The sequence below is a fragment of the Streptomyces sp. ERV7 genome, from assembly GCF_001653515.1.
GTDB lineage: Bacteria > Actinomycetota > Actinomycetes > Streptomycetales > Streptomycetaceae > Streptomyces.
The window spans coordinates 1-113,886 of the sequence record NZ_LYOY01000040.1 but is presented as its reverse complement, the minus strand read 5'-3'; the positions used below and the strand labels follow the sequence as shown (position 1 = coordinate 113,886).

Genomic DNA, 113,886 nt, shown 5'->3' with positions numbered 1-113,886 from the left:
ACACCGGTGCTCAACGGGGGCAAGATCGCCGCGGCCGAGCAGTACTACGTGCACGCGGGCCTGGAGCGGCTGCGGCCGGGCACCACGTACTACTACGGCGTCGGCCACGACGGCTTCGACCCGGCCGACCCGCGCAACCTGGGCACCCTCGGCACCTTCACCACCGCGCCCGAGCGCGCCGAGCCGTTCACCTTCACGGCCTTCGGCGACCAGGGCGTCAGCTACCACGCGCTCGGCAACGACCAGCTGATCCTGGGTCAGAACCCGGCGTTCCATCTGCACGCGGGCGACATCTGCTACGCCGACCCGTCCGGCTCGGGCACCACCGGTGACTCCTACGACGCGCGCACCTGGGATCAGTTCCTGGCCCAGACCGAGTCGGTGGCCAAGACCGTGCCGTGGATGGTGACCACCGGCAACCACGACATGGAGGCCTGGTACTCGCCGGACGGCTACGGCGGCCAGAACGCCCGCTGGTCCCTGCCGGACAACGGCCCGGACCCGGTCGACCAGCCCGGCGTCTACTCGTTCGTGCACGGCAACGTCGGCGTGGTCGCGCTGGACGCCAACGACGTCTCGTACGAGATCCCCGCCAACTTCGGGATCAGCGACGGCAGGCAGACGCAGTGGCTCGACAGACGGCTCGCCGAGCTGCGCGCCGACCGCCACGTCGACTTCATCGTGGTCTTCTTCCACCACTGCGCCTTCTCGACCACCAACGCGCACGCCTCCGACGGCGGGGTCCGCGACGCCTGGGTGCCGCTCTTCGAGAAGCACCAGGTGGACCTGGTCATCAACGGCCACAACCACGTCTACGAGCGCACCGACGCGATTCTGCGGAACGCGGTGGGCCGCCGGGTCCCGATCGGCGAGCGCACCGACCCGACGCGGGACGGCATCGTCTACGTCACGGCCGGCGGCGCCGGGCGCGCGCTCTACGACTTCCCGGCCCCCGACAGCTACGAGGGCCACGTCAAGGACCAGGAGAGCGTGGCCGGCTACCACTGGCTGAAGGGCCGCGCGAAGGCGACGGAGACCGTGGAGTGGTCCCGGGTGCGCTTCACGGGCTACTCGTTCCTCGCGGTGGAGGTCGAGGCGGGCCACCGCCCGTCGATGAGGGTCTCGGCACTGGCGGAGTCCGGCGCGAGGATCGACCACTTCGAGATCAGGCGCGGCAGGTAGGAAGCGGCGGGTTCCCCGCGCCTTCAGGGGCGCGGGTCTACCCGGTCACATGCCCGGTGGCACCACCGTTGTCCCGGCGGTCGAGCGCGCGCTGGAGCGCGGCCGCGGCGTTCTTGCGGTCGGCGTCGCCCGTACGGGCGACATGGCGGACACGGCGGACGGTCGTCGTCTCGGACATGAGGGATCGACTCCTTGAGATCACGGGGGATATCGAGGCGCCGGAAGGGGCGGGGAGCGCTGCCGCAGGGGTTGCCTGCCAAGGGGCACCGCGCTCGCGACCGCCATTCGCTGGATCAGCGAGACGTTCGGCTTCTACAAAGCTAAGGGAGGACTCCGCTTCTGTCTCCACAATTACTCGGACTTCCTACTATCTGAGACGGCGGCTTCGGGGCGGCCCTCAGCGGCGCAGTGCGCGCAGCTCCCGGATGAGGGCGCGGACGGCCACCGTCCCGGCCAGCTCGGGCGTGGTCACATAGCCCACCGAACGCGTCGGGCGCTCCGGTCCGAGATCAGTGATCTCGACTGTGTGCGGTGCTCCGGTCAGCGACAGCTCCGGCATGATCGCCATTCCGAAACCACTGCTCACCATCGAGAGCACTGCTCCGTCGTCCTCGGCCCGCACCGTCGCCGCCGGGATCCACTCCTGCTCGGCCCACCACTCACGGGTGTACGAGGAGCAGTTCTCCATCCAGTCGACCAGCGGCAGCGAGCGCGGCGCCGGATGCCCCGAGGGGTGGACCAGCGCGTACCCCTCCTCCAGGAGGACATCGCCGACCAGCCCCGGCGGCACCGGCGAGCTCGTCCCGATCGTCGCGATACCGAGGTCTCACCACGCCCGCGCCCGGCCCCGCCGACCACGGGCCGCCCACCGCGCCGGGCGCGCTGCGGGGGCGGGCCGAAGGGAGCCGCGCGGTGACGCTCAGCTGGCGGCGGGCGACCGACGACGTCGGCGTGACCTCGTACGACATCTACCAGGAGGACGTGCGGATCCACAGCGTCTCCGGGCGCGAGACCGGCGCGCGGGTCACCGGGCTGCGGCCCGGGACCGTCTACAGCTTCACCGTGCGCGCCCGCGACGCCGCCGACAACTCCTCGCCGGACAGCGACGCCGTCGACCTGACCACGGAGTCCGCGCCGGGAGCGCCCGCCAGTACGGCGCCCACCGAGCTCAGCGCACGCAACGGCGAGGTGGCGGGAGTGCCGACCGTCGACCTGGCCTGGCAGCCGCCGGACACCGGTGGCCCGGTCACCTCCTACCAGCTGTTCCTCGACGGGCGGCTGACCACCACGATCGTGTTCGGCGCGGCGCCGCCGCCGGGCCGGGCCTCGTACAGCCTCACCGTCTCCGCCGAGAAGCCGGGCACCCGCTACCGCCTCAAGCTCCGCGCCCGGCTGCCCGACGGGAAGTGGGGCGACTTCTCGGCCCAGCGCACGGTCGTCATCGGCGGCCGGGCGGCTACGAGGTGAGCCGACGCCCGCCGAACCCGCCCGAGCCGTCCACCTGCTGCCACCACTTCTCCAGACCGCCCTGGTCCATCGCACTCCAGTCCGGCGTCTGCTCGACCAGCCCGACGCCGAGCCGGCGGCCCAGCTCCACCATGGACCTGCCGCTCGTCGCCCGGCCGGTGTCGTACGCGCTCAGCGCCGCCCGCCAGTCGGGCTCGCCGGTGAGGCACTTCTCCAGGGCGGTGGCGTCCTGGAGCGCCTTGACCGCGCCGCCACCGGTGTGCGGGCGGGCCACCGTCGCCGCGTCGCCCGCCAGGACCAGCCGGCCGTTGGCGTAGTGCGGCGCGGTGAAGTCGTACATCGGCTGGACGAAGAGCTCGTCGGCGGTGGTCGTGCGCACCAACTGGCCCCAGTAGGGCGCGAGTCGGGTGTCCGCGATATGGGCGAGCCGGGTGTGCAGGGTCTCGGCGAGGGTGCCGGGTGGCAGGCTGGTCGGATTGTCGAAGCGCAGGGCGAGGTCCGGGGGAGGGGCGGTGTACAGCACCCAGTTGATCCGCAGCCCGCCCCTGCCGTCGGGGATGCGGTAGATGATGACGTGCCCGCCGGGGAACACCGCGTACACGCAGTCCTCGTCGGGCCACAGCTCCGGCGCCATCAGCCGCTCCGCCGCGAAGGCGCCGCGCCAGGCCAGATAGCCCGCGTAGCGCGGGCGCACCTCGGGGCACGCGGCCGTGCGCACGGCCGAGCGGTAGCCGTCGGCGCCGATCACCAGGTCGAACCGCTCGCCGGGGCCGTCGGGCCCCATCGCCAGCTCCACGCCGTCCGGGGTGACCTCCACCGAGGTGACGGCCGTCCCGGACCGGAACTCGGCCGACCCGGGCACCCGCTCGCGCAGTTCCCGCCAGAGCGGACCCCAGTTGTACGTACGGAAGGGGAACGGCAGCACCCCGATGCGGCGCCCGAGCGGCGCCGAGCCGTCCCGCACGTACCAGCACCGGCGGCCCAGCTGGAGCCACGGCATCGAGGCATCGACGTAACCGGCCGCCTCCAGCTCCGCGTACCGGTCATTGTGCATGGCCAGCCCCACGCCGCGGTCCGCCAGATGGCCCGGGGCCCGTTCGAAGACGGTGACCTCCGCCGCGCCGCCCCGGTGGGCGGCCAAGGCCGCGGCACACCCGGCGATACTGCCGCCGACCACGGCGACCCTGCCTCCACGTAACATCCGCTCATTCTTGCAGGGCGGACGCGGCGCGGGGCCGCGGGCGAAGGATTCGCCCCGGCCCCGCGTGAAGTGACGTCGGGTCAGCCGACCAGCTGCTCATAGGCCGGAAGCGTCAGGAAGTCCGCGTAGTCCGCGTCCAGGGAGACCTTGAGCAGCAGGTCGTGGGCCTGCTGCCAGCGCCCGGCCGCGAAGGCCTCCTCGCCGATCTCGGCGCGGATCGCGGCCAGTTCCTCGCCCGCGACCTTGCGGGCGAGCTCGGCGGTGGCGAGCTCGCCGTTCTCGAACACCACACCCGCGTTGATCCACTGCCAGATCTGCGAGCGGGAGATCTCGGCGGTGGCCGCGTCCTCCATGAGGTTGAAGATGGCGACGGCGCCCAGGCCCCGCAGCCAGGCCTCGATGTAGCGGGTGCCGACCTGGACGGCGTTGCGCAGGCCGTCGTAGGTGGGCTTGGCGTCGAGGGAGTCGATGGCGATCAGGTCGCCGGGGGCGACGGACACGTCCTCGCGCAGCCGGTCCTTCTGGTTCGGCCGGTCGCCGAGGACCGCGTCGAAGGAGGCCATGGCGATCGGGACGAGGTCAGGGTGGGCGACCCAGGAGCCGTCGAAGCCGTCGCCCGCCTCGCGGTCCTTGTCGGCCTTGACCTTCTCGAAGGCGACCTTGTTGACCTCGGCGTCCTTGCGGGACGGGATGAAGGCCGCCATACCGCCGATGGCGTGCGCGCCGCGCTTGTGGCAGGTGCGGACGAGGAGTTCGGTGTACGCGCGCATGAACGGGGCCGTCATGGTCACCAGGTTGCGGTCCGGCAGGACGAACTTGGGGCCGCCGTCACGGAAGTTCTTGACGATCGAGAAGAGGTAGTCCCAGCGGCCCGCGTTCAGCCCGGCGGCGTGGTCGCGCAGCTCGTAGAGGATCTCCTCCATCTCGTACGCGGCCGTGATCGTCTCGATGAGGACGGTCGCGCGGACGGTGCCCTGGGGGATGCCGACGTAGTCCTGCGCGAAGACGAAGACGTCGTTCCAGAGGCGGGCCTCCAGATACGACTCCGTCTTGGGGAGGTAGAAGTACGGGCCCTTGCCGAGCTCGATGAGGCGCTTGGCGTTGTGGAAGAAGTAGAGGCCGAAGTCGACCAGGGCGCCGGGGACCGGGCGGCCGTCGAAGCGCAGATGGCGCTCCTCCAGGTGCCAGCCGCGCGGGCGCATCACGACGGTGGCGAGCTCGCCCGCGTCCTTGAGCGCATACGACTTGCCCGACCTCGGGTCGGTGAAGTCGATCTTCCGCTCGTACGCGTCGATCAGGTTGAGCTGGCCGAGGATCACGTTCTCCCAGGTGGGGGCGGAGGCGTCCTCGAAGTCGGCGAGCCAGACCCTGGCGCCGGAGTTCAGCGCGTTGATGGTCATCTTGCGGTCGGTCGGACCGGTGATCTCGACCCGGCGGTCGTTGAGCGCGGCCGGGGCCGGGGCGACCTTCCAGTCGCCCTCGCGCACGGCGGCCGTCTCGGGGCGGAAGTCCAGCGTGGAGGTGCGGGCGATCTCGGCGCGGCGCTCCTGGCGGCGGAGGAGGAGCTCGTCACGGCGGGGCGTGAACAGCCGGTGCAGCTCGGCCACGAAGGCGAGGGCCGCGTCGGTGAGCACCTCGTCCTGCCGGGGCAGGGGTTCGGCGTCGACGATGGCCAGCGGGGACGGCGCTGGTGCGGACATGTGCTGTCACTCCTTCGCGGGCGGTGCCCTGACCGGCCGCCGGGAGGCAGAAATGGCACTGCGTGCCAGGGCCCCGGATGCGACTGGGGGCGCCGTCTCAATCAATCGGGCGCTTCTGAACAGTGGATACTAGTTTCCTCATAGTGGAAGTTCAATGGTTTGTTGATATCGAGATTCTCCGGGTCGACAGACCGTGGCGCTCGGTGCCATCGCGTTCACTCCAGGTGTACCGGAGGATCAGCCGAGCCGCCCGAGATCCGCCTCCGTGTCGATGTCGTACGGCTCGGCCACGTCCCCGCACTCGACGAGCGCGATCTCCGCCTCGTGCTCCGCGAGATAGGCGCGCGCCCCGCGGTCGCCCCGCGCGCTCGCCGCGACCGGCTGCCACCGGTCGGCGCCGAAGAGCACGGGATGGCCGCGCTTCCCGTCGTACGCGGCGGCCACGAGCGAGTCCGGTGAGCGGTACGCGGCCCGGACGCGCCCGATCGCCTGTGCGCCGATACCGGGCTGGTCGACCAGGCTGACCAGGGCGGCCCCGGCCCCCGTGCCGGTGAGCGAGGCGAGGCCCGCGCGCAGGGAGGAGCCCATGCCCTCGTCCCACTCCGGGTTGTCGACCAGTACACAGCCATCGAGCCGGGCGCGGGCGCGCACCTCGTCGGCGGCGGCCCCGAGCACCACGTGCACGGTGGTGCAGCCGCCCTCGCGCAGCACCCGTACCGCGTGCTCCACCAGCGGGCGGCCCCGGTGCGTCAACAGGGCCTTGGGGCGGCCGCCCAGGCGCCGCCCGCCGCCGGCCGCCAGGAGCAGGCCCACGACCTGCGGTTCGTCGTTCGTCGGTGAGGTCATGGCCCCACGTATACCGAATGCGCCCGCCGAATTCCGTCCACACGGTGGCGCGCGCCGGGCGCGATGGCGTTAACTGGCCCGCAACTCCCGTCAGTTGACCTTCGCTGACGGGCTGTGAGCACCGGCACGAAGATGTGCGTGGGGAAGGAACTTTGTTGCGACGCGTGGAGCAGTGGCCCGTGACCGGCAGTGCGGATCCCAGGGTGGCGGGGCTGCGGGTCGCCGTGGCGCGGCTGCGCCGGGAGCTGGCGGGGTACCCGGGGGAGTTTCCGGACCGGGCCGTCGCCGAGGACGAGCTGGCGGCGCTGGACGCGATGGCGGTGTCCGGCGCGCCCGAGGTCCCGCGACTGCGCCGCTCACTGCTGCTGATCGCGGGCTCCATCGGCTCGGTGAGCGCGCTGTCCGTGGCGGTGAAGGGGGTACGGGAGGCGGTCGACTTATTCGGTGAGCCGCAGCGCTGACGCGTTGCCCGGGGGACTGCCGCGCAGCGGCATCTTCAGGGGCGCGGGGAACTGCGCGAGCAACCCACCGCAACCCGCCGACGGACTCCGGGCCGATCCAGAAGCGGCTACGCCACCCAGTGCGGGCGGTCCGGCTCGCGCAGGGTCGTGGGCAGGCCCGCGGACAGGGTTGCCGCGAGGCGGCGGACCGCCTCCCGGGTGACATCCGGCGGCATGCAGTACGGAATCCGCAAGCGATGCTCATGCGTGCCGGGGTCCGCCGCGAAACGGGCCCCGCCCTGGAGGCGCACCCCATGCCCCAGTGCGGCCTCGCACAGCGCGCCCGCGATCGGGCGGCCCAGGTCGACCCAGAGCGTCAGACCGCCCGGCGGCAACTGCCAGCGCCATTCGGGGAAGTGGCGGGCCAGGGCGTCCGCCAGGGCCGACCGCCGCTCCCGCATCTGCGCCAGCCGCTCCACCAGCACGCCGTCCATACCGGGCAGCAGCTCGATCGCCACCAGCTGGTCCAGGACCGAGGACGCCATGTCCCGGTGGATCCGGGTCGCCGCCAGCTCGGTGATGAGCCGTGAACCCGCCCGTACCCAGCCGATGCGCAGCCCGCCCCAGTGCGTCTTGCTCAGCGAGCCGACCGTCACGATCTGCTCCGCCTCGCCGTGGCGTGCGAGCGAGGCGAGCGGGGCGGGCGCCGGAACGTCCAGCGCCATCTCCGCCATCGTCTCGTCGACCAGCAGCCAGGTCCCGGTCGCGCGCGCCGAGCGCAGCAGCCGGGCGCGCTGCTCGGCCCCCATCAGGGCGCCGGTCGGATTGTGGAAGTCCGGGATCAGATACGCGAGCCGGGGCGCGGTCTGCCGCAGCGCGCACTCCAGCAGCTCGCCGTCCCAGCCCTCGTCGGTCACTGGCACGGGCGTCATGCGCAGCCCGGCGTAGCGGATCGCGTCCAGGCCGTTGGCGTACGAGGGGCTCTCCACCAGGACGCGGTCGCCGGGGCGCGCGAGCAGCCCCATCACCAGGGAGAGGGCCTGCTGGGCGCCCGTGGTGACCAGGATCTGGTCGGGGAGCGTCGGCAGGCCCCGCCGGGTGTACCGCTCGGCCACGGCCGCGCGCAGCTCGGGCAGGCCCAGCGGGTGGTAGCCGGGGGTGCGCAGATGGCCGGGCAGCCGCGCCCCGGCGAGCGCCAGCGCCTCGGCGTACTCGGCCTCCGGCGCGGCCGGGGCCGCCATCGCCAGGTCGATGGTGTCCGCGCCGTCCGGGAAGCTGGCCACATTGGCCGGGCGCCGGCCGGCCGGCAGCTCGGTCCAGGTGCCCGCGCCCCGGCGGCTCAGCGCGTATCCGCCCTCGCGCAGCAGGTCGTACGCGGCGGTCACGGTGGCCCGGCTCACCCCGAGGGCGCCGGCCAGCTCGCGCTCGGCGGGCAGCCTCGTGTGCAGCGGAATACGCCCGTCCAGCAGCAGGGTGCGCACCCCCTGGGCGAGCGCGCGATAGCCGGGGCGCTCCCCGGCGGTGGCGGCCACCAGCGTGGCCAGCTGTCGGCTGCCCAGCGTCCGGCTGCTGTCGGCCACCCCGCCCAAGGAGTGGACCGTTCCCATCCCTGCCATACCAACTCCCTTGGATTGGCCCTGCTGTCCAGGCCAATAAGCCTACAGACTCTCCAAGTGTCAGCGCATTGGTCTGGAACGGCCGGAAAGGGCGAGAACCATGCAGGGCGAGGCGACGGTCATGGGCACGGCGGCGGGTACGGCGGCGGGGACGGTGACGGACCGGTTCGAGCGGGAGATGCAGCGGCGCCGCGAAGAGGGGCCGAGGCCCCTCTCCCCCGGCCGGCTGTGGGCCCTTCGGCCGTGGAAGGGACGGGCCGAGTGAGCGGGCGGCACGGTGGGCCGGGCCCGGGGCGGGTGGTCGTGGGCGTGAGCGGTTCGCTGGGCAGCCTGGCCGCCCTGCGCGCCGCCGCCGACGAGGCGCGGCGCAGCGGCCGCAGACTGGTCGCCGTGATCGCGTGGGAGCCGCCCGAGGGCGAGTACCTGTATCTGCGCCACCCCGACCCGGCGTGGGCGGCGCACTGGGAGCAGGACGCGCGCCGACGCCTCGACGAGGCCTTCGCGGACGCGTTCGGCGGGCTGCCGCCGGGCGTCGAGGTCCGCGAGGTGGCGGCGCGCGGGCGGCCGGGGCCCGCGCTGTGCACGATCGCGCACCGCCCGGACGACCTGCTGGTGGTGGGCGCGCGCTCGGGCACCTGGCGGGCCCGGGTGCGCCGGTACGTACTGCGGCACGCGGAGTGCCCGCTGCTGACCGTGCCCGCGCCGCGGGCGCCGAAGGGTGCGGCAAGGGAGCTGCGCCGGGCCACGGCACAGGACTTCGCGCTGCGGGTGTGAGCCCCCGGCGGCCGGGGGCTCACGGGCGCGAGGCCTGTGGCGGTGTGTCCGCGGTGAGGGGTCCGAAGACGGGCTCTCAGCCCCCGCCCCGGTCGTCCTCCGCCTCCGGCGGCAGCACGTCCTGCGGCGCGTTCGCCGCGAGCAGCGCGAAGAGTTCGGCCGCCGGGTACGCGCGGTCCGCCTCGACGCCCGAGGGGGCCGGGGACGCCGGAACCAGGGTGTCCGAGGCGGGTGAGTGCAGCCAGACGGCGATCAGATGGACGGCCGGAAGATGCAGCAGCCGCACCTCCGCGTCGTCGCCCGGCGCCCGCCCGGCGGCCTCAAGGGCGGCCGCCGTACCGGCCACGAACGGCCCGTAGTTGAGCTGGCTGAAGACGTGGCCGCCCGCCTCGTCCCGTACCGTCTCGGCGAGCGCGACCGGCCCCGAGTCGTGCTGGACGAGATAGCGCCAGGCGACCGGCCGGGCGCGGCCCAGGCCGCCCGGCAGATCGCCGAGGCCGATCACGTACATCTGGAGCGGATGGGCCAGCCGGAGCTCGTCGGCCGCGGCGGGCAGCAGCGTCGCCGTGCGGACCCGGCCGAGGCCCGCGAGGAGCTCGACCCCGGCCTCGGCGGCCGAGCGCGACTCCTGGGGTGGCTGCGGTACTTGAAGCGCCATGGGTCCGTCCCCTATGCCCGGGTGTAGTAGCTGTGGGTCCAGGTTCCACTGCCCTGGTAGCTGGTCGCGAGCGTGTTGTAGACCTGGTCGGACCGGCCGTAGATCGGGTCGTCGACGGCCACGATCGCGTCCGAGCCGCTCAGCGGCGCGTCCACGCCCATCGCGGTGAGGAAGTGCCCGCCGCCGGTCGACCAGCCGATCCGGACGCACAGCGGACGGCCCGCCTTGATCTCGGACTCGACCGTCGCGAAGTCCACCCGGTTGGAGACCATCCGGTCGAAGTGACCGACGATCCGCAGCGGATTGTCCAGCGGCTGCTGGGAGTTGCAGCCGGCCCCGCTCGCCCCGCCGCCGCAGCAGTCGGTGCGCCCGGTCTGCGAGTTGGCCACCGCGCACTGGGTCCAGGTGCTCCCGGCGTTGTAGAAGCGGGCGATGCTGGTCGACACCGCCGCCCAGCACCAGTTGGTCTGCGTCTGGGCCTGCATCGTGAAGGCCAGCCGGCCGCCGTCCCACAGCCGGTAGACCGGCTTGTCGTCCAGGACCGTGATGTCGGTGACGATGTGCAGCGGGGCGCCCCATTCGACGGTGACCACGAAGGTCACGCCGTGGTTGGGGTCGTACGGCGGGGAGTGCGGGCTGATGTTGCTGACCCGCACCGGCGCCGCGCCCGTGAACCGGGGGCTGTGCTTGAGGTCGTTGGGGTCGACGCTGAACTCGGAGACCGTGACGATGACCGTCGAGTCGTGGTCGATGATGCCCCAGTTGAAGTTCAGCGCGGTACGGCCCTGGAGCCCGGCCCAGTACTGGCGTGCGGTACGCGGCATCGGCCCCCCTCAGCCGTTCTGGTACTCGATGGCGACCGGTGGGCCGTCCAGGACCGTGATGTCGGTGACGATGTGCAGCGGCGCGCCCCACTCCACGTTGACCGTGAACGTGACCCCGTGGTTCGGGTCGTAGGGCGGCGAGTGCGGGCTGATGTTCTCCACCGTGATCGTGGCGGCGCCGACGAACCGGGGGCTGTGCCTGGGGTCGTTGTTGTCCACGCTGTACTCGGACGCGGTGATGATCACGGTCGAGTCGTGGTTGATGATGCCCCAGTTGAAGTTGAGTCGGGTGCGTCCTTGCAGATTCCACCAGTACTGGCGGGCTGTCTGTGGCATACGGTGCCTCCGCGCGGCTCAGGCCGGACACATGCCGCATGCATGCCCCTCCGCGTCGGCCGTGACGCGTGAGCGTAGAGGAAATCAGCCGGGCTGCCGGATCAGCCGGCGTGCGCCGGCCGCCGCGACCGCCGCCGTGCGCGACTCCACTCCCAGCTTCGCGTAGACATGGACGAGGTGGGACTTGACGGTCGCCTGGCTCAGGAAGAGCCGTTTGCTGATCTGCTGGTTGGAGAGCCCGTCGCCGACCAGTTGCAGCACTTCGAGCTCCCGGCGGGTGAGCGCCTCGGCCGGGGTGCGCATCCGGTCCATCAGCCGGTGCGCCACCGCCGGGGCGAGCGCCGACTGTCCGGCCGCCGCCGTCCGCACGGCCGCCGCCAGCTCCTCCGGCGGCGCGTCCTTCAGCAGATACCCGGCCGCGCCCGCCTCCACGGCCGCCAGGATGTCGGCGTCCGTGTCGTACGTGGTGAGGACGAGCACCCGGGGCGCGCCCGGCCGTGCGGTGATCGCGGCGGTGGCGGCCGAGCCGTGCATCCCGGCGCCGAACTGAAGGTCCATCAGCACCACGTCGAAGCCGCCCGAGGCCGCCAGCTCCACCGCCCGCTCGGCGGTCGCGGCCTCGCCGGTGACCGTGAAGTCCGGCTCGGTGCCGAGGACGGCCCGCAGCCCCGCCCGCACGATCGGGTGGTCGTCGGCGAGCAGCAGCCTGATCGGCGCGGCGCTCATGGCGCACCCCGTTCCCGCACCGGCAGCGGCAGGGTGATCGCGACCGCCGTGCCCTGGCCCGGCGCCGACTCGACGCTCAGGGTGCCGCCCAGCGAGCGCGCCCGCGACCGCATCGCCGGGAGCCCGAAGCCGCCGGTGCCCGACGGACGCTCACGGCCCGGCTCGAAGCCCTTGCCGTCGTCGACGACATCCAGTGCCACCGAGGTGTCCATGAAGCTCAGCGTGATCTCCGCGCGCTCCGCCGCGGCGTGCCGGACCGTGTTGGCGAGCGCCGACTGGGCGATCCGCAGCAGTGCGACCTCGTACGGCGTGGGCAGCTCGACCGGGGTGCCGCTCACCCCGAACCGCACGGCGGGGCCGGGTGTCGAGGCGCACAGGCGCTCCAGGGCCCCGGGCAGCGAGGCGCGCTCCAGACCGGGCGGGGTCAGCGCCCGGACGAACCGGCGGGCCTCCGCCAGATTGTCCTGGGCGGCCGTACGCGCCTGCTCGACATGGGCGCGGGCCGGGTCGTCCGCCGCCAGCGCGCGCTCGGCGGCCCGCAGCAGCAGCTGGATGGAGGACAGGCCCTGCGCCAGCGTGTCGTGGATCTCCCGGGCGAGGCGTTCGCGCTCGGCCAGCGTGCCCGCCGCGCGCTCCGCGTCGGCGAGCTCGGCGCGGGTCGACACCAGCTCCTCGATCAGCTCGCGCCGCCGCTCGCTCTCCCGGTACAGCGCGTCGTAGCCGAGGACGGTGGCCACCGCCACGGCCGCGCCCAGCGGCGGCCCGATGAAGGTGCCGGGCGTGACCTGCTCGCCGTGGAGCAGGAAGCTCGCGATGGCCGCGCCCGCCGTCGCCGCCACGGCGGGCAGGCCCCAGCGCGACGGCAGCAGGTGCAGCTGGAGGAAGTAGAGGGGGAAGGCCACCCACAGGGCGTCCGGCGACAGTACGAGCAGCAGCAGCCAGACGGCACAGAGCAGCCCGAGCCAGCCGGCGCCCGAGCGGGTACGGGGCCGCACGGCGGGCATCAGCACCCCCGCCGCGTACACCGCCGCCATCGCGCCCGTCGCTGACAGCACCCCCGCCTCGCCCGTCGACCGGGCCGCGACCAGCGCGAGCAGCCCGGCGAGCAGCGCGTGCAGACACAGGCGCAGCAGCCGGGCGACCGGGGTGTGGGGGCGGGAGTCCATAGGACTTCCAGCGTAAGCGGGCCCGGCCCCGGCCCGGTCAACCGAAAGTTTGATGTGCGGATGCATCCTTCGATCCGGTCGATGTGTGCTGTGGCGCGATGTCCCGGCGGGCCCGGGCCGGGAGGCTGGGGCCATGTTCGTCGCATGGAGAGACCTCCGGTTCGCCCGGGGCCGGTTCGCGCTGATGGGCACGGTGGTGGTGCTCATCACCCTGCTCGTCGGCCTGTTGTCCGGGCTGACCGCCGGGCTCGCCCGGGACAACACCTCGGCCGTCGTGGGGCTGCCCGCCGACCGGCTCGCCTTCGCGGCGCCGCCCGGCGGTCGGGCGGTGTCGTTCACCAGCTCGGTCCTGCGCCCGTCCGTCTGGCAGGGGTGGGGCCGGGTGCCCGGCGTGCGCGGCGCCGAGCCGCTCGCGATCTCCACGGTGAACGCCAAGGCGGGGGAGCGCACGGAGGCGGTGTCGGTGTTCGCCGTCCGGCCCGGCTCGGGGCTCGCTCCGGTACGGGAGGGGGCCGTGGTCCTCTCCCGGGGCGCGGCCGACAAGCTGCGGGCGGCCGAGGGCGGCACGGTCGTCGTGGGCGGCCGGGCGCTGACCGTCTCGGCGGTGCGCGGCGAGGACTCGTACAGCCACACCCCGGTCGTCTGGACCGTGCTGGCGTCCGGGGCACCGGCCACGGTGGTGGCCCTGACGCTCGGCGACGGCGTGGACCTCACGGCGGCCGACCGGTCGCTCGGCACCACCACCCGCACCCTGGACGGCGCGCTGTCCGCCCTGCCGTCCTACCGGGCCGAGAACGGCTCGCTCCAGCTGATGCGCGGCTTCCTCTTCGTCATCTCGGCGCTGGTCGTGGGTGCGTTCTTCACCGTGTGGACGATCCAGCGCAGCGGGGACATCGCGGTCCTCAAGGCGCTCGGCGCGTCCACGCCGTACCTCCTGAGGGACGCGCTGGGGCAGGCGGTGCTGATGCTGTGCGCGGGGACGGCGGCCGGGACGGGGCTCGCGGCGGCGGTCGGCGGGCTCGTCGAGGGCGCGGTGCCGTTCGTCCTCGACGTCCGCACCACGCTGGTTCCCGCGCTCGTCCTGATCGTCCTCGGCGTGCTCGGCGCCGCCCTGTCCATCCGGCGGATCACCGCCGTCGACCCGCTGACCGCGCTGGGGAGTGCCCGATGACCGCGCCGCTTCTGCTGGACTGTGTGACGCTGACGTACCCGGACGGGGACGGGCGGCTCACCGCGCTCGACGAGGTGTCCCTGGCCGTGCCGGCCGGGACCCTGACGGCGTGCGTGGGGCCGTCGGGCTCGGGCAAGTCCAGCCTGCTCGCGGTGGCGGCGACGCTGATCACGCCCGACCGGGGGCGGGTGGTGCTCGCCGGGGCCGAGACGGGGTCGCTGAGCGCGGCCGAGCGGGCGGCGCTGCGTCGGGAGCGCGTCGGGATCGTCTTCCAGCAGCCGAACCTGCTGCCGTCGCTGACGGCGGCGGAGCAGGTGCAGGTGATGGCGCATCTGGCGGGCGCGAGGCCTGCGGGCGCCCGGGCGCGTGCGCTGGATCTGCTCGACGCGGTGGGCCTCGTCGACCGGGCCGACCGGCGGCCGCACCAGCTCTCCGGCGGTGAGCGGCAGCGGGTGAACATCGCGCGGGCGTTGATGAACTCGCCGTCTGTGCTGCTGGTGGACGAGCCGACGAGCGCGCTCGACCATGCCCGGGGGGCTTCGGTCCTTGACCTTCTGGTCCGGCTCACCCGGGAGCGCGCCACGGCGACGGTGCTGGTCACGCATGACGTGGGGCATGTGGAGCGGGTGGATCACGTGGTGGAGATGGGGGACGGGCGGCTCGGCGCGGGGCGCGTGGCCGGCTGACGGCCGGCGGGGGCCGGTCGCGCAGTTCCCCGCGTCCCTAAGGGGGTGGTGCTGCGGGCGCGTGGTCAGGTGACCGGTGGTCGGTGGCTGATCGCGCAGTTCCCCGCGCCCCTAAAGGGAGTGGTGCTGCGGGCGCGTGACCAGGTGAACGGTGATCGGTGGCTGGTCGCGCAGTTCCCCGCGCCCCTAGGGGGTTGCGGGGTGGCCCGGTCCTCAGGTCTGGCCCGCCCCCGTGCTGCCCAGGGGCGCGGGGAACTGCGCGACCAGCCCACGACGACCCGCGGATACACACCGGCCCCATCAGGGGCGCGGGGAACTGCGCGACCAGCCCCCACCGGCCCGCAGGCAAACACCGGGCACAAACCTAAGGCGCGTATAAAAGTTGAGCCTAGGGGACTCAGCTCTGTTGACCGGCCGGGACGGGTGAGGCACACTTGAGTCAGTTCCACTCAAGATGTCAGTTGGAGGAATCAAAATGGCACGTGCGGTCGGCATCGACCTGGGCACGACTAATTCCGTCGTCAGCGTTCTCGAAGGCGGCGAGCCCACCGTCATCACCAACGCCGAAGGCGCCAGGACCACGCCGTCCGTCGTCGCCTTCGCCAAGAACGGCGAGGTCCTCGTCGGTGAGGTCGCCAAGCGGCAGGCCGTCACCAACGTCGACCGGACCATCCGCTCGGTCAAGCGCCACATGGGCACCGACTGGAAGATCGACCTCGACGGCAAGACCTTCAACCCGCAGCAGATGAGCGCCTTCATCCTGCAGAAGCTGAAGCGCGACGCCGAGGCGTACCTGGGCGAGAAGGTCACCGACGCGGTCATCACCGTCCCGGCGTACTTCAACGACTCCGAGCGTCAGGCGACGAAGGAGGCCGGTGAGATCGCGGGCCTCAACGTCCTGCGCATCGTCAACGAGCCGACCGCCGCCGCCCTGGCGTACGGCCTCGACAAGGACGACCAGACCATTCTCGTCTTCGACCTCGGCGGCGGCACCTTCGACGTGTCGCTCCTGGAGATCGGTGACGGCGTCGTCGAGGTGAAGGCCACCAACGGTGACAACCACCTCGGTGGTGACGACTGGGACCAGCGCGTCGTCGACTACCTGGTGAAGCAGTTCCACTCCGGCCACGGCGTGGACCTCTCCAAGGACAAGATGGCGCTCCAGCGCCTGCGCGAGGCCGCCGAGAAGGCGAAGATCGAGCTGTCCTCGTCCACCGAGACCTCGATCAACCTGCCGTACATCACGGCCTCGGCCGAGGGCCCGCTGCACCTGGACGAGAAGCTGACGCGCGCTCAGTTCCAGCAGCTGACCGCCGACCTCCTCGAGCGCTGCAAGCACCCGTTCCACAACGTCATCAAGGACGCGGGCATCCAGCTCTCCGAGATCGACCACGTCGTTCTCGTCGGTGGCTCCACCCGTATGCCGGCCGTCGCCGAGCTCGTGCGCGAGCTGACCGGCGGCAAGGACGCCAACAAGGGCGTCAACCCGGACGAGGTCGTCGCCATCGGCGCCGCCCTGCAGGCCGGTGTCCTCAAGGGTGAGGTCAAGGACGTCCTGCTCCTCGACGTGACCCCGCTGTCGCTTGGTATCGAGACCAAGGGCGGCATCATGACCAAGCTCATCGAGCGGAACACGACGATCCCGACCAAGCGGTCGGAGATCTTCACCACCGCCGAGGACAACCAGCCCTCCGTCCAGATCCAGGTCTACCAGGGCGAGCGCGAGATCGCGGCGTACAACAAGAAGCTCGGCATGTTCGAGCTGACCGGTCTGCCGCCGGCCCCGCGTGGCGTCCCGCAGATCGAGGTCGCCTTCGACATCGACGCCAACGGCATCATGCACGTGACCGCGAAGGACCTGGGCACGGGCAAGGAGCAGAAGATGACCGTCACCGGCGGCTCCTCGCTGCCGAAGGACGAGGTCAACCGCATGCGCGAGGAGGCCGAGCAGTACGCGGAGGAGGACCACCGCCGCCGCGAGGCCGCCGAGTCCCGCAACCAGGGCGAGCAGCTCGTCTACCAGACCGAGAAGTTCCTCAAGGACAACGAGGACAAGGTCCCGGGCGAGGTCAAGACCGAGGTCGAGACCGCCGTCACCGAGCTGAAGGACAAGCTCAAGGGCGAGGACACCGCGGAGATCCGCACCGCGACCGAGAAGCTGGCGGCCGTCTCCCAGAAGCTCGGCCAGGCGATGTACGCGGACGCCCAGGCCGCGCAGGGTGCGCCGGGCGCCGAGGGTGCCCAGCAGACCCAGTCCGCAGACAACGCGGACGACGTGGTCGACGCCGAGATCGTCGACGACGAGAAGCCGGGCGACGCGAAGGGCGGCGCGGCCTGATGTCTGAGGAGACCCCGGGCTTCGAGGAGAAGCCCGAAGTCCCCTCCGGCGCACAGGAAGACGCCGAGCCGAAGGCCGCCGACTCCTCCAAGGAGGGGAAGGCGGCCCCGGCCGGGGACGCAGCCAAGGAAATCGCCCTGACGGCTCAGCTGGACCAGGCCCAGACGGCGCTCGGTGAGCGCACGGCGGACCTCCAGCGGCTCCAGGCCGAGTACCAGAACTACCGTCGCCGTGTGGAGCGGGACCGCGTCACGGTCAAGGAGATCGCCGTCGCCGGCCTTCTGACCGAGCTGCTGCCCGTGCTCGACGACATCGGCCGGGCCCGTGAGCACGGCGAGCTGACCGGCGGCTTCAAGTCGGTCGCCGAGTCGCTGGAGACGGTCGCCGCGAAGATGGGCCTGCAGCAGTTCGGCAAGGAGGGCGAGCCCTTCGACCCGACGGTCCACGAGGCCCTGATGCACTCGTACGCACCGGACGTCACCGAGACGACGTGCGTCGGGATCCTCCAGCCCGGGTACCGGATCGGCGAGCGCACGATCCGACCCGCGCGGGTCGCCGTCGCCGAGCCCCAGCCGGGCGCGGCGAAGGAGGGCAAGGAAGACACGGCCGACGAGGAGAGCGGTGGCCCGGACAAGGGCTGACGCAGCGGTCGAGGATGAAGTGACCGTCCGGAAGGAGGGACGTCGATGAGCACGAAGGACTTCGTCGAGAAGGACTACTACAAGGTCCTCGGCGTCCCCAAGGACGCCACCGAGGCCGAGATCAAGAAGGCGTACCGCAAGCTCGCCCGCGAGTTCCACCCGGACGCCAACAAGGGTGACGTCAAGGCCGAGGAGCGCTTCAAGGAGATCTCCGAGGCCAACGACATCCTCGGCGACGCCAAGAAGCGCAAGGAGTACGACGAGGCGCGCGCCCTCTTCGGCAACGGCGGCTTCCGGGCCGGTCCCGGCGCCGGCGGCGGCAGCTTCAACTTCGACCTGGGCGACCTCTTCGGGGGCGCCCAGGGCGGGGCCCAGGGCGGCGGCGGCTTCGGCGGCGGCCTGGGCGACGTCTTCGGCGGCCTCTTCAACCGGGGCGGCGCGGGCGGCCCGGGCACCAGGACCCAGCCGCGCCGCGGCCAGGACCTGGAGTCCGAGGTGACGCTCAGCTTCACCGAGGCGGTGGACGGGGCCACGGTCCCGATCCGGCTCTCCAGCCAGGCCCCCTGCAAGGCCTGTTCGGGCACCGGCGACAAGAACGGCACGCCCCGGGTGTGCCCGACGTGCGTCGGCACCGGCCAGGTCTCGCGCGGCACGGGCGGCGGCTTCTCGCTCACCGACCCGTGCGTGGACTGCAAGGGCCGCGGTCTGATCGCGGAGAACCCGTGCGAGGTCTGCAAGGGCAGCGGCCGTGCCAAGTCCTCGCGGACCATGCAGGTCAGGATCCCGGCGGGCGTCTTCGACGGCCAGCGGATCCGGCTGCGCGGCAAGGGCGCGGCGGGCGAGCGCGGCGGCCCCGCGGGCGACCTCTATGTGGTCGTGCACGTCGACGCCCACCCGGTCTTCGGCCGCAAGGACGACAACCTCACGGTCACCGTGCCCGTCACCTTCGCGGAGGCGGCACTCGGCGGCGAGGTGAAGGTGCCCACCCTCGGCGGGCCCCCGGTCACCCTGAAGCTCCCCGCGGGCACGCCCAACGGTCGTACGATGCGGGCCCGGGGCAAGGGCGCGGTCCGCAAGGACGGCTCGCGCGGCGACCTCCTGGTCACCGTCGACGTCATGGTCCCCAAGGACCTCGACGACAAGGCGCGCGAGGCCCTGGAGGCGTTCCGCGAGGCGACTGCGGACATCGATCCGCGGGCAGAACTGTTCCAGGCCGCGAAGGGAGCATGAGATGGACGGCCGACGACGAAACCCGTACGAACTGACCGACGAATCGCCGGTGTACGTCATCTCGGTCGCCGCTCAGCTCTCCGGTCTGCACCCGCAGACCCTGCGCCAGTACGACCGCCTCGGCCTGGTCTCGCCCGACCGCACGGCCGGCCGCGGCCGCCGCTACTCGGCCCGCGACATCGAACTGCTCCGTACGGTGCAGCAGTTGTCGCAGGACGAAGGCATCAACCTGGCCGGTATCAAGCGCATCATCGAGCTGGAGAACCAGGTGGCCGCGCTCCAGCAGCGCGTCGCCGAGCTCTCGGCGGCGGTGGACGGGGCGGCCGCCGCGATGCGGCAGCGCGAGGCCCAGGTCCACGCGTCGTACCGGCGCGATCTGGTCCCGTACCAGGACGTGCAGCAGACCAGCGCCCTGGTGGTGTGGCGGCCCAAGCGGCCGACGGAGTAGGACAGTCAGCACACGCGCAAAGGGCCCGCAGTCCCCGTGAGGGGGGCTGCGGGCCCTTTCGCGCGGTGTGCCGTCCGACCGCCGGTCGCCGTCTAGTGGCCCGTGCCCTGCCAGATGCTCACCGCGAGGGCGGCGCAGGAGGTCAGGGCGGCGATCGCGGGCAGCGGCCAGCGGGCGCGCTCCAGCGCGTCCAGGCGGTCGTCGTGCTCGCCGAGGGTCTTGTCGGTCTGGTCGGCGCGCTGGAGCAGCAGCGCCAGGTCGCCCCGGGTGGTGGCGAATCCGACGTCCACCGCGCGCCGCAGCCGTTCGAGCTCGATCGCGACCCCTTCGGCCTGGCCGCTGCTCACCATGACGGCTCCTTCGGTAGGTGGCGGATCAGGACCGTGAGGCGGCGGGAGGAGAGCCGGCCGCGGTGCCAGTCCAGGAGGTCCACGCCGTAGTGGCGCAGCAGCGCGGCTTCGAGCGCCTCGGCGTTGTCGTCCACGAACACGCCGAGGCGCAGCCTTCCCCCAGGCCGAGCCCGGTGTCCCGGCCCCAGGACGCCAGGACCGCCTCGACGTCGTACGGCGAGGGGCGGTGGCGGCGCAGCCGTGCGGACTGCGCCTCGCCGAGCAGCAGTTCGAGCGAGGCGCCGAGGTCGTCGCCGCCCAGCGCGCGCAGTCCGCGCGCGCTGCCCCGGGAGATCTCCCGGGGCAGCGCGAAGACCTCGCCGCCCAGCTCGAAGGCCCAGTCGCGGCCGAGCGCCTCCAGGTGCTGGGCGCGGGCCGCGTCGACCCGGGAGGCCCCGGGTGCGGGTGATACGGGTGGTACGGCCATGGGACCTCCGTCAAATGTCCTGATCTATAAGGCAGTTGAGAGCCGGATCGCCGTACCCGTGGGACGGGTCAGCGGATACAGTCGGTGCCACCTCTTCGGGTGAGGCAGGGGAAGAAGTGACCGTGAACGTGGACGAGGGCGAACGGCTGGCGGAGCGGTTCGAGGCCAACCGCACCCACTTGCGGGCCGTCGCCTACCGGATACTCGGCAACCTCAACGAGGCGGACGACGCCGTCCAGGAGGCATGGCTGCGGCTCAGCCGCACCGACGCCGCCTGTGTCAAGAACCTCGGCGGCTGGCTCACCACCGTCGTGGGACGGGTGTGCCTGGACATGCTGCGCTCGCGCGACTCGCGGCGCGAGCTGTTGTACGACGAGCCCGTGCCGGTCCGCGCGCGCGGGCACGAGGAGCCGGGCGACCCCGAGCACGAGGTGCTGCTCGTGGACTCGGTGGGCCTGGCGATGCTGGTCGTCCTCAACACGCTGGCGCCCGCCGAGCGGATCGCCTTCGTGCTGCACGACATGTTCATGGTGCCGTTCGACGAGATCGCGCCCGTGGTGGGGCGCTCCACGGTGGCCACCCGCCAGCTCGCCAGCCGGGCGCGGCGCCGGGTGCAGGAGTCGGCGCCGGTGCCGGACGCGGATCTGGCGCGCCAGCGGGAGGTCGTCGACGCCTTCTTCGCCGCCTCGCGCGCGGGCGACTTCGACGCGCTGCTCGAACTCCTCGACCCGGACGTGGTGGTGCGGGCCGACCGCGCGACCGTGGAGGTCGGGGCGATGGGCGAGGTCCGCGGGGCACCGGCGGTGGCCGGCACGTTCAACGGACGCGCCCAGACCGCGCAACTGGCCCTGGTGGACGGCACGGTGGGGGCGGTGTGGGCGCCCGGGGGCGAGCTCAAGGTGGTCATCGGCTTCTCGCTGGCCGACGGCCGGATCACCGAGATCACGCTTCGGGCCGACCCGGACCGCTTGCGCCGCCTGGACCTGGCGGTCCTGGCGGCGTAGCGGGTACGAGCGGGGCCCACGACCGGCGTTCGCGGGACGGCCGTGGGCCCGGCGGACAAAGGCCTACCCGTCAGAAGGCGACTATTCCCTCCGACCCGGGCGCAAGCCCGCCCGCGCTCGGCGCGAGGACGCCCGGGCTCACCACCCGCGGCGGGTCATCGGCCACGCCGAACCCCTTCAGCGTGGTCAGCCCCGCGTTCGCCTCGATCCGGTACGCGCTGATCGACATCTTGTCGCAGTACGGCGTGCCCTCCACGTATGTGGGCAGCCGCGGGTCCGCGATCTTCTCGTCGATCCCGGCGGTGAGGACGTACAGGTACAGGCCGTCGTTGGTGATGGCCATGTCCTGGGTGGCGTGCGAGTTCTTGCTGACGGCGATGTGGCCGTCGGCCGGGAAGAGCGTGATCTCGCCCCGCTCGTTGAAGCGGAAGGCGCCGATGGAGCCGCTCTGGGCGTTCGCCACGTACACGACGCTCGGGTCCAGGACGCTGTTCGCCGTCCAGCAGGTGGTGAGTTCGGTGGTGGTCACCGCGGCGCTGATCACCTGGAGGGTGCCGTCGCGGTTGACGTGGTACGTGGACATGGAGCCCAGGAAGCCGGGGGCGCCGATGATCTCGGTGACCATCAGCACGTCGCCGAGGAAGGTGGCGGTGAAGGGGGCGAGGCCCGCCGACTGGTTGCGCACCGGCTCGCCCACCCGGCCGTACGCGTCGACGGGGAAGACGTCGATGATGTTCGTCTGCCGCTCGGTGACGATGAGCCGGGTGCCGTCGGGCGTGAACTGGATCTGCGAGGGACCCGCCCCCGCACCGCCGATCAGGGGCCTGCGGGAGCCGTCGACGGGGGTGAGCGAGCCGTCCTCGCCGACCCGGAAGCCGGCGATCGAGCCGTCGGTGGCGTTGACGGCGTACAGCAGATTGCCGTGCACGGCCACGCTGACCGGGCGGACACCGCCGCTGGAGACCCGGCTGACCAGCCGCAGCCGCTCGCCGTCGACGGCGAGCGAGGAGACCTCGTTGCTGCCGGAGTCGACGCCAAACAGGAACCTCTGGTCCGCACTGGCGATCAGCGAGCCCTGCGAGACCAGCGGGTCGGAGGTGTCCTCCAGGTCGTAGCTGCGGCCCACGCCGAGCCCGCCGGTGGGGTAGGTGCCCTTGCGGGTCAGATTGCCGTAGACGTCACGGGTGAAGACCGTCACGGAGTTGCCGGTCTCCTGGTTGCTCATCACATAGACGAAGCCGCCGCGCCGGGCCGTGGCCGGGGGCGGGTTGTCGCCGGAGTGGCCGGATCCGAGCCCGGTCACCGCTTCGGAGGTCTCGTTCGTTCCCACAGTGGATTCCTTCTTGGTATGCGGCCGGCGGCCGCGGGTCAGCAGATTCATCGGTGTACGGGCCCTAGGCCGCGGGACCGGCCGCGCGGGAGGCGCGCAGGCCGTGGGTGGCGATGTCGTTCGCGATGTCGAGGCCGAGCCGGACACCGCCGATGTTCAGACTCAGGTCCATGTCGCCGGAGGCGTTGGGAACCCAGCCGTCGTAGTTCCAGTGCACGCCGAGGAACACCCTGCTGAGGCTGTTCTCCCGGATCATGTCCCAGAGCCCGCCGGGGAAGGTGCGGACCACCCGGGTGCGTGCGACCCCGTTGGGGTCGGTGGTGGTGCCGTTGAGTTCGTCGGAGACGAACTCCAGACCGGCGGTGAGGTTGTCCGGCCCGTAGTGGCCGTGGCGGTAGAACTGCCGCACCGACTGGAAGGCGGCCGCGCCGAAGGTGGCGTGGCCCGAGGGGTACGAGGGGAAGTTCGGCGTCCGGTTGACCTTTCCGCCGGGGTTGTTGGAGTTGGGCGCGCCCAGCGGCAGCCATTCGGGGTCGGCGTCCGTGCTCAGCGCCGGTGCGCCGGTGCCGGCCGGGCCGCAGCAGGTGCCGTGCTCGCGGATGCCGACGACCGGGCGCCACAGGTCGTAGATGTACTTGTCGGTCCAGGCCAGGATGCCCGCGTCCGCCATGGCGGCGTTGAGCAGCGCGAACAGCCGGGCGTTCTGGGCGGTGTCGTTGTGCTGCGCCTGGGCTACCTTGCGGACGATCTGGTTGTAGAAGCGCGGCGGTGTGCCCAGGCCGACGACCCCGTCGTACGCCCAGAACATGCCGATCGCGGTCTCCTGCGGGGTGCGCCGGCTCGCCCGCAGGTCCTCCGGCAGCGCGCCCATCAGGTGCGTCGCGATGCCCTTGGCGCGCACCTCGCGCAGCCCCGCCCGGTACTTCGGGGTGCCCGGCTGCGGCGGGGCGTCCAGGTGGTGGCGGGTGGTGGCGGCGAAGAGGTGGGAGCGGGCGCCGTAGTACGCGGCGTACACGCTCTGGCCCGGGTCGACCGGGTCGGGCCGGTGGTGCAGCCGGTCGACCGAGTGGACATAGCCGTCGTCGCCGAGGCCGGGATCGTTCCCGCGCAGCGACCGGAGTACCGCGGCGACCCGGAGGCCGAAGCCGTGGCCGTCGCTGTTGGCCTGGCCCGTGGGGAGTCCGGCGGCCCGGTGCTGGGCGTTGAAGTACTCCTTCTGGGTCGGGTAGAGCACGCTGAGGGTGGCGTGCGCGGCGGCCGCTATGGCCGCGTCGGAGGAGGCGCCGACCGGGGCCTCGGGCAGCGAGTCGCCGAGGTAGCAGTCGTGCCCGGGGTGGATGGCGAAGTAGGCGTCGTGCATGGCGAGATGGGTGAGCGCCAGCGCCCGTGAGGCGCCGCACGGACCCCGGGTGCCGGCCTCGGCGGGGGCGCCCGTGGTGTGGGTCGTACGGTCGGCCTCCAGGGCGACCGCGTTCCAGAACAGGATTTGATCCACTGGTGGGATTCCTTTCGGGAAGGCGTGCCGGACGCACGGCTGCGGCGCCCGACTCCTTGGCGGAGGGGCGTGGGAAACAGCCGGAGCAGCACGAAGCGGCAGACCCGTCGCCCCGGATGTGGGCGCGGTTCTGCCGCTGCATCAAGTGTGATCCGGGGTCCCGGATTGCGCAACAACCCTGGTGGGAGGGGCATTTGGGGACGGTGGGGCGACAAGCGAAGTGGCCTCACCCGGGTCCGGGTGAGGCCACTTGTGGTGGATGTCGAGGGTGACGTTCCTACGCGGTCTCTTCGCGGTGTACGGAACGCTCCGCCGCGAACACGTCCTCCAGCCGGTAGAGCAGTCTGCGCCCCTGGCGGCCCGCCGACTTCAGATGGCCCAGCTGGACCCACTTGCGGATGGTCGCGGGCGAGACGGCGACCTCGGCGGCGGCGAGGTCGCCCGAGACGAGCCCCGCCACCCTTTCCGGCGCCAGGCACGCGCTCACGAGGCCTCCTCCAGGGCCGTCTCCACCACATGGCGGCAGACGGGGTTCACACAGAGCACGGCGCCGCGCTCCGGGAAGATGCGCAGCGACACCGAGCCGCAGGCGGGACCACCGAGCCGCAGGCGGGACAGCGCCCGCCGACCCGGACCATCTGCTCCGGGTCGCCGAGCTCACGGGCACAGCGCCGGGCCATGCGCCGGGTCTCCTCCGTCAGATGCGCGTTGAGGTCGGGCAACTCCCGTACGCGGTCCAGGAGTCCGGCGATGCGGCGCAACCGGGCCACCACCGGGGCCGGGGCCGCCGGGCGCAGGCCGAGCCGCTCCCGTACCGCCTCCTCCAGCTCGACCACACCGTCGGTGATGTCCCGTACGGCGTCGGAGATGTGCAGCCGGATCGGCGCGGTGGTGGAGCGCGAGGGCCCGCCGCCGTGCCGTTCGCGCGGGCCCGCCGGGGACGGGGCCAGCTCCGCGAGGAGGTCGGGGAACCGGTGGGCCAGCGACTCCAGCCACACCGCGCCGGTGTTCTCGGCCGCGCTCGTGTCCCTGCCCGTCGTCCTCATCGCCCCGCCTGCCGGGAGGTGTGCGCCGCGGTCCGTTTGACCTCGCGGCCGTTGCGCCAGAGCCGTCCGCCGCTCACCCCGTCGAAGAAGGTGTGCGCGGGGTCGACGACCACCTCGCACTCCCTGCGGACCGGGCACTGGTTGCATGCTCGCAATACCGGTTCCGCCTCGGAGGGAACGCGGGTGAATACGGAGCGCTGTGGGAGATTTACGCAGGCGGCGGTCCTGCGCCAGTCGAGGTCATCCGCCGATCGGGATAAGTCCGAGGTCAAAGGCGTCTTCGGAGTGGTCATGTGTGCGGGCATGTGCAAACCCCTCCCCACGTATGGGAACACGAGTTCGGCAAATTGCGAACGCGTGATCAGGGTGGCACGGTGCGTGCGCGTACGCAAGCGACTCCTGCGCGCGAGCGCGCACCTACTGTCGCGCGAGGGCGTCGGCGGTACGCTGTTCCCCGCGACGAGGGAGAGCGACCACATGGGTTCGAGCGCACGGGCCGGCGCCCGCAACGAGCAGGGCTACCGTGGCGACGGCGGCCGCGGCCACGCGGACGGGCTTGAGGAGTTCGCCACCTGGATCGAGCGCCTGATGCGGCTGCGGAACTACGACATCGACAGCCCGCGCGGTGGCGGCAAGTCCAAGCTCGCGGACGACGCCGGGGTCCACCGGGCCGCCGTGAGCAGGCTGTTGCAGCGTCAGAGCATGCCGGACCTGGAGACCATGCGCAGACTGGCGGGCGTGCTCGGCGTACCGCTGCGGGACATGCTCATCCGGTCCGGCAGGCTCTCCGAGGACGATCTGCCGATTGCCGTGAGCCGGGGCGGGCAGGACGTGGAGGGCGCCCGGGCGCTCAGCCCCGAGGAGGCCGCCCTGCGCAGTCCCCCGACGGGCGCCCCGCGCACCCCCTGCCGATCGTCGGCACCGGCGAGACGCGCGGCAGGGACCTGATGCCGCACCGCCCGCGCGGGCGCCCGCGCGGCCGGGCCACGGACGGCGACGACCCGCCGGGCAGCCACCCGGACGTATAGGCCGCACACGTAGAGGCCGGACGTAGAGGAGAGAGCGGGCGCGCCGCTTCAGTTCAGCAGTTCCGCCCCCATCTCCATCGCCGTCACCCACATCGGCTGCGCCCCGGTCCCGAACGCGGCGGCCAGCGCGTATCCGAGGGACACGTCCAGCGGCAGCACCTTCGCGTCCTCGTGCCAGTCCGCGTCGACGCGCCCGTCCCCGTCGCACTGGAGCGTGCCGAGGCGGCGGCCGTCGCGCAGCAGCCGGCTGCCCGTCAGCGAGTCGGGGACGAGCCGGTGGCGGACGCCGCCGAGGACGGCGTCGACCCGGTAGGAGCGCCGGGTGATGCGCCCCTTGGCCACGGTCAGTACGGCCGGTTCGCCGTCGACGGTGAGGGTGAGCCGGTCGCCGGCGCGGGTGCCGACGGGCGTGTGCGCGTCGGGCTCGCCGCCGGTGCGGCGCAGCTCGACCCGGGGGAGGCCGTCGCCGGAGACGGTGACCGCACCGGCGACGGGGTCGAACTCCACGAGTGGCTCTTCGGGTTCGTGGGTGGGAAGCGTGTTCAGTTGTCCTGCTCCAGAATTCCGGACTGGGCGATGAGATAGCCGAGCTGGGCCCTGCTGCCGCTGCCGAGAGCGGCGTTCAGCTTGGCGATGTGCGCACGGCAGGTACGGACGTTCATACCGAGCCGGCGGGCGATGGAGTCGTCCACATGTCCCTCCACCAGCAGCTTGGCGATGGAGCGCTGGACGCCCGTGATGCCCTCCGCCTTGGAGGAGCCGTAGGGGACCTCCTCCTCCCACGGCACCGCGTGCAGCCAGAACTGGTCGAAGACGCCGACCAGATACTGCACCAGGCCCTCGTGCCGCAGTTCGAGCGCGACCCGGCGGTCGCTGCGCGCGGGGATGAAGGCGACCCGCCGGTCCACGATGATCAGCCGGTCGATGATCTCTTCCAGCGTGCGGACTTCCAGGCCGTAGGGCGCGATGCGCTCCACGTATCCGATCGTCGCGGAGTGGTGGCGGGCGGTGTGCTGGTAGAGGGTGCGCATGTCCACGCCCCGGTCGAGCAGCGGCTGGACCCGGCGGAGCCCCGACTCCAGGGTCTCGGGTCTGCGTCCGCTGCCGGGCTGGATGGTGAGCAGCTCCTTGGTGCACTCGTCGATCACGCGGTCCAGCGTCGCGTTGATGAGCTCAAGCCCCTCAAGGACCGTGATCGCATGGGTGCTTGCCGCGTCCTCGCTGGTGATGGCCATGAATGGCTCGAACGTGCTCGCCAGCGACATCGACAGCTTCCTGCGCTCCTGGATCTCGCGTTCGAGCGGCTGCACGAGCTGGTTCAGGACGACGGAGGGAGGAACCGGCCGCAGCTGCTCCGCGTCGTCCGCGTCGGGCCGCAGCAGTGCGAGATCGATGAGACAGGGAGCGGCCTGGGCTTCCGTGCGAGTTATTCCGCCGGTACGCAACGCGGTGCCGTAGAGGGTCTTGCCCATCTCGCACAGGTCTGTAGGGCCATGACTATGTCCGAAGTGCCCCTGATACAACCGGATTACACCCCCCTCATACTCCTGAATTACAGGAACATGATGCCTGGCCTCGCTGGTGGAAGCGCTCAGAGTGAGCCATCGTCTTATGCGCGGGGGGAGGGAATGATCATAAAGAGGTGGAGATCGGCCATGAGCAGGATGGTTCGAGCACTTAGCGCTATAGCCGTTGTCACGGCTGCTCTTTGCGCTCTCGCCGCGAGTGGGGAACCCACGTGGGAGAGCAAGCCGTCCCACGGAACCGTAGCGGCTCCGGGAGAGCCCACCTGGGAGCACAAGCCGGGGACGCGCGTCCTGGCGGCTCCGGTGGAGCCCACCTGGGAGGTCGCGCCCGCGGGTGTCGGCGCATGAGCCTCCCGTCGGACGACCGGGTCTTCCGGCGCGAGATGGCCACGGCCTACCGCTCGGGGTGGCACTTCATCGACCTCGTCACGGCGATCCCTTACCGCGGCGATTCGTTGATGGTCACCCTGTTCGGCGAGCCCATCCTGGTCGCGCGTGAGGACGACGAGGACGTCCGTGCCTACCGGTGCCTCCGCCGGCCACGGGGCGCGCCGCAGCCGATTCGCTGTGCCGTGAGGTACGGCATGGTGTTCGTCAATCTGGACCAGCGTGACCACCAACTGTTCGACCCCGAGTCATCTACCGCCACCCCCCGCAGCGCCTGAAGCGATTCCCCCGTCGTTGTAAATCGCTCAGGCGCTTCCCCCACACAGCGGCGCCATCGTGGACCTGAACACGGTGGCGCCGCTGTGCTGCGCGCGCACGCACGCGCGAGGGCGCCGTACGCTCAGCCCTTGCCCATCGCCCGCTCCAGGGTGATCTCGATCAGCACCCGGTCCGGGTTCTCGCGCGGCGTCCGCCCGTACCGCTCGGCGTACCGCGCCACCGCCTCCGCGATCGGCCCCGGCTCGGTGCGGACCCGGGCCCGGCCCTCAAGGGTGGCCCAGCGGCGCCCGTCCACCTGGCAGACCGCGACCCGCGCCCCCTCCTCGCCGGCCGCCAGGACGTTGCGCACCTTCCTGCTCGACCGGTTGGCGATCACCCGCGCGACACCCGCCTCCGGGTCGTAGGTGACCCCCACCGGCACCAGGTGCGGGCTGCCGTCCGGGCGCGGGGTCGTCAGCGTGCACAGGTGCCGCTCGCGCCAGAAGCTGAGATAGGCCGCGTCGGGCTGACGGGGGTCCACGGGGGTACGGGTGCGGGAGGCCGGGGCGGCGGCCGTGTCGGTGCTGGTCGTCATGGGCCGAAAACCTACGCCGAACCCGTTCCCGCCACCTTGAGCTCAATGGGCTCAACTTTATGTACGCTGGACGAGTCATGGAGTTCGTACCCCCTGAGCCGGGGACCCCTACGCCGAGGAGGAGAGACCGCACGTGGACGCCGAGCTGACCAACAAGAGCCGGGACGCGATCAACGCCGCCAGCAACCGGGCCGTGTCCGACGGGCACCCGGACCTGACGCCCGCGCATCTGCTGCTCGCCCTCCTGACGGGCGAGGAGAACGAGAACATCGTCGACCTGCTGGCGGCCGTCGAGGCGGACCAGGCCGCCGTACGGTCCGGGGCGGAGCGGCTGCTGGCCGCGCTGCCCAGCGTGACCGGCTCCACGGTCGCCCCGCCGCAGCCCAACCGGGAGCTGCTCGCCGTCATCGCCGACGCCGCGCAGCGCGCCAAGGAGCTGGGCGACGACTACCTCTCCACCGAACACCTGCTCATCGGCCTCGCCGCCAAGGGCGGACAGACCGGCGAGCTGCTCGCCCGGCAGGGCGCCACGGCCAAGAAGCTCCTTGAGGCATTCGAGACAGTACGAGGAGGACGGAGGGTGACCACCCCCGACCCCGAGGGCCAGTACAAGGCCCTGGAGAAGTTCGGCACGGATTTCACGGCCGCGGCCCGCGAGGGCAAGCTCGACCCGGTCATCGGCCGGGACCAGGAGATCCGCCGGGTGGTGCAGGTGCTCTCCCGGCGCACCAAGAACAACCCGGTGCTCATCGGTGAGCCCGGCGTCGGCAAGACCGCGGTCGTGGAGGGCCTGGCCCAGCGGATCGTGAAGGGCGACGTCCCGGAGTCCCTGAAGAACAAGCGGCTCGTCTCGCTCGACCTGGGCGCGATGGTGGCCGGGGCGAAGTACCGGGGCGAGTTCGAGGAGCGTCTGAAGACCGTCCTGGCCGAGATCAAGGCGAGCGACGGCCAGATCGTCACCTTCATCGACGAGCTCCACACGGTGGTCGGCGCGGGCGCCGGCGGCGACTCGGCCATGGACGCGGGCAACATGCTCAAGCCGATGCTGGCCCGTGGCGAGCTGCGGATGGTGGGCGCCACCACGCTCGACGAGTACCGCGAGCGCATCGAGAAGGACCCGGCCCTGGAGCGCCGCTTCCAGCAGGTCCTGGTCGCCGAGCCCACCGTCGAGGACACCATCGCGATCCTGCGCGGCCTCAAGGGCCGCTACGAGGCGCACCACAAGGTGCAGATCGCGGACAGCGCGCTGGTCGCGGCCGCGACCCTCTCCGACCGCTACATCACCTCCCGCTTCCTCCCCGACAAGGCGATCGACCTGGTCGACGAGGCCGCCTCCCGCCTCCGTATGGAGATCGACTCCTCGCCCGTGGAGATCGACGAGCTCCAGCGTGCGGTGGACCGGCTGCGCATGGAGGAGCTGGCGCTGTCCAAGGAGACGGACGCGGCGAGCAAGGAGCGCCTGGAGAAGATCCGCCGCGACCTCGCCGACAAGGAGGAGGAGCTGCGCGGCCTCACCGCCCGCTGGGAGAAGGAGAAGGAGGGCCTGAACCGGGTCGGTGAGCTCAAGGAGCGCCTCGACGACCTGCGCGGCCAGGCCGAGCGCGCCCAGCGCGACGGCGACTTCGACACCGCCTCCAAGCTGCTGTACGGCGAGATCCCGACCCTGGAGCGCGAGCTGGAGGAGGCCTCCGAGGCCGAGCAGGAGGCCGCCAAGACCGCCGACGCCAAGAGCAGCATGGTCAAGGACGAGGTCGGCCCCGACGACATCGCGGACGTGGTCGGCGCCTGGACCGGCATCCCGGCCGGGCGCCTCCTGGAGGGCGAGACGCAGAAGCTGCTGCGCATGGAGGACGAGCTGGGCCGCCGGCTGATCGGCCAGGCCGAGGCCGTCCGCGCGGTCTCGGACGCGGTCCGGCGTACGAGGGCGGGCATCGCCGACCCCGACCGCCCGACCGGCTCGTTCCTCTTCCTGGGCCCGACGGGCGTGGGCAAGACGGAACTGGCCAAAGCGCTGGCGGACTTCCTCTTCGACGACGAGCGGGCGATGGTCCGCATCGACATGTCGGAGTACGGCGAGAAGCACAGCGTGGCCCGGCTGGTCGGCGCCCCGCCCGGGTACGTCGGCTACGAGGAGGGCGGCCAGCTCACCGAGGCGGTCCGCCGCCGCCCGTACAGCGTGGTCCTGCTCGACGAGGTCGAGAAGGCGCACCCGGAGGTCTTCGACGTCCTGCTCCAGGTCCTCGACGACGGCCGCCTCACCGACGGCCAGGGCCGCACGGTCGACTTCCGCAACACCATCCTGATCCTCACCTCCAATCTGGGCAGCCAGTACCTGGTGGAGCCGACGACCTCGGAGGAGGAGAAGAAGCAGCAGGTCATGGAGGTGGTGCGGGTGTCCTTCAAGCCCGAGTTCCTCAACCGCCTGGACGACCTGGTGGTCTTCTCGGCGCTCTCCAAGGACGAGCTGGCGCACATCGCGGAGCTCCAGATCGCCCGCCTGGCCAAGCGCCTGGCCGACCGCCGCCTCACCCTGGACATCACCCCCGGGGCCCTGGCCTGGCTCGCCGAGGAGGGCAACGACCCGGCCTACGGCGCCCGCCCCCTGCGCCGCCTCATCCAGACCGCCATCGGCGACCGCCTCGCCAAGGAGATCCTGGCGGGCGAGGTCAAGGACGGCGACACGGTCCGCGTCGACCGGTTCGGGGACGGCCTGATCGTGGGCGCGGCGACCGGAAAGAGCCTCTAGCGAGGTGGCCGCGCCGCGATTCGGTCAGCCGTCAGCGGATACCCGTGGCGGGGGTTGCCAGCCCCCGCCCGGCATGGGAGAGGATGACCGGAACCGTACGAAGGAAGATTCACGATGAGCATCGACCCGTCCTCGATTCCGAATTTCGGGGCTCAGCCCGGCCCGCAGCCCACCGGTGGACCGGCCGGGCCCGTCGTACCCGACCAGGATCTGGTCAAGCAGCTCCTGGACCAGATGGAGCTCAAGTACGTCGTGGACGACGAGGGCGACCTCGCCGCGCCGTGGGAGGAGTTCCGCACGTACTTCATGTTCCGCGGCGAGGACGACCAGCAGGTCTTCTCGGTGCGGACCTTCTACGACCGCCCCCACAGCCTCGACGACAAGCTCGCGCTGCTGGAGACGATCGACGACTGGAACCGCCGCACCCTGTGGCCGAAGGTCTACACGCACACCCACGACGACGGCGCCGTCCGCCTCATCGGTGAGGCGCAGATGCTCATCGGCACCGGCGTCGCCCTGGAGCACTTCGTCTCCTCGACGGTGAGCTGGGTCCGCGCCTCCATCGAGTTCGACAAGTGGCTCGTGGAGCAGCTCGGCCTGGAGAAGGACGCCGAGGGCGACGAGGGCGATGCCGAGGGCGACGCCCCCGGCGACGACGCCTGACTCACAGCGCCATCGGGGCCAGCGTCAGCAGATACGCCCCGTACGCGAACGACAGCCCGGCCAGGGCGGCGGTCACCGTGACCGCCGCCCTCGGCCGGGCTTTCGCCAGCGCGGCCGCCAGCGGCAGCAGCAGCGGGAACGCCGGCAGCAGGAAGCGCGGCTTGGACTCGAAGAACCCCGAGCCGCCGACCGCGATCACCACCAGCACCGCCGTGTAGAGGAGCACCGGCAGCGGCGGGCGGTCCAGCAGGAACAGGACGAACAGCAGCAGCGCCGCCACCGTGATCAGGAACGCCATCGTGTAGCCGAGGTGGAAGGGCCCGGTGGTCAGCTTCCGTACGAAGCGCAGCGACCCCGCGCCGAAGTCGAACCGCGACGTCCAGCCGGCCTGGACCGCGAAGTAGCCGCGCAGCGGATCACCTCTTCGGGCGCCGACCGACAGGACGTACCCGCACCAGCCGAGCGGTGCCACCGCGCCGGCCGCCCACACCCGCCAGTCCCGCCGTACGCCCGGCCCGCCGCGCCACAGGGCCGCTACGGCCGCCGCCGTGACCGCCACCGCCACCGCGACCGCGTTCGGCCGTGAGAGGCCCGCCAGGGCCGCCAGCGCGCCCGCCCACAGCCAGCGGCGCTCCAGGACCGCCCACAGCGCCCAGGCGGCCAGCGCCGTCATCACCGGCTCGGTGTACGCCATCGACAGCACGATGGAGTGCGGCAGCAGCCCCCACAGCAGCACGAGCGCGGTCGCCGTGCGCCGGCCCGTCAGCCGCTCCCCGACCACATAGATCCCCCACGCCGCCGCGCCCGCCGCCGTCCACGAGACCAGCAGCCCGGCCGTGCCGCCCGCCACCGGCAGCGCCGTCGTCACCGCCCGCAGCAGGCTCGGGTAGAACGGGAAGAACGCCAGGTCGCTCTGGACCGCACCGCCCGGCCAGTACAGCGTCCGCCCGTAGCCGTTCGCCGCGATCTTGACGTACCAGTCGGCGTCCCACGCCGTCGCGAGCAGCGCGCGCGGCGAGCGCCCCAGATGCCAGGCCCACCCCGCCAGGCACAGCATCCCGGCGAGCCGGGCGGCCGCGAACAGCCCGAGCGCGGGGGCCGCCCGGCGCAGCGCGGTCAGCCGGTGCGGCGTGGCCAGAGCGGCGCCGGACCGGCGTACGAGGGCGGTGATCTCGGCGGACAGGGTGCACCTCCGGGCGCGCGCGTGGTCGGTCCTCCCCGGCCTTCGGCGGCGCCTCGTCCCGCGAGCTCAGCCCGCGAGCGCCTTCAGCCGGGAGACGGCCTCTTCGAGCACACTCTCCCTCTTGCAGAAGGCAAATCGGACGAAAGGCGCGCCCGCGTCCCGGTGGTCGTAGAAGACGGCGTTGGGAATCGCCACCACCCCGCAGCGCTCCGGCAGCGCCCGGCAGAAGGCGAAGCCGTCGCCGCCGTGCGAGAGCTCCCCGCCCAGCGGACGGATGTCGGTGGTGACGAAGTACGTGCCCGCCGGCCGGTACACCGCGAAGCCCGCCGCCGCCAGGCCCCCGCTCAGCAGGTCCCGCTTGGCCCGCAGGTCCTCGCGCAGGGTGTCGAAGTAGGTGTCCGGCAGCCGCAGCGCCTCGGCGACCGCGTACTGGAAGGGCCCGGAGGCCACGTACGTCAGGAACTGCTTCGCGGACCGCACGGCCGTGACGAGCTCGGGGGCGCCGGTCACCCAGCCGACCTTCCAGCCGGTGAAGGAGAACGTCTTGCCCGCCGAGCCGATGGTGACCGTGCGCCCGGCCATCCCCGGCAGCGTGGCGATCGGCACGTGCTCGCCGTCGAAGACCAGGTGCTCGTACACCTCGTCGGTGACCACCAGCAGATCCCGCTCGCAGGCCAGCTCCGCGATCGCGGTCAGCTCCTCGGCGCTCAGCACGGTCCCGGTCGGGTTGTGCGGGGTGTTGAGCAGGATGAGGCGGGTGCGCGGGGTGACGGCGGCGCGCAGCTCGTCCAGGTCCAGGTGGTAGCGGCCCTCGTCGGGCCGCAGCGTCACCGGGACGCGGGTGCCGCCCGCCATGGCGATGCAGGCCGCGTACGAGTCGTAGTACGGCTCCAGGGCGATCACCTCGTCCCCCGGCTCCACCAGGGCCAGCAGCGAGGCCGCGATCGCCTCGGTGGCGCCCGCCGTCACCAGCACCTCGCGGTCCGGGTCGAGGGCGAGCCCGTAGCGCCGCCGCTGGTGGTCCGCGATCGCGGTGCGCAGCTCGGGCACGCCCGGGCCCGGCGGGTACTGGTTGCCGCGCCCGTCGCGCAGGGCCCGTACGGCGGCCTCGCGCACCTCCTCGGGGCCGTCGGTGTCGGGGAAGCCCTGGCCGAGGTTGATGGCTCCGGTGGACGCCGCGAGGGCGGACATCTCGGCGAAGATCGTGGTGCCGAACTCGGCGAGGCGGCGGTTCAGGTGAGGGCGCGCGCTGGAGGTCATGGCGGTCATCCTGCGCGGAACCTCTGGAGTTGCTCAAGTCTGCTTTCGCGCGCGTGGGCCGAGGGCATCCCCCTGTCACGCAGGACAGCTGTCCCTCGGGACAGCGGACCGAAGGACGGTGGGGGAGATGGGATATGTCATCGCGGGGGCCGTACTCGTACTGATCTGGTACGTCGTCGGCAGGCTGACCCGGGGGAGCGACGCCCGGTGGCGGCGGGGGTGGTACGGGCGCGGATCGGGCTCGTCCGCCTCGGGCGGCTCCGCCGGCTCCTGGTGGGCCGGTGACGGCGGCGGCAGCGGTGGCGGCCACCACGGCCACCACGGCGGCCACTCGTGCGGCGGCGGCCACTCCTCCTGCGGGGGCGGCTCGTCCTGCGGCGGCGGTGGGGGCGGCGGTTGCGGCGGCTCCGGCTGAGCCGTTTGCGCCGGGTGGCTCGCACCCCGCACCGGATCCGCTGCAAGCCGCATTGCTTTTCGCATTCCATTCGGTTCGTGCTGGTGATTCTCCGCGCTGCTCTTTCGGTGAGGGAATTCCTTGATACGGCACGCATCAAGGAAGCCGGACCGGGTCGCGGCGGGCGAACCGAGGCGGGCGCCCCGCCTCGAACCGGCACCGGCCCCGAAAGCGGGGGCCTCGGTCCGGCGGGGGCGGGAGGAACGGCCGTTCGTACGTGTGGGGTTCATCGAGAACCTTCCTTGATACGGCACGCATCAAGGAATTCCCTCACCGAAAGAGCAGCGCGGAGAATCACCAGCACGAACCGAATGGAATGCGAAAAGCAATGCGGCTTGCAGCGGATCCGGTGCGGGGTGCGAGCCATCAAATAGGCGGCGCCATGCGAACATAAAATCCGGAGGCCGACCGGTACATCTCCGAAAAGGCGCGCGTCCTGAGGACGGGGCTACGGGTGACGTTGCCCCACGGGTGATACCACTGCGCAAAATGTCCGTAGCTGGGGTCCGCACCCCGAGGGATGCGGACCCCAGCTACGAAGTGCGCGTCCGCGTCAGGCGAGAACGATGTTCTCTGCCGACGGGCCCTTCTGGCCCACCGCGATATCGAAGGTGACCTTCTGGCCTTCGAGCAGCTCAAGGAGGCCCTCGGCGGCGATGTTCGAGAAGTGGGCGAACACGTCAGCGTCTCCGCTGTCCTGCTCGATGAAACCGAACCCGCGGGCCGCGTTGAACCACTTCACTGTGCCTGACGCCACGCCGTATCTCCTTTGGGGCAGTACGCCGGGACCCGCGATGTGCGGATATCGGGGCGCCGCGATGATGCCCCTCCGAAAAAGACCGGCGACACAAAAAAGCTTCCCGGCGCCGAAATCATCCGGCGAAGGAGCTTGACATTTTCGGGAACCGCAACTGCAACTGAGATCGACAGTAGCATGAGGCAGCGACGCCTGTACGGTAAACAACTCCACGGTTTTGCTTGCCGCAAAAACACTCCCCGCACTGCGCGTTAAAACCTCTTCGCGCGGTCACAGATATTTCCCCGCCCGCAGCGGAGCACTTCGGGAACAGCGAGTCCAGCCGATGCACGCCTCCCGCGAGGGGCGGGAGGCGGAGGCGATCGTCCCGGTTCTTGCGGCAGACCTCGGCACGTGTATACCGGGGACCCGCCGGTGTCCGGCGGGCGGCCCGCCTCAGGGCGCGGAGGGACCGGAGGGCCCCGCCGCTTCGGCGGAGCGGCGGTATTCGGCGTTGATGCGCTGGGCTTCCTCGAGCTGGTCTTCGAGGATGATGATGCGGCAGGCGGCGTCGATGGGCGTGCCCTGGTCGACGAGCTCGCGCGCGCGGGCGGCGATGCGCAGCTGGTAGCGCGAGTAGCGACGGTGGCCGCCGTCGGAGCGCAGCGGGGTGATGAGCCGAGCTTCGCCGAGGGCCCGCAGGAAGCCCTGAGTGGCGCCGATCATCTCGGCGGCCCGGCCCATGGTGTAGGCGGGGTAGTCGTCGTCATCGAGACGTCCGAACGAGTCGTCTGCTGTCATTGCACCTCTCTGTGGCACGCGTCGAGGGGCCCTGGTGCCAGATCTGGCACCAGGGCCCCGAAGGAACTTCTACACCATCTGCCGACCCTGGTACTGCGTCGGCCTGTTGTGTCCGCACCGCCACCGGGGGGTGCGCGGCGGTTGCGGGGATCGCGGTTGCTTGACCGGAGACCACCTCACTAACGATGTCCTGCGGTACCCGGGCCCAGACTTCGACCCGGGCGATCCTGATGGCGCCTGGCTCCTCCGTTCTTTCCCTCTGATCTTGCTGAGCGGGACGTACGTACTGCTGTTACCGCTCACTTCCGATACTGCGACTGCACTTGCGGGTACTGCTGCCCGGTAGTTCGTCTCTGCCGGACCTTGCACAATCTCGGCTACGACAGAAACCATAACCGGCCCACCATCCAATGTCTACTCCGGCGAACATAGATTTTCGCTCGCCAGGAAGAGAGGAAGGCGGCTCGCTGGTGATAGCCCCCTGCCGGTCGCGCCAGGGCCCTACGGGGTCGCCGTGGAAACCACGAAGACGACCGGCTTGTCCGGGTCGCTCTCGTCCACCGTGATGTCCTGGGTGGGCAGCGGGTCCTTCTGGGCGTGCCGCGTGCCCGCCCAGTCATGGCCGGAGGCGAACGTCCAACCCACCTTCTTCGCGTCGGCGGCGCCGATCGCCACCGAGCCGGGCCGCAGCGCCGCTGTGCTGGTGCCGGAGTCCTTCAGGAACTCGGCGAGCCCGGCCGCGGTGGTCCTGAACGACACGTACAGCTTGCTGACCGCCCAGCTGTTGGTCTCGAAGTACCTGACGTCGGTGGCGGAGGACGGGACCGGCACGTCGTAGATGCGCCGCTGTGTCTTGGACGGCCAGTCGTTCTGCAGCCCGGTCGCCGAGGCCTCGCTCTCCTTGTCGCGCCCGCTGTCACGGCTCTGACCGGCGGAGATGGCCAGATAGCCGGCCGGGACCCCGATGAGCAGGACGATGATCACCGCGGTGAGCCAGCGGCGGCGGAGCATATGGCGGCGGTCCTCCGGCGGCCGGTTCTCGTCCGGCGACGGCGACTGGCGCGGCACGGCGGGCCGCTCTGCGGGGGTCATCACGGCGATTCCTGGGTGGTGCGGGCGGAGCTCGACTTGCGGACGGCCTCGGCGACCTGGGCGTAGCGCTCGTAGCGCTCCACCCGGCGGCGGTTGGCGCGGCGGAAGCGGCGGGCGACCACGCCGGGGGGGGGCCCCGACCCCAAGGACCCCAAGGGCCCCACCACCTCCGGCTCGGGTTCCGCCGCCGACGCGTCCGCCGACGGTTCCGGCCACTCCGTCTTCGACGCCGTCGTTCCGCCGCCCTCGCTCGACCCGCTCGCGGAGGAGGAGTTCGACGTTCCCGGGGACGCGGGCTACGTACCCGCCGAGGCCGCGCACGCCCGGCGCACGATGATCGGGCGCAGCGCCGAGGAGGTCGACCACGCCCCGCCGCGCGGGCGGTACGCGCCGGTGCCCGCCCCGGCGGGTTCCGGCGCGGGGGCCACCCTGCGGTGGGCCGCCCCCGCCGCCGCGCTCGCCCTCGCCTCCGCCGTGGTGGTCGGCCGCGTACTGCGCCGCCGTCGCTGACCGCGCCACTCCGGCCAACACGGCGGCGTGCGCGCCGGCGTGTGCGGTGACGCAAGTAGTGTCGGGGGCGTGAGTAGTGACAAGAGTGTCCGGCTGGCGGCCGGCGACGTCGAGTTGACGGTCCGTCCGGACCTCGGATGCCGGATCGAAAGCCTCCGCATCGGCGGTACGGAAGTGCTGCGCCAGGGCGACAAGTACGGCTCGTTCCCGATGGTTCCCTGGTGCGGACGGGTCGAGCACGGCGAGTTCCGCAACGGCGGCACCAAGCACCATCTGCCGCTGAACTCCCCGCCGCACGCCATCCACGGCACCGGCCGCGACACCGTCTGGAAGCGGGTGCGCACCGGCGAGACCGAGTCCGGCCACGCCGAGGCCCACTTCACCTACGACCTGGCCGAGCCCTGGCCGTACACCGGGCGCGTCACCCAGATCTTCGAGCTGTCCGAGAGCGCGCTGACGATCACCATGGGCGTCGAGACGTACGGCGACTCCTTCCCCGCGCAGGTCGGCTGGCACCCGTGGTTCCGGCGCAGCCTCGGCGGAGAGGACGTCCGGCTCGGGTTCACTCCCGCCTGGCAGGAGGAGCGCGGCGACGACCATCTGCCCACCGGCCGCCGTATCGACCCGCTCCCGGGCCCCTGGGACGACTGCTTCGGCATGCCCGAGGGCGTCGACGTCACCCTCACCTGGCCGGAGCGGCTGGAGCTGAAGGTGACCAGCCGCAGTGAGTGGGTGGTCGTCTACGACGAGCAGGAGGAGGCGGTGTGCGTGGAGCCCCAGTCCGGCCCGCCCAACGGCCTGAACACGCTCCCCAGGCTGGTGACGCAGGTGGACCCGCTGGAGCTGGCGACGACCTGGAGCTGGCGCCGCCTCTAAGCTGGCGGACATGACTGACGTACGCGCTGACCTGCTCCAGCAGATCAAGGACAAGGCCGTGGTGCACGGCAAGGTGACCCTCTCGTCGGGTCGGGAAGCCGACTACTACATCGACCTGCGCCGGATCACGCTGGACGGCGAGGCCGCGCCGCTGGTCGGCCAGGTCATGCTCGACCTCACCGCCGACCTGGACTTCGACTGCGTGGGCGGGCTGACGCTCGGCGCCGACCCGGTGGCGACGTCGATGCTGCACGCCTCGGCCGCGCGCGGGCAGCGCCTGGACGCCTTCGTCGTGCGCAAGGCGCAGAAGGCGCACGGTATGCAGCGCCGGATCGAGGGCACGGACGTGAAGGGCCGCCGCTGCCTGGTGGTCGAGGACACCTCCACCACCGGCGGCTCGCCGCTGACGGCCGTCGAGGCGGTGCGCGAGGCGGGCGGCGAGGTCGTCGCCGTGGCCACGATCGTCGACCGGGGCGCGGCCGACGCGATCGCCGGGGCGGGGCTGACGTACCTCACCGGGTACCAGCTCGGGGATCTGGGCCTGTCCTAGCGGTCAAGATCGACTGACGGGCACTCCGAAAGTGGTGCCCCGGCTCCCGGAATCCTTGCGCACCGGGCCTGACCTGCGCTTTCCCTGAGGGGGCGGCCGTTTCACGTGAAACGGCCGCCCCCTCGTCCGTCCGCAGGGTGGAGCCGGGCGCAGAGTCTGGAAAGATGGGCCGCGACGATGACGTCGCCCCCAGGTCAGGGCCAGCACATATCGCACACCCCGCACATCACAAGGAGCGGACAGATGCCCATCGCAACCCCCGAGGTCTACAACGAGATGCTCGACCGGGCGAAGGCAGGCAAGTTCGCCTACCCGGCCATCAACGTGACCTCGACGCAGACCCTGCACGCTGCCCTGCGCGGCTTCGCGGAGGCCGAGAGCGACGGCATCATCCAGATCTCCACCGGCGGTGCCGAGTTCCTGGGTGGCCAGTACAACAAGGACATGGTCACCGGCGCTGTCGCCCTGGCCGAGTTCGCGCACGTCGTCGCCGCCAAGTACGACATCACCGTCGCGCTGCACACCGACCACTGCCCCAAGGACAAGCTGGACGCCTACGTACGTCCGCTCCTGGAGGTCTCGGCCGAGCGCGTCGCCAAGGGCCTGAACCCGCTCTTCCAGTCGCACATGTGGGACGGCTCCGCCGAGACCCTCGCGGACAACCTGGCCATCGGCCAGGAGCTGCTCGCCAAGGCCGCCGCCGCCAAGATCATCCTTGAGGTCGAGATCACCCCGACCGGCGGCGAGGAGGACGGCGTCACCCACGAGATCAACGACGAGCTGTACACGACCGTCGATGACGCGCTGCGCACCGCCGAGGCGCTCGGCCTGGGCGAGAAGGGCCGCTACCTGCTGGCCGCCTCCTTCGGCAACGTCCACGGCGTCTACAAGCCGGGCAACGTCGTGCTGCGTCCGGAGCTCCTCAAGGACCTCCAGGAGGGCGTCGCCGCCAAGTACGGCAGCGCCTCGCCGTTCGACTTCGTCTTCCACGGCGGCTCCGGCTCCACCGAGCAGGAGATCGCGACCGCGCTGGAGAACGGCGTCGTGAAGATGAACCTCGACACCGACACCCAGTACGCCTTCACGCGTCCGGTCGCGGACCACATGTTCCGCAACTACGACGGCGTCCTGAAGGTCGACGGCGAGGTCGGCAAGAAGTCGACCTACGACCCGCGCACCTGGGGCAAGCTCGCCGAGGCGTCGATGGCCAAGCGCGTCACCGAGGCGTGCGCGAACCTGCGCTCGACCGGCACGAAGCTGAAGTAAGCGGCGCGCGGGCCCACCGTCCGCGCTCCCCCGCACGAGGCCCGGCCTCCCCCGCTCGGGGGGTGCCGGGTCTCGTGCGTTCGGCGAGAGTGGATCCATGAGCGTACGGATGGGCACGGCGGCGGGGCGGTGGGTGCTGTTCACGACCGTGCTCGGGTCCGGCATGGCGATGCTCGACTCGACGGTGGTCAATGTGGCCCTGCCGCGCATCGGGGCGGACCTGGACGCGGACATGGCGGTGCTCCAGTGGACCGTCAACGCGTACATGCTGACGCTGGCCGGGCTGATCCTGCTCGGCGGGGCGCTCGGGGACCGGTACGGCCGCCGCAAGGTCTTCGTCGTCGGCGTCGTCTGGTTCGCCGCCGGGTCACTGCTGTGCGGGCTGGCGCCCGACGCGGGCGTCCTGATCGCCGCGCGCGCCCTCCAGGGCGTCGGCGGCGCGCTCCTCACCCCCGGCTCGCTCGCCCTCATCCAGGCGAGCTTCCACCCCGACGACCGGGCCGGCGCGGTGGGCATCTGGTCCGGGCTGGGCGGGGTCGGCGCGGCCGTCGGGCCGTTCCTGGGCGGCTGGCTGGTGGACGGCCCCGGCTGGCGCTGGGTCTTCCTGCTGAACGTCCCGCTGGCCGCGCTCTGCGTCCCGGTGGCGCTGCGGCACGTACCGGAGTCCAGGGACGCGCGCGTGCACACGGCCCGGTTCGATGTGACGGGCGCGGTGCTGGGGGCCCTGGCGCTGGCCCTGGTGACGTACGCGCTGATCGAGGCGCCCGGCCGGGGCGCGTCACCGCTGGTCCTGGGCGCGGCGCTGGCGGGGGTCGCGCTCGGGCCGGCCTTCCTCCGCCTCGAACGGCGCCTCGCCGACCCCATGCTCCCGCCCGAGATCTTCGCCTCGCGCCAGTTCACGGCGGTGAACCTGGTGACGGTGTGCGTGTACGCGGCGTTCGGCGGCTTCTTCTTCCTGGCGGCGCTCCAGCTCCAGGTGGTGGCGGGGTACTCGGCGCTCGGCGCCGGCGCCGCCCTGCTCCCGACGACGGTCCTGATGCTCCTGCTCTCGGCCCGCTCGGGCGAGCTGGGCGAGCGGATCGGCCCGCGCGTCCCGCTGACGGTGGGGCCGCTGCTGTGCGCGGGCGGGATGCTGCTGATGCTGCGGGTGGGCGTGGACGCGTCCTACATACGTGACGTGCTCCCCGCGGTCGTCGTCCTCGGCCTGGGCATGGTGACCCTGGTCGCGCCGCTCACCGCGACGGTGCTGGCGTCGGTGGACGCGGGCCGGGCGGGGCTGGCGAGCGGCATCAACAACGCGGCGGCGCGGGCGGCGGGGCTGATCGCGGTGGCGGCGCTGCCGCTGGTGGCGGGCATGTCCCCGTCGGCGTACCGCTCGGCGGCGGAGTTCGGCTCGACGTTCCGGCGGGCGATGCCGGTGTGTGCGGGAGTGCTGGTCCTGGGCTCGGCCCTGGCCTTCGCGACGGTCCGCCGCCCGGGGGTGGGGGCGTGCCATCCGGAGTGCCGCGTGTCGTGCGGCGTCACGGGCCCCCCGCTGGAACGCGACCGCGAACTTTGACCCCACCCACCATGGCCCGCGCCGGGCCGCCGACGGATCCCCCTGGCGTAGGCCTCCGCCCCCGCCACCCGGCGGGGTCAGGGCCTCCCCCGTCCCGCGCGGCGCGGTGGACATATGGGACCTAGAGTCGGACGCGTGGGATCGGAACGGGAAGATCGGGCGATCCGCGTGGTCGTCGTCGACGACGAGCAGCTGGTCCGCTCGGGCCTGCGGATGATCTTGGGTGCGGCGCCTGACATCGAGGTGGTCGCGGACTGCGCCGGGGGCCAGGCGGTGGACACCGTCCTCGCGCAGCGGCCCGACGTCGTGATGCTGGACATCCGGATGCCGGACGTGGACGGGCTGACCGTACTGAACCAGCTCACTGCCGCCCTGGGGGAGCGGCTGCCCGCCGTCACCATGCTGACCACGTTCGACACGGACGAGTACCTCGCCACCGCACTGCGTGCGGGGGCATCGGGTTTCCTGCTGAAGGACACCGAGCCGGAACAGCTCGCCCAGGCCGTCCGTGTGCTGGCCGCCGGGGGAAGCACGCTCGACCCCGGTGTGGCCCGCACGGTGATCGGTGGGTACGTGGACGGGGCCGGTGGCTCCGAGCAGGCGAAGCGGGCGGTGGAAGGACTCACCGACCGGGAGCGGGAGGTGCTCGTACTGCTCGGGCAGGGGCTCTCCAACGCGGAGATCGCGGCCGGGCTGCACCTCGCGCACGGAACCGTCAAGGACCACGTGAGCGCGCTGCTCGGGAAACTGGGCGGACTCAACCGCGTACAAGCGGCCGTCATCGCGGAGCGGGCCGGGCTGGTGGCCGGCCGCGCTGATGAGCGCCGGCATCAGGTATGACACTCACGCCTGCCCAGGGGCGCCGACTGTCTCTTCTCGGCCCGGTGGTCCTGGGCCTCGCGGACACCTTCATCTCGGACGGCGCTCCCCTCACTGTTCTGGAGCGGACACTCTCGGTGGGTGCGGCGCTGGCGTTGTTCGCCCGGTTGCGCATGCCGGTCGTCACGCTGCTGGCCACCATTCCGGGCCTGTACATGGGCACCTCGTGGCTGGCCGGGCTGACCGCGCTGTACACCGTCAGCCGTTTCAGGCCCAACCGCCTGCTGCTGACGAGCTGCGCTCTGCTGGTGATTTTCGCGTACTACCTGCCGTACCCGCTGGAGATGGCGGCTGTGCGGGACAGGAACGCGCATCCGGTCTGGGTGGAAAGCTCCTTGGGGGCAGCCATCGCCGCGGTCGCCCTCGGGCGGGCGGTCGCGCTGCGCGGTGAGCTCGCGGTGCGTCTGAGGGAGCTCACCGAGGGTCGGAGCCGGGAGGACCGCCTGCTGGCGGAGCAGGTGCTCGCCACCGAGCGCACGCAGCTGGCCCGCGAGATGCACGACGTCGTGGCCCATCAGGTCAGCCTGATCAGCCTGCAGGCCGGGGCGCTGCGTATGAGCACCGTGGATCCGGTGGCGCGGGAGACCGCCGACACGATTCGTACGCTCTCCGTCAGGACCCTGGACGAACTGCGCCACATGGTCGGTGTGCTGCGGGCCGGTGGAGCGGGTTCGGTGGAGCGTCGGCCCCAGCCCCGCCTGTCGGACCTTCCCCGGCTCATCGCCGAGAGCGCTCTGGAGGTGGATGCGGACATCTGTGACCAGGCGTGCGCATCGTGTCCGGAGGGTGTGGAGAGGGCGGCTTACCGAATCGTGCAGGAGGCGTTGACCAACGTCCGCAAACACGCCCCTGGCGCCAAAGTCCGCGTCTGTCTGCGCTGCGAGGGCAACGAGCTGCAGGTGGAGATTCGCAATGCCGCACCCCTACCCGGCGCTGCGCCGCTGGATCTGCCCAGCGGTGGCCACGGCCTGATCGGCCTGAGCGAGCGTGTCCATCTGCTGGGGGGTTTCTTCAGCGCGGGGCCGGATGACGCCGGTGGCTTCGTGGTCGGCGCCACCCTCCCCATCGCTTCAGGCTAGGCGGGGGCGGGCTCACCGGATCAGCCCCAAGCGTCCCACTCGCGTATGGCCCGTGCGGATCCTCAGCCCACCTCCGCTGCGCCTGTGTGCTTCGGCTCGCCGGTGCGTGATCGGGTCCGCGTGCCCGTACAGCGTCGGCCCGATAGCCTGCGTGCACCATCCGTGAGGCCGAGCTGGGCGAAGTCCGGACAGGGGAGCAGGGATATGACGGTGTCGGCCAGGAAGGTGGCGGTCTTCTCCCTCGGTGGCACGATCGCGATGACGACGGATCCGGCCACGGGAGGCGTCGTACCCGCGCTCTCGGCCCACGATCTCCTGGCCGCAGTGCCCGCCCTGGCGACGAGTGGGGTCAGCCTCAAGGTGCGGGACTTCCGCCGTCTGCCCGGTGCTTCTCTGACGTTCGAGGATCTCACCGACCTGTCGGCCGCGATCGCGGCGGAGCTGGAGGGCGGTGAGGTCGACGGCGTCGTCATCACCCAGGGCACCGACACCATCGAGGAGACAGCCTTCCTCCTCGACCTCTACCACGGCCACGAGCAGCCCGTCATCGTCACGGGTGCGATGCGCAATCCCACCCTTCCCGGTGCCGATGGCCCGGCCAACATTCACGCCGCCGTCCTGGCCGCCGCCGACCCCGGCCTTCGCGGTGCCGGCTGCCTCGTGCTGCTCGGCGACGAGATCCATGCGGCTCGCAACGTCCGCAAGTCCCACACCACCAGCCCGGCTGCCTTCACCTCACCCGCGTGCGGCCCGATCGCCCGGGTCGCAGAGAACACGGTGTGGTTGACGGGCAGCCTGCCGCGCCGCCGACCGTTGCTCGAAGCCCCCTCCCGGCAGGCGCGCGTCGGGCTGTACACCGTCACGTTCGGCGACGACGGCGTCCTCCTCGACGTGTGGGAGGGCCACTGCGACGGGCTGGTGGTCGCGGCCTTCGGTGTCGGCCACGTCCCCGAACGCCTCGTCGAGCCACTCACCAAGCTCGCGTCCCGCATCCCCGTAGTTCTCGCCTCCCGCATCGGCAACGGCCCTGTCCTGTCCGACACGTACGGCTTCCCTGGCTCAGAGAAGGACCTACTGGGCCGAGGACTCATCGGAGCAGGCGACCTCAGCCCGTACCAGGCACGGCTGCTTCTCCACGCCGCGCTGGCTCACGGCGCCGAAGGGGCATCGGTTCGCGAGATCTTTGGCGTCGTCGCCGGCTGAACTCATCTCTCCAGTCGACAGCTGCCCATGCGCGCTGCTGGAGGGGGCGGACCGGATGGCGGTGGCGGGCGGCGGACCGGCGTTCGTCCGCATTCACCCCTATGAGGCGGAACCCGAAAGGGAATTTCGAAAGGAACGCGAAAGGAAATCGCATATGCGCAGGGCGCGCTGTTAGCGTCCGGACAGCCGACCCGTATTCGACGGAGTTCGGCTCGTCCAACTGGGCATCCTTACGAAAGGGAGTGCAATGCGAAATTCCGGGAAGATCGCCAGGCTCGCTATTGTGGCCGCCGGAACGGTCGGCGTACTGACCGTATGCGGGCCGATGGCGCAGGCGGCTCCAGCAGAGCACGTCGCGCAGATCAGCCGCGTGGCCGATTCGGCGTGGTCCGCGACCGTGGGCTTCAGCGGGAGGATCTCCGCGGTGAAGACCGGTTCCCTCGTGGTGACCACCGCCAACGGAGACGTCACGTTCGACCTTACGCAGGGGCCCTACCGATCCGGCTCCCTGCAGACAGGCCTCAACGCCTATGTCGCGGCTCACGCGCAGAATGGCACGTGGGTGGCGACGGCCATATTCACCTACCCGTAAATCGAGCGTCTCTTTCCGCGGGATTACCTCCCGCGGAAAGAGACACCCGCGGCTCCCCAGCGCCTGCTACAGATCCGGGACGCCTGTGGTGATGACGGCTGCGACTCGGGAGCGCAGGCGCGGCTCTCCAACACCGAGCTCCGGTCCTGGCCGACGGGTGCTGTCGGTCAGTCGATCAGGACGCCTGGGTTGAGGACGTGGTGGGGGTCCAGGGCGTTCTTCGCGGCGCGCAGGGCCAGTGCGAAGGGCTCGGGGCGCTGGAGGTCGTAGCCGGGGCGGTGGTCGCGGCCGACGGCGTGGTGGTGGGTGATGGAGGCGTGGTGGCGGTGCAGGACGTCGGTGGCGGCGGCTTTGATCTCGTCCCAGATCTCGACTTCCGCACCGGGGCGGCCCGCGACGGCGACCGTGAAGTAGGGGGCGGCGCCGTCGGGATAGACGTGGGTCAGACGGCAGTTGATGGTGGCGGGGTGCCCGGTGGCCTTGAGGGCGGCGGCCGCGACCTCGGTACGGACGGTGTCGATCAGCGCGGGAATCCGGTCCCAGGTGGCTGAGGTCTCGAAGGTCTCGACGACGGCGCCCATGCGGGCGAGGCCGTCGCGCAGGTAGGGCATCCGCAGGAACGCCGAGCGCCAGGCGCTGACGGCCGGGTCGGCGGGGGCGTCACGGTCCGTGGTGGGCGGCTCGGCGTGGCCGCCGTGGCTGCGGGCGATGTCGAGGGCGTCGGCGAGGGGGGCGTCGACGGGGGGGGGCCACTACACCCCCACCAACCAGTGGCTCATCCCCCACCACGCCGACGTCTCCGCCCTCCTCCGAGACCGCCGGCTCGGCCGGACCTACCTGCACCGGTTCACCCACGAGGAGTTCGGCCGTACGCCCCCGCCCCCGTCCCACGAGCCCTTCCACACCCTCAACGACCACGGGATCCTCGACCTGGAGGCCCCGGACCACACCCGGATCCGGCGGCTCGTGGCGAAGGCGTTCACGCCTCGGCGCGTCGAGGAGCTCGGGCCCGTCGTCGAGCGCATCGCCCACCGGCTCGTGGGCGACTTCGTCGCCGCCGGCGGCGGGGACCTGCTCGCCGAGGTCGCCGAGCCCCTCCCCGTCGCCGTGATCGCCGAGATGCTCGGCATCCCCGAAACCGACCGCCACCTGCTGCGCCCCTGGTCGGCCGACATCTGCGGGATGTACGAGCTCAACCCGGACGAGGAGACCGCCACCCGCGCCGTCCGGGCGTCGGTCGAATTCTCGGCCTATCTGCGGGAGTTGATCCGAGCCCGGCGCCGCACCCCCGCCCCCGACCTCGTCTCCGCCCTCATCGCCGTCCACGACACCGACGGCACCACCCTCACCGAGCAGGAGATGATCTCCACCTGCGTCCTGCTCCTCAACGCCGGCCACGAGGCCACCGTCAACACCACCGCCAACGGATGGTGGACCCTCTTCCGCCACCCCGAGCAGCTCGCGCTGCTGCGCGCCGACCCCGCCCTCCTCCCCGGCGCCATCGAGGAACTGCTGCGCTACGACACCCCGTTGCAGCTCTTCGAACGCTGGGTGCTCGACGACATCGAGGTGGGCGGCACCCTCCTGCCACGCGGCTCCGAGGTCGCGCTGCTCTTCGGCTCCGCCAACCGCGACCCGGCGGTGTTCGAGGACCCGGACACCTTCGACGTACGCCGCCCGCCCGCCACCAACCGGCACGTCAGCTTCGGCGCGGGCATCCACTACTGCCTCGGCGCCCCCCTCGCCCGCCTCGAACTCGCCGTGTCGTTCGGCCTGTTGCTCCGCGAGGCCCCGGACATGCGGCTGCTCACCGAGCCGCGCTGGAAGCCGGGGTACGTGATCCGGGGCCTCACCGCTCTCCAAGTGGAGGTCTAGAGGGAGAGGAGAGGAGAGGGGGCGGTCCACGGCAGGGGGCTAGGGGCGCCTCAGTGCCAGGCCGTCCAGGACCACTTCCATGCCGTACGCGAACTTGTCGTCGCGCAGCGCGGCCGGGTCGGGGGCCTCCGTCGCCGCGTACGCCTCCGCCAGGTGCTCGTGGTCCGCCGCGGCCTGGCGCGCGGCGGGCATCAGATGGGCGACGAAGTCCGCCTCGGACTCGCCGGAACGGGCGACCGTGGTGAGCCACGCCGCCTCCGTCGTACTCATCCCGATCACGTACGACAGCACCGTCTCGATCGCGCGCTCCGGCTCCGGGAACCCGGCGCCCGCGAAGAGCGCGGCGAGCCGCTCGGAGAACGCCATCAGGTTGGGGCCCAGATAGGCGAGGCCCGCCTGGCCGAGGACCGAGGCCAGCCAGCGGTGGCGCAGGGCCGTCGCGCGGAAGGACTGGGCGGCCTCGGTGGTGGCGGCCCGCCAGTCGGGGCTGTCGGCGGCGGGCACCGCGATCTCCCCGAACACCTCGTCCACCGCGAGCTCCATGAGCTCGTCCTTGGTGGCGACGTGCCGGTACAGGGAGGTGGCGCCCGCGTTCAGCCGGGCGCCGAGCTTGCGCATGCTGAGCGCCTCGATGCCGTCGGCGTCCAGCATCACGACCGCCTCGCGGACGATCGCGGCCCGGCTGAGCGCGGGCTGGTCGGGCTCGCGCGGCTGGCGGGCCCAGACGGACGGGATCGGGTTCGGGTTCGGGTTCTGGTTCGCCTTGGCGGTGGTCTTGGCAGTGGTCTTGGTGGTCCTGGGGGCCATGACGCTCCTTCGCGGTCGAGGACGAGGACGAGGTCGAGGTCTCGGTCTCGGTCGTGGTCCGTGCGTACGACGTTCGCATCCAGCGTACAGCGATAGACAGTTGCGCACACTGTTCCTGTCTGCGTACAGTGTGCGCATCGACGGAACGATGTGCGCAGCCGAGAGGAAGAACCCCATGGAGACCCGCAATCCACGCCGCTGGTGGATCCTGATCGTGCTGTGCCTCAGCTCGCTCGTGCTGGTGATCGACAGCATGGCGCTGACCGTGGCGGTGCCGTCGATGACGGAGGACCTCGGCGCGAGCGCCCAGGACACGCAGTGGATCCTCGACTCCTACATCCTGGTGTTCGCGGGCCTGCTGCTCACCTCCGGCAGCCTCGGCGACCGCTTCGGCCGCCGGAAGGTGATGATCATCGGCCTGCTGCTCTTCGGGGCGGCGTCGCTGGCGGCGGTCTTCTGCACGAATCCCGGCGAGGTCATAGCCGTACGGGTGGCGATGGGCGTCGGCGGGGCGCTGATCATGCCTTCCACCCTCTCCATCCTCATCACCGTCTTCGACGAGGAGGAGCGCGGCAAGGCGATGGCGGCGTGGGGCTCGGTGTCGATGCTCGGCCTGGTCGGCAGCCCGGTGCTCGGCGGCGTACTGATCGACCACTTCTCCTGGCACTCGATCTTCCTCATCAACATCCCGGTCGTGGCGCTGGCCATCGCCGCGGGCCTGGTCCTCATGCCGGAGTCGAAGGCGCCGTGGCAGAAGCCAGATCCGCTGGGTGCGGTGCTGTCGGCGGCGGGGATGACCGCGCTGATCTGGTGGATCATCGAGATTCCGCAGCACGGGGCGTTCGGCGGCCGTTCGCTGATCACCCTGGCGGTCGCGGTCCTCGCCCTCGCCGGGTTCGTGATCTGGGAGAACGTCACGCCCGCGCCGATGGTGCCGCTGGTCCTGTTCCGGCACCGCAACTTCAGCGGCGGTTCGGTGTCGCTGGCGCTGGTGCAGATCGGTACGGGCGGGCTGCTGCTGGTGCTCACCCAGTACCTCCAGTTCGTCCTCGGCTACTCGCCGGTCAAGGCGGGCCTCGCGTTCGTGCCGCTCGCGGTGACGGCGCTGGTGGGCAACACGGCGGGTGCGCAGCTGGCGGCGAGGATCGGCAACCGGTGGCTGATCGTGGCCGGGATGCTGGTGATGGCCTCGTCCTTCGCGCTGCTGACCACGGTCACGGCGTCCTCGGGCTTCACGGTCCCGGCGATCGCGCTCGGCCTGCTCGGCCTCGGTGCGGGCCTGGCGATGCCGGCGGCGGTCGGCGCGCTGATGGGGACGATCCCGGCGGACAAGGCGGGGGTGGGCTCGGCCCTGAACGACACGATCCAGCAGGCCGGTACGGCGCTGGGCATCGCGATCCTCGGCTCGCTCCTGTCGAGCGGCTTCGCGTCCGAGATGCCCTCGGACACGCCGGACGCCGCCCGCCACTCGATCGCGGGCGCGCTGGCGACGGCCCAGGGCGACGCGACCCTGATACGGACGGCTCACTCGGCCTTCACGGCGGCGATGTCGACGACGTTCGCGGTGAGCGCGGTGGGGGTGCTGGTGGCGGCGGTGCTGGCGGCGGTGCTGATGCGGGACGGTCAGGCGGTGGCCGAGCCGGTCGCGGAGCGGGAGCGGGTGGCCTGAGCCCCCTGCCCGTCCCGGCCCGCGGTGTTCACCCGCGGGCCGGTGGGGGCTGGTCGCGCAGTTCCCCGCGCCCCTGAAGAGCCCGTCGTTCGTCCGCGGCCCGTGGCTGGTTGCTCGCGCAGTTCCCCGCGCCCCTGAACCCGTGGTCTCCTGCGGACCGTGCTGGGTTGCTCGCGCAGTTCCCCGCGCCCCTGACTACCCAGGGGCGCGGGGAACTGCGCGATCAGCCCCCACCGGGCCCGCAGGTCACGCACAAGGCCCGGGGCGGAGCCCCGAAGTGGGGTGTGGGGGCCGCAGGCCCCGCAAAGGGGGCCGGGGGCGTACGCCCCCGGGAGAACCGGACTTACCCCCACCCGCCCCCGGAGGGACCCGGCAGGGTCAGGGTCCACGAACCCGCCGTCCACGTGCGGCTCCGCACCGGCCCCGTCACCACCGGCCCCGCCCGGTAGCGGAACCCGTCCCCGGACAGGGACCCGGCCGAACCCGGCGCCCCGCCCACGGACACCGTCACCGCCCGGGCCCGCGCCCGTACCACCGCCCCCGAACGCGGCTCGACGACGACATGGGCCGCGCCGTCCCCGGACGCCAGGGACACGCCCGCGACCGGGCGGTCGAGGTCGGACAGGAGCACCCCGTCCGCCTCCACCCGCAACCGGTGGGCGACGGCCGCCGCCACCGGCGTGGGGGTGCGCACCAGCGTGCGGACCAGCGAGCGGCACGTCCCCCACACCGTCGGCGGAACGGCCCGCACCGGCGCCAGCGCCGGAATGCACAGATCGCCGAGGACCACACCCCCGCTGTCGTCGACCAGCAGGTCGAGGCGGTGGGGGGAGCCGTCCAGGACCGCCCGGGCCGCCGCCACCGCCCCCGTCGGCACCCCCAGTGACCTGGCAAGTTCCACGGAAGGGGCGGTGCCCACGGGCACCAGCGCCAGGGCCGGGCCGGGCAGCTCGGGTTCCCGTTGGAGCAAGGTCACAGTACGTAGCAGCGCCCGGTCGTCACCCACCACCACCGGCCGTCGCCCACCCCGCCGGGCCAGGGCGCGCGAGAACTCCTCCACCCCCTCCGGCCAGCATATTTTCGCCTGTGCACCCGCACACAGCACATCCTTCGCGATCCGTACGGACTCGCCGTCGATACGGCGGGCGACCGGGTCGATGACCACCAGTAGCTGGTCGGCAGCCGACACTTCGGTCCTTCCTCGGGTAGCATCTTTGTGCAAGAGCCCCTTGCGCTATTGCGCCAGGGGCTTCGTCTATTCCGGGGCACATTGGTGAGGCGGCGACAAGCCCCTGACCTTGGACATGCCCCGCCCGGAAGGGGTGTACGCCTGTGCCCGCACTTGTGCTGCTCGGTGCTCAGTGGGGTGACGAGGGCAAGGGAAAGGCCACCGACCTCCTCGGTGGATCTGTTGACTATGTGGTGCGCTACCAAGGCGGCAACAACGCCGGCCACACGGTCGTCGTCGGCGACCAGAAGTACGCGCTGCATCTTCTCCCTTCCGGGATCCTCTCGCCGGGGTGTACCCCGGTCATCGGCAACGGAGTCGTCGTCGACCCGGCGGTCCTGCTCTCCGAGCTGAGCGGGCTGAACGAGCGCGGCGTCGACACGTCCAAGCTGCTCATCAGCGGTAACGCTCACCTGATCACGCCGTACAACGTCACCCTCGACAAGGTGACGGAACGGTTCCTCGGCTCCCGCAAGATCGGCACCACCGGTCGCGGCATCGGCCCGACCTACGCGGACAAGATCAACCGCGTAGGCATCCGCGTCCAGGACCTCTACGACGAGTCGATCCTGGAGCAGAAGGTCGAGGCGGCGCTGGAGGGCAAGAACCAGCTCCTCGCCAAGGTCTTCAACCGGCGTGCCATCGAGTCCGGCAAGATCGTCGAGGAGATGCTCCAGTACGCGGAGCAGATCAAGCCGTTCGTCGCCGACACGACGCTGATCCTCAACAACGCGATCGACGAGGGCAAGGTCGTCCTCTTCGAGGGCGGCCAGGGCACGCTCCTCGACGTCGACCACGGCACGTACCCCTTCGTGACCTCGTCGAACCCGACCGCCGGCGGCGCCTGCACCGGCGCGGGCGTGGGCCCCACGAAGATCAGCCGCGTCATCGGCATCCTCAAGGCCTACACGACGCGCGTCGGCGCGGGCCCGTTCCCGACCGAGCTGTTCGACCAGGACGGCGAGGACCTGCGCCGCATCGGCGGCGAGCGCGGTGTCACCACCGGCCGCGACCGCCGCTGCGGCTGGTTCGACGCGGTGATCGCCCGTTACGCGACCCGCGTCAACGGCCTCACCGACTTCTTCCTCACCAAGCTGGACGTCCTGACCGGCTGGGAGCAGATCCCCGTCTGCGTCGCGTACGAGATCGACGGCAAGCGCGTCGAGGAGCTCCCGTACTCGCAGACCGACTTCCACCACGCGAAGCCGATCTACGAGATGCTGCCGGGCTGGTCCGAGGACATCACCAAGGCGCAGACCTTCTCCGACCTGCCGAAGAACGCGCAGGCGTACGTGAAGGCGCTGGAGGAGATGTCGGGCGCGCCGATCTCCGCGATCGGTGTCGGCCCCGGCCGGACCGAGACGATCGAGATCAACTCCTTCCTGTAGGCGACAGGTGTGCTGCGGGGCCGTCGGTACGTTCGTACCGGCGGCCCCGTCGTCGTTCCGCCTCAGCCCGCCTTCTTGAAGGCCACGTACTCCTTCTCCGCGCCGGAGGGCTCCAGCCACAGGGTGCTGCCCTGGAGCCAGTACGTGTGCGGGGGGCGGCCCATGCACCCGGAGCCGGAATGCTCCCGGTCCAGCTTTGTCGGGGAGAAGTCGAGCCGCTGCCCGTCGCGCACCCTGAACAGGACGGCCGTCCAGACGCAGGAGCGATTGCCCGACTTCCCTTCGAGGCGGGCCAGCGGTTCGCCGAGCGCGCCCTGTCTGAAGGTGGCGTAGAGGCTGGTGGCGTCGGGCGCCCCCTGGGTGCGCGTCCACCGGCCGAGGAAGGCGGCGGGCACGGCCGCGCCGCTGTGCTCGACCCGTTTCATCTGCGCTGTGTACTCGCCGGCCGACAACAGGACCGTTCCGTCCGCCTCGGCTTCCAGGCTCTGCTCCTCGACGTTCTCGCAGCCGTATGCCGGGACGTTCACGTACGACTCGATCTGTCGCGCCGAGGTGGAGAGCGCGGTCGCCTTCAGCACGGGGCCCTTCCGGCTGAGGACGCTCGTCGTGCCGCCGCACATCCGGGTGTCGTCGAGGATGTCGACGTCGACCTTGCCGCCGGTCCGGTCCTCGGCGATCGCGACACGGATGGCCGACCCCGAGCTCGACCCCTCCCAGACGCCGGTGAAGTCGAAGGTGGGGGAGCCGAGGGAAGGTGACGGGGCGGCGCCGTCCGAGTCGTCGGCGAGTAAGCGGCCCACGAGCGGGCGGACGACGAACCAGCCGATGACCAGGGCGGCGAGGACCAGGGCGGCGATGGCGCGGACCCGGCTGCCACGTTTCGCCCTGGTCGCGCGCGGGCGGACCGAAGAGGCCCTCGCCCGGGTGCTCGCGGCCGTCGGAGGGGCGCTCGCGGCCGCCGGCGGCGGTGGCGGAGAGTCGTGCCAGCTGGGCGCGACCAGTGAGGGCGCGGGCGGCCGGTAACCGGGGCGCCGGGGCATGGGCGCCATGTCGGCGTCCAGCAACCGCGAGCTGTGCCGCGCCAGTTGGGCCAGCAGCTCCGGCGGCAGCCACCCGTGCGCCGGGACCTCGCCCGCCGTCCGCCGGGCGACCTCCTCCGGCGTCGGCCGCCGCGCCGGGTCCTTGTCGAGACAGGCGCGTACGAGCGGCAGCAGGGACGCCGGGACGCCCGCCAGGTCCGGCTCCTCGTGCGCGATACGGAACATCAGGGCGGCCGCGTGGCCCTCGGAGACCCCGCCGAAGGGCGCCCGGCCCGTCGCCGAGAACGCCAGCACCGCCCCCAGGCAGAACACATCACTGGCCGCCGAGACCCGTTCGCCCCGCACCTGTTCGGGCGACATGAAGCCCGGTGAGCCGATGACGACGCCGGTACCGGTCAGGGCGGGGCCCTCGGTCAGCGCGTCCAGCGCCCGCGAGATCCCGAAGTCGATGACGCGCGGACCGTCCACGGCGAGCAGGATGTTGGACGGCTTCAGATCGCGGTGGACGAGCCCGGCCCGGTGGACGGCCGACAGGGCGAGCGCCAGCCGGTTGGCGAGGACGAGCAGCGACCGCTCCGGCAGCGGCCCGAAGTCCCGGTCCACGACGGTCTGGAGGCCGGTACCCGCCCCGCAGCACCCGCGCCCCCCGCCGCTTCCACAGCCGGTCCGCCAGATACCACTCGGCCGTGCGCAGCGCCCCCGCCTCGACCCACCGGTACAGCTCGTCAAGGCGTTCCGCGGGCTCGCCCCAGTCGCCCAGCGGGAACGGGCGCCCGGTCAGGTCGCGCTCGTCCCGGGGCGGTCCCGGGGGCCCCTCGGGCTGCATCTCCGGCTGGCTCACCCGGCGCTCCCTCCGCGGTGCGTATCGAAAACCCTCTCGCCGCCACATGCGGTGACGGGGACGTAACGTACAGTTACGTCGCCGCACCGCACCGCGCGACGCCTTCCGGCCTCCCCCGAGACGTGACTGCCCTTCCTACCGCCGAATGGTGGGAGCCAGGGCCGATATCCCGGTATTTCCCCCCGTAAGTGGGCCTTGATCAGGTAGGAGAACCTCCGTCGACTCACTCGAAAGAGTTGCGGAGCAGGGGGCGGGGAGACCACGTAGGCTCGGAGTGCCGGATCCTTCCGGCAGATCCGACGATCCGAAGACGCGAAAAGACGGAGTGCACCGTGATCCCTGGTGGTGGCCAGCCCAACATGCAGCAGCTGCTCCAGCAGGCGCAGCAGATGCAGCAGGACCTCGCCCGCGCGCAGGAGGAGCTCGCCGCGACCGAGGTCGACGGCCAGGCCGGCGGCGGTCTCGTCAAGGCGACCGTGACCGGCTCCGGTGAGCTGCGCGGCCTCGTCATCGACCCGAAGGCGGTCGACCCGGAGGACACAGAGGGCCTCGCCGACCTGGTCGTCGCGGCCGTCCGCGCGGCCAACGAGAACGCCCAGCAGCTCCAGCAGCAGAAGCTCGGCCCGCTGGCCCAGGGCCTCGGCGGCATGCCGGGCCTGCCCTTCTGAGCGGAGCGGGCCCGGGCCCGTCCGCACGGCCCTGGTGAACAGTGGTGAACAAGGCGGATCCGCCCTTCTGCGGCGCCCGCCCACCAACTACCGTAAGCACCCAGACGACCCACGAGAGGCAGTCCGTTGTACGAAGGCGTGGTCCAGGACCTCATCGACGAGTTGGGCAGGCTGCCCGGCGTCGGTCCCAAGAGCGCGCAGCGGATCGCCTTCCACATCCTCCAGGCCGAGCCCACCGACGTGCGCCGGCTCGCGCACGCGCTGCTCGAAGTGAAGGACAAGGTCCGGTTCTGCGCGGTGTGCGGAAACGTGGCGCAGCAGGAGCAGTGCAACATCTGCCGCGACCCGCGCCGCGACCTCTCCGTCATCTGTGTCGTCGAGGAGCCGAAGGACGTCGTGGCGATCGAGCGGACCCGTGAGTTCCGGGGCCGCTACCACGTACTCGGCGGCGCCATCAGCCCCATCGAGGGCGTCGGCCCGGACGATCTGCGCATCCGCGAGCTGCTCGCCCGGCTCGCCGACGGCACGGTCACCGAGCTGATCCTGGCCACCGACCCGAACCTGGAGGGCGAGGCCACGGCGACGTACCTCGCCCGCATGATCAAGCCGATGGGCCTGCGGGTCACCCGGCTGGCCAGCGGACTCCCCGTCGGGGGAGATCTGGAGTACGCGGACGAGGTCACGCTCGGGCGGGCCTTTGAAGGAAGGCGACTTCTCGATGTCTGACGCAACGCTGCACGCGGCCAACCAGGATCCGGACTCCTTCGCGGTCCAGATCGCCGACCAGGTCGAGTCCTTCATCGTCGCGGTCACCGAGGTGGCCAAGGGCGACGAGCCGGACAGCGCCGTGCCGTTCCTGCTGCTGGAGGTCTCCCAGCTGCTGCTCGCCGGGGGCCGCCTCGGCGCGCACGAGGACATCGTCCCGGACGAGCGGTACGAGCCGGACCTCGGCCCGGAGCCGGACGTCGACGACCTGCGCGAGCGGTTCGCGGCCCTGCTGGAACCCATCGACGTGTACTCCGAGGTCTTCGACCCGTACGAGCCGCGCAAGGCGCCCGTCGCCTGCCGGATCTCCGACGACCTGGCCGACGTCGTCACCGATCTGCGCCACGGCCTCGCCCACTACCGCGCGGGCCGCACCACCGAGGCGCTGTGGTGGTGGCAGTTCTCCTACTTCTCCAACTGGGGCTCCACCGCCTCCGCGACCCTGCGCGCCCTCCAGTCGCTGGTCGCCCACGTCCGCCTCAACCAGCCCCTGGAGGAGCTGGACGGGCTGGACACGGACGAGGACCTGACCGAGGAGTCGCTCGCCGAGGAGGCGGGGCGCGTGATGGCCGAGGAGATCGCGGGCCCGCTGGGCCTGCGTACGGTCAAGTAGCGCCGTCCCCCGCCGCCCCCGCGGTCTGTGAGCCGGCCCACACCCGTGCGTACAACCGGTGCGGCCGGGCATGTGCCCCTCCACGAGCGGACCGGATCCGTCCCCCCACCCGGGAGTCCTACCAAGATCACATCGTGAGCGGGACATCTCACGATGTGGCACCTCCCGGGCGGATCCGGGCCGCTCGTTAGACTGAGCCGACCGCAGTAATGGACTGAGCGAGGAGCGCACGTGGGCCTTGTCGTGCAGAAGTACGGAGGCTCCTCCGTTGCCGATGCCGAGGGCATCAAGCGCGTCGCCAAGCGGATCGTGGAAGCCAAGAAGAACGGCCATCAGGTCGTTGTCGTGGTTTCCGCGATGGGCGACACGACGGACGAGTTGATCGATCTCGCCGAGCAGGTATCTCCGATGCCTACCGGCCGGGAATTCGACATGCTGCTGACCGCCGGAGAGCGGATCTCCATGGCCCTGCTGGCCATGGCGATCAAAAACCTGGGCCACAAGGCCCAGTCGTTCACGGGCAGCCAGGCCGGCGTCATCACGGACTCGGTCCACAACAAAGCGCGGATCATCGATGTCACGCCGGGCCGGATCCGCACCGCCCTGGACGAGGGCAACATCGCGATCGTGGCCGGGTTCCAGGGCGTGTCCCAGGACAAGAAGGACATCACCACGCTCGGGCGCGGCGGGTCCGACACCACGGCCGTCGCCCTCGCGGCGGCGCTCGACGCCGAGGTCTGCGAGATCTACACGGACGTCGACGGCGTGTTCACCGCCGACCCGCGTGTGGTGAAGAAGGCCAAGAAGATCGACTGGATCTCCTTCGAGGACATGCTGGAGCTGGCCGCGTCCGGCTCCAAGGTGCTGCTGCACCGCTGCGTCGAGTACGCACGCCGATACAACATCCCGATCCATGTGCGGTCGTCCTTCAGCGGACTTCAGGGCACCTGGGTCAGCAACGAACCGCGAGGGGATCAGCAGGTGGAGCACGCCATCATCTCCGGAGTCGCGCACGACGTCTCCGAGGCGAAGATCACGGTGGTCGGGGTCCCCGACAAGCCGGGCGAGGCCGCGGCCATCTTCCGGACCATCGCCAACGCCGAGATCAACATCGACATGGTCGTCCAGAACGTGTCGGCCGCGTCCACCGGGCTCACGGACATCTCGTTCACGCTGCCCAAGGCCGAGGGCCGCAAGGCCATCGACGCCCTGGAGCGGGCCAAGGCGACCATCGGTTTCGAGTCGCTGCGCTACGACGACCAGATCGCCAAGATCTCGCTGGTCGGCGCCGGGATGAAGACCAACCCGGGCGTCACCGCCGGGTTCTTCGAGGCGCTCAGCGACGCCGGGGTCAACATCGAGCTGATCTCGACCTCCGAGATCCGCATCTCCGTGGTCACCCGCGCCGACGACGTCAACGAGGCCGTGCGCGCCGTGCACACCGCCTTCGGCCTGGACTCCGACTCCGACGAGGCGGTCGTCTACGGAGGCACCGGACGATGACCCGCAAGCCGGCTCTCGCGGTCGTCGGAGCGACCGGGGGCGCCGGCGCGATGATGCTCCAGATCCTGTCCCAGCACGCGGACGTCTGGGGCGAGATCAGACTCGTTGCCTCCCCGCGCTCGGCCGGCCGCAAGCTGGTCGTGCGCGGTGAGGAGAGCGAGGTCCTGGCCCTGGGCGAGGAGGCGCTCGACGGCGTCGACGTCGCCGTCTTCCTGGTGCCCGAGCAGGTCGCCGCCCAGTGGGCGCCCGTCGCCGCGGCCAAGGGCGCCGTGGTCGTCGACACCTCGGCGGCCTTCCGGATGGACCCGGACGTGCCGCTGGTGGTGCCCGAGGTCAACCCCCACGCCGTACGGCTGCGGCCGCGCGGGATCGTGGCCTCCCCGCACTGCGTCACCCTCGCGCTGATCGTGGCGGTGGGCGCGCTGCACGCCGAGTACGGCCTGAGCGGACTCGTCGTCTCCACGTACCAGGCGGTCAGCGGCGCCGGCCGGGCCGGCGTCGAGACCCTGCGCGAACAGCTCTCCCTCGTCGCCGGTACGGAACTGGGCACCGGCCCCGGCGATGTGCGCCGGGCCGTGGGCGAGGACACCGGGCCGTTCGCGGCGCCGGTGGCGCTCAATGTGGTGCCCTGGTCCGGGGATCCGGCCGACGGCGGCTGGTCCAGCGAGGAGCTGGGGCTGCGCGAGGAGACCCGCAAGGTGCTCGGTCTGCCGCGGCTCGCGGTGGCCGCGACCTGTGTGCGGGTCCCGGTGGTCACCACCCACTCCGTCTCCGTCCACGCGACCTTCGAGAACGAGGTCGAGGTGGCGCGGGCGCACGAGATCCTGGCCACCGCGCCCGGTGTGGTGCTCCTGGACGACCCGGCGGCGGGGGAGTTCCCGACGCCCGCCGACGCGGTCGGCACCGATCCTGCGTGGGTGGGACGGGTGCGGCGTTCGCCCGACGACCCGTACGCGCTCGATCTCTTCGTCTGCGGCGACAACCTCCGCAAGGGCTCCGCTTTGAACGCCGCTCAGATCGCGGAGCTGGCGGCCGCGGAATTCCTCGGCTGAATACCCGAGCGATTTCGCGGCGCGGAAGGCCACAGACTTTGTAGGATCTGTGAACGCTCTGTGAGCAAGTCGCTGGTCTGTACCACTTGAACTGCGCTGTTGCCCTGTTACACGATTCATTTCCGTGTCCCTGCAACCGGCAGCCCGGCATGGAGCGTCTATGCGGTCGCCCATCAAGGTGCCGTAAATATCGGGGCATTGGGGAAGAGCGAGTACGCATGAGGACATTTGTCGCACTGTCAAAAACGGTGTCGTACGCGTACAACCCTGACGGGGGGAAGCGTGTCCAACTGGCGTGGCAGAGGTTCTCGACATCAGCGTTGTTCCGGTGCGCGGCGCAGTGGTCCGCCCGCTCCGGCGGCCGCGGCCGGCCGGCGGCATGCCGGTGATCGCCCCCATGCCCACCGCGCGCCCCCCACCCGCGTCCCCGCCCAGCCGACGTCGGCCCGCGAGGGCGCTGACGACGCCATGGCCGCTGGTACCACCGTCGACCACCTGACCGAGACCTACCGCGCGCACTACCGCTCGCTGCTCGGGCTCGCCGCGCTGCTGCTCGACGACACGGCCTCCTGCGAGGACGTCGTCCAGGAGGCCTTCATCCGCGTCCACTCGGCCCGCTCGCGCGTGCGCGAGCCCGAGAAGACGCTCGCCTATCTGCGCCAGACCGTCGTCAACCTCTCCCGCTCCGCGCTGCGCCGCCGCATCCTCGGGCTCAAGCTGCTCTCCAAGCCGATGCCCGACATGGCGAGCGCCGAGGAGGGGGCGTACGACCAGCTGGAGCGGGACGCGCTGATCAAGGCCATGCGCGGCCTCCAGCGCCGCCAGCGCGAGGTCCTCGTGCTGCGGTACTTCGCGGACATGACCGAGTCCCAGGTCGCCGAGACCCTGGGGATATCCCTGGGCTCGGTGAAGGCGTACGGCTCGCGCGGCATCGCGGCACTCCGGATAGCCATGGAGGCACCGGTATGAGCGCCAAGTGGAATGCGGGATTCGGGAACGGGGAGGACCGGCGGGACGACGGCGGGGAGCGCGGTGACCACCGCGGCCGCCGCGACGACGGCACACAGGACACGCGCGGCGCGTACGGCGCGGCCGGGGCCCGAGGGGAACACGGGCACCACGGCGAAGACGGCGACCGCCGTCCGGAGCGCCATCAGGAGCGCCGCCACGGGGAGAGCATCTACGGGCCCGACCGCCCTCTGGACGACCGGACTGGAAACGGAATTGTGAACGACCCCTTCCCACCTGGCCTCACCCCGGACGAAGACGCGCTGCGCAGGATGCTGCACGGCGCGGTGGACGGCATGGAGCCGTCCGAGGGAGCCCTGGACCAGCTGCGCCGGGCCGTCCCCGCCCGCCAGGCCCGCAAGCGGCAGGCGGTGGTCGGCGCGGCCGCCGCCGCGCTGCTGATCGGCACCGCGATCCCCGCGTTCCTGCACGTCGCCAACAGCGGAGCGGCCTCCGAGGACCGGCCCACCATCGCCGGGCACGGCCAGCAGGCGCAGGGCGGCACCGGCACCGCGCCGGGTGTGGAGGGCGGTGAGCGGGGGGCCGACAGGCCCTCCGGCCGGGCCACCCGCACCTCGGCGCCGAGCGGGACCGTCAAGCCCGAGGAGCCCGGCCGGACCGTCGTCGGCGGCACCGTGGGCGGTGAGACCGGGCCCGTCGGCGGACCCGTGGTGGTCGGCTCACCGGTCTGCGACGCGACCGAACTCGGAGTGAAGTCCGCGCGGATCAGCAAGCCCGACGCCGACGGCAAGGTCTACGGCACGTTCCGCGTCGCCAATGTCTCGAAGAAGCTCTGCCAGGTCAGCGGGGGCGGCAAGGTCGACTTCCAGGCGCTCGGCGCGGCCGACGCCTCCCGGATCACCGTCGTCGACCACGCCACCGGCGACCCGGCGGCCGGGCTGCCCGACCCCGCCCTCGAAGCCACCGGTCTGGTGCTCAAGCCGGCGGCGGCGTACGAGGTCAAGTTCGCCTGGGTGCCGTCCGAGACCTGTCCCAAGCCGCAGCCCTCGCCCGACCCCTCGCCGTCGACGGTCAGCGGAGGCAGCGGCGGGACGACCGGCGGCACCGGGACCGGTACGGCCCCGACGGGCACCGAGCCCCAGCTCGGCGCCGTCGACCCGGCGAACCCGGTCACCCCGACGGACGGCAAGGTGGCGGTGACCCATGTCGCCGAACCCGGCGCCCCGACGGCCGAGGCGACCATCCCCAACGCCTGCGCCGGAACGATCTACCGCACAGGAGTCCTGGCGGCCCCGGCCCCGACAACCCCCTGACGGCTCCTCGTCCGGAGGGGGAGGAGCGCGGGTGCCGGCGCCGCCCCCATGCGGTCCTGCTCCTGTCGCCGTTGCCGAGCCCGCGGGTGCCTGTTTCAGGGGTGCGGGGAACCGCGCGAGCAAGCGAGCACGGTCCGCAGACGAACGACGACCTATGAGGGGTGCGGGGAACCGCGCGACAAGCCCCCACCGGCCCGCAGCCGACCACGCACCTCTTCAGGGGTGTGGGGAACCGCGCGACCAGCCACAGACGGCCCGCAGCCGAGAACCGCCTCCCGGCGGAGCCTCAGCGCGCAGCCTGGGGCACCTCGGGGCTGAGCCCCAACGCCGCGTCCTCCGCCGCCTCGGCCTCCCGCCGCAGCAGCCGGAACCACATGAACACCACGAACCCGGCGAAGACGAACCACTCCCCGGTGTAACCGAGGTTCTGGAACGCCTTCAGATCCAGCCCCGTGTTCTGCGGCTTGGCGGCCGGCACGGCCACCATCCCCGAGTCGGCCCGGGCAAGCGTGACCCACGCGTCGTACACCTCGTACGGCACGAGGTTGACCAGCGACGCCGCGCTGATCATCCCGAGCTGCCCCTGAGGGAGCCCGCCCGAGGCGTTCACCCCGTCCGTCCCGGGCGTCTCGGACGCCTGGAGCGCACCGTCGACGGTGACCTCGCCGGTGGGCGGGGCGGGCGCCGGACGGCCCTCGGGCAGCCAGCCGCGCACCACCGGCAGCGCCTTGCCGCCCTCGGTGCGCAGCAGGGTCAGCACATACGAGCCGCTGCGGCCGTCCACCCGCCGGTCCGGCACCAGGAACTGCTCGCCGTACCGCCCGGTCGCGCTCGCCGTGCGGCCCGAGGTCTTCTGGTCGACGGGCAGCAGCTCGCGCAGCGGCGCGGCCTTCTGCTCGGCGGGGTCGGGCCGCTCGTCGGCCGCGTTGTGCGACTGCACGCGGTCCTCGAAGCGGCCGAGCTGCCAGGACCCCATGAACACGCAGAAGGGGATGGCCAGCACGACGAAGACGTTGATCCCCCACCAGCGGGGCGTCAGCAGGAACCGGTACACACCACCACGGTACGGAATCCCTCCGGGGTACCGGGCTGCGGGGTGCCCAGGGCTGCCCAGCGGGGCCCGGGTGGTGGGCGCCGGGTGGCACCGGCCCGGGCCGGCCCCGGGCGACGGGGAGCCCGGGGGTTCTCAGGTCGCCAGATGCCTCCCCGCGAACTCCAGCTCAAGCCGCACCTGCTTGATCCGCTCCTCCACGACCAGCGAGCCGTGCCCCGCGTCGTAGCGGTACACCTCGTGCACCGCGCCGCGCGCGGCCAGGCGGTCCACATAGTTCTCGACCTGCCGGATCGGGCAGCGCGGGTCGTTGACGCCCGCCGAGATGTAGACGGGGGCCTTCACCGCGTCCACATACGTCAGCGGCGAGGACGCCTCGAAACGCTCCGGGACCTCCTCCGGGGTGCCGCCGAGCAGGGTGCGGTCCATCGCCTTCAGGGCCTCCATCTCGTCGTGGTACGCCGTGACGTAGTCCGCGACCGGCACCACCGCGAGGCCCAGCGCCCACGCCTCCGGCTGGGTGCCGAGGCCGAGCAGGGTCAGATAGCCGCCCCAGGACGCGCCCGCCAGGACCAGCCGGGACGGGTCGGCGAGGCCGGACGACACCGCCCACTCCCGGACCGCCGCCACGTCCTCCAGCTCGATGAGCCCGACCCGGTGCTTGAGCGCGTCCGTCCACTCCCTGCCGTACCCCGTGGAGCCCCGGTAGTTGACGCGCACCACCGCGAACCCGTGGTCGACCCAGGCCGCCGGGCCCGCCGCGAACGCGTCGCTGTCGTGCCAGGTCGGGCCGCCGTGGAGCTCGAAGACCGTCGGGAACGGGCCGGATCCGGCCGGCTTCTGCACCAGTGCGTGGATACGGCCGCCGGGCCCCTCCACCCACGCGTCCTCCACCGGCACCGAGCCCGGTGCCTTCATCCCCGGCGGGTCCAGGACGACCGTGCCGGTGGTGGAGCGCACCTCGGAGGGGCGCGCCGCCGACGACCACAGGTACTCCACGGTCCCGTCGGGCCGGGCCGTGGCGCCCGAGACGGAACCGGCCGGGGTCTCCACCTCGACCAGCTCGGCCGCCGCCAGGTCGTACCGGAACAGCTCGCTGCGGGCCTCGAAGCTGTGGACGACGAGCAGCGCCGAGCCGTCCGGGTACCACTCCGCCACGACGTCGCCCGGAAGTTCGAGCGCGAGGTCGGTCTCCTCGCCGGACGCCACGTCCCACACCATGGGCTCCCAGCGGTCCCGGCGCTGGTGGGCGATGAGCAGCCGGGTGTCGCCGGGCAGCGGTGCGAAGCCGAGCACCTCCAGGCCCCCACACCATGGGCTCCCAGCGGTCCCGGCGCTGGTGGGCGATGAGCAGCCGGGTGTCGCCGGGCAGCGGTGCGAAGCCGAGCACCTCCAGGCCCAGCTCCTCGGCGCCGCCCTTGGTGTCGTCGAGCTCGGCGGCGGTGGAGCCGTCGAGCCGGACCACGCGCAGCGCCGAGTGCATGGCGTCGCCGTGCTCGGTGTGCTCCAGGGCGATCAGCGTGCCGTCGTGCGAGAGGTCGCCGACGCCCGCCGACTCGCGGTGCCGGTAGATCTCGACGGGCGCGGCCCCGGGCCGTACGACGTGGACCGTGGTGCCGTCCTCGTCGGTGGAGCGGCCGACCACCGCCGTGCCGTCCCGGCCGAGCGCGAGGCCCGCCGGGTAGGACGGCTCCAGGCCGGGCACGGCCGCCTCGTCGTCGCCCCCGCCGAACGGCTGGCGCATCCACACGCCGAACTCGTCCCCGTCCGTGTCGCTGAACCACCAGATCGCCTCGCCGTCCGGCGTCAGCACCCCGTCCGTCGTCCCGTTCGGCCGGTCCGTCGCCTGGCGCTGGGCGCCGGTCGCCCGGTCCCATGCGTACAGCTCGTACGTCCCCGTTGCGTTCGACACGAACAGCGAGCGGTCCGGGGCGTCCTCCGCCCAGTCGGGGAGCCCGACCCTGGGTGCCCTGAACCGCTTCTCCCACTCCGGCATCTCGTTCATGGACCCCATCATGCGCCGCCGCGCCGACAACCCGCCCCCACCGTCCGCAGCCTGTGGACAACTCGGCGCATGCGCATGCCAAGCGGATCGCGCGGCGGCTAGGGGCGGGGGGCGTCCGACTCGTCCTTCATCGCCCGCGTCTCGCTCTTGAGGATCCGCAGCGACTTGCCGAGCGCCCGGGCGGTGTCGGGCAGCTTCTTGGAGCCGAAGAGCAGGATCAGTACCACGGCAACGATCAGCAGATGCCAGGGCTCCAGCCCATTGCGCAGAAACATCCGTCGTCCTTCCACTCCCGGCGGCTCTCCCAGTAAGACTTGCTACATTGCGCAACTGTACAACTAATCGGCCATGGACAGGGTGTACGGATGGCAGGCAGCCACAAGGCGGGAAACGCGCGCGGCGGGAGCCGGAAGGGCGCCGTCGGCGCGCCCCCGGCCGGGCGGCGCAGACGCGGTCGGCTGCGTCTGGTGCTGGCCCTGCTGGTCTCCCTGCTCGTCCTCGCGGTCGCCGGGCTCGGCTGGATCTACTTCGAGCTCAACGGCGACATCCGCACCTTCGACGACGGCGGGGTCTCCGGCGACCGCCCGGCCGCCTCGGCCAAGGGCCAGAACGTCCTGGTCATCGGCTCGGACTCACGCGCGGGCGACAACGTCCAGTACGGCCACGGCAGCGGTGACATCGGCCGCTCAGACACCGCGTTCCTGATGCACGTCCACGCCGACCACAAGCACGCCACGGCGATCTCCCTACCCCGCGACACCCTGGTCGACGTGCCGCCCTGCAAGCTGCCGAACGGCACCTGGACCACGACGCGGCACAACGTCATGTTCAACTCGGCGTTCTCCGTGGGCGACACCGCCCGGGGCAACCCGGCCTGCACCCAGAACACCGTCGAGAAGCTGACCGGGCTGCGCGTCGACCACACCGTCGTCGTGGACTTCGCGGGCTTCGCCAAGATGACCGAGGCCGTCGGCGGCGTCCAGGTGTGTGTGCCCAAGGACATCTACGAGGGCGACCTCAACCCCAACCGCCACGCGCACGGGGAGCGGCTGTTCACCAAGGGCGTCCAGGAGGTCTCCGGCCAGAAGGCGCTCGACTACGTCCGCATCCGGCACGGCATAGGCGACGGCTCGGACATCGGCCGCATCCAGCGCCAGCAGGCGTTCATCGCCGGCCTGATGAAGAAGGTCAAGCAGCAGGGCCTCGATCCCACCACCCTGCTCCCGCTCGCCAAGGCGGCGACCCGCTCCCTGACCGTCGACCCGGGCCTCGGCTCGGCCGACAAGCTGATCTCCTTCGCCATGTCGATGAAGAACATCGACCTGCACAACACCAAGTTCGTCACCCTGCCCTGGCGGTACGAGGGCGCGCGCGTGGCGATAGTGCGGCCGCAGGCCGACGCGCTCTTCGCGGCCCTGCGCGCGGACCGCACGGTCGACGGCAAGGACGCGGGCGGCGAACAGAAGGCCCCCTCCCCCTCAGCCACAGAGAGGGGTGGGGCACGGAGGCGTGCGGCCTCGAACATGCGCGCGTCACGGGATAGCCTCCGCCCATGCCCAATGGTCAGTGGTACCCGCCGGAATGGCCCGACCGCATCCGCGCCCTAGCCCACGGCACCCTCACCCCGGTGGCGCCCCGGCGAGCCGCGACCGTCATGCTGCTCCGCGCCGGGGACGAGCCCGGCGGGCTGGATGTGCACATGCTGCGCCGCCGCACCTCCATGGCCTTCGCCGGCGGCGCCTACGCCTACCCGGGCGGCGGCGTCGACCCGAGGGACGACGCCCGCCGCATCGGCTGGGCCGGGCCAACCCGCGAGACCTGGGCGGCCCGCCTCGGCGTGGACGCGGACGACGCCCAGGCCATCGTCTGCGCCGCCGTCCGCGAGACGTACGAGGAGGCCGGAGTCCTCCTCGCCGGCCCCGACGCCGACAGCGTCGTGGGCGACACCACCGGTGACGACTGGGAGGCCGACCGCCACGCCCTCGTCACCCGCGACCTCTCCTTCGCCGAGTTCCTCGACCGCCGCGGTCTGGTCCTGCGCTCGGACCTGCTCGGCGCGTGGGCCCGCTGGATCACTCCCGAGTTCGAGCCGAAGCGGTACGACACCTGGTTCTTCGTCGCCGCGCTCCCCGAGGGCCAGCGCACCCGCAACGCCTCCACCGAGGCCGACCGGACCGTGTGGATCCGGCCCGCCGAGGCCACCGCCGGGTACGACTCGGGCGAGCTGCTGATGATGCCCCCGACCGTCTCGACCCTGCGCGCCCTGCTCCCGTACGCCACCCCCGCCGACGTGCTCACCGCCGCGGCGGCCCGCGACCTCACGCCCGTGCTGGCCCGGGCGAGTCTCGGCGACGACGGTGAGATCGTGCTGAGCTGGCCCGGGCACGACGAGTTCACCAAGCGCGTACGTACCGCCGGAGGCACTCCGTGACCGCTCCCGCCAGCACGCCCCCGCTTCCCATGGAAGGTGCCCCCGCGTGACCGAAGCCGCAGCCCTCCCCGGCCAGCCCCGTGGCGAGGTGCTCTCCGGCCCCGCCACGACCCGTACCGTCAACGTCCTCGCGCCCAACCCCTCCGCGATGACCCTCGACGGCACCAACACCTGGATCGTCGCCGAGCCCGACTCCGACCTCGCCGTCGTCATCGACCCCGGCCCGCTCGACGACGCCCATCTGCGGAACGTGGTCGCCACCGCCGAGCGGATGGGCAAGCGGGTCGCCCTCACCCTGCTCACCCACGGCCATCCCGACCACGCCGAGGGCGCGGCGCGCTTCGCGGAGCTGACGCGTACGCACGTACGCGCCCTGGATCCGGCGTTGCGCCTCGGCGACGAGGGGCTCGGCGCCGGTGACGTGATCACCACCGGCGGACTGGAGATGTGGGTGGTGCCCACCCCCGGCCACACCGCCGACTCCCTCTGCTTCCATCTCCCCGCGGACCGGGCCGTGTTGACGGGGGACACGGTCCTCGGGCGCGGCACCACCGTCGTGGCCCACCCCGACGGCCGCCTCGGCGACTACCTCGACTCGCTGCGACGGCTGCGCTCGCTGGCGGTCGACGACGGCGTCCACACCGTGCTGCCCGGGCACGGTCCGGTCCTGGACGACGCGCAGGGCGCCATCGAGTTCTACCTCGCCCACCGCGCCCACCGGCTGGCCCAGGTGGAGACGGCCGTGGAGAACGGCCACACCACGGCGGCGGACGTGGTGGCCCGTGTCTACGCGGACGTCGACCGCTCGCTGTGGCCGGCGGCCGAACTCTCCGTACGCGCGCAGCTGGAGTATCTGAGCGAGCACGGGCTGATCTGACCGGATAGCCCGTCACTTGTCTTCTGCCACGGTGCACTTGTCGAGGAGCGGCGTGTCTGTCACGTATCCACAGACTAGGACCGACCACTGACAACGGGGCCCGCCTCCCGAGGGAGGCGGGCCCCGTCACATACGAACGTGCAGGTGAACGGCCGTGTCAGCGCGACCGCTTGGCCAGCCGCTCCACATCCAGCAGGATCACCGCACGGGCCTCCAGCCGCAGCCAGCCGCGCTGCGCGAAGTCCGCGAGGGCCTTGTTCACCGTCTCGCGGGACGCGCCGACCAGCTGGGCCAGCTCTTCCTGCGTCAGGTCGTGCACGACGTGGATGCCCTCCTCCGACTGCACGCCGAAGCGGCGCGACAGGTCGAGGAGCGCGCGGGCGACGCGGCCCGGGACGTCCGAGAAGACCAGGTCGGACATCTGGTCGTTGGTCTTGCGCAGTCGGCGGGCGACGGCGCGCAGCAGCGCCGTGGCCACCTCGGGCCGGGCGTTCAGCCACGGCTGGAGGTCGCCGTGGCCCAGGCCCAGCAGCTTGACCTCGGTGAGCGCGGTCGCCGTGGCGGTACGCGGGCCCGGGTCGAAGAGGGACAGCTCGCCGATGAGCTCGCCGGGGCCGAGGACCGCCAGCATGTTCTCGCGGCCGTCGGGGGAAGTGCGGTGGAGCTTGACCTTGCCCTCGGTGACCACGTAGAGGCGGTCGCCGGGGTCGCCCTCGTGGAAGAGGGCGTCGCCGCGGGCGAGCGTCACCTCACTCATCGAGGCGCGGAGCTCCGCGGCCTGCTCATCATCGAGCGCCGCGAAGAGCGGGGCGCGCCGCAGAACGTCGTCCACGAGTTCTCTCCTTGTCGACCGGTACAGGGGACCGTGCTGCCCATTTTGCCGGACGGGGTAAACAGTGCGATCAATCACACGGGTAATCACAAGGATGACGCACCCGAACGCCGGACCGTGCGGCAGGGGGCCGATTGGGGTGGTGATTCGCTGTGGCCGGGGCGGATGTCAGTGGGTGGCTTTAGGCTGGCCGGGTGTCCAATTCGCCGGTGAGAGCGCAGGCCAGGGGGGCCGTACGAGTGTCCGCAGGCAATGATTCCGCTGTGGGCGAACAGCCCGCGGCTAAACCGAAAAAAGCCGCGAAAGAATCAAAATCGGCCAATCGGGCCGCATCGGCACCCGAGCCGGCCCCGGGCGCGTCGGCCACCCCGGACGCGCCCGTGAGCGCCCCCGGAAAGGCCGCCGCGAAGAAGGCCGCACCAGGGAAGGCCGCCGCGAAGAAGGCCCCGGCCAAGACCGCGAAGGCCACCGGAACGGCCAGAACCGCCAAGGCCGCCCCCGCCAAGCCCGCCAAGGCCCCCAAACCCGAGTCGCACCTCTCGATGGTCCGCCGCGCCCGGCGGATCAACCGGGAGCTCGCGGACGTGTATCCGTACGCCCATCCGGAGCTCGACTTCCACAACCCCTTCGAGCTGCTGGTCGCGACCGTCCTGTCGGCCCAGACGACCGACCTGCGGGTCAACCAGACCACGCCCGCGCTGTTCGCCGCGTATCCGACCCCGGAGGACCTGGCCTCGGCCGACCCGGAGGCGGTCGAGCAGCTGATCCGGCCGACCGGCTTCTTCCGGGCCAAGACCAAGTCGATCATGGGTCTTGCCGCCGCCCTCCGCGACGACTTCGGAGGCAATGTGCCGGGCCGCCTGGAGGACCTGGTGAAGCTCCCGGGCGTCGGCCGCAAAACGGCGAACGTGGTGCTCGGCAACGCCTTCGGCGTCCCCGGCATCACCGTCGACACGCACTTCGGCCGTCTGGTGCGCCGCTGGAAGTGGACCGACGAGGAGGACCCGGTCAAGGTCGAGGCCGTGGTCGCCGAGATCTTCCCCAAGAGCGAGTGGACGATGCTCTCGCACCGCGTCGTCTTCCACGGCCGCCGCATCTGCCACTCCCGCAAGCCCGCCTGCGGCGCCTGCCCCATCGCCCCGCTCTGCCCGGCGTACGGAGAGGGAGAGACGGACCCGGAGAAGGCGAAGAAGCTCCTGAAGTACGAGAAGGGCGGCTTCCCGGGCCAGCGGCTCTCCCCGCCCCCGGACTACCCGGGGCTCCCGGCCCCGCCGCTGGGGGCAGGCTGACGGATCGCGGATGACCTGACGGAACGAGCGCGACCGGCGCGTACGGAACGAACGCGACCGGCCCGGACGTTGTGACCGGTGGACGACGGGGGTGCCTATGACGCACGCGAGTGACACCAGCAAGGCGAGTGACACCAGCAGGACGTACGAGAGCGGTCCGGGCGGCGTGGCGGCCCCCGGTGGCCGCGGCGGCCCCCAGGGCCTCCACGTGGCTCGACCCCGTCGCGCGCGCGGCCGACCGGATCGAGCCGCTCCAGCTCAGCCGGTTCCTGCCGCCCGAGAGCGGCGCCGGACGCCAGTCCGCCGTGCTGATCCTCTTCGGCGACGGCCCGGCCGGGCCGGAGCTGCTGCTCATGGAGCGCGCCAGCCAGCTGCGCTCGCACGGCGGCCAGCCCTCCTTCCCGGGCGGCGCCCTCGACCCCGAGGACGGCGACCCCCAGACCACCGGCCCGCTGCGCGCCGCCCTGCGCGAGGCCGAGGAGGAGACCGGTCTGGACCCCGAGGGAGTGCAGATCTTCGGCGTGCTCCCCCGGCTCTACATCCCGGTGAGCGGCTTCGTGGTGACCCCCGTCCTCGGCTGGTGGCGCGAGCCGACCGCGGTGCGGGCGGTGGACGCGGCGGAGACCGCCCGGGTCTTCACGGTCCCCGTGGCGGATCTCACGGACCCGGCCAACCGGGCCACCGCCGTCCACCCGCGCGGGCACGCAGGCCCGGCCTTTCTGGTCGAATCCGCCCTCGTGTGGGGCTTCACGGCCGGGGTGATCGACCGGTTGCTGCACTTCGCGGGCTGGGAGCGCCCCTGGGATCGCACCAGGCGGGTCCCGCTCGACTGGCACGCGTGACAGGCTGACCCCGTGAACGTGCTGGACATCCTGTTGCTGGTCGCCGCCGTGTGGTTCGCGATCGTCGGCTACCGCCAGGGCTTCGTCGTCGGCATCCTGTCGGTGATCGGCTTCCTCGGCGGTGGTCTCATCGCCGTGTATCTGCTGCCGGTCATCTGGGACCAGCTGACGGACAAGCGGGAGGTGTCGACCACCGCCGCCATCGTGGCGGTCGTCGTCGTGATCGTCTGCGCCTCCGTGGGCCAGGCCTTCACCACCCATCTGGGCAACAAGCTGCGCCAGCACATCACCTGGTCGCCCGCGCGCGCCCTGGACGCCACGGGCGGCGCCCTGGTCAACGTCGTGGCGATGCTCCTGGTCGCCTGGCTGATCGGCACCGCGCTCTCCCCGCTGGCCGACCCCCAGGACTCCTCCAGCCGGGGCAACGCGCTGGGACGGGCGGTCAACGACTCCCAGATCCTGCGCGGCGTCGACAAGGCGATGCCCAAGCAGGCGTACACCTGGTTCTCGGACTTCTCCTCCATGCTGGCGCAGAACGGGCTGCCGCAGGTCTTCGCCCCGTTCACCAACGAGTCGATCACCAAGGTCCCGCCCCCCGACCAGGCGCTGGCCACCAGCCCCGTCGCGGCCTCCGCCAAGCGCTCGATCGTCAAGGTCACCGGCACCGCCCCCAGCTGCGGCAAGCGCCTGGAGGGCACCGGCTTCGTCTTCGCCGAGCGCCGGGTGATGACCAACGCCCATGTGGTGGGCGGCGTCGAGGACCCGAAGATCCAGATAGGCGGCACGGGAAAGACGTACGACGCGACCGTGGTGCTCTACGACTGGCGCCGCGACATCGCGGTCCTGGACGTGCCCGACCTGAAGGCCCCGGTGCTGCGCTTCTCCGCCCAGGCGGCGCACAGCGGCAGCGGCGCGATCGTCGCGGGCTTCCCCGAGGACCAGCCGTACGACGTGCGCGCCGCGCGCGTCCGCGGCCGGATCACCCCGCCGGGCCCGGACATCTACCACCGGGGCACGGTCACCCGCGAGGTCTACTCGCTGTTCACCACGGTCCGCCCGGGCAACTCAGGCGGCCCCCTCCTGACCCCCGACGGCAAGGTCTACGGAGTGGTCTTCGCCAAGTCCCTCGACGACCCGAACACCGGATACGCGCTGACGGCCGCCGAGATCCGCGAGGACATCCAGCTGGGCCGCACCGCCAACCAGCAGGTCGACAGCCAGCAGTGCGCCCTGTGACCACCGACCCGCCGCCCCGCTGAACCCCGACTCCCCGAAGAGGCCGGAATGCGACTGACGATCCTCGGCGGCGGCGGTTTCCGCGTGCCGCTCGTATACGGCGCCCTGCTGCGCGACCGCGCACCCGGCCGGGTCACCGAGCTCACGCTGTACGACGTGGACGCGGCCCGGCTCGCCGCCATCGCCAAGGTCCTCGCCGACCAGGCACGGGGTGTCCAGGACGCACCGTCCGTCAGAGCGGTGACCGACCTGGACGAGGCGCTGCGCGGCGCCGACTTCGTCTTCTCCGCGATCCGCGTCGGCGGCCTCGCGGGCCGGGCGGCCGACGAGCGCGTCGCGCTGGCCGAGGGCGTCCTGGGCCAGGAGACGGTCGGCGCGGGCGGTATCGCGTACGGACTGCGGACCGTGCCCGTGGCGGACGCGATCGCCCGCCGCGTCAAGGCGCTCGCCCCGGACGCCTGGGTCATCAACTTCACCAACCCGGCCGGCCTCGTCACCGAGGCCATGGCCCGCCATCTGGGCGAACAGGTGATCGGCATCTGCGACTCGCCGGTCGGGCTGGCCCGCCGCGTGGCCCGTACGGTCGGCGCCGACCTCGACGCCGTACGGCTCGACTACGCGGGTCTGAACCATCTGGGCTGGCTGCACGGCCTCTACCAGGGCGAGGAGAACGTGCTGCCGCGCCTGTTGGCGGACGACGCGCTGCTGGCCTCGTTCGAGGAGGGCAGGCTCTTCGGCGCCGACTGGCTGCGCTCGCTGGGCTCGATGCCCAACGAGTACCTGTACTACTACTACTTCAACCGCGAGGCCGTGGCCGCGTACCGGCAGGCGGAACGCACCCGTGGCGCCTTCCTCCTGGACCAGCAGGCGCGCTTCTACGCGACCGTGACCGGCGGTGAGCAGGCGTGGGACGCCTGGGACCGCACCCGGGCCGAGCGCGAGGTGACGTACATGTCCGAGAACCGGGAGGTCTCGGGCGCGGGCGAGCGCGCCGCGGACGACCTGGAGTCGGGCGGGTACGAGAACGTCGCCCTCGCGCTGATGCGGGCCATCGCGCGCGACGAACCGGCGACGCTGATCCTCAACGTCCCCAACGGCTCCTCGCTGCACGCCCTCGACGCCGAGGCGGTCGTCGAGATCCCGTGCCGCGTCGACGCCTCAGGACCGCGCCCACTGCCCGTGACCCAGCTGACGGGCCATGAGGCGGGCCTGGTCAGCGCGGTGAAGGCGGTCGAGCGGTGTGTCCTGGAGGCCGCCGAGTCAGGCTCGGCGCGGGCGGCTGTGAAGGCCTTCGCCCTGCACCCGCTGATCGACTCCGTCCAGGTCGCCCGGCGGCTCCTGGACGGCTATCGGGACGCCCACCCGGGTCTCGCCTATCTGCGCCCGTAATCGCGTACGTAGGTCGCGCATGCGTGGCTCGTACTACGTACGCGAATGGCGCAGCCGGGCCGAGACCCAGCGGGCCCGGCGGCGGAGGATACGCGGAATACCGAGTTGGGGATCATGGCCCTGACCTTGCGGGCCGCCCCTCTCGTGCGAAATCGGCGCGGTGGCCGAGCGGCGGTTGCGTGCTGCGTCACCGTAGTCGTGCGTCCAGCCCATACCCCGACGTCTGCCCGGGCCCCAAGGTCGGTAACCGCGTCTCGGGCGGCCAATTGGCCTATGCGCCGGGCATTTGGCTGTTCGTCAGACAAGCGTTCCCGTCCGCTTGCCGGACAGGGGCGCCGGGGCTGCCCGGTCGGACTGCCGGTGGGCTACCGGTCGGGCTCGGGGTCCTTCAGCCAGTTCACCAGCTCCGCCGAGAACGCGGCCGGGTCCTCCTCGTGCGGGAAGTGGCCCAGGCCGTCGAACAGCCGCCAGCGGTAGGGCGCTTCGACGTACTCGCCGGAGCCCGCCGCGCTGCGGGTGCGCATCACGGGGTCGAGCGAGCCGTGCAGATGCAGTGTCGGTACCCGTACCGGCCGCTTCATCCGGCGGTTGAACTGGATGCCGTCGGGCCGGGCCATCGAGCGCACCATCCAGCGGTACGGCTCGATCGAGCAGTGCGCGGTCGACGGGATGGTCATCGCCCGCCGGTAGACCTCCACGGCCTCGTCCTCCGGCGCCACCGGCCCCGACCAGTCCCGTACCAGCCGCCCCACCAGCGCCGCGTCGTCCGCGACGAGCTGACGCTCCGGCAGCCACGGCCGCTGGAAGCCCCAGATGTACGACCCGGCCCGCGACTGCGAGACGTCGGAGAGCATCGCGGAGCGCCAGCGCCGGGGGTGCGGCATCGAGGAGACGACCAGCCGGCGCACCAGCTTGGGCCGCATCACGGCCGCCGTCCACGCCAGATACCCGCCCAGGTCGTGGCCGACGAGCGCCGCGTCGGGCTCGCCGAGCGACCGTACGACGCCGGTGATGTCCAGCGCGAGGTTGGCCGGATCGTAGCCCCGGGGCGTGCGGTCGCTGCCGCCGACGCCCCGCAGGTCCATCGCGACCGCCCGGAAACCGGCGTCGGCGAGCGCGGTCAGCTGGTGCCGCCACGTCCACCAGAACTGGGGAAAGCCGTGAAGCAGCAACACCAGCGGACCGTCACCCAGCTCCGCGATGTGGAAGCGCGCACCATTGGCCGCTACGTCCCTGTGTGTCCAGGGACCATCGATGCGGACAGGGCTGCCATTGCCGCCCGGGCTGCCCGTGGCGCCGGTACCGGTATCAGGTGCGGTCATGCAGACGAGCGTGCCACAGCCGGGGCCTGCTCCGTGACCGGGCGGGGATGCGGCTTGACGCCCCCGAGCACGGCCGCGGTCTGCTTGGCCGAGGCGATGGACTTCTCCGGCGGCTTGACCTTCTTGAACTTGGCCACGGACAGCAGCGCGAGCAGGGCCGCGAGCAGCAGGAACGCTCCGCCGACGATCAGGAACGACCAGGCGAGGCCCAGTCCCAGGTTGTGGATCCCGTACGCCGCCGCGAAACTCAGCACCGGCAGCGAGAACAGGACGAGCACTCCCGCCGTACTGATGGCGAGGCCACCGATCGCCCCGCGCTTGACGTCCTGGCGCAGCTCCGCCTTGGCGAGCGCGATCTCGTCGTGCACCAGCGCGGACATCTCGGCGGTCGCCGAGGCGACCAGCTGGCCGAGGCTGCGGTCGGCGCCGACGGCGGTGTTGCTGGGGTCGCTCATTCGCTGACTCCCTCTTCTCTTCTCCGGTCCCGTCATCTCCCGGCCCAGATGTCCTTCTCCGGCCCAGATGTCAGATCATGCCGGACGGTCGGCCTCGTCGCTCCCCGCCCCCGCCAGTTGCGCGAGGCGGCGGTGCTCGGCCGCCTTCCCCTCGTAGATGGCGGCCATGCGCAGGTGGTAGGCCGGATTGTGCTGTTCGTACACATCCGGGATGCCGTCCTGGTCCTCGTCGCGCTCCTCCTCGTCGACGAGCGCCCGGTAGCGGCGGACCCGCAGCTTCAGCAGGACGGTGGCGAACACGGCGGCGATCAGCGAGCCCATCAGCACGGCCGCCTTGATCTCGTCCGCCAGCGCGCCCTCGCCGTCGAAGGCCAGCTCGCCGATGAGCAGCGAGACGGTGAAGCCGATCCCGGCGAGCGCGGCCACGGCGAAGACGTCCGGCCAGGCGAGGTCCTCGTTGAGCTCGGCCCTGGTGAACCGCGCGGCGCACCACGTACCCCCGAAGATGCCCACCGCCTTGCCGACCACGAGGCCGAGCACCACGCCGAGCGTCTCGGGCCGGGTGAAGACGTCCGCCAGCGCGCCGCCGGTGACGCCGACCCCGGCCGACATCAGCGCGAAGAGCGGCACGGCGAGCCCCGCGGAGAGCGGCCGCACCAGGTGCTCGATGTGCTCGCCGGGGGAGTGCTCCTCGTCCTCGTGGCGGGTGCAGCGCAGCATCAGGCCCATGGAGACGCCCGCGATGGTGGCGTGGACGCCGCTGTTGTACATCAGCCCCCAGATGACCAGCGCGAGCGGTACGTACACGTACCAGCCGCGTACGCCCTTGCGCAGCAGGACCCAGAAGACGACGAGGCCGACGACCGAGCCGCCGAGCGCGACGAAGTCGATCTCCTTGGTGAAGAACACGGCGATGATGAGGATCGCGAAGAGGTCGTCGACGACGGCGAGCGTGAGCAGGAAGGCGCGCAGGGCGCTGGGCAGCGAGGTTCCGATGACCGCGAGGACGGCGAGCGCGAAGGCGATGTCGGTGGCCGTCGGCACGGCCCAGCCGTCCATCGCACCGCCGCCGACGGTGTTGACCAGCGCGTATACGAGTGCGGGTACGGCCATGCCGCAGATCGCGGCGATCACGGGCAGCGCGGCGGCCTTGGGGTCGCGCAGCTCACCGGCGACCAGCTCGCGCTTGAGCTCGATACCGGCGACGAAGAAGAAGACCGCGAGGAGGCCGTCGGCGGCCCAGTGCTGAAGCGAGAGATCGAGCCCGAGGGCTTCGATGCCGACATGGAACCCGCGCACGTCGGCGTAGCTGCCACCGAGTGTGTTGGCCCAGATCAGCGCCACGATCGCGGCGATGAGCAGCAGCACGCCACCCACGGTCTCGGCGCGGAGCGCGTCCGCGACGAAGTTCCGCTCGGGCAAGGAGAGCCGCCCGAGAAACTTCCGGCTGCTGCTGTCCTGACGGTCTACTGGCGCGGCCACGGGGGGACCTCCGGTCGGTTCGGCGGGCATGACAAAGCACGTTGCCGACCAGACTTCCCGGCGCACCTGGGTCCTTCTTGTCGCGCCATTGACGCGATCCTTACTTTACCTAAGTCTTTACCCGGGTGCGGGGCGCTCCGCTGTGGAGGGCGGGTCCTTGGCTGCGGGCCGGTGGTGGGTTGCTCGCGCAGTTCCCCGCGAAGCCCTCCGGGTGTGCGGGATTCGTCTGCGGGTCGGTGGGTGGTTGCTCGCGCGGTTCCCCGCGCCCCTCAGGTATCTCCGGCCCCGGGTACTTCCAGCCCTCGGGCGGCAGCGATTCAGCCCCTACGGCGGCGCATCCAGCCCCCTTTGGCTGCACATTCAGCCCCTGCGGCGGGAAATTCAGCCTCTCGGGCGCGTGAGGAGCGGGGTCCGGGGCGGAGCCCCGTTCCTTTCAGGGGCGCGGGGAACTGCGCGAGCAACCCAGCACGGTCCGCAGGTGAAGACGGAGCGGGGTGCAGGGGCCGCAGGCCCCGCAAAGGGAGGTCCGGGGCCGCAGGCCCGCAAAGGGGTGCAGGGGCGTAGCCCCGCCAGGGGTGCAGGGGGCGGAATGTGCAGCCAAAGGGGGCTGGATCCGGAGGGTTAAGGGAACGGGCGGGGTGGGGGGCAAAACGCCGGAAGCCCGGCCGCGCGCACCGCGCAGCCGGGCCCCGACAAAACCACCCCGCGCTCAGTCCTCGCCGGCACCCGGCAGCTTCGTCTGGATCAGATCCATCACCGACGAGTCCGTCAGCGTCGTGACATCCCCCAGCTCCCGGTTCTCGGCAACATCCCGCAGCAACCGCCGCATGATCTTCCCCGACCGCGTCTTCGGCAGCTCCGCCACCGGCAGCACCCGCTTCGGCTTGGCGATCGGCCCCAGCGTGGTGCCGACGTGCGCCCGCAGCTCCTCCACGAGCCCGTCCGACTCCGCCGCCGAACCCCGCAGGATCACGAACGCCACGATCGCCTGCCCGGTCGTCTCGTCGGCCGCGCCGACGACCGCAGCCTCGGCGACCGACGGGTGCGAGACGAGCGCCGACTCGACCTCGGTCGTCGAGATGTTGTGCCCGGACACGAGCATCACGTCATCGACCCGGCCGAGCAGCCAGATGTCCCCGTCCTCGTCCTTCTTCGCCCCGTCCCCGGCGAAGTACTTCCCCTCGAACCGCGACCAGTACGTGTCGATGAACCGCTGGTCGTCGCCCCAGATCGTGCGCAGCATCGACGGCCACGGCTCGGTGAGGACCAGATAGCCGCCGCCCCCGTTCGCCACCTCGTGCGCCTCGTCGTCCACGACGGTCGCCGAGATGCCGGGCAGCGCGCGCTGAGCGGACCCGGGCTTCGTCTCCGTCACCCCCGGCAGCGGCGAGATCATCATCGCCCCGGTCTCCGTCTGCCACCACGTGTCCACGATCGGGCACTTGTCCGCCCCGATGTGCTTGCGGTACCAGATCCACGCCTCGGGGTTGATGGGCTCGCCCACCGACCCCAGCACCCGCAGCGACGACAGGTCGAACTTCGCGGGGATGTCGTCGCCCCACTTCATGAACGTCCGGATCGCGGTGGGCGCCGTGTAGAGGATCGTCACCCCGTACTTCTGGACGATCTCCCAGAACCGCCCCTGGTGCGGGGTGTCCGGCGTGCCCTCGTACATGACCTGCGTCGCGCCGTTGGCCAGCGGCCCGTACACGATGTACGAGTGGCCGGTCACCCAGCCGATGTCGGCGGTGCACCAGTACACATCGGTCTCGGGCTTGAGGTCGAAGACCGCGTGGTGGGTGTACGCGGCCTGCGTCAGATACCCGCCGGACGTGTGCAGGATGCCCTTCGGCTTACCCGTCGTCCCGGACGTGTACAGGATGAACAGCGGGTGCTCGGCGTCGAACGCCTGCGGGGTGTGCTCGGCCGACTGGCGCCCGACGATGTCGTCCCACCAGACGTCCCGGCCCTCGGTGAAGGCCGTCTCCTGGCCGGTACGCCGTACCACCAGGACGTGCTCGACCTGCGGGCACTTCGCCACGGCCTCGTCGATCGCGGGCTTGAGCGCGGACGGCTTGCCGCGCCGGTACCCGCCGTCCGCCGTGATGACCAGCTTGGCGTCGGCGTCCTGGATACGGGAGGCGACGGCGTCGGCCGAGAAGCCGCCGAACACCACCGAGTGCGCCGCGCCGATACGGGCGCAGGCGAGCATCGCCACGGCCGCCTCGGGGATCATCGGCATGTACACCGCGACCCGGTCGCCGGCCCGCACACCCAGCTCCGTAAGGGCGTTGGCGGCCCGGGAGACCTCGTCCTTCAGCTCCGCGTAGGTGATCGCGCGGCTGTCGCCGGGCTCACCCTCGAAGTGGATGGCGACCCGGTCGCCGTTCCCGGCCTCGACGTGCCGGTCGACGCAGTTGTACGCCACGTTGAGCTGCCCGTCGGCGAACCACTTCGCGAACGGCGGGTTCGACCAGTCGAGCGTCTCGGTCGGCTCCGTGGCCCAGGTCAGGCGCCGGGCCTGCTCGGCCCAGAAGCCCAGCCTGTCCGCCTTGGCCTGCTCGTACGCCTCTGCCGTCACGTTGGCGTCAGCGGCCAGCTCGGCAGGAGGAGCGAACCGGCGCTCCTCCTTCAAGAGGTTGGCCAGGCTTTCGTTGCTCACGACATCTCCCTTTCCCAGGGCGTCCTATGTGCCTATGTGTCCCGGGCCATAGCTCATCAGTCCAATCGCCGGGTGACAAGAGTCTCCCGAAAATTGGTTTAGACCTATAAGGGATCCGGGTCATCGGCGTGTCATCAGACGGTCTCACGGACAAGGTCCGCCCCGGGTTCAGGCATGCGCGGAACGCGCGGCTCCGCACCCTGTGAGATGCAGGCCGGGTGGGGGCCGGGTGCGGGTCAGGTGCAGGATGCCTCAAGGGTCGTCGGACCCACCCCCTCGAACACCTCCTCGCAGTCGTCGGACGCCAGCAAGTACGCCTGGGCCTCGGCCACATGGAAGTACATGCCGTGCAGGGCCAGCGTGCCCTCGGCCAGCCGCCGCGCCACCGACTCGTGGCGCCGCAGATGGTCCAGCTGCTGCACCACATTGGTGAGGCAGAGCTGCTCGACGGCGTCGGCCGGCAGCCGCCCGGCGATCCGCGCCCAGGAGTGCTTGCGGCTCGCCATCCGCTCCAGGCTCGGCGTCCCGTGCCGCAGCCACCGCCGCAGCGGCGTCTGCGGGGCGTCCGGCTTGCTGTTCAGCAGCGCCTGCATCGCCCCGCAGCCGGAGTGGCCGCAGACCGTGATGGACTCGACCCGCAGCACCTCCACCGCGTACTCGATCGCCGCCGCCACCGAGTCGTCACCGCTCTCCGCGCCGGGCAGGGGCACGAGGTTGCCCACATTGCGCACGGTGAACAGATCGCCCGGACCGCTCGACGTGATCATGCTGGTGACCAGCCGGGAGTCCGCGCAGGTGAGGAAGAGCTGGGACGGCTGCTGCCCCTCGCGCGCGAGGCGCGCCAGCTCGTCCCGCACCAGCGGCGCGGTGTTGCGCTGGAACGAGCTCAGCCCGCTGGCCAGTTGGTGCCCGTGCCGCCTCGGCGCCGGCGCCTTGTCGTGGCAGTGGTGGTTGCGCCAGGGCGTCCAGGGCCGGCAGCAGTTCTGCGAACTGGAGGCGGGCTCGGCGATCCGCCCGCCGGACCGGCCGGTGATCCGCACCTCGCCACCGCGCGCGGTGTGCGTGTCCTGCCAGCCGTGCAGCGCCTCGTACGCCGCGTGGTCCATAAACGAGCCGTCCAACTCCACGACGGCGCGCGCCCCTTGGGGTACGTGGTTCAGGGCCCGGGTCAGCCGGGGCACGGCGAGGAACGTCAACTGCCCGCGCGCCCGCACCAGATACGACAGGTCGTCCTGGCGCTGCACCGTGATCCGGGTGCGCGCGACCCGGCGCAGCGCGACCGCGACGGCCACGGCGATCCCGATGACCACGCCCTGGAGCACCCCGAACAGGAGCACCCCGGCGACCGTCGCCACGTACACCAGGAACTCGCGGTGCCTGTGGACGTTGCGGATGTGGGCGAAGGACACCATCTGGATGCCGACCATCATCACCAGCGCGGCCAGCGCCGCCAGCGGGATCCACTCCAGGACGGCCACGAGCAGCCCGGCGGCGAGCAGCACCCACACCCCGTGCAGCACGGTGGAGGCGCGGCCGGTCGCCCCGGCCCGCACATTGGCGCTGCCGCGCACCGCGCCGCCGGAGACCGGCATTCCGCCGAGCAGCCCGGAGACGGCGTTGGCGATGCCCTGTCCGCGCAACTCCCGGTCGAGGTCGGCCCGGGCGGGCGTGCCGGCCCCCGGCCGCTCGGCGGCCAGCTTGCCCACCGCGACGGCGGAGAGCAGTGACTCCAGGCTGGCGACCAGCGTCACCGTGAGCACGGCGGCGACCAGCCCGGCCACCGGTCCGTGCGGCAGCTCGGGCAGGACGTGCGCGTCCCAGGAGGGCAGGTCGACCCGGGCGATGCCGGGCGCGGCCACGGCGGCCACGGCGGTGGCGATGACCACACAGGCGAGCGCGGCCGGGATGCGGCGCAGCGCCTTGCCGACGCGGCCGGGGAGGCGGGGCCACGTCAGGAGCACGGCGATGGTGAGCGCCCCGACGAGGGGTGCGGCGGGCCCCACCTTGGCCAACTGGTCCGGGAGCGCCTGGGCGTTGTCGACGGCCGAGCTCTGGGGGGAGCCGCCCAGGACGATGTGGAGCTGGGCGAGGGCGATGGCGGCGCCGATGCCGGCGAGGGTGCCGTGGACGATGGCGGGGCTCACGGCGAGCGCGGAGCGCGCGGTCTTCAGCGAGCCGAGCGCGATCTGGAGCAGACCCGCGAGCACGGTGATGGCGCAGGTGGTGCGCCAGCCGTAGCTCTGGATCAACTCGGCCGACACCACCGTGAGTCCGGCGGAGGGGCCGCTGACAAGGAGCGGTGAGCCGCCGAGCAGCCCGGCGACGATGCCGCCGACTCCGGCGGCGATGAGGCCGGCTTCCAGCGGGGCGTCGATGGCGACGGCGAGGCCGAGCGACATCGGGACGGCGAGCAGGAAGACGGTGACGGATGCGGACAGATCGGCTCCGGCGATCCGGAAGCGGCGGCCTCCCTTCCTGGGCGGCGGGGCGTGCGGATGCTGCTGACTGTCGGGGTGAGTGAGGGGCTGGGTGCGGGTGGGGACGCAGGCAGACATGTTTCCCGTCTCCTCCGGGGCAGCGCGGTCGCGGATGTGGGGTCGCGGCCGTGGGTCACGGCGTGCAGCGGCGGGATTCTCAACTCTCGGTAAACGAATCGTAATGCAGAGTAAAGGTCAGCGCTTCGCATTTAGGGCAAATGGGCCAACGATTCACTCTCAACGGTGAATAAGCAGCTTTTCGTGCGGCCTGTCGCGCCCCCTTCCTTCATGCTGCGTGTCACTTTTGCGGCGATTTGATGACATTCAGTGTGAGAGATCTTCGGATCTGCTGATCTGCGAGGAAGAGGGTGGGCGGATGATGGCCGCCACGAAGAGGATCGCCACCGGGGCCGTCGTCGCCGCGCTGGTCGCGGGCGCCGCCGGATGCTCGGTAGGGAACGGGACCAAGGCGGCCGCGCCGGGTCCCGCGGCGCCCGCCGCCGCGCCCAAGAGCGCCGTGCGCCTGATCGGGGACGGCTCCACCGCGTTCACCGGGCTCCAGCCCCATGTGCTGAAGCCGCGCAAGCTGGCGCCCGGTCAGCAGCCGCCGCAGTTCGTGGTGTTCTCCTGGGACGGCGCGGGCGAGGACAGCCAGCGGCTGTTCTCCCACTTCCGCGAGGTCGGCAAGCAGTACAACGCGACGATGACGTACTTCCTCAGCGGTGTGTACATGCTGCCGGAGGAGAAGCGCGAGCGGTACACCGCGCCCAAGCACTCGTCGGGCAGCAGTGACATCGGGTTCAACGACCTCAAGGGGATCAAGGACACGGTCACCCAGCTGCGCGGGGCGTGGCAGGAGGGCAACGAGGTCGGCACCCACTTCAACGGCCACTTCTGCGGGAACGACGGCGGCGTCGGCACCTGGTCGGTGGACGAGTGGAAGAGCGAGATCGCGCAGGCCAAGTCGTTCGTGAAGAACTGGAAGTCGAACACCGGGCTCAGGGCGGAGGCGCCGCTCCCGTTCGACTACGACAAGGAGCTCATCGGCGGCCGCACCCCCTGCCTGGAGGGCCGCAAGAACTTCGTGCAGGCGGCCGGCCAGCTCGGCTGGCGCTATGACACCAGCGGCGTCAACGACCAGGTGTGGCCGAAGAAGAACGACAACGGCATCTGGGACCTGTCCATGCAGCTGGTGCCGGTACCGGGCCGCGCCTTCCAGACGCTGTCCATGGACTACAACTTCTATATGAACCAGTCGGGCGCGGTGACGGGCGAGGCCGACCAGCACGAGTACTGGGGCAATCAGATGCGCGACGGCCTGCTCCAGGCCTTCGACCGCTCGTACAACGGCAACCGCGCGCCGCTGATCATCGGCAACCACTTCGAGTCCTGGAACGGCGGCACGTACATGCGGGCCGTCGAGGACACGATCAAGACGGTCTGCGTCAAGCGCGAGGTGCACTGCGTGTCGTTCCGTCAGCTCGCCGACTGGCTGGACGCGCAGGACCCGTCGACACTCGACAAATTCCGTCAGCTGAAGGTCGGAGAGGCCCCGAAGGGCGGCTGGACGGCCTTTCTGACCGCCCAGCCCGCCGTGCCGGTCCAGCCGGCCAAGCCGCTTCCGCAGCCCGGCCTCAAGCACGCCGCCGCACGCTGACCGCCTCCGCGAGCCGCGCTCGCGGGGTCAGCCCGGAAGCGGAACGGCAAGTTCCTCCCGCAGGACGAAGTCGGGGTCGACCTGGGCAGCCAGGTCGGCGCCCGTCTTCGCGTTACCCCAGCTCTCGGCGTTCTTCAGATGGAAGTGGACCATCTGCCGGGTGTACCGCTCCCAGTCGCGCGCCTCGTAAGAGTCGTCCGCCGCGTTCTGCAGGGCCTGGAGGGCGAGCCGGTTGTCGGCCTCCAGCAGCTCGAAGCGCGGCGGGCGCCCCTTCTCCATCGCGCGCACCCAGTCCGAGTGGCCGACCGTGACCAGCAGGTCCTCACCGACCTCGGACCGCAGGAAGTCCAGGTCGTCGGGGCCCTGCACCTTGTTGCCGACGACCTTCAGGGCGACCCCGAAGTCACGCGCGTACTCCTTGTACTGGCGGTAGACCGACACGCCCTTGCGGGTCGGCTCGGCCACCAGGAAGGTCATGTCGAAACGGGTGAACATTCCGGAGGCGAACGAGTCCGACCCGGCCGTCATGTCGACGACGACGTACTCGTCCGGCCCGTCCACCAGGTGGTTCAGACACAGCTCCACCGCCCCGACCTTCGAGTGGTAGCAGGCCACTCCCAGATCGGACTCGTTGAACGGGCCGGTCGCCATCAGCCGGATGTCCCCGTCGTCGAGCACCACCCGCCGCGCGCACGCCTCGTACACCGGATTCGACTCGCGCAGCCGCAGCAGCCGTGAGCCGCGGCCCGGGGGAGTCGTCTTGATCATCGTCTCGGCGGAGGCGATACGGGGGTTGGTGCCGCGCAGATACTCCTTGATCAGCGGCAGCTGCGCGCCCAGCGCCGGCAGTGCGGCGGCCTCCGGCTCGTCCAGGCCGAGCGCGGCCCCCAGGTGCTGGTTGATGTCGGCGTCGACCGCGAGCACGGCGGCCTCGTTGGCGGTGAGGTGGCGGATGAAGAGCGAGGACAACGTGGTCTTGCCGCTGCCGCCCTTCCCTACGAAAGCGATCTTCATGTTCACCAACGGTAATCGCGCGACCGCGCAATGTAGGGGTGGCGAGTGAAGAAGACCACTCGAAGGTGGGGTGTGGGGCCCGGACGCGTAGCCTCGCTACTTATGAGTACGAACGCCTCGTCGGCCGCCGATCCGCTTGTCGCCCTGGGCTCGCTGCCGGGTGTCCCGGACGCCGTGGACTCCGTGCGCAAAGCCGTCGACCGGGTCTACGGGCACCGCGTCATGCGGCGCCGCAGCAACGAGATCACCTCCGAGGCGGCACTGCGGGGGGCGCGCGGCAGCGCGGCGCTCTCCGGCGCCGACTGGGCCCTGGAGGAGGTGCGTCGGCGCAGCGACTTCGGCTCGGAGAGCGAGGCGCGCACGGTCGGCGCCGCCCTGCGGCTGACCGCCGAGGCCGGCCAACTGCTCTCCATCTGGCGGCAGTCGCCCCTGCGGGTGCTCGCCCGGCTGCATCTGGTCGCCGCGGCGGACTCCGCCGACGCGGTCGGCCGGCCCCGTCAGCACGGCGAGCCGGTCGACGAGCCGCTGATCGAGCTGCCGCTGCCGGACGCGGACGAGGTGGCGGGCCGCCTGGAGGGGCTCTCCCAGCTGATCATCGCGGGCTCCTCGGCCCCGGCGCTGGTCACGGCGGCCATCGTGCACGGCGAACTGCTCGCCCTGCGTCCGTTCGGCTCGTACAACGGGCTGGTGGCGCGGGCCGCCGAGCGCATCGTGCTGATCGGCAGCGGTCTCGACCCGAAGTCGATCTGCCCGGCCGAGGTCGGCCACGCGGAGCAGGGGCGCGCGGCGTACGCGGCGGCGCTGGACGGCTATGCCTCGGGGACGCCGGAGGGCGTGGCCGCGTGGATCACCTACTGCGGGCGCTCGGTCGAGCTCGGTGTACGGGAGTCGACGGCCGTCTGCGAGGCGCTTCAGCGCGGGGCGGCGTAGACGGCGGCGTGGACGACACGGCGCCTGGTGCGGGAAGGCGGGAGCCGGAAGCACGGCGCCGGAAAAGGGTTGCGGCGGTACCGGATCGGTACCGCCGCTGGCATGTTCACCGTGTTACCAAGCGTCCTCGAATGTTGCCCATCAGGTCGGGAACTTCTGCCCGTCACCTGGTGCGGCTGGCCCGTAATCGACGGGTCGACGTCGCGTGGGTGCTCGATGTCCATGCTTCGGTCCGTGGGGCCGTGTTGCGTAGAAGGTGATCCTCTCGGATGTCCCAGGTCTCGCGGGCCGTTGCCTTATTTGTACTCCAGGCGGGGGTGAAGCGGAACCCCTGACTGCACTTCTTTACTTTTAGGTTCAAACAGGGCAGATCGGTCAGTGCTGATCGGAGGGCCGCTGGACGTGGTGCTCCGCGGTCAGCTCGCGGCCGCCGCGCGCCGCCGGCTCGCGTACCAGACGAGTCCGGCGGTGGCCGCCGCGGCGCCCACGGCGGCCGCCGCGACCAGTGCCGGGCGGGGCGGCATGGAGAGCGCGGGCAGCCGCTGCTTGAGCCGAACGGGTCGGTCAAAGATGAGAACCGGCCAATCTCGGATGGCCGCTTCGCGCCGGAGTGCCCGATCCGGGTTGACCGCGAAGGGGTGGCCCACCGACTCCAGCATCGGGACGTCGGTCGCCGAGTCGCTGTAGGCGTAGCAGCGGGCCAGGTCGTAGCCCTCGGAGGCGGCGAGCTCCTTGACGGCCTCCGCCTTGGTGGGGCCGTAGGCGTAGTACTCGACATCCCCGGTGAAGCAGCCGTCGGGGCCCACGACCATCCGGGTGGCCACCACGCGGTCCGCCCCGAGCAGCTCGCCGATCGGCTCGACCACTTCGGCGCCCGAGGTCGACACGATCACGACGTCGCGGCCGGCGGTGTGGTGCTCCTCGATGAGGGAGGCGGCCTCGTCGTAGATGATCGGGTCGATCAGGTCGTGGAGCGTCTCGGCGACGATCTCCTTCACCTGCTGGACGTTCCAGCCCTTGCAGAGCGCCGACAGATACTCGCGCATCCGCTCCATCTGATCATGGTCAGCGCCGCCCGCGAGGAACACGAACTGTGCGTAGGCCGTGCGCAGCACGGCCCGGCGGTTGATGAGTCCCCCTTGATAGAAGGACTTGCTGAACGTGAGAGTCGACGACTTGGCAATGACTGTCTTGTCCAAGTCGAAGAAGGCGGCGGTCCGCGGCAAGGAGTGGTTTTCCACGAAGGCGAGCATAGGCGCCCACCATTCGGCGTACGCTGGGGCGTGTGGGTTTGCCTGAGAAGGCTCTCGGGTACACCATGGAAGTCACGGATCGTTCGCGACCGTGCTAACCCGGTCCGGCTCCTCCCCCCCCGAGTCGGCCGGAGAGACGACCCCCGCTCTCCCCCCCGGCGGGGGTCGTCGCATGTCCGGATGCATTTTCGGGCCTCGCACACGATCCTTCCCCTCCCTCGGGCCGCGTCGGCTCCTCCCCTTCACCCGTCCAGACTCGTGACGGAGCGTAATGGTTCCAGTGCGCTCCGGAAGTCACCGGTATAGGTGAACGGAATATTCACAACCGCCGAGTTGTCCACAGTTTTTGACCAAGATCCACTTTATTTCCGGAACCGCTCCACCGTGATTCCAGTTCGCGAGATCCGCGGACACGGGGAATCGCAGTGAGAGGGGGCGGAGATCATGGACGGACCCATCGTGTCCGACCGGTCACCGGGTGTTCAGGGGCGGCGTTCCGGGCCGCTGATCGTCACCGAGGACGAGGCGTTGCTCGACGATCTGCTGCGGCTGTGCGCCGCCGCCGGAGCCGAGCCCGAGGTGCACCACTCGGTGCCCGAGCGCCGGTCCGGCTGGGAGAGCGCACCGCTGATCCTGGTCGGGGACGACGCGGCGACCCGGGTGCGCGGAGCCGCGCGAAGGCGCGGAGTACTGCTCGTCGGACGGGACCAGGACGACCCCGGGGTGTGGCAGCGGGCGGTGGAGATCGGCGCCGACCACGTGCTGCGGCTGCCCGACGCGGAGCAGTGGCTGGTCGACCGGATCGCGGACGCGGCGGAGGGCGTGGGCCGCCAGGCGCTCACCGTCGGAGTCGTCGGCGGGCGGGGCGGGGCCGGTGCGTCGACGCTGGCCTGCGCCCTGGCGGTGACCGCGGCGAGGGCCGGCCGGCGCACCATGCTCATCGACGGCGACCCCCTCGGAGGCGGCCTCGACGTGCTGCTCGGGGGCGAGCAGACCGAGGGCAGACGGTGGCCGGATTTCGCCGCCTCCCGTGGCCGGGTCGCCGGAGGCGCGCTGGAGGAGTCGCTGCCGCATCTGCACGCGCTGCGCGTCCTCAGCTGGGACCGGGGCGATTCGGTGGCGATCCCGGCGGAGGCGATGCGAGCGGTCCTCGCGGCCGCGCGCAGACGCGGCGGCGTCGTGGTCGTCGACCTGCCCAGGCGTGTGGACGACGCGGTGGCGGAGGCGCTGGCCCAGCTCGATCTGGGACTGCTGGTCGTCCCCGCCGAGCTGCGCGCGGTCGCGGCGGCCAACCGGGTCGCCTCCTCGGTCGGCATGGTGCTGCGGGACCTGCGGGCGGTGGTGCGCGGTCCGTACGCGGCGGGGCTCGACGAGCAGTGGGTGGCGGCCGCCCTGGGGCTGCCCCTGGCCGGTGAACTCCCGGTGGAGTACGGCCTGCTGGAGGCCCAGGAGAAGGGAGCTCCACCGGGCAGCGAAGTGCGCGGTCCCCTCTCCCGCTTCTGCACGGCCTTCTGGGAGCAGGCGCTGACGGGGGGTGCGGTCGCATGAGTACGGGTGCGGCGGTGCCTCCGGGCGGTGCGGCGGGAACGCGGGGCCCGTCCGCGGCGTCGCCGAGGCCGCTGCTCGACGCGGTGCGCCAACAGCTCGCGGAGAGCGGAGCCGAGCCGACACCGGCCCGGGTCGCGGCGGCGCTGCGGGCCCAGGGGCGTCTCCTGGGCGACGCGGAAGTCCTGGGCGGCGCCGAGGAGTTGCGCTCCGAGCTGGTCGGCACGGGCCCGCTGGAGCCGCTGCTCGCCGATCCCGCGGTGACGGACGTCCTGGTGTCGGCCCCGGACCGGGTCTGGGTGGACCGGGGCGCCGGACTCGAACTCACCGGGGTCAGGTTCAGCGACACGGCCGCCGTGCGCCGACTGGCCCAGCGGCTGGCGGCGGTCGCCGGGCGGCGCCTGGACGACGCCCGGCCCTGGGTGGACGCCCGGCTGCCGGACGGCACCCGGATGCACGCGGTGCTGGCCCCGGTCGCGGTCGGGGCGGACTGTCTGTCGCTGCGGGTGGTGCGGCCGAGGGCGTTCTCGCTGGACGAACTGGTCGCGGCCGGGACGGTGCCACCGGGCGGGGACGGGGTGCTGCGGGCACTCATCGCGGCCAGGGCCTCGTTCCTGGTGAGCGGTGGCACGGGCACGGGCAAGACGACCCTGCTGTCGACGCTCCTCGGCCTCGTCGGAGAGCGCGAGCGGATCGTCCTGGCCGAGGACTCGGCCGAGTTGAGGCCCGATCACCCCCATGTGGTCCGGCTGGAGTCACGGCCCGCCAACCAGGAGGGCGCGGGCCTGGTCACCCTGCGGGACCTGGTGCGCCAGGCCCTGCGGATGAGACCGGACCGGCTGGTCGTGGGCGAGGTGCGCGGCGCCGAGGTCACCGACCTGCTGGCCGCGCTCAACACCGGTCACGAGGGCGGCTGCGGCACGGTGCACGCCAACACGGCCGCGGACGTGCCCGCCCGCCTTGAGGCCCTGGGCACGGCGGCCGGGCTCGACCGGGCGGCCCTGCACAGCCAGTTGGCGGCGGCGCTCTCGGTGGTGCTCCATCTCGTACGGGACAGGGGCGGGCGGCGCCGTGTCGCCGAGGTCCGGGTCCTTGAGCGGGATACGGCGGGGCTGGTGGTGGCCGTCCCGGCGCTCCGTTGGGGCCTGGGCGGCTTCGTCCAGGAGCGCGGCTGGGAACGGCTGCGGGTGCTGCTCGGTGGTGCGTGGTGACGGCCTGGACGGCGGCGGGGGCGCCCGGGCTCACCCCGGTCTCGGCGGCGGCCGTCTGCGCTTTCGCGGCGGCCTGGCTCTCGGTGGGGCGGGAGCAGGGGCTGCGCAGGGCCCGGCTGATCGTCGCGGGAGGAGCGGTGGAGCCCGATGAGCCGCCGTGGGGGCGGCTCTGGGCGCGGCTGCGCGCCGGGGCGCGTCCGGAGTGGCTGTGTCTGCCGGTCGCGGTGGCCGTGGCGGTGCTGGCGGGCTCGGTGCTGCCGCTGGCCCGGCTGCGGCGGACTACCCAGGGGCGCGGGGAACTGCGCGAGCAACCACCCACCGGCCCGCAGGCAAAGGCCGGGCACAAACGGGGCGCGGGGAACGCGCGAGCAACCGCCCACCGGCCCGCAGCCAAACCCCGGGCTCAAGAATTCGCGGTGAGTGGATCTTCCCGTGGCCGTTAGGATTTCGACCATGGCGGCCACTGGATCCGAGAAGCAGGGGGCGAAGGCGTTTTACGTCTCGACCCCCATTTACTACGTCAACGACGCTCCTCACCTGGGCCACGCCTACACGACCGTCGCAGGCGACGTGCTCACGCGCTGGCACCGTCAGCGCGGCGAGAAGGTGTGGTACCTCACCGGCACGGACGAGCACGGTCAGAAGATCATGCGCACCGCGGAGGCGAACAGCGTCACCCCGCAGGAGTGGTGCGACAAGCTCGTCGAGGAGGCCTGGAAGCCCCTCTGGGAGCACCTCGACATCGCGAACGACGACTTCATCCGTACGACGGAGAAGCGGCACACCGACCGTGTGCAGGAGTTCGTCCAGGACCTGTACGACAAGGGCGAGATCTACAAGGGCGGCTACGAGGGCCCGTACTGCGTGGGCTGCGAGGAGTACAAGCTCCCCGGCGACCTCATCGAGGCCGAGGACGGCACCAAGCTGTGCCCCGTCCACAAGAAGCCGGTGGAGATCCTCAAGGAGGAGAACTACTTCTTCAAGCTCTCCGAGTACGGCCCGAAGCTGGTCGAGTTCTACGAGGCCAACCCCGGCTTCATCCAGCCCGAGTCGGCCCGCAACGAGGTCGTGAACTTCGTCAAGCAGGGCCTCCAGGACCTGTCGATCTCCCGCTCCACGTTCGACTGGGGCGTCCCGGTCCCGTGGGACGACAAGCACGTCATCTACGTGTGGATCGACGCCCTCCTGAACTACGCCACGGCCGTCGGCTACGGCTCGGACCAGGCGAAGTTCGACGAGACCTTCCCGGCCAACGTCCACCTCATCGGTAAGGACATCCTCCGCTTCCACGCGGTGATCTGGCCCGCGATGCTGATGGCGAACGGCCTGCCGGTGCCCGGCAGGGTCGCGGCCAACGGCTGGCTGATGGTCGGCGGCGAGAAGATGTCGAAGTCGAACCTGACCGGCATCAAGCCGCAGGACCTGACCTCGCACTTCGGCGTGGACGCCTACCGCTGGTACTTCCTGCGCGCCATCGCCTTCGGCCAGGACGGCTCGTTCTCCTGGGAGGACTTCACCGCCCGGTACACCTCGGAGCTCGCCAACGACTACGGCAACCTCGCCTCGCGCCTGGCCGCCATGGTCGGCAAGTACTTCGGCGGCACGCTGCCCGGGGCGACGGCCGCCGGCGAGGCCGAGCAGGCGATCGCCGAGGGCATGGCGAAGGCCGTGGCCGAGGCGGACCGCAGGATCGGCGAGGAGCTGGACTTCCAGGGCGGCATCCTGGCGGTCTTCGACTTCGTGAAGCAGGTCAACGGCTACATCACGGAGCAGGAGCCGTGGAAGGTGGCCAAGGACGAGTCGGAGGAGGGCAAGGCGCGCCTCGCGACCATCCTCTACACGGCCGCCGAGGCGCTGCGCGCGGTCGCGGTCCTGCTGAACCCGGTCATGCCGGACACCTCGCAGAAGCTGTGGGACTCGCTCGGCGCCGAGGCCGCCGGCCTGGGTCCGCTGGCGGACCAGCGGGTCCAGGACGCGGGCCGCTGGGGTCAGCTGCCGGTGGGCGCGACGGTGACGAAGGGCGCGGTGCTGTTCCCGCGTCTGGAGGAGAAGCCCGCGTAACGCCTGTGTGTACGTGAAGGGCCCGGAACCCTCCCCCGCTCTGAAGGATCAGGGGGACGCGATGGTTCCGGGCCCTTCGTATGCCGTCGGCGGTTGCGGGGCGCGTCCCGTGCGCGCACGCTGCGCACATGGGGTACGTACCGAGGGGGTGCGCACAGTGACGGGGAGCACCGACCAGCAGCAGGCCGAGGAAGACGCACGCCGCCGCGAGGAGCTACTGGCCAAGGTCCGCGAGGCGAACCGGCAGAGCGCCAGCCGCCCGTACGGCCCACCGTCGCCGGACCCGCCGGGCCCGGCCGACGACTGAGCCCGGGGCGGCGGGCCCTAGCGGGCCAACGCCGCCGCGTCCCCCATCACGACCACCGGGGTGCGCGCCGGGTCCAGCGCGCGCAGCAGCTGCCGCATCCGTTCCTTGGGCAGGGCCACACAGCCGTGCGTGGGCCCGCCGTGGTCGACGTGGAGCCAGATCCCGCCGCCGCGTCCGGCGCCGAGCGGGCGGGTCCAGTCCAGCGGGGTGGTGCCGGGCCTGCGGTTGTAGTTGACCGCCACCACATAGTCGAAGGACCCCGCGAGGGGCTCGCCCTCGACGCCGGTGCCGCTCGCCGTGAAGGCCGACGTGCGGTCGTACGGCAGCCGGGTGCCGGGGTCGGCGAGGCGGCCGCCCGCGTCGGTGAGGCCGAACACCCCCACGGGCGAGCGCAGGTCGCCCAGGTGGTGCTCGCCGGTCCAGCCGCGCGCCGCGTTGCGGGCGGGCCAGGGGCCGTCGGCGGGCTGCCAGCCCTTCACCGGGTCACGGGTGTAGAGGACGGCGGTGGACTCGCTGGCGTCGGCCCCCTTGCCGGTGACGACGAGCGCCTGGGTGCTGGCGGCGGGGAAGCGGGCCCGGGTGGCGGGGCGGAGCGATGAGGCCGAGGGGGCGGGGTGGCCCGGCTGAGGGCCAGATGACTCACGCCCGGGACCGGGGCTCGGCGTCCGTCTGGGTGGCGGTGGCCGCCTCCGCGCTCTGCGTGGTGTTCGCGGCCGTCCTCGCCTTCGGACAGGCCGTGGCGGCTCGTCACCGGGCGGGTGGCGCGGCGGACATGGCCGCACTGGCGGCGGCCGACCGGGCGCTGTGGGGGACGGCCGAGGCCTGCGCCGGGGCGACCCGGGTCGCCGGGGCGCAGGGCGGCGAGATGGTGCGGTGCGCGGTGACCGGGGAGATCGCCGACGTGACCGTACGGGCGAAGTTCGGCCCGTACGCCCCGGAGGTCAGGTCCCGGGCGGGACCGGCGGCTCCTCCTGCGTACCGGTTCCTGCCGCAGGGCCCGGGCCGGCGCCAGTACCTCGCCCCCCGGTCGAAGGTTCCCCAGCGGCCGGGGCAGCCGGGGCAGCCGGAGTCGCAGGCCCCACAGGCCCCCCAGGAGCCTCAGAGGCCGCAGGAGTCGCCGGGGCCTCAGCGGCCGTCGCCGGGGCTTCCCGTTCCTGGTTCCGCGCCTCCGGCGCGTCCGGCGCTCCCCGTAGCAGTTCCGTGAGGAGGCGGACCGCGCCGCGCTTGTGGAGTGGGTCGTTGCCGTTGCCGCACTTGGGGGACTGGACGCAGGACGGGCAGCCCGCCTCGCACTCGCAGGAGGCGATGGCCTCGCGGGTCGCCGTCAGCCACTCCCGCGCGGTGTGGAAGGCGCGCTCCGCGAAGCCGGCGCCGCCCGGGTGGCCGTCGTACACGAAGACCGTCGGCAGCAGGGTGTCCGGGTGCAGCGGGACCGAGACGCCGCCGATGTCCCAGCGGTCGCAGGTGGCGAAGAGCGGCAGCATGCCGATGGAGGCGTGCTCGGCGGCGTGCAGGGCGCCCCCGAGGATCTCCGGGTTGATCCGGGCGGCGTCGAGCTGGTCCTCGGTGACCGTCCACCACACGGCCCGGGTGCGCAGGGTGCGGGGCGGCAGGTCCAGCTTGGACTCGCCGAGCACCTCGCCGGTGATGAGTTTGCGGCGCAGGAAGGAGACGACCTGGTTGGTGACCTCGACGGAGCCGTAGCAGAGGCGGCCGGCTCCCCAGGCGATCTCGGTGTCGGTTTCGAGTACGGAGATGGAGGTGGTGTCACGGGCGACGGTCGAATAGGGCGGGCTGGCCTCCTCGACGAGGGCGACCGAGCCGTCGGGGTCGTCCAGGTCCAGACGCTTCACCAGGTACGTACGGCCCTGGTGGAGATGGACGGCGCCGTCGTGGACGGCGGTGTGGGCGGCGGACGCGTCGACCGTGCCGAGCAGCCGTCCCGTCGACGCCTCGACGATCTGGACCGGGCGGCCCCCCTCGCCCCGGATGTCGGTGAGGTCGGCGGCCCGCTCGCGGCGGGTCCAGTGCCAGCCCGACGCCCGGCGCCGGAGCAGCTTCGCGGCCTCCAGCTGCGGCAGCAGACCGGGGCTCGCCGGACCGAAGAGCTCCAGGTCGGCCTCGGTGAGCGGCAGTTCGGCGGCGGCCGCGCACAGGTGCGGGGCGAGGACGTAGGGGTTGTCCGGGTCGAGCACGGTCGACTCGACGGGCTGCTGGAACAGCGCCTCGGGGTGGTGGACGAGGTAGGTGTCCAGCGGGTCGTCCCGGGCGACCAGGATCGCCAGCGCGCCCTCGCCCGACCGTCCCGCCCGCCCGGCCTGCTGCCACAGCGAGGCCCGGGTGCCGGGGTAGCCGGAGATGATCACGGCGTCCAGGCCCGAGACGTCGATGCCGAGCTCCAGGGCGGAGGTGGCGGCGAGGCCGAGCAGCTCGCCGGAGTGCAGGGCCTGCTCCAGGGCCCGGCGCTCCTCGGGGAGGTAGCCGCCGCGGTAGGCGGCGACGCGGCGGGCGAGGGTGCGGTCCACCTCGTACAGCCGCTCCTGGGCGATGACGGCGACGAGCTCGGCGCCGCGCCGGGAGCGGACGAAGGCGACCGTGCGGACGCCCTGGACGGCCAGGTCGGTGAGGAGGTCGGCGGTCTCGGCGGTGGCGGTGCGGCGGACGGGGGCGCCCTTCTCGCCCTGGAAGTCGGTGAGCGGCGGCTCCCACAGGGCGAAGACCACTTCGCCGCGCGGGGAGGCGTCGTCGGCGACCTCGACGACGGGCAGGCCGGTCAGCCGGCGGGCGGCCACGGACGGCTGCGCGGCGGTGGCGGAGGCGAGGAGGAAGACGGGGTCGGCGCCGTAGCGGGCGCACAGCCGGCGCAGGCGCCGCAGTACCTGGGCGACGTGCGAGCCGAAGACGCCCCGGTAGGTGTGGCACTCGTCGATGACGACATAGCGCAGCGCGCGCAGGAAGGAGGACCACCTGGGGTGGGCGGGGAGTATGCCCCGGTGCAGCATGTCCGGATTGGTGAGCACGTAGTTGGCGTACTGGCGCACCCATTCGCGTTCCTCGACCGGTGTGTCGCCGTCGTAGACGGCGGGCCGGATCGCGTTGCCCAGAGGCTGGGCGAGGGCCTTCACCGAGCGGCGCTGGTCGGCCGCGAGGGCTTTGGTGGGGGCCAGGTAGAGGGCGGTGGCGCCGCGTCCGTTCGGGGCTTCGGAGCCGTCCAGGAGCGTGCTGAGGACCGGGGCGAGGTAGGCCAGGGACTTGCCGGAGGCGGTTCCGGTGGCGATCACCACGGACTCGCCGTCCAGGGCGTGCTCCGCGGCGGCAGCCTGGTGCGCCCAGGGGTGCTCCACACCGGCCCGCTGAATGGCGTTGATCACTTCCGGGCGGATGCGGTGCGGCCAGACTGCATGGCGGCCCTCACGCGGGGGCAAGTGCTCCGTATGAGTGATGCGCGCAGCCCGGTCCGCTCCCGAGGCGAGCCGGTGCAGGACCGTGCCCGGGTCGGGTCGTTCACCCGTGCCCTTGGCGGGTGTTCTGGGGCGAAGATTCCTGGCCATCGGCACCGAGTGTGTCACTGGCGTGACGGACAATGGTCCCAAGGCGTCGTGCATGGCTGCTGGTAAGTGATTGAATGCCATCGCGGCTGGCGATCCGTTCTCTGGCTCCGCCGGGGAGACTCAGGGGGCGGCCGCTCGATAGCAAGGTGCTGGAGGATCCGTGGACCTGTCCCTGTCGACTCGCAATGTGTCCGGCCCTGGTGGCGACCGTACGGTCGTCGAGGTCGGTGGCGAGATTGATGTGTATACCGCGCCCAAGCTGCGCGAGCAGTTGGTCGAGTTGGTGAACGACGGCAGCTACCACCTGGTTGTCGACATGGAGGGCGTGGACTTCCTCGACTCCACCGGCCTCGGCGTGCTCGTGGGCGGACTCAAGCGTGTCCGTGCCCATGAGGGCTCCCTGCGGCTCGTCTGCAACCAGGAGCGCATTCTGAAGATCTTCCGGATCACCGGGCTCACCAAGGTGTTCCCGATCCATGGCTCGGTCGACGAAGCCGTCAACGCCACTGACTGACGGCTCCGGAGGAAGAACAGGGGCACCGGGCTCCTCAAGGCCCGGGGCCCCTGACAAGCACGCCCGTACGTTCGAGGGGGATCGCATGGCCACCGTTGAACTCCGTTTCAGCGCCCAGCCCGAACACGTCCGGACGGCCCGCCTGGTGGCGGCCGCCGTGGCGCGCCGAGCAGGGGTGGACGAGGCGGTCCTCGACGAGGTCAGGCTCGCCGTCGGCGAGGCGTGCAGCCGTGCCGTGGGGCTGCACCGCGCGTACGGGGTGACGGCGCCGGTGCGCGTCGCGCTGACCGAGGAGGAGAAGGCGTTCTCCATCGAGGTCGGGGACGAGGTGCCCACTCCGGGTTCCGAGGGTGCCGCGCCGGGTGTGCGCGGCGCGGCGGCCCAGGAGGAGCCGGACGACGGCGGGGAGGACGGGATGGGCCTCGCGGTCATCAGCGGCCTCGTCGACGACGTGGAGGTCACTTCGGACGAGTCCGGCGGTGTCATCCGGATGACCTGGCCGATCACCGGGGCGACCGCCGAGCCCTGACCGACCCTTCGACCCCCCGCTGTACAGGCCCTGCTGAGCAGGGCCTTTTTCATTTTTAGCGATAATTCTCTAGATCGTTGATCAGTCGTCAATGCTTTTGCCCCATTACCGCTTTCGGGGGCCTTTTCGTGGCGCGATCATTTGCTGAGTAGCAACTGAAGGTCAATTCCGCTAGCCGCGCCCTGTTTTGATCGTGTTCCGCTCCCTACAATCCGTCCACATCTTGGGCTCTGAACGTCAAGGAGGACGAATGGCGGGGCTCTTCAACCCACAAGAACTCGATCACCCCACTTCACTCGCGGCCGCGGTTCTGACCGACGACAACCGGTTGATCGTGATCGTTATCGCGGCCGTGGCCCTCGCGGCCCTGGTCGTGGCCCAACTGCTGGTCCGCCAGGTGCTGGCGGCCGGTGAGGGCACCGAGTCGATGAAGAAGATCGCGGCAGCCGTGCAGGAAGGCGCGAATGCCTATCTGGCCCGGCAGCTGCGCACCCTCGGCGTCTTCGCCGTCGTGGTGTTCTTCCTGCTCTTCCTGCTGCCGGCCGACAACTGGTCGCAGCGCGCGGGCCGGTCTGCCTTCTTCCTGATCGGCGCGCTGTTCTCGGCGACGACCGGATACGTCGGCATGCGCCTGGCCGTACGCGCGAATGTGCGCGTGGCGGCCGCCGCCCGCGAGGCGACCCCCGCGGAAGGCGAACCCGAAAAAGATCTCACGGCCGTCTCGCACAAAGCCATGAAGATCGCTTTCCGTACGGGCGGCGTGGTCGGCATGTTCACGGTGGGCCTCGGCCTGCTGGGTGCCTCCTGCGTCGTCCTGGTCTACGCCGCGGACGCCCCCAAGGTGCTGGAGGGCTTCGGCCTCGGCGCCGCGCTGATCGCCATGTTCATGCGTGTCGGCGGCGGCATCTTCACCAAGGCGGCGGATGTCGGTGCCGACCTCGTGGGCAAGGTGGAGCAAGGCATTCCGGAGGATGACCCGAGGAACGCCGCCACCATCGCCGACAACGTCGGCGACAACGTGGGCGACTGCGCGGGCATGGCGGCGGACCTCTTCGAGTCCTACGCCGTGACCCTGGTCGCCGCACTGATCCTCGGCAAGGCGGCCTTCGGCGACTCGGGCCTCGCCTTCCCGCTGATCGTCCCGGCGATCGGCGTGGTCACCGCGATGATCGGCATCTTCGCGGTCGCCCCGCGGCGCGCCGACCGCAGCGGGATGTCCGCCATCAACCGCGGCTTCTTCATCTCCGCGGTGATCTCCCTCACCCTGGTGGCCGCGGCGGTCTTCATCTACCTGCCGTCCACGTACGCGGAGTTGGACGGGGTCACCGACTCCGCCATCAAGACGCACGACGGCGACCCGCGGATCCTGGCGCTGATCGCGGTGGCCATCGGCATCGTGCTGGCCGCCGTCATCCAGCAGCTGACCGGGTACTTCACCGAGACCACCCGGCGCCCCGTCCGCGACATCGGCAAGTCGTCGCTCACGGGCCCCGCGACGGTCGTCCTGGCCGGTATCTCCATCGGTCTGGAGTCGGCGGTCTACACGGCCCTGCTGATCGGTCTGAGCGTCTACGGAGCCTTCCTGCTCGGCGGTACGTCGATCATGCTCGCCCTGTTCGCGGTGGCGCTGGCCGGCACCGGTCTGCTCACCACGGTCGGCGTGATCGTCGCCATGGACACCTTCGGCCCGGTCTCCGACAACGCGCAGGGCATCGCCGAGATGTCCGGTGACGTCGAGGGCGCGGGCGCCCGGGTCCTCACCGACCTGGACGCCGTCGGCAACACCACCAAGGCCATCACCAAGGGCATCGCCATCGCCACCGCGGTCCTCGCGGCGGCGGCGCTCTACGGCTCGTACCGCGACGCCATCGCCACCGCGGTGAACGACGTGGGCGCCAAGTCCAGCGAGATGACCCTCAGCATGGACATCTCGCAGCCCAACAACCTGGTGGGCCTGATGCTGGGCGCGGCCGTCGTCTTCCTGTTCTCGGGTCTCGCGATCAACGCGGTGTCCCGGTCGGCGGGCGCGGTGGTCTTCGAGGTGCGGCGGCAGTTCCGCGAGCACCCCGGGATCATGGACTACAGCGAGCAGCCGGAGTACGGCCGAGTCGTCGACATCTGTACGAAGGACGCGCTCCGGGAGCTGGCAACCCCCGGCTTGCTCGCGGTGCTGGCGCCCATCGCGGTCGGCTTCACCTTCGGCGTCGGCGCGCTCGGCTCGTACCTGGCGGGCGCGATCGGCACCGGCACGCTGATGGCCGTCTTCCTCGCCAACTCCGGTGGCGCGTGGGACAACGCCAAGAAGATGGTCGAGGACGGCAACTTCGGCGGCAAGGGCAGTGAGGCCCATGCCGCCACCGTCATCGGCGACACGGTGGGCGACCCGTTCAAGGACACCGCGGGCCCGGCCATCAACCCGCTCCTGAAGGTGATGAACCTGGTGGCGCTGCTCATCGCGCCCGCGGTCGTCAAGTTCAGTTACGGGGCGGACGCCAGCCCCGCCGTGCGCACGGTCGTGGCGGTGCTCTCCACGGCCGTCATCGTCGGCGCGGTGTACGTCTCCAAGCGCCGCGGAGTGGCGGTGGGCGACGAGGGAAACCATGAGATGACCGCCAAGTCGCCTGACCCGGCGGTCGTTTCCTAGCGACAGCGCGACAAGAACGGGCGGGCGGTGCGGATTGACGCACCGTCCGCCCTTCTCTTCGGGGTCCGAGCCCGGGTCGTGAGCCTTGTCTCCCTTGGTGCAAATGGCTGCAAAAGCGAGCAGGTCAGACGTACGACACGCGGTTGTCGCCCACTTGGCGTGTATGTTCCGGGGCCGAGAGCCTTGGAAGGGACCGATCCGGTGAACAAGAAGCTTGCGGCCGCACTGTCCGGCGGCGCGGTACTGGTGCTCGCACTGTCGGGTTGCAGCAGCGACGACTCCGACAAGAAGGTGAACGACTGGGCCAAGACCTTCTGCGACCAGGCCCAGCCGCAGATCAAGAAGATCACCGACGCCAACGCCTCCATCGAGAAGCAGACGGCGGACGAGAGCAAGCCGGTTGACGTCCAGAAGACGGACTCGGCCGCCTTCCAGCAGATCTCCGACGCGTACAAGTCGCTCGCGGACAGCCTCAACAAGGCCGGTGAGCCGCCCGTCAAGGACGGCGACAAGACCCAGCAGGAGGCGGCCAAGGAGCTGACCGCGTCCTCCACCTCGTACGCCGACCTCAAGAAGAAGGTCGACGCGCTCGACACCGGTGACCAGGCGAAGTTCGCCGACGGCCTCAAGGGCGTCGCCGACCAGCTGAACACCATCAGCAAGAGCAGCGACGACGCGCTCAAGAAGCTGGAGTCCGGCGACCTCGGCAAGGCGATGCAGAAGCAGCCCGGCTGCCAGAAGCAGACCGCCTCCGCGCCCTCCTCGGCCTCGCCCGCCGCCGGCGGCGACGCCTCCAGGCAGGCGTCCCCCTCGGGCTCGGCCTCGCAGTCGGCGAAGCCCTCGGGTTCGGCGAAGCCTTCGGAGTCCGCCAAGCCCTCGGAGTCGGCGAAGCCGTCCGACTCGGCCAAGCCCTCGTCCTCGTCGAGCGGCGAGTAGCCCCTGGGCCGCAGGCGCCCTTTCGGACGGCCCGGACCCATGTGGGTGCCGGGCCGTGGGTGTTTGTCAGTGCCAGCCGCCACAATGGCGGGGTGAGTACGACCAGTGGGCGGGGCTGGTGGCCTCGGCGGCTCTGGCCGTCCTCTTCGGCGCCGTCTTCCTGCTCGCCGGGGTGTGGTGCTTCACACGCTTGTGAGCTTCGGCGGCACCCGCCGGTGAGCCCCGGCCACGCCGTGGCGCCGCGCCGGGCCGACCGGGCTCGTGCCCAGGTCTCCGCTGGGACGAAACGCTTTTCAGAACGTTCTGGGACGGTCCAGGCGGCAGACTCGCCGTAAGTCGGGTTACCGTTCGAGTGGCCGCTGCGGGCTTTTGCTGTTTGACACGGGGGCGGGTTGTACCGTCACACTCCGCAGCGACCGTACAGCTCGTACGTGCCACCCGAGTGCCGACCGGAGAGAAGAGCGAAGTTGTCCCCGACCAGCGAGACCGCAAAGGGCGGCCGCCGACTCGTCATCGTCGAGTCTCCTGCCAAGGCGAAGACGATCAAGGGCTACCTGGGCCCCGGTTATGTCGTCGAGGCGAGTGTCGGGCACATCCGCGACCTCCCGAACGGCGCCGCCGAGGTGCCCGACAAGTACACCGGCGAGGTGCGCCGCCTCGGCGTGGACGTCGAACACGACTTCCAGCCCATCTATGTCGTCAACGCCGACAAGAAGGCGCAGGTCAAGAAGCTCAAGGAGCTGCTTGCCGAGTCGGATGAGCTCTTCCTCGCCACCGATGAGGACCGCGAGGGCGAGGCCATCGCGTGGCACCTCCAGGAAGTCCTGAAGCCCAAGGTCCCGGTCCACCGGATGGTCTTCCACGAGATCACCAAGGACGCCATCCGGGACGCCGTCGCCAACCCGCGCGAGCTCAACCAGCGCATGGTCGACGCCCAGGAGACCCGCCGCATCCTCGACCGCCTCTACGGCTACGAGGTCTCGCCGGTGCTGTGGAAGAAGGTCATGCCGAGGCTCTCGGCGGGCCGCGTCCAGTCGGTGGCGACCCGGCTCGTGGTGGAGCGGGAACGCGAGCGCATCGCTTTTCGTTCTGCTGAGTACTGGGACCTGACCGGGACGTTCTCCACCGGCCGGGCGGGCGACGCCTCCGACCCGTCCTCGCTGGTGGCACGGCTCGCGTCGGTCGACGGCCGCCGCGTGGCACAGGGCCGCGACTTCGGTCCCGACGGACAACTGAAGAGCGACGTCCTCCACCTCGACGAGGTGAACGCCCGGGCCCTGGCGGCCGCCCTCGCCGACTCGGCCTTCGCCGTGCGCGCGGTCGAGTCCAAGCCGTACCGCCGCTCGCCGTACGCCCCGTTCCGTACGACGACGCTCCAGCAGGAGGCCTCCCGCAAGCTCGGCTTCGGGGCCAAGGCCACCATGCAGGTCGCCCAGAAGCTGTACGAGAACGGCTTCATCACCTATATGCGTACGGACTCCACCACGCTCTCCGAGACCGCGATCTCGGCGGCCCGTGCGCAGGTCACGCAGCTGTACGGCGCCGACTACCTCCCGGAGAAGCCGCGTACGTACGCCGGGAAGGTCAAGAACGCGCAGGAGGCGCACGAGGCGATCCGCCCGTCGGGTGATCGTTTCCGCACTCCGGCGGAGACCGGTCTGACCGGTGACCAGTTCCGGCTCTATGAGCTGATCTGGAAGCGGACGGTCGCGTCCCAGATGAAGGACGCGGTCGGCAACTCCGTCACCGTGAGGATCGCGGGCCGGGCGAGCGACGGGCGGGACGCGGAGTTCACCGCGTCCGGCAAGACGATCACCTTCCACGGCTTCATGAAGGCCTACGTCGAAGGCGCCGACGACCCGAACGCGGAGCTGGACGACCGCGAGCGGCGGCTGCCCCAGGTCGCCGAGGGCGACGCGCTGTCGGCCCAGGAGATCACCGCGGACGGCCACGCGACCAAGCCGCCGGCCCGGTACACCGAGGCCTCGCTGGTCAAGGAGCTGGAAGAGCGCGAGATCGGCCGTCCTTCGACGTACGCGTCGATCATCGGCACGATCCTCGACCGCGGCTATGTCTTCAAGAAGGGCACCGCGCTCGTCCCGTCCTTCCTGAGCTTCGCCGTCGTCAACCTGCTGGAGAAGCACTTCGGCCGGCTCGTCGACTACGACTTCACCGCGCGCATGGAGGACGACCTCGACCGCATCGCGCGCGGCGAGGCCCAGTCGGTGCCGTGGCTCAAGCGCTTCTACTTCGGCGAGGGCGAGGCCGGCGCCGGCGCGGCCTCCGACGCCGGGAACGGCGACGGGGACCACCTCGGCGGTCTCAAGGAACTGGTGACGGACCTCGGCGCGATCGACGCGCGCGAGATCTCCTCCTTCCCCGTGGGAAGCGGCATCGTGCTGCGGGTCGGCCGCTACGGGCCGTACATCGAGCGCGGTGAGAAGGACTCCGAGGGCCACCAGCGCGCCGACGTGCAGGAGGACCTGGCGCCCGACGAGCTGACCGTCGAGCTGGCGGAGGAGCTGCTGGCCAAGCCGAGCGGCGACTTCGAGCTGGGCGCGGACCCGGTGAGCGGCAACCAGATCGTGGCGAAGGACGGCCGGTACGGGCCGTATGTCACCGAGATCCTGCCGGAGGGCACCCCGAAGACGGGCAAGAACGCGGTGAAGCCGCGGACGGCCTCGCTCTTCAAGTCGATGGCCCTGGACACGGTCACGCTCGACGAGGCGCTGAAGCTGATGTCGCTGCCGCGCGTGGTGGGCGCCGATGCCGAGGGCGTCGAGATCACCGCGCAGAACGGGCGGTACGGGCCGTATCTGAAGAAGGGCACGGACTCGCGTTCGCTGGAGACGGAGGACCAGCTCTTCTCCATCACCCTGGAGGAGGCGCTGGCGATCTACGCGCAGCCGAAGGCGCGCGGCCGCGCGGCCGCCAAGCCGCCGCTCAAGGAGCTCGGCACCGACCCGGTCAGCGAGAAGCCGGTCGTCGTGAAGGACGGGCGCTTCGGCCCGTACGTCACGGACGGCGAGACCAACGCGACCCTGCGGACCGGCGACAGCGTGGAGGACATCACTCCGGAGCGCGGCTACGAGCTGCTCGCCGAGAAGCGCGCCAAGGGGCCCGCCAAGAAGACGGCGAAGAAGGCTCCGGCCAAGAAGGCACCCGCGAAGAAGACCGCGGCGAAGAAGACGGCCGCCAAGAAGACCGCGGCCACGGCCAAGAAGGCTCCGGCCAAGAAGACCGCCGCGAAGAAGACGGCAGCGGCCGAGTAGACGCCGGACAGACGCCGAAGGGGCACGGCCGGGGCGATCGCCCCGGCCGTGCCGCGTCTGTGGCGAGCGGATCCCGCCCGTATGTTCGGGCGGGCCCTCGGGGATCGCGGCGCTCCGGATAGGCTGGGCGGATGACGCGAGCCGAGCATCCCCAGAGCTCCGAAGGCGCAGGGGGGACCCCCACGGTCGTGAGCCCCACCTCCGACGCCCTAGCCGCCGACTCACGCGAGCGTGCCGTACGGGCCCTGTTGCGCATCCCGCCGCTCAGGCGGCTGTGGAGCGCGCAGTTCGTCGGCGGGATCGGCGACGCCCTCGCCGTACTCGTCCTCCTGCTGCTGGCCCTGCAGACGGCGGTCTCGGAGGACGCCCTCGGCGGTGGCTACCGGGGCGCGGCCTTCGCCGTGGCCGCGGTGCTCGGCGCCCGGGCCCTCGCTACCTTCCTCTTCGGGGCGGTGCTGCTCGGACCCGTGTCCGCGCTGACCGCGCCCAGCGGCCCCCTCGACCGGCGCTGGACCATGGTCGGGGCGGACGGCGTACGCGCCGCGCTGCTGATCGTCGCGCCGCTGTGGATCGACTGGACCCCCGACAACGCGCTGGTCTTCCTGCTGGCCACCGCCTTCGTGGCCGGGGCCGCCGAGCGGTTCTGGACGGTGTGCAAGGAGAGCGCGGCGCCCGCGCTGCTGCCCGCGCCCCCGCTGGAGGGCGCCGCCGTGCGCCCGCTGCCGGACCATCTGGACGCGCTGCGGCGCCTGGCGCTGCGTACGACGTTCGCGTCCGTGCCGACGGCCGCCGCCGCCCTGCTCGTGGCCGCGCTGGTCAGCAAGGGCCTCGGCAAGGGCATCGACTGGTTCTCACTCCACCAGGCGGCCCTCGGCTCGTATGTGGCGGCCGGTCTCTTCGCCGCGTCCGTCTCCGTCCTGGCGATGCTCGAACTTCCGGACTCCCAGACTCCGCGCGCCCGCTCACCGCTGGAGGGGCTGCGCAGGCCCTCGACCGGCGCCGGTCCCGACAAGGGGCGTACGGGCGCGGTCCCGCTGCTCGTCCTGGCCTGCGGGGCGGTCGCCGGCGCGATCGCCGCGGCCGCGGCCGTCGCCGTACTGCACGCCGCGGACCTGGGCGGTGGCCCGGCCTCGTTCGCGCTGCTGATCCTCGCGCTGGTCGGCGGCACGGGCGTCGGCGTCCGCACGGCGCCCAAGGTCCTCCCGGTGCTCTCCCGGCGGCGGCTGCTCGCGCTCGCCATCGCCGTCACCGGTGTCGCGCTGCTGGCGATGGGCCTGGTGCCGGACACGGCGACCGTGCTGTTCATCGCGCTGGCCGCCGGTGTCGCGGCCGGTGTCGCCGCGAACAGCGGCCACACGCTGATCGACCAGGAGACCGAGGAGTACCGCCGGGCCCGCACCACCGACCACCTTCAGGCGGTCGTACGGGTGGCGATCGGCCTCGGCGCGATCCTCGCCCCGCTGGTCGCCGCCGCCATCGGCCCGCACCGCCTCGCCGGCGACGGGTTCGTCTTCGCGCACGGCGGCGCCGGCTTCACCCTGATGCTGGCCGGCGCGCTGCTGCTGCCGGTCGCCGCGGTCGTCCTGGCCAAGACCGACGACCGGCAGGGCGTGCCGCTGCGGCGCGATCTGCGGGACGCGGTGCGCGGCGCCGACCCGGCGCAGGCCCCCGCCGCCACCGGCTTCTTCATCGCCCTGGAGGGCGGCGACGGCGCGGGCAAGTCCACCCAGGCGCAGGCGCTGGCCGAGTGGATAAGGGCCAAGGGCCACGAGGTCGTGGTGACCCGTGAGCCGGGCGCCACGCCGGTCGGCAAGCGGCTGCGCTCGATCCTGCTCGACGTCTCCAGCGCCGGGCTCTCCAACCGCGCGGAGGCCCTGCTGTACGCGGCGGACCGCGCCGAGCACATCGACTCGCTGGTCCGCCCCGCCCTGGAGCGCGGCGCGATCGTCATCTCGGACCGCTACATCGACTCCTCGGTGGCCTACCAGGGCGCCGGGCGCGATCTGTCGCCGACCGAGATCGCCCGGATCAACCGCTGGGCGACCGGCGGTCTCGTACCGCACCTGACCGTGCTCCTCGATGTCGCGCCGGAGACCGCCCGCGAGCGGTTCACGGAGGCGCCCGACCGCCTGGAGTCGGAGCCGCCCGAGTTCCACGCGCGCGTACGTGCCGGGTTCCTCACCCTCGCGGCCGCCGACCCGTCCCGCTACCTGGTGGTGGACGCGGGCCAGGAGCCCGAGGCGGTCACCACGGTCGTACGCCACCGGCTCGACCAGGTGCTGCCGCTCTCCGAGGCCGAGGTGAAGGCCCAGGAGGAGGCGCGCAGGGCGGCCGAGGAGGAGGCCCGGCGCAAGGCCGAGGAAGAGGCCGCGCGCAAGGCCGAGGAGGAGCGCCTGGAGCGCGAGCGCCAGGCGCAGCTCGCCAAGCTGCGCGCCGAGGAGGAGGAGCGCAAGCGGCGCGAGCTGGAGGAGGCGCGCCGCCGCGAGGAGGAGCGCCAGGCCGAGGAGGCGCGGGTGCGGGCCGAGGGGCCCGCCGGCTCGCCGAGGAGGAGCGCGTCCGGCGCGAGGCGGAGGCCAAGGCGGCGGCCGCCGAGCAGGAGCGTCTGCGCAAGCAGGCCGAGGAGCAGGCCAAGCTGCGGGCCGAGGCCGAGGAGCGCCGCCTGGAGAAGCAGCGCAAGGCCGAGGAGGCGCTGCGGCGGGCGGAGGAGGCCCGGAGGCTCGCGGAGGCGGCGACCGCCGCGGCTGCGGCTGCGGCGACGGCTTCGGCCGCCACCGCGTCTCCCTCCGCCCCGGCCGCCCCCAAGGACGCGGACGGCACGTCCGCCACGCGCGCGATGCGGAAGCCCGCGGCGGAGTCGGCCTCCGAGGTGACGGTCGCGACGCCCGTCGTGAAGCCCGCGGAAAGCGCCGACGAGGTCACCCAGGAGGTCCCGGTGCCGCCCGCGCCGGAAGCCGCCGAGACCACGGTCCTGCCGCAGGTCCCGGCCGAGGCCGCCGAGACGACGGTCATGCCGCCCGTGCGGGACGCCGCCGAGACGACCGTGCTGCCGCCCGTACGGGAGGTGGCGCGGGACGCCGAGGAGACGACGGTGCTGCCGCCCGTGCGTGAAGGGGCCGGTCGGAGCGCCGCGCATCTGCCGGTGCGGGACGCGGACCGGTTCCCGCCGGGGATCTTCCGGGACGAGCAGGAGCAGCCCGAGCGGGTGAACGAGCGGACGCGTGAGCTGCCGCAGGTCGACCCCGAGCAGCTGCGCGCGGAGCCCGGGGCCGGGCCGGAGCCGAAGGCGGAGCGGGGCCGTCGGCCCCGGCGGCGTTCGGACTGGGCCGAGGAGACCCCGCTGGACGATCTGCCCACGCTCGCCGACGAACTGCTCGGGCCGCACCCCGACGACGATGACGACCGCCGGGGCCGCCGCCGCTGACCTGCGGCAAGGCCGCCCCGGACGGGATTGTCCGACCCCTCCCTCACAATGGGGTCGTAGCGGGGACGTACGGGGCGGAACAGAGCGCGGAGGCGGTGACCCATGACGGTGTGGGACGACCTGGTCGGCCAGGACCGGGTGCAGGAGCAGCTGGCCGCTGCCGCGCGTGACGCCGACGCGCTGGTGACCGCCGTCTCGGCCGGCGAGCCCGTCCCGGACGCGTCGAAGATGACGCACGCGTGGCTGTTCACCGGGCCGCCGGGCTCGGGCCGGTCCACGGCGGCGCGCGCGTTCGCCGCGGCGCTCCAGTGCGTCAGCCCGGACCGGGCGCTGGGCGGGCAGCCCGGCTGCGGGTTCTGCGACGGCTGCCACACCGCGCTCGTGGGCACACACGCGGACGTGGAGATCGTCCGCACCGACCTGCTCTCCATCGGCGTCAAGGAGACCCGCGACCTGGTCCGGCGCGCCCAGCTCTCACCCGCCGTCGGCCGCTGGCAGGTGATCGTCCTGGAGGACGCCGACCGGCTGACCGAGGGCGCGGGCAATGTGCTCCTGAAGGCCGTGGAGGAGCCCGCCCCGCGCACGGTGTGGCTGCTGTGCGCGCCGTCGCTGGAGGACGTGCTGCCGACGATCCGCTCGCGCTGCCGCCATCTGACGCTGCGGACACCGCCGGTGGAGGCCGTCGCCGATGTCCTGATCCGCCGTGACGGCATCCCGCCGGAGACCGCCCTGGCCGCCGCCCGCGCCACCCAGGGCCACATCGGCCGGGCCCGCCGCCTCGCCACCGACGACCGCACGCGTGCCCGCCGCGCCGCCGTCCTGAAGGTGCCGCTGAGGGTCGAGGACGTGGGCGGCTGCCTCAAGGCCGCCCAGGAGCTGGTCGACACGGCCGCCGAGGACGCCAAACAGCTCGCCGAAGAGGTCGACGTCAAGGAGACCGAGGACCTGAAGGCGGCCCTCGGCGCCCAGGCCGGAGGCCGTATGCCGCGTGGCACCGCCGGGGCGATGAAGGAGCTGGAGGACCGCCAGAAGCGCCGCAAGACGCGTACGCAGCGGGACAGCCTCGACCTCGCCCTCACCGACCTCACCGGCTTCTACCGGGACGTCCTGGCGCTCCAGCTCGGCTCCCGCATCGCCCTGGCCAACGAGGAGGTACGGGACGGGGTGGACCGCATCGCGCGCGGCTCCACACCCGAGGGGACCCTGCGCCGTATAGAGGCGGTTCTCGCCTGCCGCGAGGCACTGGACCGCAATGTGGCGCCGCTGCTCGCGGTGGAGGCGATGACGCTGGCGCTGCGGGCGGGCTGAGGCGTCCGACGGGCGGCCCCCAGGACGGACCCCCGTCACCCCGGGGACTCCCGTCACCCCGGTTGACCGGCTCACTCGTACGAGCCGTCGTCCGGCTGCCAACGGGGCACATGCCGTCACTCCCCGGTTACGCTCCGGGGATGGACTCCAGGCGCCTGCTCCGTTCCTCCGCCCTCGTCATCGCGACCGCCGGGCTGCTCGCCTCCGGATGCTCGTCGGGCAGCTCGTCCACCACCGCGACGGCGTCCACCGCCTCGGCCGCGGGCGCCCAGACATCGGCCGCCCTGCGTCCGTACTACCAGCAGAAGCTCAGCTGGCGGGCGTGCGGCGTACCGGGCTTCGAGTGCTCCACGATGAAGGCGCCGCTCGACTACGCCAAGCCGACGGGCACCTCCATCAACCTCGCGGTCGCCCGCAAGAAGGCCACCGGGCCGGGCAAGCGGATCGGGTCGCTCCTGGTCAATCCGGGCGGCCCGGGCGGCACGGCCGTCGGCTACCTCCAGCAGTACGCGGGCCTCGGCTACCCCGCCCCGGTGCGGGCCCGGTACGACATGGTGGCCGTCGACCCGCGCGGGGTGGCGCGCAGCGAGCCCGTCGAATGCCTGACGAGCCAGGAGATGGACGCGTACACCCAGGTCGACCAGACCCCGGACGACGCCGGGGAGAAGGCGGTGCTCGAGTCCTCGTTCAAGAACTTCGCGCGGGGCTGCGAGAGGCACTCGGGCAAGGTGCTGCCGCATGTGTCCACGGTCGAGGCGGCCCGTGACATGGACATCCTGCGGCAGCTGCTCGGCGACGAGAAGCTGTACTACGTGGGCGCCTCCTACGGCACGTTCCTGGGCGCGACCTACGCCGAGCTGTTCCCGGAGCGCACCGGGCGCCTGGTCCTCGACGGCGCGATGGACCCGTCGCTGCCGGCCCTGGAGATGAACCGCGACCAGACGGCGGGCTTCGAGACGGCGTTCCAGTCGTTCGCGGCGGACTGCATCCGGCGCAAGGACTGCCCGCTGGGCACGACATCGGTGGCGGACGCGTCGACGCGCCTGAAGGCGTTCTTCGCGGACCTCGACGCGAAGCCGGTCGCGACCGGCGAGTCCCGCAAGCTCGGCGAGGCGCTCGCCACGACCGGCGTGATCGCCGCGATGTACGACGAGACGACCTGGCCCGAGCTGCGCACCGGCCTCACGCGCGCGATGCAGGGCGACGGCGGTGGCCTGCTGACCCTCGCGGACTCGTACTACGAGCGCGACGCGGAGGGGAAGTACGCCAACCTCATGTACGCCAACGCGGCCGTGAACTGCCTCGACCTGCCCGCCGCCTTCTCCGGCCCCGACGCGGTCGCCGCCGCGCTCCCGTCCTTCGAGAAGGCCTCGCCGGTCTTCGGCGAGGGCTTCGCCTGGGCGATCCTGAACTGTGCGTACTGGCCGGTCAAGGCCACCGGGGCCGCGCACCGCATCGAGGCGAAGGGCGCCGTCCCGATCGTCGTGGTCGGCACCACCCGTGACCCGGCCACCCCCTACAAGTGGGCCAAGTCCCTCGCCTCCCAGCTGGCCTCCGGCAGGCTCCTCACGTACGACGGCGACGGCCACACGGCGTACGGCCGGGGCAGCGACTGCATCGACACCGCGATCAACACGTACCTCCTGGAGGGGACGGCCCCGCCGGCCGACAAGAAGTGCACCTGAGCTGCGCGAGTCCCTCGAACAGGGGTGGTCAGGAGCACCCCGGGAAACTGTGTAGACTTGGCCGCGTTGCTGATCGCACCATGGTGCGGACGGCGTGCCGCCTTAGCTCAGTTGGCCAGAGCAACGCACTCGTAATGCGTAGGTCTCGGGTTCGAATCCCGAAGGCGGCTCTGTAGAAGCCTCAGGACTCACTCGCCGTGACCTGGGGCTTTTGCTTTTATTGGATGCGGCGGCGGCGCCGCGCACGGGCGGCGCGGCGGTCCCCAGTCTCAGTTCTAGTCTCACTCGGGGGCTCGGGCGCCGCTTCCGGCGCGGGCAGAAACGCGTCTCCCATGCGACGCATGGCGTCCTTCGAGAGGTGTGAGCGGCCCTTGACGTAGCGGCGCGTCTGGCTGATCTGGGTGTGCCGAAGGATTTCCATGATCGTGGGCATGTCCACGCCCAGCTCATTGAGGATCGTGCCTGCCGTGTGGCGACTTCCGTCGTAGAGGCGGCGGTCGCTGATTCCCGCTTCTGCCAGCAGCTCCTTGAACTCCTCCCAGTCGTCGCGGGGGTCGATGGGACGCCCGTCGGGTCGAGAGAAAACGGCTTGGTGCTCCTGCCAAAGTTCTCCGGCCGCCTTGCGGAGTTCGTCCTGCTGAGCCTTGTGCGCGAGCAGGTACGGAATGAAAGCGGGCGGGATCGGCACGGGATTCGTGCTCTTCTTCGTCTTGGGACGAGTGAAGGCCAGACCGCCGCCCTTGCGCTCCGGGCAGGTGCTTGCATGCTTGACGCAGGTCGAAGTGCACGGCTTCGGACAGCCCCGCTTGTAACCCTTGTGCGTGGCGCAGTTGGGCGGGCAGGGCTCGAAGCGATGCAGGCGTGCCCCGCACGCGTGCGCGTCGCCGCAGCCGTGCCGCCACGTGAGCCGCTGCAACTGCCAGCGGGGATGGAACAGTTCGGCGGCCAAGTCGACGTACGGCCACCGCAGCCCCAAGGTCTCGCCCTGGCGGAATCCCATGCCGACGCCGACGACCCACCGCATGAACGTGGGCCGCTTGGCCGCCGCTTCCAGGAATGCCTTCGCCTCTTCCTGGGTGAACGGGTTCGTCTCGGTCTCATCGATGCTGGGTGGGTCGACCAGCATCGCGACGTTCTCACCGACCATCCGGCGGCGGTGGGCAATCTTTAGGGCCCGGGACAGGATGCGGTGCACCTTGACCACGTGGGATGGTGCGTGGCCAGCGTCGAGCATGGCTCGGTACATCTGCTCAAGGTGCTCCGGGGCGAGCTTGTCGATGCGGTGCTTCCCGACGCCGGGAACGATGTCGTTGCGGGTCTTGGACCAGTAGTCGTCCAGGGACCGGGGCTTGAGCTTCAGACTGGCGATGCCCGTGAGGTAGGTCTCCATCCACTGTCCGACCGTGGGCTTACGGCCCGCCTTTGTCGCGCGCCCCTCATCGCGGAGCTTCTCCAACTCGCGCACCTTACGGCGCACTGCGGGTTCTGTGCGGGCCATGCGGTGGCGGCGGTCGGGGCTTCCATCGGCCAGTACGCCCATGGTCACGCGTCCGTGCCACCAGCCGTCATCACCGAGGTAGATAGTGGATTCCAAGTTCGACTTGCGGGGGCTCATGAGGGTCTCCAAAACGAGGCGGCCCCGGACGTGTGTCCGGGGCCGCCTTGAGGGGCGGGGTCAGAGGCTCTCGACGTAGGCCTTCAGGACGTCCACCTTGATGCGGCGGCAACGCCCCTGCTTCACAAAGGCCAAGACGCCGGCGGCCATGAGTTCGTAGACGGTGGACCGTCCGAGCCGCAGGGCTTCGGCCGCTTCCTCGGGGGTGTAGAGAAGGGGCTCAACGGGGCGCACGGCGGTGCTCATGCTGCTTGCCTCCTCGGTGCGAGCTGATGGCAGGGTCGCAATCCGCTGACAGAACCGACAGAACCTAGCCTGTAAGCCGCTGACCTGGCGGTTTGGCGGTTTCTGGATCTTTGACAGAACCGAATTAAAACCTGACAGAACCTCTCTGGGGGAGGTTCTGTCACAGACGCCCGGCGGGAGGGCCGAGGGTTCTGTCGAGTTTTAGCTCAGTTCTGTCAGAGCCGCGATCAGGCCTGTCCGTGCAGGTCAGCGGCTTGCGCTGGGGGTTGTGTCAGTTCTGTCAGCGGTCTGGGGGTTGTGTCAGGCGCCGCGTGCGATACGCGGGTGAGTTTCGTAGCGGGGCGACGGGGGTCGCCCACCGCGTCCCGTGCGCGGGGGCGGGGGCTGTTGGCGGACCCAGCCGTGTTCTTCGAGCAGGGCCAGAGCAGGGTCCAGGTCGCCGATGGCAGGGAAGTCGGCCCGGCGCAGCGTGCGGAACAGCTCGCGCTTGGTGAACTGCGCGGGGCTGGTGGAGACGAGCTGGGCCAGGACGGTCACGGCTGCTTCGTGGGCGGGGCCTGCGCTTATGGCGCTGAACACGTCCAGGGCGTGCGCGGTGAAGTAGTCGCCCAGCTCGGTGGCGGCGGCCATCGTCGGGGCTTCGATGGGCTTGTGCCATCCGTCTTCGGGGTGGGTGGCGAGGTGGAGGAGTCCGGCGATGCGGGCCACGGCCCCGTCCCGCTTGGACGCCCATTTCACGATCGGTGCGAAGCTCCCGTCCGGCCCCAGGCGCGATTCGGTGACCTTCTGGAAGGCCAGCAGGACCGCGTCGGCTTCCGGGGTGAGCTGGATGAGGGCGGGGTCGGTCCAGTCCGCCAGAGCGAGCGTGAGGCCTGCCAGGTGTTTGGCGTAGGTGGCGGCCACCTGCTCGTCCAGCAGGGCGGGGGTGAGGCTGCGGGAGCCGACCAGGGACAGGGGCTTGGAGTACAGGAAGCGGGCCAGGAGGCCGCGTCCGTCGGCTCCGTCGATGCGGCTGAGCGCGTCCAGGACTTCCGGCTGCACGGCCAGACCGATCGTGACAGCCGGTGAGGCGACGTGCTGGGCGCTGCGGCCCTGCCGGTTCACGCGGAGCATGTCGCCTGCGTGGCCTTTGAGGAACATGCCCATGTTGGGCTTGCCGGTGTAGCGCCCGGCGATGATGTCGAACAGCTCGCCCTCGGCGCTCAGGCACGAGATGCGCCCGCCCTGCTCGTCCAGGAGCGTCCCGACGTTCTCCGGGGTCACATCGTCCGCGACAAGCTGCGGTTCGGCGGGAACCCGCATCTTCGCCGCGTCCTGGGCGAGCTGGACGGCTTCGGCGGTCAGCGTCTCGCGTAGTCCGGCATCTGCCCCGGCGGCCTTCTCTGCGGCCTTGGTGGCGGCGGACTTGGCCAGTGCCATCAGGGTTTCTGCCTCTGCTCGCACCGGCCCGGACAGTTCGATCAGGGCTTTCTCGGCATCGAGTAGGGGCTGAACCATCAGGTCGAAGACGGCCGACTTGCGGTTGCCGGGGGGCAGGGCGATGGCGGTGTAGATGTTCACGGGCTCGCGCCAGTGGCCGCGTACGCACACCTTGACGCGTCCCCCGGCGGCGGTGGCCAGGACGGCCAGGGCCAGGCATCCGGCGAGGTCGGCGGGGGTTTGGGTCTCCTCGGCGACACCGCGCACCATGCTGGACAGCCAGGCGGGCAGGGCGTCCACGGGG

The 113,886-nt window shown here is 71.7% G+C and carries 95 protein-coding genes, 1 tRNA gene and 11 pseudogenes (1 of these 107 only partly in view); 60 read left to right on the top strand and 47 right to left on the bottom strand.

All coding sequences use genetic code 11. From position 1 onward, the window contains the following. Positions 1-1,182, top strand: the 3' portion of a protein-coding gene (locus A8W25_RS15055; RefSeq protein WP_067161672.1) for a purple acid phosphatase family protein. It extends 390 nt beyond the left edge of the window; the window shows 1,182 of its 1,572 coding nt (coding positions 391-1,572); its start codon lies beyond the left edge, outside the window; it ends in the stop codon at positions 1,180-1,182. A gap of 37 nt (positions 1,183-1,219) precedes the next feature. Here the strand turns inward: A8W25_RS15055 and A8W25_RS33440 are convergent, their stop codons facing one another. Together A8W25_RS33440 and A8W25_RS15050 are read right to left on the bottom strand one after the other, a co-directional pair. Beyond that, positions 1,220-1,360, bottom strand: a complete 141-nt coding sequence (locus tag A8W25_RS33440) for a hypothetical protein (protein WP_107470704.1) — start codon at positions 1,358-1,360, stop codon at positions 1,220-1,222. 219 nt (positions 1,361-1,579) lie between these two features. Beyond that, a pseudogene (locus A8W25_RS15050) lies at positions 1,580-2,008 on the bottom strand (LysR family transcriptional regulator substrate-binding protein); the annotation flags it as partial. On the opposite strand from A8W25_RS15050, the pseudogene A8W25_RS15045 reads away from it, so the two are divergent. Then, positions 1,969-2,649 (top strand): annotated as a pseudogene (locus A8W25_RS15045) (fibronectin type III domain-containing protein); the annotation flags it as partial. The pseudogenes A8W25_RS15050 and A8W25_RS15045 sit on opposite strands and share 40 nt — an antisense overlap. Here A8W25_RS15045 and A8W25_RS15040 read toward each other — a convergent pair. From A8W25_RS15040 to A8W25_RS15030, 3 genes are all read right to left on the bottom strand, one after another. Continuing rightward, on the bottom strand, positions 2,639-3,850 hold the full coding sequence (locus tag A8W25_RS15040) for an FAD-dependent monooxygenase (protein WP_067161666.1): 1,212 nt from the start codon (positions 3,848-3,850) through the stop codon (positions 2,639-2,641). The pseudogene A8W25_RS15045 and the gene A8W25_RS15040 overlap by 11 nt on opposite strands. An 80-nt stretch (positions 3,851-3,930) precedes the next feature. Continuing rightward, on the bottom strand, positions 3,931-5,550 hold the full coding sequence (gene aceB, locus A8W25_RS15035) for a malate synthase A (protein ID WP_067161663.1): 1,620 nt from the start codon (positions 5,548-5,550) through the stop codon (positions 3,931-3,933). Positions 5,551-5,787: 237 nt separating this feature from the next. After that, on the bottom strand, positions 5,788-6,396 hold the full coding sequence (locus A8W25_RS15030) for a nucleotidyltransferase family protein (RefSeq protein WP_067161660.1): 609 nt from the start codon (positions 6,394-6,396) through the stop codon (positions 5,788-5,790). A 152-nt stretch (positions 6,397-6,548) separates the two neighbouring features. Here A8W25_RS15030 and A8W25_RS15025 point away from each other — a divergent pair, with 152 nt between their 5' ends. Continuing rightward, the gene (locus tag A8W25_RS15025; protein WP_199831757.1) at positions 6,549-6,857 is read left to right on the top strand and encodes a DUF5955 family protein; all 309 of its coding nucleotides are present in this window, start codon (positions 6,549-6,551) and stop codon (positions 6,855-6,857) included. Positions 6,858-6,964: 107 nt separating this feature from the next. Here A8W25_RS15025 and A8W25_RS15020 read toward each other — a convergent pair whose 3' ends face one another. Further along, positions 6,965-8,452 carry a PLP-dependent aminotransferase family protein gene (locus A8W25_RS15020; RefSeq protein ID WP_067161658.1) on the bottom strand — a complete coding sequence of 496 codons (1,488 nt, stop codon included), beginning with the start codon at positions 8,450-8,452 and terminating at the stop codon, positions 6,965-6,967. 100 nt (positions 8,453-8,552) lie between these two features. Here A8W25_RS15020 and A8W25_RS33990 point away from each other — a divergent pair, with 100 nt between their 5' ends. Further along, positions 8,553-8,717, top strand: coding sequence for a hypothetical protein (locus A8W25_RS33990; RefSeq protein WP_158942552.1), 165 nt, complete (start codon positions 8,553-8,555; stop codon positions 8,715-8,717). After that, positions 8,681-9,226, top strand: coding sequence for a universal stress protein (locus A8W25_RS15015; RefSeq protein ID WP_324616216.1), 546 nt, complete (start codon positions 8,681-8,683; stop codon positions 9,224-9,226). Before A8W25_RS33990 ends, A8W25_RS15015 begins: the two co-directional genes overlap by 37 nt. 76 nt (positions 9,227-9,302) lie before the next feature. On the opposite strand, the gene A8W25_RS15010 is transcribed toward A8W25_RS15015, so the two are convergent. The 5 genes from A8W25_RS15010 to A8W25_RS14990 all read right to left on the bottom strand — a co-directional run bounded on the left by A8W25_RS15010 (position 9,303) and on the right by A8W25_RS14990 (position 12,936). Further along, positions 9,303-9,884 (bottom strand): hypothetical protein, encoded by a 582-nt coding sequence (locus tag A8W25_RS15010; protein WP_067161652.1) that lies wholly within the window; start codon positions 9,882-9,884, stop codon positions 9,303-9,305. 11 nt (positions 9,885-9,895) lie between these two features. Continuing rightward, the gene (locus A8W25_RS15005; RefSeq protein WP_067161650.1) at positions 9,896-10,708 is read right to left on the bottom strand and encodes a papain-like cysteine protease family protein; all 813 of its coding nucleotides are present in this window, start codon (positions 10,706-10,708) and stop codon (positions 9,896-9,898) included. Between the two features lie 9 nt (positions 10,709-10,717). After that, positions 10,718-11,044 (bottom strand): hypothetical protein, encoded by a 327-nt coding sequence (locus A8W25_RS15000; protein WP_067161647.1) that lies wholly within the window; start codon positions 11,042-11,044, stop codon positions 10,718-10,720. Between the two features lie 84 nt (positions 11,045-11,128). Continuing rightward, positions 11,129-11,770 (bottom strand): response regulator, encoded by a 642-nt coding sequence (locus A8W25_RS14995; protein WP_067161645.1) that lies wholly within the window; start codon positions 11,768-11,770, stop codon positions 11,129-11,131. Further along, positions 11,767-12,936: a sensor histidine kinase gene (locus tag A8W25_RS14990; RefSeq protein ID WP_067161642.1), complete on the bottom strand. Its 1,170-nt coding sequence runs from the start codon at positions 12,934-12,936 to the stop codon at positions 11,767-11,769. The genes A8W25_RS14995 and A8W25_RS14990 overlap by 4 nt, the downstream gene beginning before the upstream one ends. 133 nt (positions 12,937-13,069) lie before the next feature. Here A8W25_RS14990 and A8W25_RS14985 point away from each other — a divergent pair, with 133 nt between their 5' ends. The 6 genes from A8W25_RS14985 to A8W25_RS14960 all read left to right on the top strand — a co-directional run bounded on the left by A8W25_RS14985 (position 13,070) and on the right by A8W25_RS14960 (position 19,450). After that, entirely contained in the window at positions 13,070-14,107 is a 1,038-nt protein-coding gene (locus A8W25_RS14985) for an ABC transporter permease (RefSeq protein WP_067161639.1), read from the top strand. After that, complete coding sequence (locus A8W25_RS14980; RefSeq protein ID WP_067161636.1) at positions 14,104-14,793, top strand: ABC transporter ATP-binding protein; 690 nt, start codon at positions 14,104-14,106, stop codon at positions 14,791-14,793. Before A8W25_RS14985 ends, A8W25_RS14980 begins: the two co-directional genes overlap by 4 nt. 475 nt (positions 14,794-15,268) lie before the next feature. Beyond that, on the top strand, positions 15,269-17,131 hold the full coding sequence (gene dnaK, locus A8W25_RS14975; RefSeq protein WP_067161633.1) for a molecular chaperone DnaK: 1,863 nt from the start codon (positions 15,269-15,271) through the stop codon (positions 17,129-17,131). Next, positions 17,131-17,772, top strand: a complete 642-nt coding sequence (gene grpE / locus A8W25_RS14970; protein WP_067161630.1) for a nucleotide exchange factor GrpE — start codon at positions 17,131-17,133, stop codon at positions 17,770-17,772. Before dnaK ends, grpE begins: the two co-directional genes overlap by 1 nt. A gap of 45 nt (positions 17,773-17,817) precedes the next feature. Then, positions 17,818-19,002, top strand: coding sequence for a molecular chaperone DnaJ (gene dnaJ / locus A8W25_RS14965; protein WP_067161627.1), 1,185 nt, complete (start codon positions 17,818-17,820; stop codon positions 19,000-19,002). A gap of 1 nt (position 19,003) precedes the next feature. After that, on the top strand, positions 19,004-19,450 hold the full coding sequence (locus A8W25_RS14960; protein WP_067161624.1) for a heat shock protein transcriptional repressor HspR: 447 nt from the start codon (positions 19,004-19,006) through the stop codon (positions 19,448-19,450). Positions 19,451-19,542: 92 nt separating this feature from the next. Here A8W25_RS14960 and A8W25_RS14955 read toward each other — a convergent pair whose 3' ends face one another. Both A8W25_RS14955 and A8W25_RS14950 read right to left on the bottom strand, forming a co-directional pair. Beyond that, on the bottom strand, positions 19,543-19,800 hold the full coding sequence (locus tag A8W25_RS14955; protein WP_067161622.1) for a hypothetical protein: 258 nt from the start codon (positions 19,798-19,800) through the stop codon (positions 19,543-19,545). Positions 19,801-19,825: 25 nt separating this feature from the next. Further along, complete coding sequence (locus A8W25_RS14950) at positions 19,826-20,266, bottom strand: hypothetical protein (RefSeq protein ID WP_067161619.1); 441 nt, start codon at positions 20,264-20,266, stop codon at positions 19,826-19,828. A 128-nt stretch (positions 20,267-20,394) separates the two neighbouring features. Here A8W25_RS14950 and A8W25_RS14945 point away from each other — a divergent pair, with 128 nt between their 5' ends. Beyond that, on the top strand, positions 20,395-21,270 hold the full coding sequence (locus A8W25_RS14945; protein WP_067164074.1) for a sigma-70 family RNA polymerase sigma factor: 876 nt from the start codon (positions 20,395-20,397) through the stop codon (positions 21,268-21,270). A gap of 70 nt (positions 21,271-21,340) precedes the next feature. Here the strand turns inward: A8W25_RS14945 and A8W25_RS14940 are convergent, their stop codons facing one another. The 4 genes from A8W25_RS14940 to A8W25_RS14925 form a co-directional block, all read right to left on the bottom strand. Continuing rightward, positions 21,341-22,600, bottom strand: coding sequence for a lactonase family protein (locus A8W25_RS14940; protein WP_067161616.1), 1,260 nt, complete (start codon positions 22,598-22,600; stop codon positions 21,341-21,343). A gap of 64 nt (positions 22,601-22,664) precedes the next feature. Continuing rightward, entirely contained in the window at positions 22,665-24,095 is a 1,431-nt protein-coding gene (locus A8W25_RS14935; protein ID WP_067161613.1) for a vanadium-dependent haloperoxidase, read from the bottom strand. A 277-nt stretch (positions 24,096-24,372) separates the two neighbouring features. Then, positions 24,373-24,582 (bottom strand): helix-turn-helix domain-containing protein, encoded by a 210-nt coding sequence (locus A8W25_RS14930; RefSeq protein WP_234386462.1) that lies wholly within the window; start codon positions 24,580-24,582, stop codon positions 24,373-24,375. 46 nt (positions 24,583-24,628) lie between these two features. Next, positions 24,629-25,141 (bottom strand): hypothetical protein, encoded by a 513-nt coding sequence (locus A8W25_RS14925; protein ID WP_067161607.1) that lies wholly within the window; start codon positions 25,139-25,141, stop codon positions 24,629-24,631. Positions 25,142-25,729: 588 nt separating this feature from the next. Here A8W25_RS14925 and A8W25_RS34895 point away from each other — a divergent pair. Next, positions 25,730-26,014: pseudogene (locus A8W25_RS34895) on the top strand (helix-turn-helix domain-containing protein); the annotation flags it as partial. A gap of 203 nt (positions 26,015-26,217) precedes the next feature. On the opposite strand, the gene A8W25_RS14910 reads toward A8W25_RS34895, so the two are convergent. After that, a complete protein-coding gene (locus tag A8W25_RS14910; RefSeq protein WP_079126091.1) occupies positions 26,218-26,676 on the bottom strand; it encodes a hypothetical protein in 459 nt (152 codons plus the stop codon). Positions 26,677-26,711: 35 nt separating this feature from the next. Beyond that, on the bottom strand, positions 26,712-27,641 hold the full coding sequence (locus tag A8W25_RS14905) for a helix-turn-helix transcriptional regulator (RefSeq protein WP_234386461.1): 930 nt from the start codon (positions 27,639-27,641) through the stop codon (positions 26,712-26,714). A gap of 398 nt (positions 27,642-28,039) precedes the next feature. On the opposite strand from A8W25_RS14905, the gene A8W25_RS14900 reads away from it, so the two are divergent. Further along, the gene (locus A8W25_RS14900) at positions 28,040-28,360 is read left to right on the top strand and encodes a (2Fe-2S)-binding protein (RefSeq protein WP_067161604.1); all 321 of its coding nucleotides are present in this window, start codon (positions 28,040-28,042) and stop codon (positions 28,358-28,360) included. 122 nt (positions 28,361-28,482) lie between these two features. Here the strand turns inward: A8W25_RS14900 and A8W25_RS14895 are convergent, their stop codons facing one another. Beyond that, entirely contained in the window at positions 28,483-28,935 is a 453-nt protein-coding gene (locus tag A8W25_RS14895) for a pyridoxamine 5'-phosphate oxidase family protein (protein WP_067161602.1), read from the bottom strand. A 133-nt stretch (positions 28,936-29,068) separates the two neighbouring features. On the opposite strand from A8W25_RS14895, the gene clpB reads away from it, so the two are divergent. Both clpB and A8W25_RS14885 read left to right on the top strand, forming a co-directional pair. Next, complete coding sequence (gene clpB, locus A8W25_RS14890; RefSeq protein ID WP_067161599.1) at positions 29,069-31,681, top strand: ATP-dependent chaperone ClpB; 2,613 nt, start codon at positions 29,069-29,071, stop codon at positions 31,679-31,681. A 114-nt stretch (positions 31,682-31,795) separates the two neighbouring features. Further along, complete coding sequence (locus A8W25_RS14885) at positions 31,796-32,344, top strand: YbjN domain-containing protein (RefSeq protein ID WP_067161596.1); 549 nt, start codon at positions 31,796-31,798, stop codon at positions 32,342-32,344. A gap of 1 nt (position 32,345) precedes the next feature. Here A8W25_RS14885 and A8W25_RS14880 read toward each other — a convergent pair whose 3' ends face one another. Both A8W25_RS14880 and A8W25_RS14875 read right to left on the bottom strand, forming a co-directional pair. Next, a complete protein-coding gene (locus A8W25_RS14880; RefSeq protein ID WP_107470701.1) occupies positions 32,346-33,401 on the bottom strand; it encodes a glycosyltransferase family 39 protein in 1,056 nt (351 codons plus the stop codon). Positions 33,402-33,593: 192 nt separating this feature from the next. Continuing rightward, the gene (locus A8W25_RS14875; protein ID WP_067161590.1) at positions 33,594-34,796 is read right to left on the bottom strand and encodes a pyridoxal phosphate-dependent aminotransferase; all 1,203 of its coding nucleotides are present in this window, start codon (positions 34,794-34,796) and stop codon (positions 33,594-33,596) included. Between the two features lie 118 nt (positions 34,797-34,914). Here A8W25_RS14875 and A8W25_RS14870 point away from each other — a divergent pair, with 118 nt between their 5' ends. Next, positions 34,915-35,202, top strand: a complete 288-nt coding sequence (locus A8W25_RS14870; RefSeq protein ID WP_067161587.1) for a hypothetical protein — start codon at positions 34,915-34,917, stop codon at positions 35,200-35,202. 592 nt (positions 35,203-35,794) lie between these two features. On the opposite strand, the gene A8W25_RS14865 is transcribed toward A8W25_RS14870, so the two are convergent. From A8W25_RS14865 to A8W25_RS14855, 3 genes are all read right to left on the bottom strand, one after another. Further along, entirely contained in the window at positions 35,795-35,998 is a 204-nt protein-coding gene (locus tag A8W25_RS14865; protein WP_067160677.1) for a cold-shock protein, read from the bottom strand. A 435-nt stretch (positions 35,999-36,433) separates the two neighbouring features. Further along, positions 36,434-36,778, bottom strand: coding sequence for a MerR family transcriptional regulator (locus A8W25_RS14860; RefSeq protein WP_067161583.1), 345 nt, complete (start codon positions 36,776-36,778; stop codon positions 36,434-36,436). A 501-nt stretch (positions 36,779-37,279) separates the two neighbouring features. Further along, on the bottom strand, positions 37,280-37,870 hold the full coding sequence (locus tag A8W25_RS14855) for a hypothetical protein (protein ID WP_067161580.1): 591 nt from the start codon (positions 37,868-37,870) through the stop codon (positions 37,280-37,282). A gap of 93 nt (positions 37,871-37,963) precedes the next feature. Between A8W25_RS14855 and A8W25_RS14850 the strand changes: the two genes are divergently transcribed. From A8W25_RS14850 to A8W25_RS14810, 9 genes are all read left to right on the top strand, one after another. Then, positions 37,964-38,380, top strand: a complete 417-nt coding sequence (locus A8W25_RS14850) for a hypothetical protein (RefSeq protein WP_420708464.1) — start codon at positions 37,964-37,966, stop codon at positions 38,378-38,380. Between the two features lie 69 nt (positions 38,381-38,449). Beyond that, positions 38,450-39,256: an aldose epimerase gene (locus tag A8W25_RS14845; protein WP_067161578.1), complete on the top strand. Its 807-nt coding sequence runs from the start codon at positions 38,450-38,452 to the stop codon at positions 39,254-39,256. 10 nt (positions 39,257-39,266) lie between these two features. After that, positions 39,267-39,806, top strand: coding sequence for an orotate phosphoribosyltransferase (pyrE, locus tag A8W25_RS14840; protein ID WP_067161575.1), 540 nt, complete (start codon positions 39,267-39,269; stop codon positions 39,804-39,806). A 243-nt stretch (positions 39,807-40,049) separates the two neighbouring features. Beyond that, the gene (gene fbaA, locus A8W25_RS14835; protein ID WP_067161572.1) at positions 40,050-41,072 is read left to right on the top strand and encodes a class II fructose-bisphosphate aldolase; all 1,023 of its coding nucleotides are present in this window, start codon (positions 40,050-40,052) and stop codon (positions 41,070-41,072) included. Positions 41,073-41,169: 97 nt separating this feature from the next. Further along, a complete protein-coding gene (locus A8W25_RS14830; RefSeq protein ID WP_067161569.1) occupies positions 41,170-42,630 on the top strand; it encodes an MFS transporter in 1,461 nt (486 codons plus the stop codon). Positions 42,631-42,744: 114 nt separating this feature from the next. Beyond that, the gene (locus A8W25_RS14825) at positions 42,745-43,470 is read left to right on the top strand and encodes a response regulator (protein ID WP_067161566.1); all 726 of its coding nucleotides are present in this window, start codon (positions 42,745-42,747) and stop codon (positions 43,468-43,470) included. A 44-nt stretch (positions 43,471-43,514) separates the two neighbouring features. Further along, positions 43,515-44,588, top strand: a complete 1,074-nt coding sequence (locus A8W25_RS14820) for a sensor histidine kinase (RefSeq protein ID WP_234386460.1) — start codon at positions 43,515-43,517, stop codon at positions 44,586-44,588. Positions 44,589-44,792: 204 nt separating this feature from the next. Next, positions 44,793-45,791: an asparaginase gene (locus tag A8W25_RS14815; RefSeq protein WP_067161560.1), complete on the top strand. Its 999-nt coding sequence runs from the start codon at positions 44,793-44,795 to the stop codon at positions 45,789-45,791. 283 nt (positions 45,792-46,074) lie between these two features. After that, positions 46,075-46,383 (top strand): hypothetical protein, encoded by a 309-nt coding sequence (locus A8W25_RS14810; RefSeq protein ID WP_158942550.1) that lies wholly within the window; start codon positions 46,075-46,077, stop codon positions 46,381-46,383. A gap of 167 nt (positions 46,384-46,550) precedes the next feature. On the opposite strand, the pseudogene A8W25_RS14805 reads toward A8W25_RS14810, so the two are convergent. Then, a pseudogene (locus tag A8W25_RS14805) lies at positions 46,551-47,126 on the bottom strand (FAD-linked oxidase C-terminal domain-containing protein); the annotation flags it as partial. Between A8W25_RS14805 and A8W25_RS14800 the strand changes: the two are divergent. Next, on the top strand, positions 47,092-48,258 hold the full coding sequence (locus tag A8W25_RS14800; RefSeq protein WP_067164067.1) for a cytochrome P450: 1,167 nt from the start codon (positions 47,092-47,094) through the stop codon (positions 48,256-48,258). The pseudogene A8W25_RS14805 and the gene A8W25_RS14800 sit on opposite strands and share 35 nt — an antisense overlap. Positions 48,259-48,297: 39 nt before the next feature. On the opposite strand, the gene A8W25_RS14795 is transcribed toward A8W25_RS14800, so the two are convergent. After that, positions 48,298-49,065 carry a TetR/AcrR family transcriptional regulator C-terminal domain-containing protein gene (locus A8W25_RS14795; protein WP_079126089.1) on the bottom strand — a complete coding sequence of 256 codons (768 nt, stop codon included), beginning with the start codon at positions 49,063-49,065 and terminating at the stop codon, positions 48,298-48,300. 175 nt (positions 49,066-49,240) lie between these two features. On the opposite strand from A8W25_RS14795, the gene A8W25_RS14790 reads away from it, so the two are divergent. After that, positions 49,241-50,734 (top strand): MFS transporter, encoded by a 1,494-nt coding sequence (locus A8W25_RS14790; RefSeq protein WP_067161554.1) that lies wholly within the window; start codon positions 49,241-49,243, stop codon positions 50,732-50,734. A gap of 343 nt (positions 50,735-51,077) precedes the next feature. On the opposite strand, the gene A8W25_RS14785 is transcribed toward A8W25_RS14790, so the two are convergent. Then, positions 51,078-51,923, bottom strand: a complete 846-nt coding sequence (locus A8W25_RS14785) for a diacylglycerol kinase (protein WP_067161551.1) — start codon at positions 51,921-51,923, stop codon at positions 51,078-51,080. A 143-nt stretch (positions 51,924-52,066) separates the two neighbouring features. On the opposite strand from A8W25_RS14785, the gene A8W25_RS14780 reads away from it, so the two are divergent. Continuing rightward, positions 52,067-53,350, top strand: coding sequence for an adenylosuccinate synthase (locus tag A8W25_RS14780; RefSeq protein ID WP_067161547.1), 1,284 nt, complete (start codon positions 52,067-52,069; stop codon positions 53,348-53,350). Between the two features lie 62 nt (positions 53,351-53,412). Here A8W25_RS14780 and A8W25_RS34885 read toward each other — a convergent pair whose 3' ends face one another. Both A8W25_RS34885 and A8W25_RS34880 read right to left on the bottom strand, forming a co-directional pair. After that, positions 53,413-54,993, bottom strand: coding sequence for a protein kinase domain-containing protein (locus tag A8W25_RS34885; RefSeq protein WP_067161545.1), 1,581 nt, complete (start codon positions 54,991-54,993; stop codon positions 53,413-53,415). Beyond that, positions 54,956-55,231, bottom strand: a pseudogene (locus A8W25_RS34880) (SLATT domain-containing protein); the annotation flags it as partial. The gene A8W25_RS34885 and the pseudogene A8W25_RS34880, both read right to left, overlap by 38 nt. 332 nt (positions 55,232-55,563) lie before the next feature. On the opposite strand from A8W25_RS34880, the gene A8W25_RS14770 reads away from it, so the two are divergent. The 7 genes and pseudogenes from A8W25_RS14770 (at position 55,564) to A8W25_RS14740 (ending at position 62,114) form a co-directional block, all read left to right on the top strand. Then, entirely contained in the window at positions 55,564-55,899 is a 336-nt protein-coding gene (locus A8W25_RS14770) for a YbaB/EbfC family nucleoid-associated protein (RefSeq protein WP_079126087.1), read from the top strand. Positions 55,900-56,025: 126 nt separating this feature from the next. Beyond that, the gene (gene recR, locus A8W25_RS14765; protein WP_067161539.1) at positions 56,026-56,625 is read left to right on the top strand and encodes a recombination mediator RecR; all 600 of its coding nucleotides are present in this window, start codon (positions 56,026-56,028) and stop codon (positions 56,623-56,625) included. Then, a complete protein-coding gene (locus A8W25_RS14760; RefSeq protein WP_067161536.1) occupies positions 56,618-57,277 on the top strand; it encodes a DUF5063 domain-containing protein in 660 nt (219 codons plus the stop codon). Before recR ends, A8W25_RS14760 begins: the two co-directional genes overlap by 8 nt. 231 nt (positions 57,278-57,508) lie before the next feature. After that, positions 57,509-58,780 carry an aspartate kinase gene (locus A8W25_RS14755; RefSeq protein ID WP_067161533.1) on the top strand — a complete coding sequence of 424 codons (1,272 nt, stop codon included), beginning with the start codon at positions 57,509-57,511 and terminating at the stop codon, positions 58,778-58,780. Next, positions 58,777-59,832: an aspartate-semialdehyde dehydrogenase gene (locus tag A8W25_RS14750; RefSeq protein ID WP_067161530.1), complete on the top strand. Its 1,056-nt coding sequence runs from the start codon at positions 58,777-58,779 to the stop codon at positions 59,830-59,832. The genes A8W25_RS14755 and A8W25_RS14750 overlap by 4 nt, the downstream gene beginning before the upstream one ends. A gap of 379 nt (positions 59,833-60,211) precedes the next feature. Beyond that, a pseudogene (locus A8W25_RS14745) lies at positions 60,212-60,801 on the top strand (SigE family RNA polymerase sigma factor). After that, on the top strand, positions 60,798-62,114 hold the full coding sequence (locus A8W25_RS14740; protein WP_234386459.1) for a hypothetical protein: 1,317 nt from the start codon (positions 60,798-60,800) through the stop codon (positions 62,112-62,114). The pseudogene A8W25_RS14745 and the gene A8W25_RS14740 overlap by 4 nt, the downstream one beginning before the upstream one ends. 286 nt (positions 62,115-62,400) lie before the next feature. On the opposite strand, the gene A8W25_RS14735 is transcribed toward A8W25_RS14740, so the two are convergent. The 3 genes and pseudogenes from A8W25_RS14735 to tatA form a co-directional block, all read right to left on the bottom strand. Next, positions 62,401-63,168 carry an SURF1 family protein gene (locus A8W25_RS14735; protein WP_067161525.1) on the bottom strand — a complete coding sequence of 256 codons (768 nt, stop codon included), beginning with the start codon at positions 63,166-63,168 and terminating at the stop codon, positions 62,401-62,403. A 132-nt stretch (positions 63,169-63,300) separates the two neighbouring features. Next, a pseudogene (locus A8W25_RS14730) lies at positions 63,301-65,161 on the bottom strand (S9 family peptidase). Between the two features lie 107 nt (positions 65,162-65,268). Next, entirely contained in the window at positions 65,269-65,445 is a 177-nt protein-coding gene (gene tatA, locus A8W25_RS14725) for a Sec-independent protein translocase subunit TatA (protein ID WP_067161522.1), read from the bottom strand. A 90-nt stretch (positions 65,446-65,535) separates the two neighbouring features. On the opposite strand from tatA, the pseudogene A8W25_RS14720 reads away from it, so the two are divergent. The 3 genes and pseudogenes from A8W25_RS14720 to A8W25_RS14710 all read left to right on the top strand — a co-directional run. Then, positions 65,536-66,639 (top strand): annotated as a pseudogene (locus A8W25_RS14720) (LCP family protein); the annotation flags it as partial. An 83-nt stretch (positions 66,640-66,722) separates the two neighbouring features. Beyond that, positions 66,723-67,601 carry an NUDIX hydrolase gene (locus tag A8W25_RS14715; protein ID WP_067161519.1) on the top strand — a complete coding sequence of 293 codons (879 nt, stop codon included), beginning with the start codon at positions 66,723-66,725 and terminating at the stop codon, positions 67,599-67,601. 46 nt (positions 67,602-67,647) lie between these two features. Beyond that, entirely contained in the window at positions 67,648-68,478 is an 831-nt protein-coding gene (locus A8W25_RS14710) for an MBL fold metallo-hydrolase (protein WP_067161516.1), read from the top strand. 157 nt (positions 68,479-68,635) lie between these two features. On the opposite strand, the gene A8W25_RS14705 is transcribed toward A8W25_RS14710, so the two are convergent. Beyond that, the gene (locus tag A8W25_RS14705; RefSeq protein ID WP_017947815.1) at positions 68,636-69,310 is read right to left on the bottom strand and encodes a Crp/Fnr family transcriptional regulator; all 675 of its coding nucleotides are present in this window, start codon (positions 69,308-69,310) and stop codon (positions 68,636-68,638) included. Positions 69,311-69,690: 380 nt separating this feature from the next. Between A8W25_RS14705 and nth the strand changes: the two genes are divergently transcribed. The 4 genes from nth (at position 69,691) to A8W25_RS14685 (ending at position 74,066) form a co-directional block, all read left to right on the top strand. Next, positions 69,691-70,599 carry an endonuclease III gene (nth, locus tag A8W25_RS14700; RefSeq protein WP_067161513.1) on the top strand — a complete coding sequence of 303 codons (909 nt, stop codon included), beginning with the start codon at positions 69,691-69,693 and terminating at the stop codon, positions 70,597-70,599. A gap of 179 nt (positions 70,600-70,778) precedes the next feature. Further along, complete coding sequence (locus tag A8W25_RS14695) at positions 70,779-71,441, top strand: NUDIX hydrolase (RefSeq protein WP_067161510.1); 663 nt, start codon at positions 70,779-70,781, stop codon at positions 71,439-71,441. 12 nt (positions 71,442-71,453) lie between these two features. Beyond that, a complete protein-coding gene (locus A8W25_RS14690) occupies positions 71,454-72,677 on the top strand; it encodes a MarP family serine protease (protein ID WP_067161507.1) in 1,224 nt (407 codons plus the stop codon). 48 nt (positions 72,678-72,725) lie between these two features. Next, positions 72,726-74,066 carry a 6-phospho-beta-glucosidase gene (locus A8W25_RS14685; RefSeq protein ID WP_067161504.1) on the top strand — a complete coding sequence of 447 codons (1,341 nt, stop codon included), beginning with the start codon at positions 72,726-72,728 and terminating at the stop codon, positions 74,064-74,066. A 33-nt stretch (positions 74,067-74,099) separates the two neighbouring features. Here A8W25_RS14685 and A8W25_RS34875 read toward each other — a convergent pair whose 3' ends face one another. From A8W25_RS34875 to A8W25_RS14660, 6 genes are all read right to left on the bottom strand, one after another. Then, positions 74,100-74,279 (bottom strand): hypothetical protein, encoded by a 180-nt coding sequence (locus tag A8W25_RS34875; protein ID WP_079126084.1) that lies wholly within the window; start codon positions 74,277-74,279, stop codon positions 74,100-74,102. Positions 74,280-74,431: 152 nt separating this feature from the next. After that, a complete protein-coding gene (locus A8W25_RS14680; protein WP_067161502.1) occupies positions 74,432-75,388 on the bottom strand; it encodes an alpha/beta fold hydrolase in 957 nt (318 codons plus the stop codon). Continuing rightward, positions 75,385-75,843, bottom strand: a complete 459-nt coding sequence (locus tag A8W25_RS14675) for a phage holin family protein (protein WP_067161499.1) — start codon at positions 75,841-75,843, stop codon at positions 75,385-75,387. Before A8W25_RS14675 ends, A8W25_RS14680 begins: the two co-directional genes overlap by 4 nt. A 75-nt stretch (positions 75,844-75,918) precedes the next feature. Beyond that, positions 75,919-77,355 (bottom strand): Na+/H+ antiporter NhaA, encoded by a 1,437-nt coding sequence (gene nhaA / locus A8W25_RS14670; RefSeq protein WP_067161496.1) that lies wholly within the window; start codon positions 77,353-77,355, stop codon positions 75,919-75,921. Positions 77,356-78,034: 679 nt separating this feature from the next. After that, entirely contained in the window at positions 78,035-79,987 is a 1,953-nt protein-coding gene (gene acs / locus A8W25_RS14665) for an acetate--CoA ligase (RefSeq protein ID WP_067161493.1), read from the bottom strand. 236 nt (positions 79,988-80,223) lie between these two features. Further along, positions 80,224-82,542, bottom strand: coding sequence for a bifunctional SulP family inorganic anion transporter/carbonic anhydrase (locus A8W25_RS14660; protein ID WP_067161490.1), 2,319 nt, complete (start codon positions 82,540-82,542; stop codon positions 80,224-80,226). A gap of 298 nt (positions 82,543-82,840) precedes the next feature. Between A8W25_RS14660 and A8W25_RS14655 the strand changes: the two genes are divergently transcribed. Then, a complete protein-coding gene (locus tag A8W25_RS14655; RefSeq protein WP_067161487.1) occupies positions 82,841-84,121 on the top strand; it encodes a hypothetical protein in 1,281 nt (426 codons plus the stop codon). A gap of 27 nt (positions 84,122-84,148) precedes the next feature. Here A8W25_RS14655 and A8W25_RS14650 read toward each other — a convergent pair whose 3' ends face one another. Then, positions 84,149-85,135: an ATP-binding protein gene (locus tag A8W25_RS14650; protein ID WP_067161484.1), complete on the bottom strand. Its 987-nt coding sequence runs from the start codon at positions 85,133-85,135 to the stop codon at positions 84,149-84,151. A 102-nt stretch (positions 85,136-85,237) separates the two neighbouring features. Between A8W25_RS14650 and A8W25_RS14645 the strand changes: the two genes are divergently transcribed. After that, the gene (locus A8W25_RS14645) at positions 85,238-86,065 is read left to right on the top strand and encodes an oxidoreductase (RefSeq protein WP_067161481.1); all 828 of its coding nucleotides are present in this window, start codon (positions 85,238-85,240) and stop codon (positions 86,063-86,065) included. Positions 86,066-86,481: 416 nt separating this feature from the next. Here the strand turns inward: A8W25_RS14645 and A8W25_RS14640 are convergent, their stop codons facing one another. Beyond that, the gene (locus A8W25_RS14640) at positions 86,482-87,318 is read right to left on the bottom strand and encodes an HAD family hydrolase (protein ID WP_067161478.1); all 837 of its coding nucleotides are present in this window, start codon (positions 87,316-87,318) and stop codon (positions 86,482-86,484) included. 444 nt (positions 87,319-87,762) lie between these two features. On the opposite strand from A8W25_RS14640, the gene ssd reads away from it, so the two are divergent. From ssd to A8W25_RS33980, 5 genes are all read left to right on the top strand, one after another. Beyond that, a complete protein-coding gene (ssd, locus tag A8W25_RS14635) occupies positions 87,763-88,866 on the top strand; it encodes a septum site-determining protein Ssd (RefSeq protein WP_067161475.1) in 1,104 nt (367 codons plus the stop codon). Further along, the gene (locus A8W25_RS14630; protein ID WP_079126083.1) at positions 88,863-90,074 is read left to right on the top strand and encodes a TadA family conjugal transfer-associated ATPase; all 1,212 of its coding nucleotides are present in this window, start codon (positions 88,863-88,865) and stop codon (positions 90,072-90,074) included. Before ssd ends, A8W25_RS14630 begins: the two co-directional genes overlap by 4 nt. Beyond that, positions 90,071-90,517, top strand: a complete 447-nt coding sequence (locus A8W25_RS33985) for a hypothetical protein (protein ID WP_158942548.1) — start codon at positions 90,071-90,073, stop codon at positions 90,515-90,517. The genes A8W25_RS14630 and A8W25_RS33985 overlap by 4 nt, the downstream gene beginning before the upstream one ends. A 10-nt stretch (positions 90,518-90,527) precedes the next feature. Then, complete coding sequence (gene metG / locus A8W25_RS14625) at positions 90,528-92,135, top strand: methionine--tRNA ligase (protein ID WP_067161472.1); 1,608 nt, start codon at positions 90,528-90,530, stop codon at positions 92,133-92,135. 157 nt (positions 92,136-92,292) lie between these two features. Beyond that, the gene (locus A8W25_RS33980; protein WP_158942546.1) at positions 92,293-92,442 is read left to right on the top strand and encodes a hypothetical protein; all 150 of its coding nucleotides are present in this window, start codon (positions 92,293-92,295) and stop codon (positions 92,440-92,442) included. 17 nt (positions 92,443-92,459) lie between these two features. Here A8W25_RS33980 and A8W25_RS34380 read toward each other — a convergent pair. Beyond that, positions 92,460-93,122, bottom strand: a pseudogene (locus A8W25_RS34380) (L,D-transpeptidase family protein); the annotation flags it as partial. On the opposite strand from A8W25_RS34380, the pseudogene A8W25_RS32360 reads away from it, so the two are divergent. Then, positions 93,038-93,343: pseudogene (locus A8W25_RS32360) on the top strand (Rv3654c family TadE-like protein); the annotation flags it as partial. The pseudogenes A8W25_RS34380 and A8W25_RS32360 sit on opposite strands and share 85 nt — an antisense overlap. A gap of 40 nt (positions 93,344-93,383) precedes the next feature. Here A8W25_RS32360 and A8W25_RS14615 read toward each other — a convergent pair. Continuing rightward, positions 93,384-96,074, bottom strand: coding sequence for a DEAD/DEAH box helicase (locus tag A8W25_RS14615; RefSeq protein WP_234386458.1), 2,691 nt, complete (start codon positions 96,072-96,074; stop codon positions 93,384-93,386). 79 nt (positions 96,075-96,153) lie between these two features. Between A8W25_RS14615 and A8W25_RS14610 the strand changes: the two genes are divergently transcribed. From A8W25_RS14610 to A8W25_RS14570, 9 genes and pseudogenes are all read left to right on the top strand, one after another. Beyond that, complete coding sequence (locus tag A8W25_RS14610; protein WP_053728100.1) at positions 96,154-96,507, top strand: STAS domain-containing protein; 354 nt, start codon at positions 96,154-96,156, stop codon at positions 96,505-96,507. 85 nt (positions 96,508-96,592) lie between these two features. After that, on the top strand, positions 96,593-97,036 hold the full coding sequence (locus A8W25_RS14605; RefSeq protein WP_067161465.1) for an ATP-binding protein: 444 nt from the start codon (positions 96,593-96,595) through the stop codon (positions 97,034-97,036). Between the two features lie 250 nt (positions 97,037-97,286). Beyond that, on the top strand, positions 97,287-99,680 hold the full coding sequence (locus A8W25_RS14600) for a sodium-translocating pyrophosphatase (protein WP_067161462.1): 2,394 nt from the start codon (positions 97,287-97,289) through the stop codon (positions 99,678-99,680). Positions 99,681-99,881: 201 nt separating this feature from the next. Continuing rightward, on the top strand, positions 99,882-100,616 hold the full coding sequence (locus A8W25_RS14595; RefSeq protein WP_067161459.1) for a small secreted protein: 735 nt from the start codon (positions 99,882-99,884) through the stop codon (positions 100,614-100,616). A gap of 467 nt (positions 100,617-101,083) precedes the next feature. Further along, positions 101,084-103,888 (top strand): type I DNA topoisomerase, encoded by a 2,805-nt coding sequence (gene topA, locus A8W25_RS14590; RefSeq protein ID WP_067161456.1) that lies wholly within the window; start codon positions 101,084-101,086, stop codon positions 103,886-103,888. Between the two features lie 131 nt (positions 103,889-104,019). After that, a pseudogene (tmk, locus tag A8W25_RS14585) lies at positions 104,020-107,309 on the top strand (dTMP kinase). 102 nt (positions 107,310-107,411) lie between these two features. Then, on the top strand, positions 107,412-108,617 hold the full coding sequence (locus A8W25_RS14580; protein ID WP_067161453.1) for a DNA polymerase III subunit delta': 1,206 nt from the start codon (positions 107,412-107,414) through the stop codon (positions 108,615-108,617). Between the two features lie 140 nt (positions 108,618-108,757). Next, a complete protein-coding gene (locus A8W25_RS14575) occupies positions 108,758-110,302 on the top strand; it encodes an alpha/beta hydrolase (RefSeq protein ID WP_067161450.1) in 1,545 nt (514 codons plus the stop codon). Positions 110,303-110,398: 96 nt separating this feature from the next. After that, positions 110,399-110,472 (top strand) — tRNA-Thr (locus tag A8W25_RS14570). 47 nt (positions 110,473-110,519) lie between these two features. On the opposite strand, the gene A8W25_RS14565 is transcribed toward A8W25_RS14570, so the two are convergent. The 3 genes from A8W25_RS14565 to A8W25_RS14555 all read right to left on the bottom strand — a co-directional run. Then, complete coding sequence (locus A8W25_RS14565; RefSeq protein ID WP_067161447.1) at positions 110,520-111,917, bottom strand: tyrosine-type recombinase/integrase; 1,398 nt, start codon at positions 111,915-111,917, stop codon at positions 110,520-110,522. 60 nt (positions 111,918-111,977) lie between these two features. Then, entirely contained in the window at positions 111,978-112,163 is a 186-nt protein-coding gene (locus A8W25_RS14560) for a helix-turn-helix domain-containing protein (protein ID WP_067161444.1), read from the bottom strand. A gap of 300 nt (positions 112,164-112,463) precedes the next feature. Then, positions 112,464-113,886, bottom strand: a 1,423-nt coding sequence (locus tag A8W25_RS14555) for a YfjI family protein (RefSeq protein ID WP_067161441.1), incomplete at its 5' end; no start/stop codon positions are given.

What these genes read in the sequence shown, in the direction of transcription:
- A8W25_RS14675 (WP_067161499.1), bottom strand. Translation starts at nt 75,843, where the DNA reads ATGAGCGACCCCAGCAACACCGCCGTCGGCGCCGACCGCAGCCTCGGC.
- A8W25_RS14605 (WP_067161465.1), top strand. Translation starts at nt 96,593, where the DNA reads ATGGCCACCGTTGAACTCCGTTTCAGCGCCCAGCCCGAACACGTCCGG.
- A8W25_RS14925 (WP_067161607.1), bottom strand. Translation starts at nt 25,141, where the DNA reads ATGAGGACGACGGGCAGGGACACGAGCGCGGCCGAGAACACCGGCGCG.
- A8W25_RS14575 (WP_067161450.1), top strand. Translation starts at nt 108,758, where the DNA reads ATGGACTCCAGGCGCCTGCTCCGTTCCTCCGCCCTCGTCATCGCGACC.
- A8W25_RS14895 (WP_067161602.1), bottom strand. Translation starts at nt 28,935, where the DNA reads ATGACGACCAGCACCGACACGGCCGCCGCCCCGGCCTCCCGCACCCGT.
- A8W25_RS14685 (WP_067161504.1), top strand. Translation starts at nt 72,726, where the DNA reads ATGCGACTGACGATCCTCGGCGGCGGCGGTTTCCGCGTGCCGCTCGTA.
- A8W25_RS14680 (WP_067161502.1), bottom strand. Translation starts at nt 75,388, where the DNA reads ATGACCGCACCTGATACCGGTACCGGCGCCACGGGCAGCCCGGGCGGC.
- metG (WP_067161472.1), top strand. Translation starts at nt 90,528, where the DNA reads ATGGCGGCCACTGGATCCGAGAAGCAGGGGGCGAAGGCGTTTTACGTC.
- A8W25_RS34875 (WP_079126084.1), bottom strand. Translation starts at nt 74,279, where the DNA reads ATGGGCTGGACGCACGACTACGGTGACGCAGCACGCAACCGCCGCTCG.
- A8W25_RS14990 (WP_067161642.1), bottom strand. Translation starts at nt 12,936, where the DNA reads ATGGACTCCCGCCCCCACACCCCGGTCGCCCGGCTGCTGCGCCTGTGT.
- A8W25_RS14645 (WP_067161481.1), top strand. Translation starts at nt 85,238, where the DNA reads ATGAGTACGAACGCCTCGTCGGCCGCCGATCCGCTTGTCGCCCTGGGC.
- A8W25_RS14825 (WP_067161566.1), top strand. Translation starts at nt 42,745, where the DNA reads ATGGGACCTAGAGTCGGACGCGTGGGATCGGAACGGGAAGATCGGGCG.
- A8W25_RS14875 (WP_067161590.1), bottom strand. Translation starts at nt 34,796, where the DNA reads ATGACCGCCATGACCTCCAGCGCGCGCCCTCACCTGAACCGCCGCCTC.
- A8W25_RS14560 (WP_067161444.1), bottom strand. Translation starts at nt 112,163, where the DNA reads ATGAGCACCGCCGTGCGCCCCGTTGAGCCCCTTCTCTACACCCCCGAG.
- A8W25_RS14650 (WP_067161484.1), bottom strand. Translation starts at nt 85,135, where the DNA reads ATGAAGATCGCTTTCGTAGGGAAGGGCGGCAGCGGCAAGACCACGTTG.
- A8W25_RS14790 (WP_067161554.1), top strand. Translation starts at nt 49,241, where the DNA reads ATGGAGACCCGCAATCCACGCCGCTGGTGGATCCTGATCGTGCTGTGC.
- A8W25_RS15000 (WP_067161647.1), bottom strand. Translation starts at nt 11,044, where the DNA reads ATGCCACAGACAGCCCGCCAGTACTGGTGGAATCTGCAAGGACGCACC.
- A8W25_RS33440 (WP_107470704.1), bottom strand. Translation starts at nt 1,360, where the DNA reads ATGTCCGAGACGACGACCGTCCGCCGTGTCCGCCATGTCGCCCGTACG.
- dnaJ (WP_067161627.1), top strand. Translation starts at nt 17,818, where the DNA reads ATGAGCACGAAGGACTTCGTCGAGAAGGACTACTACAAGGTCCTCGGC.
- A8W25_RS14565 (WP_067161447.1), bottom strand. Translation starts at nt 111,917, where the DNA reads ATGAGCCCCCGCAAGTCGAACTTGGAATCCACTATCTACCTCGGTGAT.
- A8W25_RS14995 (WP_067161645.1), bottom strand. Translation starts at nt 11,770, where the DNA reads ATGAGCGCCGCGCCGATCAGGCTGCTGCTCGCCGACGACCACCCGATC.
- A8W25_RS14950 (WP_067161619.1), bottom strand. Translation starts at nt 20,266, where the DNA reads ATGGCCGTACCACCCGTATCACCCGCACCCGGGGCCTCCCGGGTCGAC.
- pyrE (WP_067161575.1), top strand. Translation starts at nt 39,267, where the DNA reads ATGACTGACGTACGCGCTGACCTGCTCCAGCAGATCAAGGACAAGGCC.
- A8W25_RS14885 (WP_067161596.1), top strand. Translation starts at nt 31,796, where the DNA reads ATGAGCATCGACCCGTCCTCGATTCCGAATTTCGGGGCTCAGCCCGGC.
- A8W25_RS14985 (WP_067161639.1), top strand. Translation starts at nt 13,070, where the DNA reads ATGTTCGTCGCATGGAGAGACCTCCGGTTCGCCCGGGGCCGGTTCGCG.
- A8W25_RS15030 (WP_067161660.1), bottom strand. Translation starts at nt 6,396, where the DNA reads ATGACCTCACCGACGAACGACGAACCGCAGGTCGTGGGCCTGCTCCTG.
- A8W25_RS15020 (WP_067161658.1), bottom strand. Translation starts at nt 8,452, where the DNA reads ATGGCAGGGATGGGAACGGTCCACTCCTTGGGCGGGGTGGCCGACAGC.
- A8W25_RS14580 (WP_067161453.1), top strand. Translation starts at nt 107,412, where the DNA reads ATGACGGTGTGGGACGACCTGGTCGGCCAGGACCGGGTGCAGGAGCAG.
- A8W25_RS14860 (WP_067161583.1), bottom strand. Translation starts at nt 36,778, where the DNA reads ATGACAGCAGACGACTCGTTCGGACGTCTCGATGACGACGACTACCCC.
- grpE (WP_067161630.1), top strand. Translation starts at nt 17,131, where the DNA reads ATGTCTGAGGAGACCCCGGGCTTCGAGGAGAAGCCCGAAGTCCCCTCC.
- A8W25_RS14830 (WP_067161569.1), top strand. Translation starts at nt 41,170, where the DNA reads ATGAGCGTACGGATGGGCACGGCGGCGGGGCGGTGGGTGCTGTTCACG.
- A8W25_RS14615 (WP_234386458.1), bottom strand. Translation starts at nt 96,074, where the DNA reads ATGGCATTCAATCACTTACCAGCAGCCATGCACGACGCCTTGGGACCA.
- A8W25_RS14905 (WP_234386461.1), bottom strand. Translation starts at nt 27,641, where the DNA reads ATGGGCAAGACCCTCTACGGCACCGCGTTGCGTACCGGCGGAATAACT.
- A8W25_RS14880 (WP_107470701.1), bottom strand. Translation starts at nt 33,401, where the DNA reads ATGCTGTGCCTGGCGGGGTGGGCCTGGCATCTGGGGCGCTCGCCGCGC.
- aceB (WP_067161663.1), bottom strand. Translation starts at nt 5,550, where the DNA reads ATGTCCGCACCAGCGCCGTCCCCGCTGGCCATCGTCGACGCCGAACCC.
- A8W25_RS14815 (WP_067161560.1), top strand. Translation starts at nt 44,793, where the DNA reads ATGACGGTGTCGGCCAGGAAGGTGGCGGTCTTCTCCCTCGGTGGCACG.
- A8W25_RS15040 (WP_067161666.1), bottom strand. Translation starts at nt 3,850, where the DNA reads ATGTTACGTGGAGGCAGGGTCGCCGTGGTCGGCGGCAGTATCGCCGGG.
- A8W25_RS14980 (WP_067161636.1), top strand. Translation starts at nt 14,104, where the DNA reads ATGACCGCGCCGCTTCTGCTGGACTGTGTGACGCTGACGTACCCGGAC.
- A8W25_RS15010 (WP_067161652.1), bottom strand. Translation starts at nt 9,884, where the DNA reads ATGGCGCTTCAAGTACCGCAGCCACCCCAGGAGTCGCGCTCGGCCGCC.
- A8W25_RS14750 (WP_067161530.1), top strand. Translation starts at nt 58,777, where the DNA reads ATGACCCGCAAGCCGGCTCTCGCGGTCGTCGGAGCGACCGGGGGCGCC.
- A8W25_RS33990 (WP_158942552.1), top strand. Translation starts at nt 8,553, where the DNA reads ATGCAGGGCGAGGCGACGGTCATGGGCACGGCGGCGGGTACGGCGGCG.
- A8W25_RS14740 (WP_234386459.1), top strand. Translation starts at nt 60,798, where the DNA reads ATGAGCGCCAAGTGGAATGCGGGATTCGGGAACGGGGAGGACCGGCGG.
- A8W25_RS14800 (WP_067164067.1), top strand. Translation starts at nt 47,092, where the DNA reads ATGTCGAGGGCGTCGGCGAGGGGGGCGTCGACGGGGGGGGGCCACTAC.
- fbaA (WP_067161572.1), top strand. Translation starts at nt 40,050, where the DNA reads ATGCCCATCGCAACCCCCGAGGTCTACAACGAGATGCTCGACCGGGCG.
- ssd (WP_067161475.1), top strand. Translation starts at nt 87,763, where the DNA reads ATGGACGGACCCATCGTGTCCGACCGGTCACCGGGTGTTCAGGGGCGG.
- A8W25_RS14900 (WP_067161604.1), top strand. Translation starts at nt 28,040, where the DNA reads ATGAGCCTCCCGTCGGACGACCGGGTCTTCCGGCGCGAGATGGCCACG.
- A8W25_RS14660 (WP_067161490.1), bottom strand. Translation starts at nt 82,542, where the DNA reads ATGTCTGCCTGCGTCCCCACCCGCACCCAGCCCCTCACTCACCCCGAC.
- A8W25_RS14955 (WP_067161622.1), bottom strand. Translation starts at nt 19,800, where the DNA reads ATGGTGAGCAGCGGCCAGGCCGAAGGGGTCGCGATCGAGCTCGAACGG.
- A8W25_RS14715 (WP_067161519.1), top strand. Translation starts at nt 66,723, where the DNA reads ATGCCCAATGGTCAGTGGTACCCGCCGGAATGGCCCGACCGCATCCGC.
- A8W25_RS14640 (WP_067161478.1), bottom strand. Translation starts at nt 87,318, where the DNA reads ATGCTCGCCTTCGTGGAAAACCACTCCTTGCCGCGGACCGCCGCCTTC.
- A8W25_RS14600 (WP_067161462.1), top strand. Translation starts at nt 97,287, where the DNA reads ATGGCGGGGCTCTTCAACCCACAAGAACTCGATCACCCCACTTCACTC.
- nhaA (WP_067161496.1), bottom strand. Translation starts at nt 77,355, where the DNA reads ATGCCCGCCGAACCGACCGGAGGTCCCCCCGTGGCCGCGCCAGTAGAC.
- A8W25_RS14760 (WP_067161536.1), top strand. Translation starts at nt 56,618, where the DNA reads ATGTCTGACGCAACGCTGCACGCGGCCAACCAGGATCCGGACTCCTTC.
- A8W25_RS14655 (WP_067161487.1), top strand. Translation starts at nt 82,841, where the DNA reads ATGATGGCCGCCACGAAGAGGATCGCCACCGGGGCCGTCGTCGCCGCG.
- A8W25_RS14795 (WP_079126089.1), bottom strand. Translation starts at nt 49,065, where the DNA reads ATGGCCCCCAGGACCACCAAGACCACTGCCAAGACCACCGCCAAGGCG.
- A8W25_RS15005 (WP_067161650.1), bottom strand. Translation starts at nt 10,708, where the DNA reads ATGCCGCGTACCGCACGCCAGTACTGGGCCGGGCTCCAGGGCCGTACC.
- tatA (WP_067161522.1), bottom strand. Translation starts at nt 65,445, where the DNA reads ATGTTTCTGCGCAATGGGCTGGAGCCCTGGCATCTGCTGATCGTTGCC.
- A8W25_RS14630 (WP_079126083.1), top strand. Translation starts at nt 88,863, where the DNA reads ATGAGTACGGGTGCGGCGGTGCCTCCGGGCGGTGCGGCGGGAACGCGG.
- A8W25_RS14855 (WP_067161580.1), bottom strand. Translation starts at nt 37,870, where the DNA reads ATGACCCCCGCAGAGCGGCCCGCCGTGCCGCGCCAGTCGCCGTCGCCG.
- A8W25_RS14960 (WP_067161624.1), top strand. Translation starts at nt 19,004, where the DNA reads ATGGACGGCCGACGACGAAACCCGTACGAACTGACCGACGAATCGCCG.
- A8W25_RS14870 (WP_067161587.1), top strand. Translation starts at nt 34,915, where the DNA reads ATGGGATATGTCATCGCGGGGGCCGTACTCGTACTGATCTGGTACGTC.
- dnaK (WP_067161633.1), top strand. Translation starts at nt 15,269, where the DNA reads ATGGCACGTGCGGTCGGCATCGACCTGGGCACGACTAATTCCGTCGTC.